This window comes from Mycobacterium sp., from assembly GCF_965229265.1.
Classification (GTDB): domain Bacteria; phylum Actinomycetota; class Actinomycetes; order Mycobacteriales; family Mycobacteriaceae; genus Mycobacterium.
In genome coordinates, this window is the sequence record NZ_CBDDIY010000011.1 from 57672 (window position 1) to 169858 (window position 112187).

Annotated in this window: 106 protein-coding genes and 1 pseudogene (2 of these 107 cut by a window edge); 58 read left to right on the forward strand and 49 right to left on the reverse strand. The window is 68.0% G+C overall.

All coding sequences use genetic code 11. From position 1 onward, the window contains the following. Positions 1–178 carry the final stretch of a Ppx/GppA phosphatase family protein gene (locus tag ADBZ9K_RS12770; RefSeq protein ID WP_526621046.1) on the forward strand. The gene continues 785 nt to the left of window position 1, outside the view, so only the last 178 of its 963 coding nucleotides appear in the window; its start codon lies beyond the left edge, outside the window; it ends in the stop codon at positions 176–178. Between the two features lie 3 nt (positions 179–181). Here the strand turns inward: ADBZ9K_RS12770 and ADBZ9K_RS12775 are convergent, their stop codons facing one another. The 4 genes from ADBZ9K_RS12775 to ADBZ9K_RS12790 form a co-directional block, all read right to left on the reverse strand. Then, on the reverse strand, positions 182–673 hold the full coding sequence (locus tag ADBZ9K_RS12775; protein ID WP_526621048.1) for a DUF4383 domain-containing protein: 492 nt from the start codon (positions 671–673) through the stop codon (positions 182–184). A gap of 269 nt (positions 674–942) precedes the next feature. Further along, positions 943–2049, reverse strand: coding sequence for an NDMA-dependent alcohol dehydrogenase (locus ADBZ9K_RS12780; protein WP_526621050.1), 1107 nt, complete (start codon positions 2047–2049; stop codon positions 943–945). A 25-nt stretch (positions 2050–2074) separates the two neighbouring features. After that, complete coding sequence (locus ADBZ9K_RS12785; protein WP_526621051.1) at positions 2075–3358, reverse strand: cytochrome P450; 1284 nt, start codon at positions 3356–3358, stop codon at positions 2075–2077. Between the two features lie 132 nt (positions 3359–3490). Beyond that, entirely contained in the window at positions 3491–4780 is a 1290-nt protein-coding gene (locus ADBZ9K_RS12790) for a sensor histidine kinase (RefSeq protein WP_526621053.1), read from the reverse strand. A 36-nt stretch (positions 4781–4816) separates the two neighbouring features. Here ADBZ9K_RS12790 and ADBZ9K_RS12795 point away from each other — a divergent pair, with 36 nt between their 5' ends. After that, positions 4817–5503 carry a response regulator transcription factor gene (locus ADBZ9K_RS12795; protein ID WP_526621055.1) on the forward strand — a complete coding sequence of 229 codons (687 nt, stop codon included), beginning with the start codon at positions 4817–4819 and terminating at the stop codon, positions 5501–5503. On the opposite strand, the gene ADBZ9K_RS12800 is transcribed toward ADBZ9K_RS12795, so the two are convergent. The 7 genes from ADBZ9K_RS12800 to ADBZ9K_RS12830 form a co-directional block, all read right to left on the reverse strand. Then, a complete protein-coding gene (locus ADBZ9K_RS12800) occupies positions 5496–5687 on the reverse strand; it encodes a ferredoxin (RefSeq protein WP_526621057.1) in 192 nt (63 codons plus the stop codon). The genes ADBZ9K_RS12795 and ADBZ9K_RS12800 overlap by 8 nt on opposite strands. A 154-nt stretch (positions 5688–5841) precedes the next feature. Beyond that, on the reverse strand, positions 5842–6513 hold the full coding sequence (locus ADBZ9K_RS12805) for a response regulator (protein WP_526622603.1): 672 nt from the start codon (positions 6511–6513) through the stop codon (positions 5842–5844). A gap of 11 nt (positions 6514–6524) precedes the next feature. Then, positions 6525–9020 (reverse strand): DUF4118 domain-containing protein, encoded by a 2496-nt coding sequence (locus ADBZ9K_RS12810; RefSeq protein WP_526622605.1) that lies wholly within the window; start codon positions 9018–9020, stop codon positions 6525–6527. A 147-nt stretch (positions 9021–9167) separates the two neighbouring features. After that, on the reverse strand, positions 9168–10073 hold the full coding sequence (locus ADBZ9K_RS12815; RefSeq protein ID WP_526621058.1) for a potassium-transporting ATPase subunit C: 906 nt from the start codon (positions 10071–10073) through the stop codon (positions 9168–9170). A gap of 1 nt (position 10074) precedes the next feature. After that, complete coding sequence (gene kdpB / locus ADBZ9K_RS12820; protein ID WP_526621060.1) at positions 10075–12213, reverse strand: potassium-transporting ATPase subunit KdpB; 2139 nt, start codon at positions 12211–12213, stop codon at positions 10075–10077. 2 nt (positions 12214–12215) lie between these two features. Then, on the reverse strand, positions 12216–13886 hold the full coding sequence (gene kdpA / locus ADBZ9K_RS12825) for a potassium-transporting ATPase subunit KdpA (RefSeq protein WP_526621062.1): 1671 nt from the start codon (positions 13884–13886) through the stop codon (positions 12216–12218). After that, positions 13886–13975, reverse strand: coding sequence for a potassium-transporting ATPase subunit F (locus ADBZ9K_RS12830; RefSeq protein WP_526621063.1), 90 nt, complete (start codon positions 13973–13975; stop codon positions 13886–13888). The genes kdpA (ADBZ9K_RS12825) and ADBZ9K_RS12830 overlap by 1 nt, the downstream gene beginning before the upstream one ends. A gap of 444 nt (positions 13976–14419) precedes the next feature. Here ADBZ9K_RS12830 and kdpA (ADBZ9K_RS12835) point away from each other — a divergent pair, with 444 nt between their 5' ends. From kdpA (ADBZ9K_RS12835) to ADBZ9K_RS12845, 3 genes are all read left to right on the forward strand, one after another. Then, entirely contained in the window at positions 14420–16111 is a 1692-nt protein-coding gene (kdpA, locus tag ADBZ9K_RS12835; RefSeq protein ID WP_526621065.1) for a potassium-transporting ATPase subunit KdpA, read from the forward strand. Positions 16112–16443: 332 nt separating this feature from the next. Beyond that, positions 16444–17301 (forward strand): type III PLP-dependent enzyme domain-containing protein, encoded by an 858-nt coding sequence (locus ADBZ9K_RS12840; protein WP_526621067.1) that lies wholly within the window; start codon positions 16444–16446, stop codon positions 17299–17301. Further along, the gene (locus ADBZ9K_RS12845; RefSeq protein WP_526621069.1) at positions 17298–18074 is read left to right on the forward strand and encodes a hypothetical protein; all 777 of its coding nucleotides are present in this window, start codon (positions 17298–17300) and stop codon (positions 18072–18074) included. Before ADBZ9K_RS12840 ends, ADBZ9K_RS12845 begins: the two co-directional genes overlap by 4 nt. Here the strand turns inward: ADBZ9K_RS12845 and rfbC are convergent. The 7 genes from rfbC to ADBZ9K_RS12880 are packed head-to-tail and all read right to left on the reverse strand — an operon-like array spanning position 18071 to position 25494. Further along, on the reverse strand, positions 18071–18676 hold the full coding sequence (rfbC, locus tag ADBZ9K_RS12850; RefSeq protein WP_526621071.1) for a dTDP-4-dehydrorhamnose 3,5-epimerase: 606 nt from the start codon (positions 18674–18676) through the stop codon (positions 18071–18073). The two genes, ADBZ9K_RS12845 and rfbC, sit on opposite strands and share 4 nt — an antisense overlap. Before the next feature lies 1 nt (position 18677). Further along, on the reverse strand, positions 18678–19673 hold the full coding sequence (gene rfbB / locus ADBZ9K_RS12855; RefSeq protein ID WP_526621073.1) for a dTDP-glucose 4,6-dehydratase: 996 nt from the start codon (positions 19671–19673) through the stop codon (positions 18678–18680). Between the two features lie 29 nt (positions 19674–19702). Further along, positions 19703–20560: an LLM class F420-dependent oxidoreductase gene (locus tag ADBZ9K_RS12860; RefSeq protein WP_526621075.1), complete on the reverse strand. Its 858-nt coding sequence runs from the start codon at positions 20558–20560 to the stop codon at positions 19703–19705. Continuing rightward, the gene (locus tag ADBZ9K_RS12865; protein WP_526621077.1) at positions 20557–21411 is read right to left on the reverse strand and encodes an LLM class F420-dependent oxidoreductase; all 855 of its coding nucleotides are present in this window, start codon (positions 21409–21411) and stop codon (positions 20557–20559) included. Before ADBZ9K_RS12865 ends, ADBZ9K_RS12860 begins: the two co-directional genes overlap by 4 nt. A 17-nt stretch (positions 21412–21428) precedes the next feature. Then, positions 21429–22262: an LLM class F420-dependent oxidoreductase gene (locus ADBZ9K_RS12870; protein WP_526621079.1), complete on the reverse strand. Its 834-nt coding sequence runs from the start codon at positions 22260–22262 to the stop codon at positions 21429–21431. Between the two features lie 29 nt (positions 22263–22291). Beyond that, positions 22292–23776, reverse strand: coding sequence for an ATP-binding protein (locus ADBZ9K_RS12875; RefSeq protein ID WP_526621081.1), 1485 nt, complete (start codon positions 23774–23776; stop codon positions 22292–22294). Positions 23777–23793: 17 nt separating this feature from the next. Further along, positions 23794–25494, reverse strand: a complete 1701-nt coding sequence (locus ADBZ9K_RS12880) for an NAD(P)/FAD-dependent oxidoreductase (protein WP_526621083.1) — start codon at positions 25492–25494, stop codon at positions 23794–23796. Between the two features lie 336 nt (positions 25495–25830). Between ADBZ9K_RS12880 and infA the strand changes: the two genes are divergently transcribed. The 8 genes from infA to truA all read left to right on the forward strand — a co-directional run bounded on the left by infA (position 25831) and on the right by truA (position 30523). Beyond that, positions 25831–26052, forward strand: a complete 222-nt coding sequence (infA, locus tag ADBZ9K_RS12885) for a translation initiation factor IF-1 (protein ID WP_005140011.1) — start codon at positions 25831–25833, stop codon at positions 26050–26052. A gap of 61 nt (positions 26053–26113) precedes the next feature. Next, positions 26114–26227, forward strand: a complete 114-nt coding sequence (gene rpmJ, locus ADBZ9K_RS12890; RefSeq protein ID WP_003879483.1) for a 50S ribosomal protein L36 — start codon at positions 26114–26116, stop codon at positions 26225–26227. Between the two features lie 169 nt (positions 26228–26396). Next, positions 26397–26771, forward strand: coding sequence for a 30S ribosomal protein S13 (gene rpsM / locus ADBZ9K_RS12895; RefSeq protein WP_174397110.1), 375 nt, complete (start codon positions 26397–26399; stop codon positions 26769–26771). Positions 26772–26777: 6 nt separating this feature from the next. Further along, entirely contained in the window at positions 26778–27194 is a 417-nt protein-coding gene (gene rpsK, locus ADBZ9K_RS12900) for a 30S ribosomal protein S11 (RefSeq protein ID WP_135423767.1), read from the forward strand. A 27-nt stretch (positions 27195–27221) separates the two neighbouring features. Continuing rightward, complete coding sequence (gene rpsD, locus ADBZ9K_RS12905; protein WP_036340802.1) at positions 27222–27827, forward strand: 30S ribosomal protein S4; 606 nt, start codon at positions 27222–27224, stop codon at positions 27825–27827. A gap of 82 nt (positions 27828–27909) precedes the next feature. Beyond that, positions 27910–28962, forward strand: coding sequence for a DNA-directed RNA polymerase subunit alpha (locus tag ADBZ9K_RS12910; protein WP_526621086.1), 1053 nt, complete (start codon positions 27910–27912; stop codon positions 28960–28962). Between the two features lie 57 nt (positions 28963–29019). After that, positions 29020–29607 (forward strand): 50S ribosomal protein L17, encoded by a 588-nt coding sequence (gene rplQ / locus ADBZ9K_RS12915; RefSeq protein WP_526621088.1) that lies wholly within the window; start codon positions 29020–29022, stop codon positions 29605–29607. A 4-nt stretch (positions 29608–29611) separates the two neighbouring features. Continuing rightward, a complete protein-coding gene (gene truA, locus ADBZ9K_RS12920; protein WP_526621089.1) occupies positions 29612–30523 on the forward strand; it encodes a tRNA pseudouridine(38-40) synthase TruA in 912 nt (303 codons plus the stop codon). On the opposite strand, the gene ADBZ9K_RS12925 is transcribed toward truA, so the two are convergent. The 5 genes from ADBZ9K_RS12925 to ADBZ9K_RS12945 form a co-directional block, all read right to left on the reverse strand. Beyond that, on the reverse strand, positions 30520–31146 hold the full coding sequence (locus ADBZ9K_RS12925; RefSeq protein ID WP_526622607.1) for a cutinase family protein: 627 nt from the start codon (positions 31144–31146) through the stop codon (positions 30520–30522). The genes truA and ADBZ9K_RS12925 overlap by 4 nt on opposite strands. Before the next feature lie 50 nt (positions 31147–31196). Further along, the gene (locus ADBZ9K_RS12930) at positions 31197–31859 is read right to left on the reverse strand and encodes a cutinase family protein (RefSeq protein WP_526621091.1); all 663 of its coding nucleotides are present in this window, start codon (positions 31857–31859) and stop codon (positions 31197–31199) included. Between the two features lie 47 nt (positions 31860–31906). Beyond that, positions 31907–32575: a cutinase family protein gene (locus tag ADBZ9K_RS12935; RefSeq protein ID WP_526621093.1), complete on the reverse strand. Its 669-nt coding sequence runs from the start codon at positions 32573–32575 to the stop codon at positions 31907–31909. 96 nt (positions 32576–32671) lie between these two features. Further along, on the reverse strand, positions 32672–33331 hold the full coding sequence (locus ADBZ9K_RS12940) for a cutinase family protein (protein ID WP_526621095.1): 660 nt from the start codon (positions 33329–33331) through the stop codon (positions 32672–32674). A 71-nt stretch (positions 33332–33402) separates the two neighbouring features. Then, positions 33403–34422 carry an EamA family transporter gene (locus tag ADBZ9K_RS12945; RefSeq protein ID WP_526621097.1) on the reverse strand — a complete coding sequence of 340 codons (1020 nt, stop codon included), beginning with the start codon at positions 34420–34422 and terminating at the stop codon, positions 33403–33405. 74 nt (positions 34423–34496) lie between these two features. On the opposite strand from ADBZ9K_RS12945, the gene ADBZ9K_RS12950 reads away from it, so the two are divergent. Together ADBZ9K_RS12950 and ADBZ9K_RS12955 are read left to right on the forward strand one after the other, a co-directional pair. Continuing rightward, a complete protein-coding gene (locus ADBZ9K_RS12950) occupies positions 34497–35051 on the forward strand; it encodes a CGNR zinc finger domain-containing protein (protein WP_526622609.1) in 555 nt (184 codons plus the stop codon). An 11-nt stretch (positions 35052–35062) separates the two neighbouring features. Next, positions 35063–36307, forward strand: a complete 1245-nt coding sequence (locus tag ADBZ9K_RS12955) for a saccharopine dehydrogenase family protein (RefSeq protein ID WP_526621099.1) — start codon at positions 35063–35065, stop codon at positions 36305–36307. Positions 36308–36311: 4 nt separating this feature from the next. Here the strand turns inward: ADBZ9K_RS12955 and ADBZ9K_RS12960 are convergent, their stop codons facing one another. The 4 genes from ADBZ9K_RS12960 to ADBZ9K_RS12975 are packed head-to-tail and all read right to left on the reverse strand — an operon-like array spanning position 36312 to position 43466. Then, positions 36312–38330 (reverse strand): FAD-dependent oxidoreductase, encoded by a 2019-nt coding sequence (locus tag ADBZ9K_RS12960; protein WP_526621101.1) that lies wholly within the window; start codon positions 38328–38330, stop codon positions 36312–36314. A gap of 38 nt (positions 38331–38368) precedes the next feature. Further along, positions 38369–41551, reverse strand: coding sequence for an ATP-binding protein (locus ADBZ9K_RS12965; RefSeq protein ID WP_526621103.1), 3183 nt, complete (start codon positions 41549–41551; stop codon positions 38369–38371). A gap of 5 nt (positions 41552–41556) precedes the next feature. After that, on the reverse strand, positions 41557–42072 hold the full coding sequence (locus ADBZ9K_RS12970; RefSeq protein ID WP_526621105.1) for a hypothetical protein: 516 nt from the start codon (positions 42070–42072) through the stop codon (positions 41557–41559). Further along, positions 42069–43466: a hypothetical protein gene (locus tag ADBZ9K_RS12975; protein ID WP_526621107.1), complete on the reverse strand. Its 1398-nt coding sequence runs from the start codon at positions 43464–43466 to the stop codon at positions 42069–42071. Before ADBZ9K_RS12975 ends, ADBZ9K_RS12970 begins: the two co-directional genes overlap by 4 nt. Positions 43467–43550: 84 nt before the next feature. Here ADBZ9K_RS12975 and ADBZ9K_RS12980 point away from each other — a divergent pair, with 84 nt between their 5' ends. The 3 genes from ADBZ9K_RS12980 to eccB all read left to right on the forward strand — a co-directional run bounded on the left by ADBZ9K_RS12980 (position 43551) and on the right by eccB (position 46725). After that, positions 43551–44237: a hypothetical protein gene (locus tag ADBZ9K_RS12980; protein ID WP_526621108.1), complete on the forward strand. Its 687-nt coding sequence runs from the start codon at positions 43551–43553 to the stop codon at positions 44235–44237. After that, on the forward strand, positions 44234–45286 hold the full coding sequence (locus ADBZ9K_RS12985; protein WP_526621110.1) for a polyprenyl synthetase family protein: 1053 nt from the start codon (positions 44234–44236) through the stop codon (positions 45284–45286). The genes ADBZ9K_RS12980 and ADBZ9K_RS12985 overlap by 4 nt, the downstream gene beginning before the upstream one ends. A 74-nt stretch (positions 45287–45360) precedes the next feature. Further along, complete coding sequence (gene eccB, locus ADBZ9K_RS12990; RefSeq protein WP_526621112.1) at positions 45361–46725, forward strand: type VII secretion protein EccB; 1365 nt, start codon at positions 45361–45363, stop codon at positions 46723–46725. On the opposite strand, the gene mycP is transcribed toward eccB, so the two are convergent. Together mycP and eccD are read right to left on the reverse strand one after the other, a co-directional pair. Continuing rightward, a complete protein-coding gene (mycP, locus tag ADBZ9K_RS12995; protein ID WP_526621114.1) occupies positions 46693–48006 on the reverse strand; it encodes a type VII secretion-associated serine protease mycosin in 1314 nt (437 codons plus the stop codon). The genes eccB and mycP overlap by 33 nt on opposite strands. Next, the gene (gene eccD / locus ADBZ9K_RS13000; protein ID WP_526621115.1) at positions 48003–49313 is read right to left on the reverse strand and encodes a type VII secretion integral membrane protein EccD; all 1311 of its coding nucleotides are present in this window, start codon (positions 49311–49313) and stop codon (positions 48003–48005) included. The genes mycP and eccD overlap by 4 nt, the downstream gene beginning before the upstream one ends. 75 nt (positions 49314–49388) lie before the next feature. On the opposite strand from eccD, the gene eccCa reads away from it, so the two are divergent. Genes eccCa through ADBZ9K_RS13020 form a run of 4 tightly spaced genes read left to right on the forward strand, consistent with a single transcriptional unit; the run spans position 49389 to position 54855 of the window. Further along, positions 49389–52991, forward strand: coding sequence for a type VII secretion protein EccCa (eccCa, locus tag ADBZ9K_RS13005; RefSeq protein ID WP_526621117.1), 3603 nt, complete (start codon positions 49389–49391; stop codon positions 52989–52991). Continuing rightward, positions 52979–54187 carry a type VII secretion-associated protein gene (locus tag ADBZ9K_RS13010; protein ID WP_526621119.1) on the forward strand — a complete coding sequence of 403 codons (1209 nt, stop codon included), beginning with the start codon at positions 52979–52981 and terminating at the stop codon, positions 54185–54187. The genes eccCa and ADBZ9K_RS13010 overlap by 13 nt, the downstream gene beginning before the upstream one ends. Before the next feature lie 49 nt (positions 54188–54236). Then, complete coding sequence (locus ADBZ9K_RS13015; protein ID WP_526621121.1) at positions 54237–54545, forward strand: WXG100 family type VII secretion target; 309 nt, start codon at positions 54237–54239, stop codon at positions 54543–54545. A 16-nt stretch (positions 54546–54561) separates the two neighbouring features. Continuing rightward, entirely contained in the window at positions 54562–54855 is a 294-nt protein-coding gene (locus ADBZ9K_RS13020; protein WP_526621122.1) for a WXG100 family type VII secretion target, read from the forward strand. 73 nt (positions 54856–54928) lie between these two features. Here ADBZ9K_RS13020 and ADBZ9K_RS13025 read toward each other — a convergent pair whose 3' ends face one another. Continuing rightward, complete coding sequence (locus tag ADBZ9K_RS13025; RefSeq protein WP_526621123.1) at positions 54929–55273, reverse strand: nuclear transport factor 2 family protein; 345 nt, start codon at positions 55271–55273, stop codon at positions 54929–54931. A 271-nt stretch (positions 55274–55544) separates the two neighbouring features. Here ADBZ9K_RS13025 and ADBZ9K_RS13030 point away from each other — a divergent pair, with 271 nt between their 5' ends. Beyond that, complete coding sequence (locus tag ADBZ9K_RS13030; RefSeq protein WP_526621125.1) at positions 55545–56216, forward strand: NADPH-dependent F420 reductase; 672 nt, start codon at positions 55545–55547, stop codon at positions 56214–56216. Between the two features lie 24 nt (positions 56217–56240). Here the strand turns inward: ADBZ9K_RS13030 and ADBZ9K_RS13035 are convergent, their stop codons facing one another. Then, complete coding sequence (locus tag ADBZ9K_RS13035) at positions 56241–56813, reverse strand: TetR/AcrR family transcriptional regulator (RefSeq protein WP_526621127.1); 573 nt, start codon at positions 56811–56813, stop codon at positions 56241–56243. Between the two features lie 128 nt (positions 56814–56941). On the opposite strand from ADBZ9K_RS13035, the gene ADBZ9K_RS13040 reads away from it, so the two are divergent. The 3 genes from ADBZ9K_RS13040 (at position 56942) to adhP (ending at position 61039) form a co-directional block, all read left to right on the forward strand. Further along, on the forward strand, positions 56942–58246 hold the full coding sequence (locus ADBZ9K_RS13040) for a helix-turn-helix domain-containing protein (RefSeq protein ID WP_526621129.1): 1305 nt from the start codon (positions 56942–56944) through the stop codon (positions 58244–58246). Between the two features lie 96 nt (positions 58247–58342). After that, positions 58343–59866, forward strand: coding sequence for an aldehyde dehydrogenase (gene adh, locus ADBZ9K_RS13045; RefSeq protein WP_526621131.1), 1524 nt, complete (start codon positions 58343–58345; stop codon positions 59864–59866). Between the two features lie 111 nt (positions 59867–59977). Further along, on the forward strand, positions 59978–61039 hold the full coding sequence (adhP, locus tag ADBZ9K_RS13050; protein ID WP_526621133.1) for an alcohol dehydrogenase AdhP: 1062 nt from the start codon (positions 59978–59980) through the stop codon (positions 61037–61039). Here the strand turns inward: adhP and ADBZ9K_RS13055 are convergent. After that, positions 61030–61677, reverse strand: coding sequence for a GNAT family N-acetyltransferase (locus ADBZ9K_RS13055; protein ID WP_526621135.1), 648 nt, complete (start codon positions 61675–61677; stop codon positions 61030–61032). The genes adhP and ADBZ9K_RS13055 overlap by 10 nt on opposite strands. A gap of 42 nt (positions 61678–61719) precedes the next feature. Continuing rightward, positions 61720–63462 carry a glycoside hydrolase family 3 protein gene (locus tag ADBZ9K_RS13060; protein WP_526621136.1) on the reverse strand — a complete coding sequence of 581 codons (1743 nt, stop codon included), beginning with the start codon at positions 63460–63462 and terminating at the stop codon, positions 61720–61722. 37 nt (positions 63463–63499) lie between these two features. On the opposite strand from ADBZ9K_RS13060, the gene ADBZ9K_RS13065 reads away from it, so the two are divergent. The 7 genes from ADBZ9K_RS13065 (at position 63500) to ADBZ9K_RS13095 (ending at position 69411) form a co-directional block, all read left to right on the forward strand. Then, positions 63500–64411 (forward strand): PaaI family thioesterase, encoded by a 912-nt coding sequence (locus ADBZ9K_RS13065; protein WP_526621137.1) that lies wholly within the window; start codon positions 63500–63502, stop codon positions 64409–64411. A 179-nt stretch (positions 64412–64590) separates the two neighbouring features. Beyond that, positions 64591–65034 carry a 50S ribosomal protein L13 gene (gene rplM, locus ADBZ9K_RS13070; RefSeq protein ID WP_526621139.1) on the forward strand — a complete coding sequence of 148 codons (444 nt, stop codon included), beginning with the start codon at positions 64591–64593 and terminating at the stop codon, positions 65032–65034. 95 nt (positions 65035–65129) lie between these two features. After that, a complete protein-coding gene (gene rpsI, locus ADBZ9K_RS13075) occupies positions 65130–65525 on the forward strand; it encodes a 30S ribosomal protein S9 (RefSeq protein ID WP_526622611.1) in 396 nt (131 codons plus the stop codon). 301 nt (positions 65526–65826) lie between these two features. Then, complete coding sequence (locus ADBZ9K_RS13080; protein WP_526621141.1) at positions 65827–66267, forward strand: hypothetical protein; 441 nt, start codon at positions 65827–65829, stop codon at positions 66265–66267. A gap of 156 nt (positions 66268–66423) precedes the next feature. Then, complete coding sequence (gene glmM, locus ADBZ9K_RS13085) at positions 66424–67761, forward strand: phosphoglucosamine mutase (protein ID WP_526621143.1); 1338 nt, start codon at positions 66424–66426, stop codon at positions 67759–67761. Positions 67762–67810: 49 nt separating this feature from the next. After that, complete coding sequence (locus ADBZ9K_RS13090) at positions 67811–68101, forward strand: DUF7162 family protein (protein ID WP_526621144.1); 291 nt, start codon at positions 67811–67813, stop codon at positions 68099–68101. Continuing rightward, complete coding sequence (locus ADBZ9K_RS13095; protein ID WP_526621145.1) at positions 68098–69411, forward strand: hypothetical protein; 1314 nt, start codon at positions 68098–68100, stop codon at positions 69409–69411. Before ADBZ9K_RS13090 ends, ADBZ9K_RS13095 begins: the two co-directional genes overlap by 4 nt. Positions 69412–69501: 90 nt before the next feature. Here ADBZ9K_RS13095 and ADBZ9K_RS13100 read toward each other — a convergent pair whose 3' ends face one another. Further along, complete coding sequence (locus ADBZ9K_RS13100; protein WP_526621146.1) at positions 69502–70542, reverse strand: LLM class F420-dependent oxidoreductase; 1041 nt, start codon at positions 70540–70542, stop codon at positions 69502–69504. Between the two features lie 120 nt (positions 70543–70662). Next, positions 70663–71514 (reverse strand): dienelactone hydrolase family protein, encoded by an 852-nt coding sequence (locus tag ADBZ9K_RS13105; protein ID WP_526621147.1) that lies wholly within the window; start codon positions 71512–71514, stop codon positions 70663–70665. A 54-nt stretch (positions 71515–71568) separates the two neighbouring features. Between ADBZ9K_RS13105 and glmS the strand changes: the two genes are divergently transcribed. Next, on the forward strand, positions 71569–73437 hold the full coding sequence (gene glmS, locus ADBZ9K_RS13110) for a glutamine--fructose-6-phosphate transaminase (isomerizing) (RefSeq protein ID WP_526621148.1): 1869 nt from the start codon (positions 71569–71571) through the stop codon (positions 73435–73437). On the opposite strand, the gene ADBZ9K_RS13115 is transcribed toward glmS, so the two are convergent. Together ADBZ9K_RS13115 and ADBZ9K_RS13120 are read right to left on the reverse strand one after the other, a co-directional pair. Continuing rightward, positions 73424–74260 carry a class II fructose-bisphosphate aldolase gene (locus ADBZ9K_RS13115; RefSeq protein ID WP_526621150.1) on the reverse strand — a complete coding sequence of 279 codons (837 nt, stop codon included), beginning with the start codon at positions 74258–74260 and terminating at the stop codon, positions 73424–73426. The genes glmS and ADBZ9K_RS13115 overlap by 14 nt on opposite strands. Then, positions 74251–75570 carry a D-tagatose-bisphosphate aldolase, class II, non-catalytic subunit gene (locus ADBZ9K_RS13120; protein ID WP_526621151.1) on the reverse strand — a complete coding sequence of 440 codons (1320 nt, stop codon included), beginning with the start codon at positions 75568–75570 and terminating at the stop codon, positions 74251–74253. The genes ADBZ9K_RS13115 and ADBZ9K_RS13120 overlap by 10 nt, the downstream gene beginning before the upstream one ends. Positions 75571–75641: 71 nt before the next feature. Here ADBZ9K_RS13120 and ADBZ9K_RS13125 point away from each other — a divergent pair, with 71 nt between their 5' ends. Further along, positions 75642–76406, forward strand: coding sequence for a DeoR/GlpR family DNA-binding transcription regulator (locus ADBZ9K_RS13125; protein WP_526621153.1), 765 nt, complete (start codon positions 75642–75644; stop codon positions 76404–76406). A 14-nt stretch (positions 76407–76420) separates the two neighbouring features. Here ADBZ9K_RS13125 and ADBZ9K_RS13130 read toward each other — a convergent pair whose 3' ends face one another. The 6 genes from ADBZ9K_RS13130 to ADBZ9K_RS13155 form a co-directional block, all read right to left on the reverse strand. Continuing rightward, positions 76421–77515 (reverse strand): ABC transporter ATP-binding protein, encoded by a 1095-nt coding sequence (locus ADBZ9K_RS13130; RefSeq protein WP_526621154.1) that lies wholly within the window; start codon positions 77513–77515, stop codon positions 76421–76423. A gap of 1 nt (position 77516) precedes the next feature. Continuing rightward, complete coding sequence (locus ADBZ9K_RS13135) at positions 77517–78422, reverse strand: carbohydrate ABC transporter permease (protein WP_526621156.1); 906 nt, start codon at positions 78420–78422, stop codon at positions 77517–77519. Then, positions 78419–79339, reverse strand: coding sequence for a carbohydrate ABC transporter permease (locus ADBZ9K_RS13140; protein ID WP_526621158.1), 921 nt, complete (start codon positions 79337–79339; stop codon positions 78419–78421). The genes ADBZ9K_RS13135 and ADBZ9K_RS13140 overlap by 4 nt, the downstream gene beginning before the upstream one ends. 8 nt (positions 79340–79347) lie before the next feature. Then, positions 79348–80631 carry an ABC transporter substrate-binding protein gene (locus tag ADBZ9K_RS13145; RefSeq protein ID WP_526621160.1) on the reverse strand — a complete coding sequence of 428 codons (1284 nt, stop codon included), beginning with the start codon at positions 80629–80631 and terminating at the stop codon, positions 79348–79350. A 62-nt stretch (positions 80632–80693) separates the two neighbouring features. After that, positions 80694–81563, reverse strand: coding sequence for an SIS domain-containing protein (locus ADBZ9K_RS13150; RefSeq protein WP_526621162.1), 870 nt, complete (start codon positions 81561–81563; stop codon positions 80694–80696). 71 nt (positions 81564–81634) lie between these two features. Beyond that, entirely contained in the window at positions 81635–82945 is a 1311-nt protein-coding gene (locus ADBZ9K_RS13155) for an alpha-glucosidase/alpha-galactosidase (protein ID WP_526621164.1), read from the reverse strand. A 94-nt stretch (positions 82946–83039) separates the two neighbouring features. Here ADBZ9K_RS13155 and ADBZ9K_RS13160 point away from each other — a divergent pair, with 94 nt between their 5' ends. The 3 genes from ADBZ9K_RS13160 (at position 83040) to gad (ending at position 87040) form a co-directional block, all read left to right on the forward strand. Beyond that, positions 83040–83954, forward strand: a complete 915-nt coding sequence (locus ADBZ9K_RS13160) for a carbohydrate kinase family protein (RefSeq protein ID WP_526621166.1) — start codon at positions 83040–83042, stop codon at positions 83952–83954. A gap of 201 nt (positions 83955–84155) precedes the next feature. After that, positions 84156–85634, forward strand: coding sequence for an NAD(P)H-hydrate dehydratase (locus tag ADBZ9K_RS13165; protein ID WP_526621168.1), 1479 nt, complete (start codon positions 84156–84158; stop codon positions 85632–85634). A gap of 14 nt (positions 85635–85648) precedes the next feature. After that, the gene (gene gad, locus ADBZ9K_RS13170; RefSeq protein ID WP_526621170.1) at positions 85649–87040 is read left to right on the forward strand and encodes a glutamate decarboxylase; all 1392 of its coding nucleotides are present in this window, start codon (positions 85649–85651) and stop codon (positions 87038–87040) included. Between the two features lies 1 nt (position 87041). Here the strand turns inward: gad and ADBZ9K_RS13175 are convergent, their stop codons facing one another. Both ADBZ9K_RS13175 and ADBZ9K_RS13180 read right to left on the reverse strand, forming a co-directional pair. Further along, entirely contained in the window at positions 87042–89498 is a 2457-nt protein-coding gene (locus ADBZ9K_RS13175; protein ID WP_526621172.1) for an FAD-dependent oxidoreductase, read from the reverse strand. Positions 89499–89510: 12 nt separating this feature from the next. Then, entirely contained in the window at positions 89511–90428 is a 918-nt protein-coding gene (locus ADBZ9K_RS13180; RefSeq protein ID WP_526621174.1) for a phosphotransferase, read from the reverse strand. Between the two features lie 38 nt (positions 90429–90466). On the opposite strand from ADBZ9K_RS13180, the gene ADBZ9K_RS13185 reads away from it, so the two are divergent. Beyond that, the gene (locus ADBZ9K_RS13185; RefSeq protein WP_526621176.1) at positions 90467–91204 is read left to right on the forward strand and encodes an HAD family hydrolase; all 738 of its coding nucleotides are present in this window, start codon (positions 90467–90469) and stop codon (positions 91202–91204) included. Here the strand turns inward: ADBZ9K_RS13185 and ADBZ9K_RS13190 are convergent. Beyond that, entirely contained in the window at positions 91201–92016 is an 816-nt protein-coding gene (locus tag ADBZ9K_RS13190) for a GntR family transcriptional regulator (RefSeq protein ID WP_526621178.1), read from the reverse strand. The genes ADBZ9K_RS13185 and ADBZ9K_RS13190 overlap by 4 nt on opposite strands. A gap of 102 nt (positions 92017–92118) precedes the next feature. On the opposite strand from ADBZ9K_RS13190, the gene alr reads away from it, so the two are divergent. The 10 genes and pseudogenes from alr to ADBZ9K_RS13240 form a co-directional block, all read left to right on the forward strand. Further along, positions 92119–93297: an alanine racemase gene (gene alr, locus ADBZ9K_RS13195; RefSeq protein WP_526622613.1), complete on the forward strand. Its 1179-nt coding sequence runs from the start codon at positions 92119–92121 to the stop codon at positions 93295–93297. A gap of 145 nt (positions 93298–93442) precedes the next feature. Continuing rightward, positions 93443–94495 (forward strand): alpha/beta fold hydrolase, encoded by a 1053-nt coding sequence (locus tag ADBZ9K_RS13200; protein WP_526622615.1) that lies wholly within the window; start codon positions 93443–93445, stop codon positions 94493–94495. Further along, positions 94410–94961 carry a tRNA (adenosine(37)-N6)-threonylcarbamoyltransferase complex ATPase subunit type 1 TsaE gene (gene tsaE, locus ADBZ9K_RS13205; RefSeq protein WP_526621179.1) on the forward strand — a complete coding sequence of 184 codons (552 nt, stop codon included), beginning with the start codon at positions 94410–94412 and terminating at the stop codon, positions 94959–94961. The genes ADBZ9K_RS13200 and tsaE overlap by 86 nt, the downstream gene beginning before the upstream one ends. Further along, a complete protein-coding gene (gene tsaB / locus ADBZ9K_RS13210) occupies positions 94958–95611 on the forward strand; it encodes a tRNA (adenosine(37)-N6)-threonylcarbamoyltransferase complex dimerization subunit type 1 TsaB (RefSeq protein ID WP_526621181.1) in 654 nt (217 codons plus the stop codon). Before tsaE ends, tsaB begins: the two co-directional genes overlap by 4 nt. Next, complete coding sequence (gene rimI / locus ADBZ9K_RS13215; RefSeq protein ID WP_526621183.1) at positions 95608–96069, forward strand: ribosomal protein S18-alanine N-acetyltransferase; 462 nt, start codon at positions 95608–95610, stop codon at positions 96067–96069. The genes tsaB and rimI overlap by 4 nt, the downstream gene beginning before the upstream one ends. Further along, positions 96062–97123 carry a tRNA (adenosine(37)-N6)-threonylcarbamoyltransferase complex transferase subunit TsaD gene (tsaD, locus tag ADBZ9K_RS13220; protein WP_526621185.1) on the forward strand — a complete coding sequence of 354 codons (1062 nt, stop codon included), beginning with the start codon at positions 96062–96064 and terminating at the stop codon, positions 97121–97123. Before rimI ends, tsaD begins: the two co-directional genes overlap by 8 nt. Before the next feature lie 17 nt (positions 97124–97140). Continuing rightward, positions 97141–98178 carry an alpha/beta fold hydrolase gene (locus ADBZ9K_RS13225; protein ID WP_526621187.1) on the forward strand — a complete coding sequence of 346 codons (1038 nt, stop codon included), beginning with the start codon at positions 97141–97143 and terminating at the stop codon, positions 98176–98178. Positions 98179–98341: 163 nt separating this feature from the next. Continuing rightward, positions 98342–98644, forward strand: a complete 303-nt coding sequence (gene groES / locus ADBZ9K_RS13230; RefSeq protein ID WP_036346100.1) for a co-chaperone GroES — start codon at positions 98342–98344, stop codon at positions 98642–98644. A gap of 85 nt (positions 98645–98729) precedes the next feature. After that, positions 98730–100343, forward strand: a complete 1614-nt coding sequence (gene groL, locus ADBZ9K_RS13235; RefSeq protein ID WP_526621189.1) for a chaperonin GroEL — start codon at positions 98730–98732, stop codon at positions 100341–100343. Between the two features lie 160 nt (positions 100344–100503). After that, positions 100504–100902, forward strand: a pseudogene (locus tag ADBZ9K_RS13240) (DUF222 domain-containing protein); the annotation flags it as partial. A gap of 15 nt (positions 100903–100917) precedes the next feature. Here ADBZ9K_RS13240 and ADBZ9K_RS13245 read toward each other — a convergent pair. Beyond that, positions 100918–102111, reverse strand: coding sequence for an IS256 family transposase (locus ADBZ9K_RS13245; RefSeq protein WP_526622617.1), 1194 nt, complete (start codon positions 102109–102111; stop codon positions 100918–100920). Here ADBZ9K_RS13245 and ADBZ9K_RS13250 point away from each other — a divergent pair. From ADBZ9K_RS13250 to ADBZ9K_RS13265, 4 genes are all read left to right on the forward strand, one after another. Continuing rightward, entirely contained in the window at positions 102008–103150 is a 1143-nt protein-coding gene (locus ADBZ9K_RS13250) for an HNH endonuclease signature motif containing protein (protein ID WP_526622619.1), read from the forward strand. The two genes, ADBZ9K_RS13245 and ADBZ9K_RS13250, sit on opposite strands and share 104 nt — an antisense overlap. A 138-nt stretch (positions 103151–103288) precedes the next feature. Next, on the forward strand, positions 103289–104215 hold the full coding sequence (locus tag ADBZ9K_RS13255; RefSeq protein ID WP_526621191.1) for an LLM class F420-dependent oxidoreductase: 927 nt from the start codon (positions 103289–103291) through the stop codon (positions 104213–104215). 66 nt (positions 104216–104281) lie between these two features. Then, complete coding sequence (locus ADBZ9K_RS13260) at positions 104282–104935, forward strand: VldE C-terminal domain-containing protein (protein ID WP_526621193.1); 654 nt, start codon at positions 104282–104284, stop codon at positions 104933–104935. After that, positions 104932–105732 carry an enoyl-CoA hydratase gene (locus ADBZ9K_RS13265; protein WP_526621195.1) on the forward strand — a complete coding sequence of 267 codons (801 nt, stop codon included), beginning with the start codon at positions 104932–104934 and terminating at the stop codon, positions 105730–105732. Before ADBZ9K_RS13260 ends, ADBZ9K_RS13265 begins: the two co-directional genes overlap by 4 nt. 92 nt (positions 105733–105824) lie before the next feature. Here the strand turns inward: ADBZ9K_RS13265 and ADBZ9K_RS13270 are convergent, their stop codons facing one another. After that, positions 105825–106115 (reverse strand): WhiB family transcriptional regulator, encoded by a 291-nt coding sequence (locus ADBZ9K_RS13270; RefSeq protein ID WP_135425257.1) that lies wholly within the window; start codon positions 106113–106115, stop codon positions 105825–105827. A gap of 379 nt (positions 106116–106494) precedes the next feature. Here ADBZ9K_RS13270 and ADBZ9K_RS13275 point away from each other — a divergent pair, with 379 nt between their 5' ends. The 3 genes from ADBZ9K_RS13275 (at position 106495) to ADBZ9K_RS13285 (ending at position 109306) form a co-directional block, all read left to right on the forward strand. Then, positions 106495–107310: a hypothetical protein gene (locus tag ADBZ9K_RS13275; RefSeq protein WP_526621197.1), complete on the forward strand. Its 816-nt coding sequence runs from the start codon at positions 106495–106497 to the stop codon at positions 107308–107310. Between the two features lie 87 nt (positions 107311–107397). After that, positions 107398–107976 carry an RNA polymerase sigma factor gene (locus tag ADBZ9K_RS13280; RefSeq protein WP_526621199.1) on the forward strand — a complete coding sequence of 193 codons (579 nt, stop codon included), beginning with the start codon at positions 107398–107400 and terminating at the stop codon, positions 107974–107976. Next, positions 107969–109306, forward strand: a complete 1338-nt coding sequence (locus ADBZ9K_RS13285; protein WP_526621201.1) for an anti-sigma-D factor RsdA — start codon at positions 107969–107971, stop codon at positions 109304–109306. Before ADBZ9K_RS13280 ends, ADBZ9K_RS13285 begins: the two co-directional genes overlap by 8 nt. A gap of 49 nt (positions 109307–109355) precedes the next feature. Here ADBZ9K_RS13285 and ADBZ9K_RS13290 read toward each other — a convergent pair whose 3' ends face one another. Beyond that, entirely contained in the window at positions 109356–109760 is a 405-nt protein-coding gene (locus tag ADBZ9K_RS13290) for a DUF5319 family protein (RefSeq protein WP_526621203.1), read from the reverse strand. 100 nt (positions 109761–109860) lie between these two features. Here ADBZ9K_RS13290 and guaB point away from each other — a divergent pair, with 100 nt between their 5' ends. Next, positions 109861–111438 (forward strand): IMP dehydrogenase, encoded by a 1578-nt coding sequence (gene guaB / locus ADBZ9K_RS13295; RefSeq protein WP_526621205.1) that lies wholly within the window; start codon positions 109861–109863, stop codon positions 111436–111438. 19 nt (positions 111439–111457) lie between these two features. Beyond that, positions 111458–112187, forward strand: partial view of a GuaB3 family IMP dehydrogenase-related protein gene (locus ADBZ9K_RS13300; RefSeq protein WP_526622621.1) — the 5' portion only. 398 nt of this gene lie beyond the right edge of the window; 730 of the gene's 1128 nt are visible here — the first part of the coding sequence; it begins with the start codon at positions 111458–111460; the stop codon falls past the right edge of the window.

A 112187-nucleotide genomic window follows, 5' to 3' on the forward strand; every position in this document is an offset into this window, starting at 1 on the left:
GACCCGCAAACAGCGCGCCGCGCTCGGCCCGATGCATGAGGGCCGGGTCGACGTCATCGGCGGTGGCTCGATCGTCGTCGAGGAGCTGGCCGAGGCGTTGCGGCAACGGGCCGGGATCGACGAGCTGATCGTCAGCGAGCACGACATCCTCGACGGAATCGCGCTCTCGATCGCCTGAGCGTTATTCCGGCGGGATCAGTGGTTCGCCACCGGCGCCGGTGGGGACCCGGCTGCCGGCCAGGGTCAGACCCAGCAGCACCATCACTGCGCCGATCGACAGGTTCAGCCAATTATCGGCATCGTTGAGCGGCAACATGTTTCGTGGACCAGCCAGATCGGTCAGCAGACCGTGGACCCACAGCGCGAGGTAGACCAGACCCCCGCCGATCAGGTAAGCACGGGCGCGGGCGTACGTCCCGGCCAGCAGTAGGCCCGCAATCCCGAAGAGCAGGTGCAGCAGATTGTGCACCACCGAGACCGCGAAGACGCCGAACAGCTGCGCCTGCGACTGGTGCCCATACCAATGCAGGTCGTCCAGGCGGGTGGTCAGGCCAGGGATGAACCCGGCGATCGCCAACATCAGGAACGCGGCGGCAACCAGCACCGCGGCGCCCTGGACCGCCAGCAGCCCGACCCGTGGTCGTTGCAGTCTGCGGGACGGGGCTGTCGACATGCTGTTCTGCATACCCACGACGGCATGCGGTCAACCTGGTCGGCGCAGACGAACGACGCCGCCACCCTGGTGGGGTGGCGGCGTCGTTCGGCTAGGGCTTGACCCGGCAGCCGCTGCCGATGTTGTGGCAGTGATGGCCGCCGTCACAGGCGTTACAGCGGCACGTACAGCCGCCGGTGTGCTTGGTCTCATGCATGTCAGATCATCTCCTTCGCCGCCCCGCAGGACGATTTCACGATAGATCGCGATTGATGCATATGTGCGGGGTTTCAGAACCGGATCAGGCCACGGATGTTCACCCCGGCATGCATGTCGGCATAGCCCTGATTGACCTCATCGAGGGTGTACTCGCGGGTCACCAACTCGTCGAGTTTCAACTGGCCGGCACGGTGCAGGTCGAGTAGCCGCGGGATGTCGCGGCGCGGGTTGGAGGATCCGAACAGTGACCCGCGAACCTGCTTCTCGTACAACGTGAGATCGAACAGCGACAGATCGACGGTGGTGTCGGTCGGATGCGGGATCGCGGTCATCACCACCCGGCCCCGCTTGCCGACGAGGCTCAGGCCCTGGGCCACGTAGGCGCCCTCGGCGGAGTCGGTGGTCACCACGCACACATCGGCCATCGCGCCGCGGGTCAGGTCGGTGACCAGTGCCTGCGCCTCCTGCAGGGTGGCGGCGGTGTGGGTCGCGCCGAACTCCAGTGACCGGTTGCGTTTGTACTCGACCGGGTCGAGGGCGACGATCACCCGGGCCCCGGCGATCCGCGCACCCTGGATGGCGTTCATGCCGATGCCGCCCACGCCCATGACCACGACGGTGTCGCCGTCGCGGGCCTCGCCGGTATGCACGACGCTGCCGTAGCCGGTGGTGACGCCGCAGCCGACCAGTGCGGCGGTGTCCAGCGCGATGCTCGGGTCCACCTTCACCACCGAGGCCACCGGGACCACGGTGTACTCCGAAAACGTTCCCAGCACGCACATCTGGCCCAGCCCCTGGCCCTTGGCGTGAAATCGGAAGGTGCCGTCGAGCTGGGGGCCGGCAATGATGGCCGCGCCCAGCACGCACAGGTTGCTCATTCCCCGGGCACAGGGTTCACAGCGGCCACAGGCCGGGATGAAGCTGAGCACCACCGGGTCGCCTTCGGCCACATCGGTGACCCCGGGGCCCACCTCGACGACCACCCCGGCGCCTTCGTGGCCGCCGACGACCGGCAGCTGCATCGGCATGTCGCCGGTGATCAGGTGGTCATCGGAGTGGCACAGGCCGCTGGCGGTCAGTTTGACCATCACCTCGTTGTGCCTGGGTCCGTCGAGCTCGACCTCTTCGACCTCCCACTTCTGGTGTAGTCCCCACAGGATGGCGGCCTTTGTCTTCATTGATCGACTCCTCGGTCGGGGATGGTCAGAGCTGTTCGGGTGTCCAGGTGGCGGGCAGGCTGTTGATGCCGTTGATGAAGTTGGCGATCTGGAAGTCGGGTTCGGGTGCCGAGATGTCCGGGATGCGGGTGTAGACCTCGGTCAGCAGGGTGCGCAGCATGGTGCGGGCCAAGGCCGCGCCCAGGCAGAAGTGTGGCCCGCCGCCGCCGAAGGCGATGTGCGGGTTCGGGTTTCGCATGATGTCGAAGGTGTGCGGGTTGGCGAACACATCCTCGTCGCGGTTGCCCGAGTAGTACCACAGCACCACTTTGTCGCCGGCCTTGATCTCCGCGTCGCGCACGGTGACGTCCTGGGTAGCGGTGCGGCGCATGTGCAGCAGCGGGGACGCCCAGCGCAGCACCTCTTCGACGGCGGTGTCGATGCGGCCCGGAATGTCCTCGATCAGCTTGGCCTTCTGGTCGGGGAACTTGGAGAACGCATGGATGGCCTGTGCCGAGGCGTGCCGGGTGGTGTCGTTGGAGGCCACCGCCAACAGCACGAAGAACGCCTTGAGTTCGTCGTCGGTCATCTTCTTGCCGTCGAACTCGGCCTGCACCATCCAGGTCAGCAGATCCTCACCGGGTTCGGCGCGGCGCAGCGGGATGAGTTCGGCGGCCACCGCGTGCAGGTCCATGACCGAGCCCATGAACACTTCCAGTTCGCTCTGATCCCCGCGGATGTTCGGGTCGGTCCAGCCGAGCAGTCGCTGGGCGGCGTTGACGGCCTTGTCCCGGATCTCGCCCTCGGGCAGTCCGAAGAAGCTGCCGAAGATGCGGCCCGGGAGTTTCACCGACACCAGATCGACGAAGTCGCCCTCGCCCAGCTGGGACATCTCGCCGACGAGGTCGCTGGCGTGGCCGCGGATCCAGCCTTCGAGCCGGCGCATGTTCTTCGGCTTGAACGCCTCCATCGTGATGCCGCGAAGCTGGTTGTGCCGCGGCGCGTCCATCGCGATGAACGACTGCGCGACCTCGACCGCCTCGGGGGCGAAGTCCTCCATGGTGATGCCCTGGGCCGAGGAGAAGATCTCGGGGTGGCGGCTGGCCATCCGGATGTCCTCGTGCTTGGTCAGCGACCAATAGCCGAGCGGGTTGAGCTCGGGGGGCAGCAGGTCGGACTCGGCGGGCCCGCTCCACGGCACCGGGGTTTCCCGACGCAGTATTGCGAAGGCGTCGTCCTTCTCCTCCGGCGACTTGGCCCAGAAGCTGCGGGCGCCTAGATCGATATCGGTACGGGTGGGTGGACGGATTGGTGTGGTAGGCGCGGTCATCGGTGTCCTCTCGTCACCGCCGCGGGCGCGCGCTTGTGGTGCGCGTCACGTCGGCGTCGCACCCATGGTCGGCATCTGCGGCGATGTGGGGGACTGTCGTGCGTGCCAATCCCTGGCCTGCGCGGGCCAGCGTCAGGATTCGACGGGCCCCCGGAAGGTCGCGGCCAGCCCGCCGCCCTCGCGGGCGGCGAAGTCGACTCGCCCGCCCATGGCCTCGACGATCTGCTGGACGATCCACAGCCCGAGGCCGGCGGTGCCGCGCTGCCCGCCGGCGCTGACGTACTTGGCGGTGAGCTCACCGAGGCTTTCGGCGGGGATCCCCGGGCCGCGGTCGAGGACGGCGATCACGAGTTCCCCATCGCTGCGGGCGCAGGTCACGTCGACGGGGGCGTCCCGGCCGTGCCGGGCCGCGTTCTCCAGCAGGTTGGTGAGTACTCGGCGCAGTCCCTGAGCGTTGATCGCGACTGCGCCTACGTCGCCGGTTACCGTGAGCCTCAGCCGCGGCGCGGTCAGGCCGACGGCGTCGGCCGCCTCGGTGACCAGGTCGGCGACGTTGACGCGGCGGACCCGTCCGGCCGAGAAGGTGGGGCGCCGGCTCAGGGCGACGTCAGACAGCGCGGCGATCATGTCCGCGAGGTGACCGACGTGCCGGGTGGCCAGGTGCAGGCCGGTCTCGCGGTCCGCGTCGGACATCGGCGTGCCGGACGCGAGCGCATCCATCAGCGCCTGCAGTGATGCGATTGGCGTGCGGAACTCATGTACCAGCACCTGCAGGCCGTCCTGCTGTGACTGGTAGGACCGCAGGAGCCGGGCCCGCAGGTCGCGTTCCTCCTCGGCGGCGGCGTGCTCGGCCTCGGCTTCCACCAGCGCGCGGATTCGGGACCTGTGCTCGCGTTCGGCCAGCGCCGAGAGCCCTGCGGTCAGGATCGCGATGAACACCAGGTACAGCGCCGACCAACCGGCTTGCAGCGCCGGCACCGCAGCGCCCGGTGACGGTGCGGGTGAGGTCAGCGCAAGCGTGCTGTAGGTGCCGCCCAAAAGCACTGCCAGCAACAATGTTTCGATGAACGAGAGGCGGGCGGCCGAGGCGATGACCGCCAGTGGCAACACCGACACGACGGGGCTGTACAAGCCGCCGGTGAGGGCGATCAGCGCCAGCGTGAACGCGCTGTCCGCCCCACTGACCAGCCAGGCATACCGGGTGCGCCGCACCTCGAGCTGCGGGTTGGCCAGCAGCAGCACCGAATAGGCGATGGCCGCGACCAGAACCGCGGCGCTGAGCGCGACATGCTGGCGGACCCAGGGCGGTCCGATGAGCAGCAGCAGGCCGATCGAGGCCACGACCGCGGTACGCACGGCGACCACGATGCGGGCCATCCCCAGGTCGTCGCCGCCGATGACGACGGGATCGAGCGGTCTCACCCGGCTGACCATAGAGTTGGGGCTAGCATCGCGGCAATGAACGGCAGGTTCGGGGGCAAGAAGATCGTGGTGGTGATCATCGATGACCACGAACTCTTCGCCCAGGGCCTGGCCCTGCTGCTCACCCGGGAGTGGGGCGAGTTGTTCACCGTCGGCGGGCAGACCACGTACGTCGAGGAAGCGGCCGATCTGGTCGCCAGCTGTGACGCCGATGTCGCGATCGTCGACCTGACCATGCCCCCGCTGGGCGGGGTGGCCGCGATCCGCCACGTCAAGGCCCGCCATCCGCAGACCCGGATCCTGGCGTTGTCGGGCACCGACGACTTGGGCCTGGCCGAGGAGGCCCTACGTGCCGGCGCCGACGGATTCCTGCCGAAGACCGCACGCCCGGAGGCGCTGGCCGGCCCGCTGTGGACGATCGCCGAAGGCCTGTGTGTGGTGGACGGCGCGCTTCTCGCGGCGCTGTTGAGCAGCACCCGCAGGCCGCCCGCGGCGCTGCTGGACAGCCTGTCCGACCAGGAAATACGGCTGTGGACGTTGCTGGCCACCGGCATGGAGACCGCTGACATCGCGGGACGGATGCTGGTCTCGGAGCGCACCGCGAAACGGATGGTGGCCGCCCTGCTGCAGAAGCTGGGCGTGACGAACCGGATCGCCGCGGCGGCCATGGCCGGTCGCTTCCGCCTGCTCGACGATCTCGCCGAGGCCGAGCGGCTCAGCTGACCGTGATCGCCAGCGCCGGGCACATCGCGGCCGCCCGGACGGCACGGTCGCGCTCGGATTCCGGGGGATCGGGGTCGAGCAGCACGGCCTGGTCGGCGCCGTCGGGCAGGTCGAACAGCTCGGGTGCCGCCATCAGGCACTGGCCGTGGCCCTCACACAGGTTGTAGTCAACGGTGATGTGCATGGCGCCAGTATCGGCGGCGCGGCGGTTGCGCCGGCGGGCCGCTCGCGCCAAAGCTGGCCCGTCCAGGCCACATTCGCGCCGGTATCCGCGACAGTAACCCCACGGCGGCCGGGAGACCGAATTTCCGCAATGGCGTTACTGTCGGCGGCCGCGCTCACGCCTGGAAGCGGTAGCCCATCCCGGCCTCGGTCAGCAGGTGACGCGGGTGCGACGGGTCGTCCTCGAGCTTGCGGCGCAGCTGGGCCAGGTACACCCGCAGGTAGTGGGTCTCCTTGGCGTAGGCCGGGCCCCACACCTCCTTGAGCAGTTCCTCGCGGCCCACCAGCTTGCCGCGGTTGCGCACCAACATCTCGAGCATGCCCCACTCGGTGGGGGTCAGGTGCACCTCGGTGCCGTTCTTGACGACCTTCTTGGCGGCCAGATCGACGGTGAAGGAGTCGGTTTCGACCACCGGTTCGTCGGTCTCCGACGCCGCCGCACCCCGGCGCACGGCCGCCCGCAGCCGCGCCAGGAATTCGTCCATGCCGAAGGGCTTGGTCACGTAGTCGTCGGCGCCGGCGTCAAGCGCTTCGACCTTCTCGGCGGAATCGGTACGGGCCGACAGCACGATGACCGGGGCGTTGAGCCAGCCGCGCAGGCCGCCGAGTACCTCGATACCGTCCATGTCGGGCAGTCCCAGGTCGAGTACCACGACGTCGGGGCGCTGCTCGGCGGCGGCTTTGAGCGCCGCCGCGCCGGTGGCCGCGGTGATCACCTCGTAGCCGCGCACGCTGAGGTTGATCCGCAACGCCCGCAGGATCTGCGGCTCGTCGTCGATCACCAGCACCTTGACCTTGTTCACAACCGGCCTCCCGGCGGCGCGGCCAGGTCGACGATCACGGTCAGGCCGCCGCCGGGTGTGTCGGTGGCCGAAATGGTTCCGCCCATCGCCTCGACGAACCCTTTGGCAACTGAAAGGCCAAGTCCCACGCCGTATTTGTTGTTCCGGTCACCCAGGCGCTGGAACGGCTCGAACAGCTGTTCCTCGGTCCCGCGGGGAACACCGGGCCCCTCGTCGATGATGTTAATCAGCATCCGGTCACCCACCCTGCCGGCGTTGACGCGCACGATGCTGTCCGGTGCGTAGCGCAGCGCGTTGTCGACGAGATTGGCCAGAACTCTTTCCAACAGGCCGGGATCGGCCAGCGCCACGGCGTCACCGACGTCGACCTTTACCCGGCCCAGCCCCGTGGCGCCGAACCCGGTCGATCCGCGGCCAATGCTGAGCAGGCCCCGCTGGACCACCTCTTCGAGGTAGACCCGCTTGAGTTCGGGATGCACCACTCCGGCCGCCAGCCGCGAGGAGTCCAGCAGATTGTCCACCAGGGCGGTCAACTGGTCGACCGACTCCTCCACGGTCGCCAGCAGTTCGGCGGTGTCCTCTGCGGAGAAGTCGATATCGTCGGAACGCAGGCTCGACACTGCCGCCTTGGCCGCTGCCAACGGCGTACGGAGATCATGGCTGACCGCGGAGAGCAGGGAGCGGCGCAGTTCGTCGGCCTTCTCGATGGCCTCAGCCTTGCTGGCTTCCTCGGCCAGCTCTCGCTGGCGGACCAGCCCGGCGGCCTGCTTGGCGACGGAGGTGAGGACCCGCCGGTCGCGGGCCGGCAGGCTGTGCCCCGACATCAGCATCCAGAACTCGTCGTCGCCCACCTCGATGGCGGTATCGGCCGAATCGACTGTCACACAGGGATCTTTGCCTACGCACGCGACAGTCTGCTCCTCTTCCCCGCGGATGCGCAGCACGCTGACAGCACGCTGCGAGTAGGTTTCGCGCACCCGTTCCAGCAACGTCTCCAGGTCGGCGCCGCGCAACACCGATCCCGAGAACAGAGTCAGCAGCTCGGCCTCCTGGGAGGCGTGCCTGGCCTCGCGTTGCCGGTTGGCGGCGCGGTCGACCAGCACGGCGACCGCGACGGCCATGACCAGGAGCACCGTCTCGGTGATCGCGGCGTCCGGCTCACCGATGGTGAAGGTGTAGCGGGGATCGGTCAGGAAGTAGTTCAGCAGCAGCCCGGACAGCACAGCGGAAACCACGGCCGGGACGACGCCGCCCAGCAGCGCCACGACGAGCACGCCGACGAAGAACAGGGCGGTCTCGCCGGGGATCTTCAGGTACTTGTCCAGGAGGAGGGCGGTGATCGCACAGATGACCCACGGGACTATGACGGCGGCCAGCCAGGAGATCACTCGGCGCTCCCGCGGGGACGCCGAGCGCACCCGGGCACTGCGCTTGGACTCCTCGTGGGTGACCATGTGCACGTCGATCTTGCCGGAATCCTGAACGATGGCCGCGCCGATACCCTCATCGAAGATGCGGGCCCACCGGGAGCGTCGCGACGTTCCGATCACCAGCTGGGTGGCATTCATCTCGCGGGCGAAGTCCAGCAGCGACTTCCCTACGTCGTCGCCGACGACGGTGTGCACCGTCGCGCCCAGGCTGGCGGCAAGTTCACGGACCTTGCCCATCTGCGGTGCAGATACTCCCGACAGTCCGTCACCGCGTACCACGTGCACGATCATCAGTTCCGCGCTGGACTTCGATGCGATGCGGGATGCCCTGCGCACCAACGTTTCCGACTCCGGTCCGCCGGTGACGGCGACGACGACGCGTTCGCGCGCCTCCCACGTTGCAGTGATCTTGTTGTCGGCGCGATATTTGGCCAGTGCGGCGTCGACCTGGTCGGCCAGCCACAGCAGGGCCAGCTCGCGCAGCGCGGTCAGGTTGCCGCGCCGGAAGTAATTCGACAGCGCCGCATTGACCTTCTCGGGCGCGTAGACATTGCCGTGGGAAAGCCTGCGCCGCAACGCTTCCGGGGTGATATCCACCAGCTCGATCTGGGATGCGCTGCGCACGATCTCGTCGGGCACCGTCTCCTGCTGCTCGATCCCGGTGATCTGCGCGACGACGTCGTTGAGGCTTTCCAGGTGCTGGACGTTGACGGTCGAGAGCACCGTGATGCCGGCGTCGAGCAACTCTTCGACGTCCATCCACCGCTTTGGGTTCTTGCTGCCGGGGGTGTTGGTGTGGGCGAGTTCGTCGACGAGCACGACCTGGGGATGGCGGGCCAGCACGGCCGGCACGTCGAGCTCGGGGAAGCGGCTGCCGCGGTAGTCGATGTAGCGCGGCGGGATGACCTCGATCCCGCTGAGCAGCTCCGCGGTCTTCTTGCGGCCGTGTGTCTCCACCACTGCCGCTATCAGGTCGGTGCCGCGTTCGATCCGCCGGTGCGCCTCGCCCAGCATCGCGAAGGTCTTGCCCACCCCGGGTGCGGCGCCCAGGTAGATGCGCAGCTCGCCTCGTTTCGGCCGTGGGCCGGTCGGGGCGGGATGCGCATCATCCTCGGATGAGACGTCCGGCGGCGGATCGCCGCCGGACGTCACGCGCGGCGGTTGAACGGTGTCCACACCCCTATCATTCCCCGATCGATCCACGCGGCGTCAGCTCTTGCCGGGGTACTTCTCGTCCAACGCGACATTGAGCTCGAGCACGTTGACCCGCGGCTCGCCGAGGAAGCCCAGCGTGCGGCCGTTGGTGTTCTCGGCGACCAACTGCCGGACATCGTCGGCGCTGACCCCGCGCGCCTTGGCAACCCGAGCGATCTGCAGGTCGGCGTAGGCGGGAGAGATGTCCGGGTCCAGTCCGCTGCCGCTGGCGGTCACGGCGTCGGCGGGTACCACCGAACCGGACACCGCACCCTTGATCGGCACGATCTGACCGATGGTGTAGTCCTCGCCGAACTTGGCACACGTCACCCGGACACCGAGGTAGGTGTCCAGGAAGGGGCGCGCGGTGGTTGCGCACGGTTCATTGACGCTGACCACCGTGGTCGGATGTGCGACATTGCCGCTCGCGTCGCGGGGCCCGATGACCGACAGCACCGCTCCCACGCCCTCGCCGGTGCAGAACGGACGCTTGCCGTCCACGCCCTCGAGATCGCCAACGGCCTTGCTGCGCGAGCACACCAGGGTCAGCAGGCTGGCCTTGTACCCGTTGGAGTCCTTGGGCGCCGACGGGTCGCCGGGGGTGTCGACGATGCTCTCCGGACCGAGGTTTGATGCGCTGGTGGATAGCGGGTCATACCCCGCCCCGGCCGCCGACGGCCGACTCTGGAAGTACTGCGGCAGCGGATTGCCGTTCGAGTCGGTGAACAACTGCCCGATCAGGCTGGAACCGACCGGCTTTCCGTTCACCTCGACAATCGAGCCGTCGGCCTTGGTGTTGAGGCCGGGGATCTGGGCGACCAGCCAGATGAACAGCGGGTAGCCGATACCGACGATGACGGTGAGCACCAGCAGCGCGCGCAGCGCTGCCCAGTGTTGACGAACGAGACTGGAGAAGTTCATGTCACATCCCTGGCAGGAATTGGATGACGAGATCGATGATCTTGATCCCGACGAATGGTGCGATGATCCCGCCGAGCCCATAGACGTACAGGTTTCGGCTCAGCAGCTTCGATGCGCTGCTCGGCGTGTAGCGAACGCCGCGCAGGGACAAGGGGATCAGCGCGATGATGATGATCGCGTTGAAGATGACCGCCGACAAGATCGCCGACTGCGGGCTGTGCAGCCGCATGATGTTCAGCAGATCCAGCCCGGGGAACAGTGCCACGAACATCGCCGGGATGATCGCGAAGTACTTGGCGATGTCGTTGGCGATGGAGAACGTGGTCAGCGCACCGCGGGTGATCAGCAACTGCTTGCCGATCTCGACGATCTCGATGAGCTTGGTCGGGTCGGAGTCCAGATCGACCATGTTGCCGGCCTCTTTGGCCGCCGAGGTGCCGGTGTTCATCGCCACCCCGACGTCGGCTTGCGCCAGCGCCGGTGCGTCGTTGGTGCCGTCGCCGGTCATCGCGACCAGCTTGCCGCCCTCCTGTTCACGCTTGATCAGCGCGAGCTTGTCTTCGGGGGTGGCCTCGGCAAGGAAGTCGTCCACGCCCGCCTCGTCGGCAATTGCCTTGGCGGTCAACGGGTTGTCGCCGGTTATCATCACCGTGCGGATGCCCATCTTGCGCATCTCGTCGAAGCGTTCGCGCATGCCCTGCTTGACGACGTCCTTGAGGTGGATGACGCCCAGCACCTCTGCTCTTCCGTCGACCACCTGGCCGACGACCAGCGGGGTGCCGCCGGCGGCGGAGATCCCGTCAACGATGTCGCCGAGCTGCGTGGGCACCGTACCGCCTTGGGCGCGAACCCATTCCGCGACCGTGCTGGCCGCACCCTTGCGCAGCAGGTGGCCGTTCTCCAGGTTGACCCCGGACATCCGGGTCGCTGCGGAGAACTCCACCCACTCGGCGTTGACGAGCTCACCGGGGGTGCGGGCCCGCAGACCGAAGTTGGACTTGGCGAACACCACGATCGAGCGTCCCTCGGGGGTTTCGTCGGCCAGGCTGGACAGCTGTGCCGCATCGGCCAATTGCTCGGGGGTGACCCCGCTCAGCGGTACGAAGTCCGAGGCCTGCCGGTTGCCCAGCGTGATGGTGCCGGTCTTGTCCAGCAGCAGCGTGTTGACATCACCGGCGGCCTCGACGGCGCGGCCGGACATGGCCAGCACATTGCGCTGCACCAACCGGTCCATGCCGGCGATGCCAATGGCCGACAGCAGCGCGCCGATGGTCGTCGGGATCAGGCATACCAGCAGCGAGACCATGACGATCCCGGATACGCCGTCGGCGGTGAGCGCCAGCGAGTCGGGAACTCCCGGATTGTTGGCCTTGGAGAAGATCGCCAGCGGCTGCAGGGTGGCGACGGCGAAGATGAAGATCATCGTCAACGCCGCGAGCAGAATGTTCAGCGCGATCTCGTTGGGTGTCTTCTGCCGGTTGGCACCCTCAACGAGGGCGATCATCCGGTCGATGAAGCTCTCACCGGGCTTCTGGGTGATTTTGACGACGATGCGGTCAGACAGCACGGTGGTGCCGCCGGTCACCGCCGAGCGGTCACCGCCGGACTCCCGGATCACCGGTGCGGATTCGCCGGTGATCGCCGATTCATCAACCGAGGCAATGCCTTCCACGACGTCACCGTCGCCGGGGATGACCTGGCCGGCTTCGACCACGACGATGTCACCCTGGCTCAGCAGCGGCGCGGCCACTTCCTCTTCATGCCCCGGTGTGCCGGGTTGCCATCCGACCAGCCGGCGGGCCATGGTGTCGGCCTTGGTCTTGCGCAACGACTCGGCCTGCGCCTTGCCGCGGCCTTCGGCCACCGCTTCGGCGAGGTTGGCGAAGACCACGGTCAGCCAGAGCCAGAACACGATCAACCAGCCGAACCAGCTGGGGTTCGCCGATGCCAGGATGGTGCTCCAGACGGCGCCGATCTCCACGATGAACATGACCGGGTTGCGCCACAGCGTGCGCGGGTCGAGCTTGCGCAGCGCGTCGGGCAGCGAGGTGACGAGCATCTTGGGGTCGAGCAGACCGCCCTGTACCTGTTTCTTCTTGGCGCCGGCGGCGTGCACGGCGTCGGCCTCAATTACAGCCATGGTCAGTGGATTCCTTCAGCGAGGGGCCCGAGCGCAAGCACGGGCAGGAAGGTCAGCGCCACCAGGATGAGTGTCACCCCGGCAACCATTCCGACGAACTGGGGACGATGGGTGGGCAGCGTGCCGATCGATTCGGGGGTGTGGCCCTGCTTGGCCAGTGCACCCGCGAGCGCGAGGACCAGGACGATCGGCAGGAACCTGCCGAACACCATCGCCAAGCCCAAAGCGGTGTTGTACCACTCGGTGTTGACGGTGATACCCGCGAACGCCGAGCCGTTGTTGTTGGCCGCCGAGGTGAACCCGTAGAGCACCTCCGAGAGCCCATGCGGCCCGGAGTTGAGCATCCCGGCCCGCTGGCCCGGCATGGCCATCGCAATCGCCGTCCCGGTCAGTACGATTAGCGGCGTCACCAGGAAATAGCTTGCCGCCAGCTTGATCTCGCGGGGGGTGATCTTCTTGCCCAGGTATTCCGGGGTCCGCCCCACCATCAATCCGGCGACGAACACCGTGATGACCGCCAGGATCAGCATGCCGTACAGGCCCGATCCGGTGCCACCGGGCGCGACCTCGCCGAGCTGCATGTTGAACAGCGTCATCATGCCGCCGAGGCTGGTGTAGGAATCGTGGAAGGAGTCCACCGCACCCGTGGAGGTCAGGGTGGTGGCGTCGGCGAAGACCGCCGAATCTGCCACGCCGAAGCGTTGTTCCACGCCCTCCATGGCCGAACCGATGGCGGTGGGCACCGTGCCGTGCGCCTGCAGCTGGAACTGCAGCATCAGGGTGACGCTGATCAGTGCCAGCACGCCCATCACCGCGGCGATCGCGTAACCCTGCTTCTTGCTGTCGACCATGCGCCCGAAGGTGCGCGGCAGCGAGAAGCTGATCACCAGCAGCAGGAAGATCTCGACCCAGTTGGTCCACGTGGTCGGGTTCTCGAACGGGTGCGAGGAGTTGGCGTTGTAGAAGCCGCCGCCGTTGGTGCCCAGTTCCTTGATGGCCTCCTGGCTGGCCACCGGGCCGCCGGGGATGGTCTGTTGCGCGCCGGCCAGGGTGTTGACCACCTGGTCGTGCAGGTGGAAGTTCTGGATTGCGCCGCCGGCGATCAGCGCGATCGCGGCCAGCACGGAGATCGGCAGCAGGATGCGCAGGGTCCCGCGCACCAGGTCGACCCAGAAGTTGCCGAGCTCGCCTGCGTTGCGGCGGGCGAACCCGCGCACCAGCGCGACGGCGACGGCCATGCCGACGGCCGCGGAGGCGAAGTTCTGCACCGCCAGGCCGGCCATCTGCACCAGGTGGCCCTGGGTGGATTCACCGGAGTAGGCCTGCCAGTTCGTGTTCGTCACGAAACTGACCGCGGTGTTCCAGGCCAGCGCCGGGGTCATCGGGGTGGCCGGGTCGCCCAGGTGCAGCGGCAGCTTGCCCTGCACCAGCTGGAAGAAGAACAGGAACAGGATGCTGATCGCCGAGAAGGCCAGCACGCTGCGGGCGTAGGCGCCCCAGGTCTGCTCTGATTTCGGGTCGGCGCCGATCAGCCGGTAGACGCCACGCTCGACCGCAGAGTCCTTGTCGGAGGTGTAGACGCGGTACATGTAGTCGCCCAGCGGCACGTGCACGGCCGCCAGCGCAGCGATCAGCAGGACGAGGAAGACAATCCCCGCCGAAGTGGTGGTCACTAGAACCTCTCCGGGAACAACAGTGCCGCCGCGATGAACAGGGCCAGCAACACGGACAAGATCAAGCCGACGATGTTCTCGTAGCTCACAGCCGCTCGACCAACTTCTGGACAAGGCCGAGCAGGGCGAAGATCGCCACTGTCAGCACGGTGTACAGGACGACACCCACGTGTTTCTCCGTTCCGACAATTCGATGAGGTCCTTGCCGCTATGGCCCGGGCAGGACTGCCGCGCGCTCGGCATCGAGGACCATGACGAAAGCTAGATCGCACTTTCGATCGTCCAGCGCCTGTTGACGGTTTCTTTACGCCCAACCATCGCGCCTTAACGAAGATCCTGCGCCTCCCCTCTGCGCTGCCGGTCGATCGAGGCGATGGAGCAGATTGTCGTTGCGCTCGTGCGAGCACGTCAATGGTCCAAAGTCACCTGTCAAGCTCGCGTCAAGACCTGGTGGCGGCATGTATGGATTGCGTAACCGTCACCACAATCGGGCCGATCGCTTCCCTAACTTGAGCCCCAACGAGCGGACATCGATGAAGGAGGTTGCCGTTATCGGCGGTCTATCCCACTGGGGAACACCAGCGTTGCTACAGGTCATTGTCGTGGTGGTGCTCGTTGTCGCATTGCATGGCCCGCTCGGCGACTACATGGCCCGGGTCTATTCGGACACCGCGCACTGGCGGGTCGAGCGGGTGATCTATCGACTCATCGGCGCCCAACCCGACGACCAACAACGCTGGGCCAGGTACAGCTATTCGGTGCTGGCCTTCTCCGCGGTGAGCGTGTTGTGCCTCTACGGGCTGTTGTTGGCGCAAACGCAACTTCCAGAACCGTGGGGTCACAAGGGTATGACGCCGGCGTTGGCGTTCAACACCGCAATCTCGTTTGTTACCAACACCAGTTGGCAGAGCTATGCCGGCGAAGCCACGCTGGGCCACGTAGGGCTGGCCACCGGCCTCGCAGTGCAGGCGTTCACCAGCTGTGCGGTCGGCATGTGTGTTGCCGTCGCCTTGATCCGAGGTCTTGCGCAGTACCAGAACGAGCAGCTCGGCAACTTCTGGACCGATCTGGTGCGCTCTGTTGTCCGCATCCTGCTACCGCTGTCCAGCGTCGTCACACTGGTGCTCCTGGCACTCGGAGTGGCCGATAATTTTCATGGTGCGCAGGAGCTTTCGACCCTGGCCGGCAGCAACCAGACGATACTCGGCGGCCCGGTGGCTACCTGGGAGTCGATCAAGCTCTTGTCCGGCGACGGCGGTGGCGCCTTCAACGTCAACAGCGCGCACCCGTTCGAGAACCCGACGCCATTGACGAACGCGGTGGAGATCGTGGCGATGCTGCTGATCCCGGTGGCGTTCCTGCGCACGTTCGGCGTGATGATCGGCGACCGCAAGCAGGGTTGGGCGCTGTTCACTTCTGTCGCAGTGCTTTTCGCGGTCGGGACTGTGGCGATGATCGCGGCGACGGCGGCGACGCGCGGTACCGTCGTCCACGCGGTCGGAGGCCCGATCGAAGGCACCGAAGGTCGGTTCGGCGTAGCGGGGAGCGCGTTTTTCGGGCAAGTCGCGACTGCCAGTGCAGACGGCGCGGCCAACTCCTCCTATGACAGCTTCGTCAGTCTCGGTGGTGCGGTGCTGATGCTGAACATGATGCTCGGTGAGGTGGCTCCCGGTGGCGCGGGCAGCGGCCTCTACGGCTTGGCGATGATGGTGCTGCTCGCCGTCTTCATCGGCGGCCTGATGGTCGGCCGGACGCCGGAATACCTCAAGCAGCCGCTTCGGGCCCGGCACATGAAGCTCGTCAGCCTCTACATTCTGGCCCTGCCTGTGGCAGTCCTTGTCGGGACCGCGGTGGCGATGGCTCTGCCCGGCGAACGGGCGTCGATGCTCAATGCCGGCTCGCATGGCCTGTCAGAAGTGCTGTACGCATTCACTAGCTCGGCCGCCAACAACGGCAGCGCGTTCGCCGGAATCAGCGCCAACACGACCTGGTTCAACACCGCGCTTGCGCTCGCAATGGTGGTCGGCAGGTTCCTTCCGATCATCGCCGTCCTGGCAATTGCGGGCACTTTTGCGACTCAGCGGCCCGGTGTCGTCACGGCAGGCACGCTGCGGACCCACTCACCGGCATTCATCGTGCTAATCGTTGGCGCCACGCTGCTCGTCGTCGGGTTGGAGTATCTGCCAGCACTGGCACTCGGTCCGATGGCTGACGGACTACGCTGAGGTAATCGCGCAGGTCTTCCCGTGTGGCGAAGCGGCCAATCATATTGGGCGCACACCGTCGCTGCACAAGGGGCGCCGCGTGTCGGGTGATCGATGGTCTTGCTGGTGACTCATCGAGGGTCGGCCGCGCAGAATCAATTGGTGGACAAGGCGTTTCGCATAGGCAACGCGGTGATAACCGTGCCGGCGTATGCCGGCGGCCATCTCCGGCGCTCCTCGCGGTTGTACCGCGCGCATCGTGACGCACACCGCGGCACTGGTCAACAGATCGTCAAGGTTCGGCTGGGAACCGTCAAGAGATCGCAAGGATTGCTGAGGTTTGCCCGGCGTCGATGGAGTGTGGAGTTGGTCGCCCGTGGCAGGAGGCCAGGGCGTTGGTGAAGAAGGTTCCGGTGACACTGTCGACCACCTTTCGGTCATTGGTTCGGGGACGTCAACTTCCGCAGCCCGATCACCCGGAGATTCGCCGGTTGATCGGCTATCGGGACTCGTGCGCGCCTGCCGAGGTGTCATTTCCTGCCGAACTCCTGCATGACGTCACTGTCGCGCGTTGGCTGCGTGATCACCGAGTGGCCGTCGACGTACGCACCCTGCCGCAGCTGCATTCGGCGATCGCGGTCGGGATCCATCCGCAACTGATGACCGTTCATGTCGATCAGCTCGACTCCGGCGACCTTCGCCGGGTAGGCGCATTGGGTGTGGGTCGGTTCGTACTGAGCTGCGCTGAGCACATCACTGGGCTTGGTGGCGATGTCGCCGGGCGCCCGCAGAATGTGCTCTTGCACATGACCGATGCCATCACGCCGGAAGCCGGTCAACGGCATTTCATCTTCGACTCGACCGACACAGATATCGCGGTGGACGCCGTGCTGGGTCACCGGTCGCTCGCTCTGATCGGCCTCCAGTGCGAGGTCGGCACGGCGGCGCACGATTTCGTCAGCTATCCCGCCGCCGTCGGCACCATGATCGCGCAGATGGACGACATCCGGCGTCGCCACGGCGTCGTACTGACCCGGCTTGTCCTCGGCGTCGGCGGTGCGTTGTCGAACGCCAATAGCTTTGTTGCTCAACGCGACATGGCTGAAGAAATCGACGAATCGGTCGACGATGCCTGTGCCACGGTGCGTTTCCCGCGGCCGGCGGTGGTGTTGGCTGCGGGCTCTACGATCATCGGGCAGCGTGCGGCGTGACCGCCTCCGTTCCGCGCGGTGTGTGGTCGTGGTCCGGTACCGCGTCGCGGCTGGCCGTGAGCCGGCACCGGGCGCCGGCCGGCAGCGACGAACGGGTGAACGAGACGGTCACTCTGCGCCGCTGTGCCCAGTACCGGAAGGCGTTTCGCTGCGCCGCCGTCAGTTACCCCGCGGAGGTGCTGGGTCTGGACGCCGCGGCCGATTGGATCAGACGCCACGGCGTCGCTGTCGATGTCGTGGATGCCGGCGGGCTAGCCGCGACACGCTCGGCGGGCATTCTGATGCAACGGGTCGTCATGCACACCCGCGCGATCCCGAGGCCGGCGACGGCCGGCGCCGGTCGCTTCGTGGTGGACTCTGCCCACCAGGTGGTCGAACTCACCGGTGGCGCGCCGCAGCAGCAACGCCGCCGCGTACTGATCGACCTGACGACCAGAGCCGACACCGACGACCTTGTCGCGGCGGTGATCTCAGGAATCGGGCTGGACTTGATCGGAGTGCACCGGCGGCTCCGCCGCGGCGAAGAGGGCCGAGTCGTGGTGGGAGCCATGATCGCGGCCATGCGTGAGATCGCCCGGCGCCATGCCGTCATCCCGGTCCGGTTGAGCCTTGGTGACATTGATGCCGCTGACTGGGGTTGTGCGCCCGACGATCTCGCCGCGATCGCCGCGGCGGTCGACGACGCGGTCGAGGACGGATGCATCGCCAGCCGCTTCCCCAGCCCGGCGGTCGCCGTCGCGCCGTCGCGGGCCGCGATGATGCCGTGGGGTTAGCGGGCCCGCAGGTCTGCTGCGAAGGCTTGGCAGTCCGCCCAGGTCGGCAGCAGCCCGGCCGTCCGGGCCTGCTCCAGGGACGGTGCGGAGGCATCGCGGTCGGAAAGTCTGAGGCGCTCGGTCGGTGTCGGCCACGCGATGCCGATGTCCGGGTCGGTCGGGTCGATGGCGTGCTCGCGCTGCGGCGCATAGGCCTCCGAGCACAGATACATGACCGTCGAATCATCCTCGAGCGCAACGAAACCATGTGCCAGGCCCGCCGACAGGTAGACCGACTTGCGACCGGAGTCGTTGAGTAGCACCGAGTCCCAGCAGCCATAACTGGGGGAGCCGACCCGTATGTCGACGACGACGTCGAACACCGAGCCTGTCACACACGTAACGTACTTGGCCTGGCCGGGCGGAAGCTGGGCGAAATGCAGGCCCCGCAGCACGCCCGCCGCCGAGACCGAGCAGTTTGCCTGGCACGGGCCGTAGCGGTGACCGGTCATCGCGGAGAACCCACCCTCGGTGAACCATTCGAAGAAGATCCCGCGCTCGTCACCGCGCACGGTAGGGGTGATCTCCCAGGCCCCAGGGATCCTCAGCTCACGAAAAGCCATGTCACTGACCGCGTTCGGCGTAGCACGCCTCGACTCGTTCTTTCAGTGGGCACCACCACCATTCGTTGGTCCGATACCAGTCGATGGTCGATGCCAGACCCTCGGCAAGGTCGGTATGCGCGGGCCGCCAGCCGAGTTTACTGCGCAGCGGGCCGGCATCGATCGCGTAGCGCAGGTCGTGACCGGCCCGGTCGGGGACGCGGTCGAAGTCGTCGGGATCACGGTCCATCAGCTGCAGAATCAGCCGCAGCACCGAGAGGTTGTCGCGTTCGCCGTCGGCGCCGATGAGGTAGGTGGCTCCGGCCTCGGCGCGCTCCAGAATCCGCCACACCGCGCTGTTGTGGTCGTCGACGTGGATCCAGTCCCGCACGTTGGCACCGGCGCCGTAGAGCTTGGGCCGACGGCCGGTCAGGATGTTGGTGATCTGGCGCGGGATGAACTTCTCGATGTGCTGATAGGGCCCATAGTTGTTGGAGCAGTTCGAGATCGTCGCACGCACGCCGTAGGAGCGCACCCACGCCCGCACCAGCAGATCGGCGGCCGCCTTGGTCGCCGAGTAGGGGCTGGACGGGTTGTACGGGGTTGCCGCGGTGAACCGGACGTCCCCGTGCAGGGGCAGATCGCCGTACACCTCGTCGGTGGAGACGTGGTGCAGCCGCACCCCGTGCCTGCGGACGGCCTCCAGGACCGAGAAGGTGCCGACGACGTTGCTGCGCACGAACGGCGCGGGGTCGGCCAGCGCGTTGTCCACGTGGGTCTCGGCCGCGAAGTGCACCACCGCGTCGGATTCGGCGACCAACCGGTCCACCAGCGGCTCGTCGGTCAGGTCTGCCTCGACAAGCCGGATCGCGTCCTGGACCGGGGTCAGCGACTCACGGCTACCCGCGTAGGTGAGCGCGTCCAGCACGGTGACCGCCACGTCGGGGCGATTACGGACGGTGCTGTGCACGAAATTCGCACCGATGAACCCGGCACCTCCCGTGACCAACAGTCGCATGGTGCCACCCTAACGGGCAGCCCAGACGGTCAGCCGGCTGTCGACAACCCCAGTGGCCCGGCTAATTCCCGCAGGGTCGGCAGGAGCGCGTCGGGGCCTTCCCGCACCTGGATGGCCACATGGTCGGCGCCGGCCTCGAGGTGTTCGGCCAGCCGGGCTGCTATCGCCTCGGGGGTGCCGTATGCGATGACCGCGTCGATCAGCTTGTCACTGCCGGGCTCGGCGACGTCGGCGTCGGCGAACCCAATCCGCTTCCAGTTGTTGACGTAGTTGCTCAACCCCAGATAGAAGCCGATGCTGTCGCGGCCGAGCTTCCTGGCCGCGTCGGCGTCGGTGGTGAGCACGACCTTGTGTTCGGGCGCCAGGAACACCGAGGCCCCCAGCAGGTCGCGGGCCTGTCCGGTGTGCTCCGGGGTGGTCAGGTACGGATGCGCACCGGCGCTGCGCTGGGCGGCCAGGTGCAACACCTTGGGCCCGAGCGCCGCGATGACCCGGCGGCTGGTCGGCACGTTGCGGTCGTCGAGCTCGTCGAGATAGCTGACCAGCGCCTCGTAGGGCTTGCGGTATTCCTGGGTGTGCTCGGGGTGGCCCACCCCGATGCCGAGCAGAAACCGCCCCGGATAAGCCTTTTCGATGCGGTGAAAGGACTCCGCGACCTCTGCGGCCGGTGCGCTCCAAATATTGACGATGCCGGTGGCCACCGTCAGCGTCTCGGTGCGTTCGAGGATCGGCTCGACGAAGGACAGGTCGGCGGCGGGCGACGCGCCGACCCACAGCGCGCCGTAGCCGAGCGCCTCGATCTCGGCGGCGTGGTCCGGTGACACCGGCCCGGCGGTCCACACCCCGTAGCGGCCGAGGTCGGGCTTGAGCAGCGATGGATTGGTCATGAGTTCCCCTCAGCCTGATGAAGCCCCAGTGGGCCGGCGAGTGCGGCCAGCGCTCCCACCAGCTTGTCAGAAGACGTGAGTACCTGGACGGGCACGTGATCGGCGCCGGCATCCAGGTGTGCGGTCAACCGGGCGGCGATGGCCTCCGGGGTGCCGTAGGCGACGACGGCATCGACCAGCCGGTCGCTGCCGGGCCTGGCCACATCCTCATCGGTGAAACCCAGCCGTTTCCAGCTGTTCAGGTAGTTCTGCAGGTTGAGGTAGATGTCGAGGGCCTTCCGGCCGACCGCGCGTGCCTTCTCGGGATCGGTGGTCAGCACGGCTTTGTGCTCGGGCGCCAGGAACGCCTCGGAGCCGATCAGCTGGCGCGCCTGTCCGGTGTGCTCGGGGGTGGTCAGGTAGGGATGGGCGCCGGCGCTGCGGTCGGCGGACAGTTTGAGCACCTGCGGCCCGAGTGCGGCGACCACCCGGCGGTTCTTGGGGACGCCGTACTCGTCGAGCTTGTCGAGGTAGGTGCGCAGGGCGTCGATCGGCTTCTGGTACTCCTGGTGCGCCTCGGGATGTCCCACGCCGATGCCGAGCAGGAACCGCCCGGGGTAGGCCGCCTCGATGCGATGGAACGACTCGGCCACCGGGCCCGCCGCGGCGGTCCAGATGTTGACAATGCCGGTGGCCACCTTCAGCGTCGTGGTGTTCGCGAGAATCGGCTCCACCCAATCCAATTCGGCAGGTGGTGAGCCGCCTACCCATACCGCGCCGTAGCCCAGGGCCTCGATCTCCTTGGCCTGCTGGGGGGTAACCCCGCGTCCGAACGAGCCGAAGCGGCCCAGGTCTGGTTTGGCGTCCGTCATCGATATTCCTTTTCGGATCAACCCAGCCCGAGTGGGCCGGCGAGTTCAGTCAGAGTTCCAAGGACCTTGGCCGGTGCGGTCAACAGCTGGATCGGTACGTGGTCGGCGCCTGCCTCGAGGTGATCGTTGAGCCGAGACGCGATGTTCTCGGGCGTGCCGTACACGATCAACGAATCCACGAGCCGGTCGCTGCCAGGGCGGATGATGTCGGAATCAGTGAAGCCCAGTCGCTTCCAATTGTTGAGATAATTACGCAGCCCGAGGTAAAGCTCGAGAGTCTTGCGGCCGACGGCCCTGGCCTGTTCGACGTCGGTGGTCGGCACGACGGGAACGGCCGGCGCGAGGAAGGCGTCCGGGCCGATGATCCGTCTCGCTTCGGCAGTGTGCTCGGGGGTGACCAGCACCGGGTGCGCGCCGGCACTGCGGTGCGCCGACAGTCGCAGGACCTGCGGGCCCAGTGCGGCCAGCACCCGCCTTTCCCGCGGGACGTTGTGCTCATCCAGGACGTCCAGGTAGGTGTTGAGCGCGGCCAACGGCTTGGCGAACTGCGCATCAGCCTCAGGGTGGCCGACGCCCAGGCCTAGCAGAAACCGCCCGGGATAGGCACTTTCGATCCGATGGAACGAGTCGGCGACGGCCTCGGGCCGGGCAGTCCAGATGTTGACGATGCCGGTGGCGAGTTTCACCGTGCTGGTCTGGGCCAGGGCCGGGTCGACCCAGTCCAGCTCCGCGGGTGGCGAGCCGGCGACCCAGACGGCGCCGTAACCGAGCGCTTCGATCGCGGCGGCGTCCTCAGGGGTGACCCCCATGCCGAACGAGGCGAGCCTGCCGAGATCGGGCTTGGCGCTCATGGCCGCTACAACCCGGCGCCGGCGGTCAGCTATTCCGCGACCGCCGAAAGTTCACCCGGCGATGGCGCAACGGGTCCCGGCGCCGTCAGCGGCAACAGGATGGTGAAACGGGTATTGCCGGGTTCGGATTCGACCCGGATGTCGCCCTGGTGTTTTTCGACGATGATGCGGCGCGCGAGATCCAGGCCGAGGCCGTCGCCCTCACCGAACGGCTTCGTGGTGAAGAACGCGGTGAAGATGCGGTCGATGATCTCGTCGGGGATGCCGGGGCCGTCGTCGCCGATCTCGACCCGGATCATGTCCTCACCCTGGCGTGCGGTCCGGATCGACAGGGTGCCGCGGCCCTTCATCGCCTGGATGGCGTTGTTGATGATCACGTCCCAGACCTCGTTCAAACCGCCTGGATAGCAGCCGATCTCGGGCAGCGACTTATCCCAGTCCTTGACCAGTTTGATGGGTTTGTCCGGGCCGACCTTGTCGCCGAAGAGCGTCTTGAGCGTGCTGTGCAGCAGCTCGTGGACATTGGCGACCTGGTACTCGGCGCGGTCCATCTGGGAGTACTTCTTGGCCCCCGCGAGCAGACCGGATATGCGCTCGCTGGCGTCGGCGATCTCGTTCATCCGCAGCTCGGTGTCGATGGTGTACTTCAGCCAGCCGATGGCGCTCTGCAATGTCGCCGAGCAGTCGACCGAGTCGATCGAGGCCTCGACGCGTTCCAGCCAATCGACATCCAGACCGGCCTCCACGAACGTCGGTGCGTAGTCCCACGCCCCGGCGATCCCGTGGTCTTGCAGCCAATCGCCGACCTGGTCCTCGCGATCGGAGGTCTCCAGGGCAGTCAATTCCTGGGCCTTGGACTTGGCGACCATCTCGGCAACTTCGTCCTGAATGCGCACCAGCATCCGCAGCGCCTCGGGGGTGAACTTGCCATCAGCGAGCATCGAGAGCTTGTAGCGCATCTTGCCGACGCCCTCGCGCAGATCGGACACCGCTCGGGCGGTGGCGGCGGCGGGATTGTTGAGTTGGTGGGTCAGCCCCGCGGTGATCGTGCCCAGCGCCAGCAGCTTCTGGCGCTGTCCGATGATCTGGCTCTGCCGGCGTCCGCCGACCATGTGACCCTCGAGCAGGTGTACGGCCATCGGGAACTCGGTTTGCATGAACGTGGCGAACGCGCTGGCGTCGAGCACGAAGAACCGCGACGGCCTCGTGACCCGAACCGACGCTTGATAGAGCTGTTCCTCGTCAGGGATGTAGGCCGACCACGCGCCGCAATACACGCCGCGCTGCGAGGTGCGATTGGTCTCGACGTCGACTCCGCCGGAGCGTTTGGACATCACCAATTCGCCATCGAGTAGAACGTAGAAGCAGGTGGCCGGCTCGCCCTCGACCACGACGGGGCCGGTCTCGAAGACGCGGATATGCCCGTTCTCGCACAGCGTCCGCAACTGTTCGTCCGACAGCTTCTCGAACAGAAACAGGGTCCGCAGTTCGTCGGGGAGGCACTTCTCGCCCATCGTCTTCTCCTTGCTGGTCACGCCTCGGCCAGGTAGCGGTGCACCAACATGACCGCCATCGACCCTTCGCCGACAGCGGCGGCCACCCGTTTGGCGGACTCGGCGCGCACGTCTCCTGCAACAAACACGCCGGGCACACTTGTTTCCAAGTGGTGCGGCGGCCGGTCCAGACTCCACCCGGCCACGTTGGCCAGGTCGGGTCCGGCAAGGACAAAACCGTGGTCGTCGACGGCGACGACCTCTTTGAGCCAATTGGTGCGGGGCTCGGCGCCGATGAAGCAGCACATCCGGGTGGACTCGACGGTTTCTCGCTGCCCGCTCTGCCGGTTCTCCAAGATCAGGCCGGTCAGGTGGTCGTCCTCGCCGATGGTGCCCACCACCTCGGTGCAGGTCCGCACGGTGATGGTGGGGTTCTTCTCGATCTGCTGGATCAGGTAGTGCGACATCGACGCTTCCAGCGAAGGGCCGCGCACCAGCATGGTCACCGAGTTCGCCTCGCGGGACATGAACATCGCCGCCTGGCCGGCAGAGTTGGCTCCGCCGACGATGTAGACGTCCTCGCCCTTGCATTCCGAGGCATCCGACACCGAGGCGCCGTAGTACACGCCGCGACCCACGTAGTTGCAGGCCGGATCGTCGGGGTTGTCCCAGCAGCCGGTGACCTGCAGCTGGCGGTAGCTCACACCGGTGGCCAGGATGACAGCCCGCGCGGCGATGCTGCCGCCGTCTTCGAACGTGATGGTCCGGGCGGTGCCCGCCTCGCCGGCCTCCAGCCGGACCGCCTTGCGGGTGGTGATGACCTCGGCGCCGAACCGCTCGGCCTGCCTGCGTGCCGATGTGGTCAGCTCGGCACCGGAGATGCCGGTCGGGAAGCCGAGGTAGTTCTCGATGCGCGAACTGCGACCGGCCTGGCCGCCGGTCGTCGTCTCTTCGATCAGGACGGTCTTGAGCCCTTCGGAGGCGCCGTACACCGCGGCGGCCAGGCCGGCCGGGCCACCGCCGATGACGGCGAGGTCATACATCTCCAGCGACGGGTTGGTCGACAGCCCGAGCATCTCGGCGAGCGCGGCGTTGGTCGGGTCGACCAGGATTTCGCCTTTCTCGCTGATGACGACCGGCAGCTCCAGCCCGTCCAGGCTGGCGGCGTCGAGTAGCTGCCTGCCCTTGGGTTCGTCGGCGTTGAACGCGCGGAACGTGTGCTGGTTGCGGGCCAGGAACTGGCGAACCTCCCAGGACCGTTCGCTCCACCGGTGCCCGATCACCTTGGTGTGGGGGATGGCCCGGTCGCCGGTCGCGTGCCAGGCCTCCAGCAGGGCATCGATGACCGGGTAGAGCTTCTCCTCCGGCGGATCCCATGGCTTGAGCAGATAGTGATCGAGGTCGACGACGTTGATGGCGTCGATTGCGGCGTGGGTATCGGCATAGGCGGTCAGCAGCACCCGGCGGGCCATCGGGTAGACGTCCATCGCTTCTTCGAGGAACTGGATGCCGCTCATCTGTGGCATCCGGTAGTCGGCGACGAACACCGCGACGGTCTCGCCGCGCAGCTTGAGCTCGTTGATGGTCTCCAGCGCATCGGGCCCGGATTCGGCGCGGACGATCCGGTATCGCTCGCCGTAGTGGCGGCGAAGGTCGCGGGCGACCGCGCGCGATACGGCCGGGTCGTCGTCAACGGTGAGAATGACGGGCTTGCGGGGCTGGGGGGCGGTTCCGGTCATCACTGTCCAGTATGCGCCGTGCGTCCAGTTTTTTATTAGGCTGGGCTTGCCTCGATTGCCCGTGCGCCCGGCCCCGATTCGCCTGGACTTGAAGCTGGTGTCAGCAGCTCGCGTGCAGGGCCGCGACGCGTTTTGGAGTAGCGCCCGCAAGCAGGTATCGTAGACCAACGGTGCGGCAACCGCGCCGACTCTCTGCGTGCCTAGTCCTGGAACTTCTGGAATTTCCTGATCCTGGCTCACGTTTTTCAGTCGGGGTGTAAGCCTGCCCCGACTGTGAGTATGTGTCGCCGCAAGCGATGGGTACGAGCAGTACCAACAAAGCAGGATCCGGAGGATATGGCCAAGAAAGACGGTGCCATCGAGGTCGAGGGCCGCGTGGTCGAGCCCCTGCCCAATGCGATGTTTCGTATTGAGCTGGAGAACGGTCACAAGGTGCTCGCTCACATCAGCGGCAAGATGCGGCAGCACTACATCCGCATCCTTCCCGAGGACCGGGTGGTAGTGGAGTTGTCTCCCTACGACCTGACCCGGGGTCGCATTGTGTACCGGTACAAGTAGCCCGAGACCGCGAGCCGGCAAGAAACAAGACAACGACGAGAACTAGAAGGATCAACGAGCCGTGAAGGTGAACCCGAGCGTCAAGCCGATCTGCGACAAGTGCAGGGTGATCCGCCGGCATGGGCGGGTCATGGTGATCTGCTCCGATCCGCGCCACAAGCAGCGGCAGGGCTGAGTCCCTCACCGCCGCGCAGCGGCGAGCAGTACCAACACAACTGAATGCAGACCTCCCAGTACCACCAAACGGATTGGCCGTTTGACTACGCCCGGCACGGAGGCCGGGCCCCGACACGGTCGGGGCGGACTGGGAACAGACCTCCGCATAGAAGAAGGAACACAGCCCTGTGGCACGTCTAGTGGGCGTTGATCTTCCGCGCGATAAGCGCATGGAGATCGCGCTGACCTACATCTACGGCATTGGCCGTACCCGCTCTCAGGAGATCCTCGCTGCGACCGGCATCGACCGGGATCTGCGCAGCAAGGACCTGACCGACGATCAGCTCACGCAACTGCGTGACTACATCGAAGCCACTCTCAAGGTGGAGGGTGACCTGCGCCGCGAGGTCCAGGCCGACATCCGCCGCAAGATCGAGATCGGCTGCTACCAGGGCCTGCGGCACCGTCGTGGCCTGCCGGTGCGTGGCCAGCGGACCAAGACCAATGCGCGTACCCGTAAGGGCCCCAAGCGCACCATCGCCGGCAAGAAGAAGGCCAGGTAACCCCGGATGGCACAAGCAAAGAAGGGTGGCGCTGCTCCCAAGAAGGGGCAGAAGACCCGTCGCAGGGAAAAGAAGAACATCCCGCACGGCGCCGCACACATCAAGAGCACGTTCAACAACACGATCGTCTCCATCACCGACCCGCAGGGCAACGTCATCGCCTGGGCGTCCTCGGGCCATGTCGGCTTCAAGGGTTCGCGCAAGTCGACCCCGTTCGCCGCACAGCTGGCCGCTGAGAATGCCGCCCGCAAGGCGCAGGAACACGGCGTCAAGAAGGTCGACGTGTTCGTGAAGGGTCCGGGTTCGGGCCGCGAGACCGCCATCCGCTCGCTGCAGGCCGCTGGCCTCGAGGTGGGCGCGATTTCCGATGTCACCCCGCAGCCGCACAACGGTTGCCGTCCGCCCAAGCGTCGTCGGGTCTAGTCGGCCAGGGAAAGGAAGAAGACTTCAATGGCTCGTTACACCGGACCCGCCACCCGCAAGTCGCGCCGCCTGGGCGTCGACCTCGTCGGTGGAGATCAGTCGTTCGAGAAGCGCCCCTACCCGCCCGGCCAGCACGGTCGCGCGCGGATCAAGGAGAGCGAATACCGTCAGCAGCTGCAGGAGAAGCAGAAGGCTCGCTTCACCTACGGCGTGATGGAAAAGCAGTTCCGCAAGTACTACGAAGAGGCCAACCGGTCCACCGGCAAGACCGGTGAGAACCTGCTGCAGATCCTCGAGACCCGGCTGGACAACGTCGTGTACCGCGCCGGACTGGCCCGTACCCGCCGGATGGCTCGCCAGCTGGTCAGCCATGGCCACTTCACCGTCAACGGTGTCAAGGTGAACATCCCGAGCTACCGGGTGTCGCAGTACGACATCATCGACATCAAGGACAAGTCGCTCAACACCTTCCCGTTCGAGCTGTCTCGGCAGACCGCGGGTGAGCGCCCGATCCCGTCCTGGTTGCAGGTCGTCGGGGAGCGTCAGCGAATCCTGGTGCACCAGCTGCCGACTCGCGAGCAGATCCAGGTTCCGCTCGCCGAGCAGCTGATCGTCGAGTTCTACTCGAAGTAATGAAGACGTCCGCGGGGCGCCCGTCCCGCGGATCACCTAACGGCATCAAATAGCGGGTGCCGAGAAGGAGATACGAAACACCATGCTGATCTCTCAGCGACCCACACTGGGTGAAGAGGTCCTCGCCGAGAACCGCTCTCAGTTCGTCATCGAACCGCTGGAGCCCGGATTCGGCTACACCCTTGGCAATTCGCTGCGGCGTACGCTGCTGTCGTCGATCCCCGGCGCGGCCGTGACGAGCATCCGCATCGACGGTGTGCTGCACGAGTTCACCACCGTGCCCGGCGTCAAGGAAGATGTCACCGACATCATCCTCAACCTCAAGGGCCTGGTCGTCTCGTCCGAGGAGGACGAGCCGGTCACCATGTACCTGCGCAAGCAGGGCCCCGGTGAGGTGACCGCCGGTGACATCGTCCCGCCTGCCGGCGTGACCGTGCACAACCCGGACATGCACATCGCGACGCTGAACGACAAGGGCAAGCTCGAGGTCGAGCTGGTCGTCGAGCGGGGCCGCGGTTACGTGCCGGCCGTACAGAACAAGGCTTCCGGCGCCGAAATCGGCCGTATCCCGGTCGATTCGATCTACTCGCCGGTGCTGAAGGTCACCTACAAGGTCGAGGCGACTCGTGTCGAGCAGCGCACCGACTTCGACAAGCTGATCCTGGACGTCGAGACCAAGAACTCGATCAGCCCGCGTGACGCGCTGGCGTCGGCCGGCAAGACCCTGGTCGAATTGTTCGGTCTGGCACGGGAACTCAACGTCGAGGCCGAAGGCATCGAGATCGGCCCGTCGCCGGCCGAGGCCGATCACATCGCAGCGTTCGCGCTGCCGATCGACGACCTGGATCTGACGGTCCGGTCCTACAACTGCCTCAAGCGCGAGGGTGTGCACACCGTCGGCGAGCTGGTCGCCCGCACGGAGTCCGATCTGCTGGACATCCGCAACTTCGGCCAGAAGTCGATCGACGAGGTGAAGATCAAGCTGCACCAGCTGGGTCTCTCGCTCAAGGACAGCCCGGCCACGTTCGATCCGTCCGAGGTCGCCGGCTACGACGTCGCCACCGGCACCTGGAACAGTGACGCAGGCTATGACCTGGACGCCGACCAGGATTACGCCGAAACCGAACAGCTCTAGAACATCCGTCCCGGTCCTACCTGATACGGGGGCCGGCCCCATTTAGGAGAAGTCGCAATGCCTAAGCCCACCAAGGGTCCCCGCCTCGGCGGGTCGTCCTCACACCAGAAGGCGCTTCTGGCCAATCTGGCTACCTCGCTCTTCGAGCACGGCCGGATCAAGACGACCGAGCCCAAGGCCCGGGCGCTGCGGCCCTACGCGGAGAAGCTCATCACTCACGCCAAGAAGGGCACGCTGCACAACCGGCGCGAGGTGATGAAGAAGATCCGCGACAAGGACGTCGTGCACGCCCTGTTCGCCGAGATCGCGCCGTTCTTCGCCGACCGCAACGGCGGCTACACCCGCATCATCAAGGTCGAGGCGCGCAAGGGCGACAACGCCCCGATGGCGGTCATCGAGCTGGTGCGGGAGAAGACGGTTACCTCGGAGGCCACTCGCGCCGCTAAGGCCGCCGCCAAGAAGGCCGCTCCGGCTGCTGCCGCCGTCGAGGCTCCGGTGCAGGAGGCTCCCGCGGAGGAGAGCGTCGAGGAGATCAAGGCTGAGGACGCCGGTATCGCCGACGCTCAGACCGCCGAGGCCGAGGTCGAGGTCGCCGAAGAGCAGGCCGAGGAATCCGCCGAGGATTCGGACGCTGACAAGTCCTGACGTCATGAATATCGAGCGAGAAGCCGATGGCGGATCGCGCATCGATCAAGCCCTGCCCGCCACCGATTCCGGTGGCGGGCAGGTTCGTCTTCGGCTCGACATCGCCTATGACGGCACGGAGTTCACCGGCTGGGCGGTGCAGGACGGACACCGAACCGTCGCCGGAGTTCTCGATGATGCCTTCTCCACGGTGTTCCGCACGCCGGTAAGGATTTTCGGAGCCGGACGCACTGACAGCGGAGTGCACGCCACCGGTCAGGCCGCTCACCTCGACGTTCCGGCGGAGGCGCTGGCGCACGCCTATCCGCGGCGCCCCCGGCCCGACCAACCCGAGTTCCTGCCCTTGGTTCGCCGGTTGGCCCGGTTTCTTCCCGAGGATGTGCGGGTGCGTGCGATCAGCCGGGCCACAGCCGGATTCGATGCCCGTTTCTCGGCGCTACGCCGGCATTACACCTACCGGTTGTCGCTGGCGCCATACGGCGTGGAGCCACAGTTGGCCCGCTACGTGACCGCCTGGCAGAAGCCCCTCGACATCGAGGCAATCGTAATCGCCTCGCGAGAGCTGTTGGGGCTGCACAACTTCGCGGCGTTCTGCCGACACCGGCCGGGGGCCACCACGATCCGGGATCTGCAGCGGCTGGACTGGCTGCGCGACGGTGATCTGGTGACCGCGCACGTCAGTGCCGACGCGTTCTGCTGGTCCATGGTGCGTTCATTGGTCGGCGCACTGTTGGCCGTCGGGGAGGGCCGTCGCGAACCATCCTGGTGCGCTTCACTGTTGAGCGCGGAGTCGCGCTCCAGTGATTTCGCGGCGGCGCCGGCTCGCGGGTTGACCTTGACCGGAGTCGACTATCCACCCGATGACGAGATGGCCGCGCGTAGCACGGTCACCCGCGACCTGCGAACGCTCCCCTAAAGCTTGCCCGCCACGAAATCGGCGGCCTCATTGATCATCCCGGCCTTCTGGTAGGCGGCGGCGAGATGATCGGGCCAGTTTGCCTCCCAGGTGTCCGGGTCGGCCGGGTTGCAGATCGGATCGGCGCCGTGGCATAGCTCGATGGTCCGGTCGGCGAACGCGGGGTTGAAATTGGTGATCGGACCGAGCCACTGGGTCCCGTTGCCGAACAGGGCAACAGCCGCGATATGGCTGCCGGCGTCGGAGGGAAGGGGATTCTTGAAGCCCATGATGGGAATGGGAACAGCCAGGACCATATCGGTGGCGGCCGCGCCCAACGAATAGCCGCCGAGGACCAGGCGGGTATTCGGGCAGTTGTTCATGTTGTAGGCGATGCGGTTGCTGATGTCGTTGGCGCCGATGTCGACCTGGTTGTCGGCGGGATAGTTCACCGCATAGACGCCGATGTTCTTGTGCACCCGCGATCGCAGCGCACTGACGAACGCTTGACCGATCACCCCGGTGCCGGGGGACTCGAGGCGGCCCCGCGCGAAGATGACCTCGATTTCGGGGCACGATGCGGCGGTGGCTGCCGGCGCGGCGCCCGGCGCGTCAGCGGGGATCGCCACTGGACCGAGCAACATCGCCGTAGCAACACCCAATACCGCCACCAGACCGCTCAGCACCCGCGTGGTCACAGTCGCCCCGCGACGAAGTCGGCGGCCTGGCTGACCAAGCCGGAATCGATGTAGGCGTCCTGCAGATGCTGCGACCAGTTGCCGATCAGGGTGTTGGGATCGATGCCGTTGCAGATCGGATCGTCGGCGTTGCACTGGTCGATGGTCTTGGGGCCGTAGACCGGGCTGTTCGTCGCCGACACCGGCCCGAAGATGCTGCGGGTGCCGTTGCCGAACAGCGCGACGGCCGCGATATGGCTGTCCATCCCCGGGGGCAGCGGGCTGGTGAAGCCGAATTGGGACTGGGTCGCGCCCAAGACCACATCAACCACCGCGGCGCCCAGCGAGTAGCCACCCGGCACCAGGCGGGTGTTGGGGCAGTTGGCCGCCATGTACTGGATGTGTCGGCTCATGTCGTTGGCGCCCGGCGCTACGTCCCAGTCGGCGATGTAGTTCACCGCGTACACGCCGACGCTCTTGGGGGTGTCGGAGCGCAGCGCGCCGACGAATGCGTCGCCGATGCGGCCGATACCGGGCGGCTCCTCACGACCGCGGGCGAAGACGACCTCGACATCGGGGCAGGACGCGGCCGTGGCCACAGCGGTCGGCAACAGCGAAGCGGCGACGGACATTGCCGCCACCGCGCCGCTCAGCACTGCATGGACACGCATGTCAGTCATCGTAGACGAGGATCGAACAATGGCTGCCAGCAAATAAGATAGGCAGGCTATAGGAGCCCGGCGATGAAGCCGGCCGCCTGCGCGGGCATATCGGTGGTCTCGTAATCGGTATGGGCGAACGGATTGCGGCCCCGGGAGCAGATGGGATCGCCGTCGTTACACAGGTCGATGCCCTTGCCTGCGTAGGGGGCACCGGCAGCCGAGACCGGGATGCCGAACTTTGCGGACGGGTTGCCGAAGGCCGCGATTCCGGCGATCTTGTTGGCCACGCTCGACGGCAGCGGGGGCGCCGAACCGATCTCGCCCACCTTGTTGCCCAGTGGGGGTATTCCCACCAGCATGTCGACCACCGCGGCGCCCTGTGAGTAGCCGCCGAGCACGAAGCGGGTCGCCGGGCATGCCGCCGCCGTGGCCAGGATGTGGTTGGTGGCATCGGTCGCGCCGTCGGCGGCAGTCAGGAAGTCGTAGGTCGCCGGGTAATTGACCCCGTAGGCGCTCACGGTGCGCCCGCCGAGCTGGGACTGCAGGGTGTCGGTGAGGGCCTGGCCCACCCGGCCGATGCCCGGCGGTTCGCTCGTGCCGCGGGCGAAGACGACGTCGACATCCGGGCAGGGGTCGGCCGAAGCGGATCCGGTCGGACCGGCCGGTGTCAGCAGTGGGACCGCCACGGCAACGACAGCCGCGGAAACAGCGCCGAAGCGGCGGGCTGGTGTCATCGACGGCCTGGCCATGCTGGAGGAACCCCCTCGATTGTGAACGCTCGGCTAATAGTCACATACCGGCGCGGGGTGCCCAAAACCGAAAGCACGGTTCTAGAGCAGCCCTGCAACGAATGCAGCAGCCTGGCTGGCCGTGCCGTCCGGGCCGTAGCTGCGGTGCGCCGGCACGTCGTCTCCGCCCGAGCACACCGGGTCGCCGAAGTTGCACAGGTCGATGGCCTTGCCGCCGTAGATCGGGCTCGAGGTCAGCGGCAGGCCAACCTTGGTGGTCGGGTTGCCGAAGACGGCCAGCGCCGCGACGTGATCGGGCACGTTGGGCGGCAGCGGGTTGTTGAAGCCGACCGCCGGGAACGGCACCGAGGTGATGATGTCGATGATGGCCGCGCCCTGCGAGTAGCCGCCGAGTACCAGGCGGGTGTCCGGGCAGGTGTTGACCACGTCCTGGATGAACGCGCTGGCGTCGTTGGCGCCGTCGGCGGCGGCCAGGAAGTCATAGCTGGCCGGGTAGTTGACCGCGTAGACGCCCATCGATCGGTTGCCGATCCTGCCGCGTAAGGAATCGACGAACGCCTGCCCCACTCGTCCGATCCCCGGCGCCTCGTCGGTGCCCCGGGCGAACACCACCTGCACGTCGTTGCAGGCGGCGGCGTTGGCAGTCGGAAGCGCGGGCGGGCTGACCAGCGCGGCCGCTGCGACCAGAAAGGTGGCCGAAGCGGCCCGAAGGAAACCCCGTGGCACGGCGGTAGACGTCACATCTGGATGCTACAGACGCCGACGCGATTTCATTCCCGGCGTTTGCTCGGCGAGCCGTTCGGCCGGAGCCGTCAGACCGGGGTGCGAGCCGTGTGTGCCACGGGCGCGGCATCCTCGATCGGGCCGGCGTCGGGCCAGGTCGCGGCGGTGACCTCGGCGCTGCGGTCGCCCTGGCGGGCCAGGGCCAAGCCGAGCAGCACCACCACGCCGCCGACCGCCTGGGTGATCGTGACGGCCTCGCCGAGGAGCACCCACGCTGCCAGCACGGCGAACAGCACCTCGCCCAACCCGACCAGGGAGGCGAAGCTCGGCCGCAAACGGGCCACACCGCTGATTCCCAGGGTGTAGGCGATCGCGGTGGCGACCACGGCCAGCATGGTGACCGGTATCCACCACGGCACGGTCAATCCGGCGACTTCGGCGTTATTGGCGGTGAACGTCAGGGGCATCAGCGGGGTCAGGCCCAGCAGGCCCACGGCGATAGCGCCGACGATCAGACCCCCGGCCGCCAGGGTGATCGAGTTCAGGCCGCTGCCGTCGGCGGTCACCTCGTCGGACATCATGAAGTAGCAGGCCGCGCAGATCGCCGCGGCCAGACCCCAGGCGACGCCGGCGGCGTTGATGTGTGCGGCCCCGGAGAAGACGTTCAGCACGAGCATGATCCCTGCTACCGCCAGCGCCACCCCGGCCAGCGTCATGGTGCGCGGTCGCGTGCGGGTAGTCGCCCAGATCCAGCCCACGACGAGGATGGGTGCGGTGTACTCGAGCAGCAGCGCCACCCCGACCGACAGGTGCGAGACGGCGTTGTAGTAGCACAGCTGGGCGCCGGCAATGGGGATGAGGCCGTAGGCCACGACGGTGCGAGCGTGCGTTCGGGCTTCGTGGAGCCAGTCCGGCTTGACGATGGTGGCGAAGATCGCCATGACCAGCGCGCCGCCCGCCAGCCGGGCGGTGACCGCGGCGGTGGGGGACCAGCCGGCCCCCATCAGTGCCTTGGCGAAGGGGCCGGACATGCCGAACGTGAAAGCCGACCCGATCGCAAACAGCAAACCGAGCCGGAAGTGGTCCTGGCCACGCACCATTATCGACATGAGGCACCCCCTCGATGTAATGAGTAAAATGTCTGTTGGTCATGACACTACGTCCGGAGGAAGTCATGAGTCAATTGCTTTTTAGTCATGACACAGAACTCACGTTGCGCGCGGCCTGTGCGCTGGTTAACAGCAACCGCGCCGACGGCGAGCAGCTAGGCGACCAGGCCGCGCTGGACGTCTACCTGAACAGCAACGGCTGGACCGGCCGGCGTGACCACGACGCCGCCGAGTTGGCAGCGGTGCACGCGCTGCGGGAGCGGCTGGGTCGGATCTGGGCGACCGCCGACGATGAGGCGCGTACGGTCGGCCAGATCAACGCGCTGCTGGCCGACACCCGCGCGGCGCCGTGGCTGACCCGCCACCCCGAGATGCCGCAGTGGCATCTACACCTGGCGTCGATCCACGATCCGCTGGCTCAGCGGATGGGCGCCGAGATGGCGATGTCGCTGGCGGACTTGGTGCGCTCCGGCGAATTGCGCCGGCTCAAGATCTGCGCGGCTCCGGACTGTGATGCGGTCCTGATCGATCTGTCGCGCAACCGATCGCGGATGTTCTGTGACACCGGAAACTGCGGCAACCGCCAGCATGTCGCGGCTTACCGGGAGCGACGGTCGAAAGAAGCGTAGCGTCAGCAGCCATGCGCGCACGGGGGCGTGACATGGACATCACGATCTTCGGGGCCACCGGCTTCGTCGGGACACTCATCGCGGGTTACCTCGTCGGCACCGGTGTGCGAATTGCACTGGCCGGACGCTCGCCGAGCCGCCTCGAAGCGGTGCGGGCCGGTCTCGGTGGCAAGGCGAAGAACTGGCCACTGATTCTGGCCGACCTCACCGATCCCGACTCGCTGCGGGCGATGGCAGCGCGCAGCCGGTTGGTGCTCAATGCGGTTGGGCCCTACAGCTCCTACGGTCTGCCGGTCGTTTCGGCGTGCGCGAGGGCTGGAACGGACTACGTCGACCTGACCGGCGAGGTGCCGTTCGTCCGTCGCAGCATCGACACCTGCCACCAGTGGGCCCAGGACAGCGGTGCCCGGATCGTTCACTCGTGTGGATTCGATTCCATCCCTTCGGATCTGACCGTCTACGCGCTGAGCCGCCGGGCCGCCGTTGACGGCGCCGGTGAGCTCGCCGACACGACCCTGGTTCTGCGTGACTATTCCGGGGGATACGCCGGTGGCTCGGTGGCGACAATGGTCGAGCTGATGCGCCTGGCGTCTTCGGACCCCCAGGTGCGGCGGATGCTCGACGATCCCTACAGCCTGAGCCCGGACCGGCCCGCCGAACCGGACCTGGGCTGGCAGCCGGATCTTCCGCTGCTGCCGGGTGGGGACATCGCGCCTGAGCTTGCCGGATTGTGGACCGGCGGATACGTGATGGCGCTATACAACACTCGCTGTGTGCGCCGCTCCAACGCGCTGATGGGGTGGGCCTACGGCCGCCGATTCCGCTACACCGAAACGCTGACCATGGGTTCGTTCCCGGGTGCCCCGCTGATCGCGGCGATGTTCAACACCGGCATTGCAGCGGCCTCCCGGTTCGGTGGGCATTACTTGCGGCTGCTCCCAACGGGTTTGGTGGACCGGATGACGCCTGCACCCGGGACGGGCACCGACATGGGATCGCGCGGACACTACCGGGTCGAGACCTATGCGACCACGGCATCGGGCCGGCGATATCGGGCCACCATCGCCCAACCCGCCGACCCGGGTTACTCGGCCACCGCGGTGCTCGCCGGTGAGAGCGCCATGGGCCTCCTGCTGGACCGCGACCGGCTGCCGGAGCGGCATGGCGTTCTGACGCCGGCGACGGCCATCGGCGATGTCCTGCTCGACCGGTTGCCGACGGCCGGTGTGACCCTGGAGACGGTCGAGCTGTCATGAGCGTTCACGGCAGGTAGAACCCGCGGATCCGGTGGTGGCGACCGCGGCCGAGCAACGCGTTGGCGGCCTGTAGCCCGGAGACCGTGGCGGCCTCGATGCAGCCGGCGTTGATCCCCGAGTCTGTCCAGTCGCCGGCCAGAACGAGGTTGTCGTAACCACTTTCGTCGGGACGCAGTCGATACTTGTCCGATCCCGGAACGGACAGCACATAGCGGTCAGAGGGGTCGATGTTGACGCTGACGTGCTGGGTCTGCAGGGCTGCGACTGCCCGGCGCTCTCCGGCCCCGGCAAGCAGACGCCAGCGGAACCCGCCTTCGGTCACGGCGCCGGGTAGGTACAGACCGACATGATGATCGAGATATTCCACCGCGTAGGCCAGCACCCGGTCCCGGCAGCGGGCGACGTAGGTGGCCGGCTCGTCGGTGGGCGGCCACTCGGCATCCAGGGCGCCGCAGAAATAGGCCACCGTCTGGGGTTGTTCGGATTCCGGCCAGTTTTCGGTCCACAACGTCTGCGGCATGGAGGCCCAGGTGTCGAACGGTGAAACGTAACCGCTGGTCGTCACACCGGGTCGGTGCCATCCCAGCTCGGCCTCCGTCGGATTCAGCCACAGCTGAAACGACTGGGTGGCAACGGTGCGCACGTGCGTTGTCATCTCGTTCCACTCCGGCCGGTCGGCGATCAGCTCGGCGCTGACCAACTCGACCATCGCCAGCGATGCGGCCAGCACGATGTGGTCGAAATCCACGCCGCGCCGCAGCGTCCGGGTCTCGACGTCCCGGCGCGCAGCGAAGTGCGATTCCAGTTCCTCGAGGCCGGATACGGCCTGAAGTTGTTCGTAACAGGGCGACTTGGGGAAGACGGGCAGCCCGCCGACCCGTACCAGCGGCTGGTACTGATCGACCCCGTCGGCCAGCCACGCCTGCCGCCCGACGGTGACCGCGTCGATGGCATGGTGCTGCCCGTCGAGGTGCAGCGCGTCCACCCGGTGGAAGAACTCGAACCGAACGCCCCGCCGGCGCAGCACCTGGTAGATCGGCGCGATGATGACATCTCCCATGCCGGCGGTCATCTTCCAGAAGAACGCGCCCTTGTATTGGAAGAGCGCGATGCCGGTGAGGAGGACGGCCACCCCGGCCGCAAAGCAAGGGCGACCGAAGTCGCCGTCCGGGTAGCCGAACACCATGTCGTACATCCCACGGATCAAGGGGAATTCGAGCACGTCGGGGTGGGCGCCGTGGCGGCGGATCCAATCCCCGTACTCCTCGTCGTTGATGGCGCGGAAGCCGGCGGGATCGGTGAGCAGGTTGTCCGCGATCAAGCCGCGAGCGGTGGCCACCAGCAGTGACATCAGCAGCCACATCCGCCGGTGATGCGGAGAGCGCTCGTAATCGAGTGCACCTCGCACGGCATCGAGGGCCTCGGTGAGGAAGCCCGCTGCGGCCGCGTCGGGCCCGCGCGGCTGGATCAGGGTGCCCAGAGTGGCCAGCACCGCCCGCCGTACCGCGGCGATCCAGTCGGCCGACTCCGGCTCGCGGCTGGTGGACAAGCTCAGATCGTTACCCGTTGCCGCGGTGAATGATTCGGTGAAGTCCAGGAGAAGCTGCAGGGCCCGGGCCAGGAAGCCGACGACGGTCAGCTCGCGTCCTGTGGCGTCCGGTTCGCCGGGTAATTCCCCGGTGCGACTGAACGTGCCCGGCCAGATCAGCCAGTCGTCACCGAAGCGATCGGCCATCCCGAGTTCCTGGGCGGGAATCAGCGCCTGGTCCCAGGTCCTTACGGGTGCGCCGGGATCGGTGCTCTGCCGGTCGAGTTCGGCGTAGCACTCGCGCAGCAGCGCGAACGCGTTCTCATAGGAGCCCAACCAGATGTGCAGGCCGTGCTCCTCGATCCGGTCGTGCTCGCCGCGGCTGGAGGCGCCCTTCCCGCCCAGCCGCCACCCGCGTTGGTAGACGGTGATGGAGTCGAAACGGTCCTGCCAGCCGGGCTCGCTGAGCCGCCAGGCCGCGCTGAGCCCGGCCATGCCGCCACCGAGAATAGCTATCCGCCCACCTGGCCGTCTCACCCCAGCAACGCCCGCGCGCGCTCGAGTTCGGGCCAGCTCTGGTCGGCGGGAATACGGCTCAGGGTATCCTCGAGTGCCGGCCGGGACGGGGCGCCCGATAACTCGAACAGATCTGCTGTGCAATGCATTTCGAAGATCAGGCTACCTTGGTTGCGGGCCACTTCAATGGCGCGTTGCAGCCCGGCGCACTGGGCATCGGGATCGTCGAAGGTGTGCGCAAGGGCGCGAAGCAGCTCGGCCTTGTGGGTGACAATGCCGGTTTCTCCGGCCATCGCCAACGCACGAGCCGCACAATCACGTGCAGCTCGACGATCACCTGCCGCCGCATGGAGCCGCACCAGGATGCACTCGAATGCCGACAGATACGCCTTCAATTCCGCTGCCCGCCAACTGTGCACCACCGCGGTCATGTTCTGGACATGAGGTTGCAGGGCGGCGGGATCGCCACTGGCGTCGATCAGTGCCCGGCGGGCGGCCAGCGCTATCCGATTGGTCGCCGCGACCATCGCCCACTCGGCCAGGCCGTGCTGTTCAGCACGCGCCGCCACATCGGCGATCAGTTCGGCGGCGCGGTCGAACTGACCGGCGTCCACGCGCACCGTCACCTCCCGCATCTGGCCGTAGCAGAGGCTGACAGCATTTGCCGGGAACGGCAGTGCTTCGCATCGGCCGCTGATCCGGGCGAATGCCGTCTCGGCGCCGGTCAGATCCCCGTGGACGAATCGGACGAAACCGAGTTCGGCATACAGCCCGGATATCCGATCGCTGGGGGTGTACCAGAGCTGCTCGATGCGCGGTATACCGGTCTGGTCGATCCCCGCTACGGCTTCTTCCAGAGCTACGCGCGCCGCGCCGAACTGGCCGCGAAACATGGCCGAGAAGCCCGCATGGGCCTTATAGGACACCGTGGTCCAGTCGGATACACCCTCGAGCTGGCGGAGGGCTTCGATCACCCGCTCGACTCGACCGAGTTGGCCCCGCGCCGTGTAGTAGCCCCACAGTGCACCAAACGTTGCGTGCATCTCCGGACTTGGCTCGTCACTGACCAGCTGGAGGCAGCGCTCGAACTCCGCGGCGGCTTCGGCGCTGGTGTAGCCGGTGGTGGCCGTCGCCAGAAATCCCCGTTCCAGCCGAATCGCGACCTCGCGTTGATTGCGGGCCCGGCCCGGGGACATCAGCTCCACGATGTCCAGGGCCTTGCTCAGATGGTTACGGGCCTCGTTGAGTGCACCTCGCCCCCGGGCGTCCGATGACGCGCGCTGATAGGCCGTGGCCGCCTCATCGAACCGCTCGGACTTCTCGAAATGGTGTGCTACCAAAGGCCATTCCGGTGTCCCGGCGACCGCACCCTCGGCCAGCGCATCGGCGATGCGGCCGTGGAGTCGCCGACGGAGGCTCGGGGGTGACAGTTCGGCGGCGACCTCGCGGAGCAGTTCGTGGTGAAAGCTCCAGCTGTGTTTACCCGCCGGCCGAAGCACCCGTGCCCTGGCCAGCTCGTCGAGCAAGGCATCGATCCGACGCCAGCCGACCCCGGTAACCGAGGACAGCAGGTCGCGGTCGAAGCGGCTGCCGATGAGGGCAGCGGTCTCAACGATCTGCAACGACTCGGTACTCGACCTCAACCGGGCGACCAGCGCCTCGTACAGCGTGTCCGGGACCTGCGCCCGGTCACCGAAATCGTCGGGGCGGCGCCGGAGTTTGGCCACCACCTCCTCGATGAACAGCGGAACGCCGTCGCACCGTTCCCGCACCACCGTCCTGGCTTCCGGTTTCAGCCGTGGATGCAAGGAGCGGATGAGGATGTCGGAGTCCGCGGCCGCGAGGGGTTTCAGGTCCAGCTCTTCGGTGATGCCGCGCAAGGGTGGAACGCTGCGCCCGGTGACGACCACCATCAACCGGTTGTTACCGACGCGCAGGAGGGCATTGACGATGCCGATGGTGTCCTCGTCATACCAGTGGATGTCCTCGGCGAGGATCAGGGCGGGGCCCGAACCGACACAGGCCAGCAGGTAGTCCGTGACGGCAGCGGTGATCTGGTCGAACCGCGCACCGGCGTTGACCGTGGCCGGTTGATACCGGTCGTCGGGCGTGATGCCGAGTACGGGCGCCAGCAGGGGCACGACGGTCGCCGTGTCCAAGGCGCGGCGGTGTACCTCAGCCGCGAGCCTGCGCAGGCTTTCGGCCGCGCCGCAGCTGCGCTGGATCCGGCACTGGCGCTCGATCAACCGCCGCACCGGGCGCAACCCGACATCGCTGTGGAAGGGGGAACCGAACAGCCCGAGCACCACGGCGCCGGACTCGCGTGCCATGTCGACCACGGCGTTGGCCAGCCTGCTCTTGCCGATGCCGCCCTCGCCGCGAAGGACGACGCCGCGCGTGGTCAACGTGTTGCTACTGGCCTGGGACCACATCTCGTGAAGAGCGGCGATCTCCCGGTCCCGACCGACGAGCGGCCCGTAGCTCTTGCCGTCGGTGTCCCGCTCGGCGAGCACCCCGTAGTGCACAAGCGGTGTCCGCACGCCCTTGACCCGTTGTGGCCGGCGTTCGGCCATCTCGAAGCTGTCGCGCACCAGTCGCTCGACGGCGGCCGACACCGAGACCGTCCCGGGCGGGGCGAGACTGCAGATTCGCGCGGCGAGGTTGGCGCCAAGACCGTAGACATCGTCTTGGTCGATGTCGAGGAATACCACACCGCGGTGGACGCCGACGCGGACGTCGAGGGTGAAACCGAAGCGCCGCTGGGCGCGGGCACTGAGATCGGCGACCGCGCGGGTGATGTCGAGTCCGGCCAGTACCGACCGGTAGGTGTCGTCCTCGTGGGCCTTCGGATGTCCGAACACCGCGAGCACCCCGTCGCCCTTGATCGAGCCGATGTGTCCCTCGTAACGGCCGACGATGGCGCGGACCTGGTCCCGGTAGCCGCCGACGACGGTGCGGTAGACCTCGGGTTCGACCCGCATGGACAGCGCGGTGGAGTCGACCAGATCGGCGAAGAGCACGGTGAGGCGCCGTATCTCACCGCTGCCCACGGGTGTGGCGAGCAGTTCCTCGGCCTCCGGGTTCGCCCGATCGACGGCGAGCACCTGGCCGGCAAGGGCGTCGGCAGTGGCGCGGTCGCCCTGGTTGATCGCCCGGACTGCGCGTTCGAGTAGGTCGTCGATCTTCGCCCGGCCGGTCACGGTAACTACAGTCCGACGGTGACCGTCATCGTCTCCGACTCCCGGCCGGCTCCGTCGGCCCGGCGAAGACGAATCGTGCCGGTGTAGTTGGCTCCAACGAAGCGGTCGTCGGTCAAGACGATGCGCATCGATGTGTCGCCGGCCGCGAGCACCGGCGGTTCGAAGAGGAGTGCTCCCGGCGGAACCCGGATGTCACTGCGGCCAATCCGCTCGAAAGGTGCCACGATCGACACCGAACGCGGGTAGTCCCGCTGCGGCACATCCACCGGGTCGGCGGGCGCCGGACGGGTCGAGGTCGGGCGCAGCCACCAGGACGGTCCGGCCAGCGCGGCCTGTACGGCGGCGGCATACGTGCGCACCTGCAGGTCGAGGAGATTGTGGATCAGGCGGATCCAGCCGTCGATTCCCCACCGGCCTGCGTCATCCTGGCGGGCCGCGTCCTGGGCGATCGCATTGATCTGGTCGAAGTACCCCCGCGTGAAGCCGGCCTGCCGCTGCAACTGTGCTCTCGGTGCACTCATCTGCTGCCCCTCGTGCCGCCCGGGGGCCGCGGAGTTGTCATCGCGCGCAGGTAATTCCACGGTGCGCTGGCGATGCTCCCGCCGACGCGGGTGCTGTAGTCCGCAATGTCGGTCAAGGTCAATCCGCCGGAGAGCCATTTCTCGGCGACCTCGAAGTAGCCGTTGGTGAGGTCTTGGACGGACTCGGTCCATGCTTCGACCGCTGCCGGGGCGAAGTGGATCACCGGCCGCGGCGCGTTCCGATCGTGATCGGCGTCGGCCTGGTTCTCGTTCTGCGGGAAATCGAACGGCCAGGGGTCGGGGGGCGGGTCGGCCGCCGAGCGCAGCAGGAAGTCCGCCGACGCGGTGCCGTACCCGCCGATGCAGACCAGCCTGGCCTGTGCGAACGGGGAGATGCCCTGGATATGTACGACTTTCCGGGTCGCCACCCGGACCCCGGGCTGGGTGGGGTCGTTGGTGGGGTTGCGCGCCGCCATATTGATGAAGCCGCGATCCACCAGCACCTGCTTGTCCCCGGTGTCGAATCCCGACTCGTCGAGGTCGTAGTCCAGCCGGGCTTCCTGTGGGCGTGCCGGATCTTGGTGGGGGTAGAACTTCAGCGGCGTGGTCAGCTCCATGGACTCGATCAGCCGGACCGTCTCAAGGACCCGACGCCAGCCGTCGGGCAAGATGTCGGGCTCCTGGCTCTGCATCCGGACGAAGAGTTCGGGGTAATCGTCGGCCCAGTTGAACGGGTTGACAATCGTTTTCAGCTGTTCCAGGGATACGTCCTCGGAGCTGAACTTGGTATCGATAACCACCGACGCGCGGCCGTCCACCGTGACGACCGCGGTCTGGCACAGCGGTGCGGTTAGCCTCGTTCCGAACCGGATGGAGTCGGTGACCCGGGACCGGACGGCGTCGAACTCGTCGGCGCGGGTGAAGGAATGCGAGACATCATGCAGCAGAGGAATTCTCGCCTCGGATGCCCTAGCCCGGCGATCATCCAGCGATGTTCCGGCCGGCGCGATGGCCGCCAGCGATCCGATGAGTGCCGCACCGAATTCGCTGTCGTCGGGTTCGTCGAATGCCGGCAGCGAACACTGCGGTGCCACCCGCTTGAGGCGGGCCAACGCCGAGATACCGTAGAGCAGCCGGGTCTTTTGCGCCTGGGTGAGCCGGTCGTCGCGTTCATCTGCGCCGGCGATCCGGCTGAGTGCCGCGACCAGGTCGGGCGTGGTTCTGGCCTGACCGCCAAAGAGCCGGCTCTCGAGTTCGCCGTACCAGCCGGCGTTGGCGGCCGATCCGGGAAGCACCGTCTCGGCGGCGGCCGAGATCTCGGGATCGCCGTCGGCGTCGACGATTGCCCGATCGAGTGCACCGAAGACTTCGAGTACGTCGCGAACCGCTGCCATTAGCCGCCCCCAACCACGTTTGCGCAGCTAGCATAACCTGACGGGAAGTGACTGCGCGAGAAGTTTCTGACGGGGGGCCCTCCGGTGGATGGCGGAAACAACGGCGACACCCACGACGTGCCCTGGGCATCAGTCTTCGATCCCGCTGCGAACATGCGGGCGTTGACCGCCGTGCAGGCCGAAGGGTTTCGCGCGGCCAGCGAACTTGTCGACCGCTTCGTCCGGATGGTGGCGACCCGGCCCGACGGCACCGATCGCACGTCCCAGCGGGCCTCACCATTGAGTGCCGAGCAACGCGCAGACCTGTTGGGCGCCACCGATGTCGAACCGCTGATCAGATCGTGGTGGGCGATGGCCGGTCAGTTCCTGATGGGTGGTGTACCGCAAACTCCCGTCGCGTCCACGACGGTCTCGCCGTCACTTGATGTCGCTGATTCCGCGGCCACCGGGCGGCTGGAACTCACCGCCGCGGCGGGCGATACAGCAACGGCAGAAGTGTGGTTGCACAACGCCGCCGACCGTGACCTGGGCCGGATTCGCCTGCGGTGCAGTGCGTTGATGGCCGACGACGGATCGGTGATCGAGGCGGCAGCGATCCGGTTGCATCCGAAAGCAATTCCGGTGCCAGGTCGGTCGAGTCGCGGCGTCGCTATCTCTGTCAAGGTCCCCAAGAAGCATCGGGTGGGGCTCTACCGCGGCACGATTCTGGTGGAGGGCCGTCCGGCGCTGTGGCTGCCGGTGGCGTTGACGGTGCGCCCGGCGGACGTATGACGAGCCTGGACCATGATTCGGATCTGTTGACGGCAGTCGAATCCAGGCTGCGCGAGGTCGGCAAGGTGGTGCGGCGCGCGATGCTCGACGCGATGCCCGACGGCGAGCCGGTGCAGTGGCTCTATGCTCCGATGCGCGAATACCCGGGCCGGCCGGGCAAGGCGTTGCGGCCAGCGCTGTGCCTGTCCGCCGGACGTGCCTTCGGGGGTTCCCACCAGGACCTGATCGGGATAGCCGTCGCAATCGAGCTGCTGCACAACGCTTTTCTCGTCCACGATGACATCGCCGACGGAAGTGAGATGCGGCGCGGCAGGCCGACGCTGGCGGCCCGGCACGGTGTGGCCGCGGCCCTGAACGCCGGCGACGGTCTGGCCATCGTCGCCAGCCAGGTCCTGCGGCGCGCGACCCGCCGGTTCGATCGTGACATCGCCGATCAGGTGATGGAGGAATTCGACATCATGGCGATGCGCACCCTGGAAGGGCAGGCCACCGAGATCGGCTGGCAACTCGATTGCGTCGAGGATCTGCAGCCCGCCGACTACCTCGAGCTCATCATGCACAAGACCTGTTGGTACACGACGGTGTACCCGCTGCGGGTGGGTGCCATTGTGGGTTCGGGAGGCACCGCCGACCTGGCATCGATGGTCAGGTTCGGCTTCCACTTCGGCGCCGCGTTCCAGATCCGAGACGATCTGCTGAATCTGCTGGGCGACGAACACACCTACGGCAAGGAAATCCTGGGCGACCTCTACGAGGGCAAGCGCACCCTGACCCTGGTGCATCTGATGGCCATGGCCCAAGGCGCCGATCGCGACCTGGTCGGAGACTACCTGCGCCGCAACCGGGCTGAGCGAAGCGAGGACCTGGTCCGCCGCATCCGGTCATTGATGGACGATTACGGGAGCATCCAGTTCACCAGCGAATACGCCGAAGGCATCCTGCTGGTTGCCGAGGAGTACTTCGAGCAGGCCTTCTGCGATGCCACACCGGGTCCGGACTTGGACTTCCTGCGGTCCCTGGTGCCCTACGTGTGGGCCCGCTGGCGGTAAGCCGCTCGGTCTTCGGAGCCACCGGCTGTTGATGGACGGAAACGCCGTCGCGGCAACTGTTCTAGCGTCCTCTGATGGCCGGCCGCCCATCGCTTCGCCTGCAGTCGAGTGCGCAGCGCTTCCGGCTGCGCCGGATGGACTACGCCGTCCTGGGCCGGCGCCCGCCGCTGGAACGCGACCCGCTTGGCGTGCAACGGCTCGCGATGCTGACCGGCGCCGCAGTGACGGCCGGGGCGCTGGTGCTGACCGCGGTCGTGGCAGCGGGGCGAGTGGACTCCGGCCCGGGGGACGCCCCGCTGGTGATGTCGCGACAGTCCGGCGCGCTGTTCGTTCGAGTCGACGGGCAGCTACGTCCGGTGGCGAACGTGGCCTCGGCCCGGTTGATCCTGGGGTCTGCGGAGGTGCCCCGACTAGTCGATGAGTCCTTCCTCGGCGATGTCACCAGCGGGCCGGTCCTGGGTATCCCCGCGGCGCCGCGGTCGCTGGGCCGGCCGATCGCGTCCGCCACCATCCAGTGGGCGGTGTGCGACGACGCCGACGCAGCGACCACTATCGCCGTTTCCGAGGACCCGCCGCCAAGACCGCTTGAGCCGAATGAGGGCGTTGTCGTCTCCGCCACGCCGGGGGACGGCTCGGTGTACCTGCTCTATGACGGCAAGCGCGCGATCATCGACCCCGGTGATCCGGCGACGGCGCGAGCGCTGCACCTCGACGGCGTATCGGCGCGGAAGGTGTCGGCGGCGGTGCTCAACGCGATCCCCGAGGTCCCCGGAATCGCCCCGCCCCGGATCACCGGAATGGGGCAACCATCGGGGGCCGCGGGTCATCCCGTCGGCACCGTCCTGCGGGTCGCCCGCGCCGATTCACCCGAGTACTACCTTGTCCTGGCCGCCGGACTCCAGCGCGTCGGACGGTTGGCCGCCGACCTCGTTCGGTTCTCGGATCCGGCGGCCGGGGCCCAAATCCTCACCGTGGCACCAGGGCTGATCGCCGGCAGCCCCCTTCTCGACGCCCTGCCGGTGGGCGCCTATCCCGAAGATCCGCCCGCGCTTCGCACCGTTGGCGACGGCCTGTGCGCGACGTGGGCCGCCGGCCGCAGCGGTATCGCGCTGGACCTGCCGAGCGGCGACCGGCCCGCCGTCGCGTTGGCCGGATCCGACGGTGCCGGCCCCGGGATCGATTTCGTCCGGGTACCGCCCGGACGAACCGTTGATATCACCGCCACGATGTTGACCACCGATCGCGGGGCGGTAGGTCGCTACCTGGTCACCGATGCGGGAGTTCGCTTCCCCATTCATGATTCGGCGGCGGCCACCGCGTTGGGCCTCGGCCCTGCCGGATCGCCGGCGCCCTGGACGATGATCGGGGCGTTGCCCGCCGGACCCGAGCTCAGCCGCGAGAGCGCCCTAGTCGCCCGCGACATCGGCGCGGCGCCGTAGCCGCGCGGACCCGGCGGCGGCCAGACCGGCCAGGCATAGTCCCGCCGCAATCGCCGCGACCGGCAACCGGTGCTGCGGGTCGGGACGTTCCGGCACCGGCGCATCGATCCGGCGCGCCGGCGGGGCGGGCGGCTGCGCGGTGTGATCGCTGAGCGCGCCGAGCGGATCGACGACACCATTGCCGACGACGGGATCCCATCCGGCGGGGGGATGGTGCGCGGTGTTCTCGATGCGGCCCATCACCTGTCGCGCCGAGAGCCGGGGGAAGCGTGACCGCACCAGCGCCACCAGGCCGCTGACCAGTGGAGCGGCATAACTGGTTCCTGAGATCGGCGACGGGCCCGCCGGCGCCGGCATCGAGTCGACCAGCCCCTCGCCGTCAACATCAAGGGAGACAACGTCTTCCCCCGGCGCCGCGACGTCGACCCAGGGGCCGTTGAGACTGAACGGGGATGGTCGACCGCCGGGCCCCACCGAGGCGACGGCCAGCACGTAGTCGTCGTACCACGCCGGACTGGCGATCACGGTGGGGTAGGCCGAGGCGTTCTGCGCCGGGCATTGGCCGGGCCCGCCGACATTGCCCGCGGCGGTCACCACCACCGCGTCCTTGACGTCGACGGCATAGAACAGCGCGGCCCCCAGCGCCCGGTCATCCAGCGTCGTTTCGGCGCAGGCAACCGAGGAGATATTGATCACCGAGGCACCCATGTCGGCCGCGGTGCGCACCGCCATCGCCAGTGTGGAGACGTCGCCGAATCCACGACTCGATGGATCCGCGACCGGACCGAACTTATTGCTCGACTGCCGGATCGCGATGAGCGTGGCCTCTGGGGCGATCCCGGTGAACCCGCCACCGCCCGGGTCGGGGGTGGCCGCGATGATGCCGGCCACGACGGTGCCGTGTCCGTCGCAGTCCTGTCGTCCGTCACCGCCGGACACGTAGTCACCCCCGGCCACGACGCCAGACAGCCGACGGTGCGGAGCGATCCCGGTGTCGATCACCGCGACCCGCTGGCCGGCTCCGCGGGTCAGCCGCCAGATCGCCGGCAGGTCGAAGGCGTCGGCCTGGGGTGCCGTCGTGTCCGTATTCTGGGCGGCCATGGGTACCGTGCAACTCTCCTGCTGCTCGGTCGGCTGCGGCGGCGCCGGTGGCGCCGGCGGCGGCAGCAGCGAGTTGTCGACCGCCGGCGGTCCGACCGCGAACGCCGGGGGCGCGCAATGGGAAGCGCACAGCAGTACCGCCACCGTCACCGCGAGCACTCGTGCGGCTGGATCTCTCACGGCAGCAGGGTCTCTCGCAGCGTCGCGAAAGCCCCCGCCGTCGCGGCGGCAAGGGGTACCACGGCCGTGGTGACCGCCAGATCGAGCACCGCGACCGCGCGACGGGCCGCCGGCGAGCGCAGCCAGGGGCCTCGCCCACCGAGGCAGACGGCCGTCGCCGCGGCCGACACCAGGACACCGCACAGCCACGGGGTGCTGCTCGGTTCCGCGGCGGCCGCGAGGCAGATCAGCGATGTCGCCGCCGCGGCAGACGAAAGAGCAATTGCTGCAACGCTATACGGTTCGCGATGGCGGCGCAGCCGCAACAGCAACGCCACCGCGGCCGTCGAGATGAAGGCGGCCGCGGTGGCCGGTCGGGGCGTGGTCACCGCAGTGATCGCGGCTCCGGCAGCGGTGGCCGCGGCCGCCGTCACCACCACCAGGCTCAGTCGCTGGTGCGCGGTGACCGCCCGGGAACGAAGCCCGGCATCGAGGTCCTCGATCGATCCCAGCCCACAGCTGCGTACCGCCAGCCGCGGGGACCAGCCGAGGATGATCAGCGCGCCGGTCGCCAGCGCCGGGCCGGCTGCGGGCAGGGGCCACCAGCCGGTGAGCGCTGCCGTCGTGGCCGCCGAAGTGGCCATCGCCGCCCCCGACAATGGCAGGAAGACCACCGGAGCACAGTCCAACAGCCGCCACGCCACCAGCGACATCGACGCGACCGCCGACATCGCGAGCACGAAGCCGGCCAGGCCCGAACCGGTCAGCAGCCCACTCAGAGCAGCCAGAGCCGCCGCCAGCACACCGAGCGCGGTCGGCCCCGGGACACGGTGGTCACGCCGGCGTAGCGTCACCGCCCCGGCCAGCGCCGCCGCTGCCGCCGCGCCGGCCACGCCGGGGTACCGGGGCGCCTGCAGATCGAACAATGGTTGTCCGAGCAGCACCGCCAGCACCGCCGCCATCCACCCCGCGGCCCACCGCAGCACCCTGCGACGGGTCGTGGGCCCGTATGGGCGGGTCGCCGCCTCGACGGCCTCGGCGACCGTGGCGCACGCATCGAGCGGCGGGCGCGGGGCTGGTGGCGGGACCGGCGCCAGGATCAGCAGGTCACCGTCGCCGACGTCGTTGTGGGCCAGCGTCGTTCCCGGATCGATCGGATCTCCGCCGACCCGGACCAGACGCAGATCGCGTCCGCAGAGATCTTCGCCGGTGGCCTCGACGATTGCGGGCAGCAGTTCCCGGACCGGGACGTGCGCCGGCACCGTGAGGTCGGCCTCGTGGTCGCCGACGCGGATCGACACCCGGCACGACTGCTCGGTGGCATTCATGCCAGCGGACGTTAGCCAGCTGGCGGTGTCGCCGAACTCCGCTGTCCACAGGTGAATTGCCGGCGCAGGCCGCCGATGTCTACCGTCCCGCTCATGGATCGGCCCGCCAGGCTGGCACCGCCCGAGTTCCCGACCGACGACGTGGTTATCCCACCGCCGCCGCGGGTCCAGGCGCGCGCCGGGATGGCGCGGCTGCTGCCGGTGATTGCGCTGGGCTCGATGGCCGGGATCGCCGCCCTGGTGTGGGCCTCGGGCATGGCCGCCCGGGGCCCCGGCGCGGTCCTCGCTCCGGTCATGATGCTCGTGTCAGCGGCGGGCATGGCCGCACAGTTCGGGGTGCGAGGCGGCACCGGTCGCCTCGACGACCAGCGCAGGCGATACCTGGCCGAGTTGGAACGACTCGGTGAACTGCTCGGCACGGCGACGCGCCAGCAGCGGGAGGCGCTGACCTGGACCCATCCTGCGCCAGCTGCACTGTGGACGCTGGTCGGTGGGCGGCGGATGTGGGAGCGCGGCGTCCACGACTCGGACTTCGGCCATGTCCGAGTCGGGGTGGGCCCGCAGCGGCTGGCACGCCGGATGGTGCTGCCGCCGACCGGTCCGCCCGACGACACCGACCCGGTGACCGCGGATGCGCTGCGCCACCTCGTGCGCAGCTATGCCAGCGCCGACGAGATGCCGGTGGCGATCGCGCTGCGCGGGATACGTCTGCTCGCCGTGGAGGGAGAGCCTATGCAGGCGCGCGCCCTGGTGCGGGCGATGCTCTGCCAGCTGGCGGTGCTGCACGGTCCGGACGTCGTCGCGATCGCGGCGGTTGCCGGCCGACGCGACCACTGGGACTGGCTGAAATGGCTGCCGCACAACGCCGATCCCGTCGTGGGCGGGCCGATGGTCTACGCCACCCCGGCCGAGGCCGGCCCGGCCACCGCCGAGTCGACAGCGCACCGCCACGTCGTAGTGGTCGTCGACGGTGCCGACCATCGCAGTCTCGTCGGTCCCGAGGTTTGCGCCATCGTCGTCGGGAATGCCCCTGGTGACGCACTGCGGTTACACGTCGACGGTGACCGGCTCGCCGTACAAACCGGCGATCGGATCGAACCGTTCGCGCACACCGACGGCATGGACGTGGCCGCCGCGCGATTCTGCGCACGCCGCCTCGCCCGCCATCGGGAGACCGAATCCGCCCCCGGTGATCTGGCTCGCTGGTGTGCGGCCATAGGCATCGGCGAGGCGAATGCTACAGAGCCGGAACGCATCTGGGTGAGGACGACACCGAGCGAGCGGCTGCGGGTCGCCATCGGTACCACCCCGGACGGCGCCCCCGTCGACCTCGACATCAAGGAACCCGCCGAGTGCGGCCACGGCCCGCATGGCTTGTGCGTTGGTGCGACGGGGTCGGGAAAATCGGAACTGCTGCGGACCATCGTGCTCGGGATGATTGCCCGCCATGGTCCCGACGACCTCAACCTCGTGCTGATCGACTTCAAGGGCGGGGCGACCTTTCTCGGGATGGAAGGGCTGCACCACGTCGCCGCCGTCATCACCAACCTCAGCGATGCGGCCCATCTTGTCGCCCGCGCGATCGATGCCCTCAGCGGCGAAATCCAGCGCCGCCAGCAGTTGTTGCGCCGCGCCGGCAACGCCGTCAACCTGGGTGCTTATCGCCGGCAGTGCGCGAGCGACGCGGCGCTGCCGGTGCTGCCGTCGTTGTTCGTCGTCGTCGACGAATTCGCCGAACTGCTGCACCATCATCCGGAATTCGCCGAGCTGTTCACCATGATCGGACGGGTGGGGCGATCGCTGGGAGTGCATCTGCTGCTGGCCAGCCAGCGCCTGGACGAAGGGCGCCTGCGCGGACTGGAATCCCATCTGTCCTATCGGATCTGTCTCAAGACCTCGACCGCTGTTGAATCGCGCGCCGTCCTCGGCGTGGCCGACGCCGCGGACCTTCCCGCCCGCCCCGGGGCCGCTCTGCTGCGCACCGGCGACGGGCAGCTGATCCGGTTCCAAGCCACCTACCTCGGGACCACCCTGCCCCGGACCCCGCCCACCCAGCTGCCGGCCGTGCGGCGGTTCACCTCGTCTCCCGTGCCGGCGCCCCCGGCCGGCACCGGCGCGTCCACCATGACCGACATCGTCGTCGACCGGTTCCGGGGCCGTGGCCCGCGCGCACATCAGGTCTGGTTACCGCCCCTGACGACATCGCCGCAACTTTCGGAATTGGTGACGGTTTCGACCCGAGAGATGAGCGTGGCCATCGGCGTCGTTGATCTCCCATTCGAGCAGCGACGATCAGCTCTGGAGGTCGACCTCGCCGGTGCCGGCGGGAACGCGGCCGTGGTCGGCGCGCCCCAGAGCGGCAAGTCGACCACGGTGCGCACGCTGGTGACCGCGCTGGCCGCCCGGCACCCGCCGCGGCGGGTTGCGTTCTACTGCCTGGATTTCGGCGGGGGCATCCTTGCCGAGGTGGGTGTCTACCCGCACGTCGGAACGGTGGCAGGCCGTCACGAGCCGGAGTTGGTCCGCCGGGCCGTCCACCACATCGGCGCGATCCTGTCCGCGCGCGAATCGGGAAGCGACACAGACCCCTACGGTGACATCGTCCTTGTCATCGACGGCTGGGCCACGATACGCGATGAGTTTCCCGACCTGGAGCCGACGATCACCGGGTACGCGGCCAGGGGTCTGTCATTCGGTGTTCACCTGGTTCTCACCGCGGGCCGGTGGGCTGAGATCCGTCCTGGATTGAAGGACCAGATCGGCACCAGAATCGAACTCCGCCTGGGTGATCCGCTGGACTCCGACATCGACCGCAAACGGGCGGCGCAGGTCCCGATCGGGGCGCCCGGCCGGGGCATCACCGCCGCGGGCGACCACCTCCTGATCGCCCGGCCGGACGGCACCGCCGTCGCGGACGACAGATCCTGGCAGGCGCCACCGGTGCGACTGCTCCCACCCGTCGTCGACCACCAAACGGTGGTGGATCAGGCGCAGAGCCCGAGCCGGGTCCTGCTCGGCCTCTGCGAGGTCGAGCTAACTGCCGTCGCAGTGGATTTCGACCGGCATCCGCACCTGCTGATCGTCGGTGACCGGGAGTGTGGGAAGACCGCCGCGCTGCGCACCCTGTGTCACGAGCTGATACGCGGCCCCGCCGCCCAGCTGTTCATCGTCGACTACCGACGCGGCCTGCTAGGTGTCGCAGCGGATTCGCCGCTGCGCGGATACGCCTTTTCCGAGCGCGGGCTGGTGGATCAACTACCCGCGCTGATCAGCCTGCTGCAGAGCCGGATGCCGGCCGCGGACACACCGATCGAGCAACTGCGGACCAGATCCTGGTGGACGGGACCCGACGTTTTCGTCGTCGTCGACGACTATGACCTCGTCTCCACCACGTCGGCAGATGCGCTCACCCCGTTGCTCACCCTGCTGCCGCACGCCACGGACATCGGCCTGCACCTGATCGTGGCGCGCCGCTGTGCGGGCACCGCCCGCGCGATGTACGAGCCGTTCTTGGCGCAACTTCGGGACGGCGGCTGCCTGGGCCTGTTGATGAGCGGAAGCCCCGAGGAGGGGCCGCTGATCGGCCCGCACCGCGCGGCGGCGCAGCCGCCCGGGCGGGGACTGTTCGTGACTCACGCGGGCGCACAACGCGTTCAGGTCGGCTGGTGCCCACCGTGACCGGCACCATCCTCGAGGTCGGCCCAACCTGGGTGCGGACCCTACCAACGCTTCGCCCAGACCGACGCTCCGGTACGGCGGTGCGAGCAGACGCGTCCATAACGCCGACGTCGGTGCGTCCCGCGCTGATGACGACCGCGCTCGACGGCATCGATGACACCACGGTGCTGCTCGACGAACGTCCGGTGGCGGTGGCCGCGCTGTGGCAGACGATCATCGCGGCACTGGTCCCGCCGCGGCAGTCACTGACCGTCGTGCACCCGTCCTGGTGGTCGCAGCGGCGGGTGAGACGGATCATCGAGGCGGCGGCGCCGATCGCCGCCGAGGTTGTCGCGGTGCCCAGGGCGAGGCTGTTCACTGCCGGGCAGGCCACCGCGGTCATCGAGATCACCGCCGAGGTGGTGGCCATCGCCGGGCGAGAGCAGCCGCCGACAGTGCTGCGCCGCCCCGTCGACCCGGCTGAGATTGCCCGCCGAGTGGACACCCACGGCACGCGGACTCTGATCGATGCGACCCCGGATGCCGGTGACTTCGCCCGTGCCGTCCGCGGCGCGATGCATCGGCAGGGTGCGTGGGTGGAGCTTGCCCAGATCGACGACGTGGCGGGGCCGGCTCCGGACGCCGAACGGGCGGTGGAACCGCGGCGCTCGTGGGCGGCTACCGCTGCGGCCGTCTCGGTGGCCGCTGCGGTGTGCGGGCTGGGTATTGCCGCCGCGCCGGCCGACTCCCGCGCCGGCGCCCCGGTCGCCGAGACCGTCGATCTGGTCGAGGGGCGTGTCACGGCGCGAATCCCGCGTAGCTGGGCGGTCACCCGGATCACCGCGGGCCCGGGTTCGCGCCGGGTCCAGGTCAGCTCGCCGGTAGATCGCGCCGCGGCCCTGCACCTGACCCAGTCCTACGCGCCGGGTGAAACCTTGGACACGACGGCCGCGACGCTGCGGCAGGCCGTCGGCGAGCAACCCGAAGGGGTATTCGTCGACTTCAATGCGACCGACCGCCGCGGTGAGCGCCCGGCGGTCACCTATCGCGAGATCCGGGCCGGGCGAGAGATCCGGTGGTCGGTGGTGCTGGACGGTTCGACGCGGATCAGCATCGGGTGCCAGAGCGCCGCGGGCCGAGAGGATTCCGTCGCACAGCCCTGTGCGGAGGCGATTCGATCGGCCAGGGAACTGATGGGAACCGGGCCCGCACGGTGAACGTCGAATCCATTGTGAGCGTGAGTAACTCAACTGAAATGATGGTCCAATGACGACTTTGAGTACCGACTTTGATCTCATGCGCTCGGTCGCGTCAACCGCCGACGCGCGAAACGACGAGATCCGGGTTTTGTTGCAGGGCTTCATCACCCGCATGGAGGCGGTGCCGCCAACGGTATGGGGAGGACTTGCGGCGGCACGGTTCAAAACCGTTGTCGCCCACTGGAACGACGAGTCGACCCGGCTGTCGCACGCGCTGGCCGGCATCGCCGATACGATCCGCAACAACGAGCATCAGCTGCGTGAGGCCGCGGACTTGCACGCTCGGCGCATCGCCGATCTGACCGCCCACCTCTAGCCAGGGATCGACGGCAGTGGACCCCATCCTTTCCTACGACTTCGCCGAGATCGAGGCCGGCGTGCTCGGCGACATCCAGAGCACCTCGGTCCGGCTGCGTGCGGCGCTGGACGATCTCAGTCGCCAGATCGCCCCGCTGCAGCAGGTCTGGACGCGTGATGCCGCGACCGCCTATCAATCCGAGCAGGCGCGGTGGCACCAGGCCGCATCGGCTCTGCACGACATCCTCGTTCGCCTGGGCGCTGCGGTACGCGATGGAGCCGCCGATGTCGCCGACGCCGATCGGCGCGCCGCCGGAATGTGGGGGTGAGGCTCGGGCCCGTGAACTCTGTGTGGCCCCGCCGGGGGAGAGCCGGTGGGGCCACACAGTCACCGAGGGTCCCTTATTGCTGCGGCGGGGTGAGGACAGTCCACAGATGGGTGATCAGGCCGTCGGCGATCAGCGCGGTGTCGAACCCACTCATCTGCGTGCCACCACTTGCGGGGTCGACCAATTCCCAGGCCAGGTAACCGAAGCCGGGCAATTCATGGACCGGCCCGGCGGCCTGAAACTGCAGATTGCCCAGACCGCTCTGCAGCCCAACGCACTTGGCTTCCAGCGCGGCATGGCCGGTTGTGGTGCCCTCGGCATCCGTCCATCGCACGTCGGGGGCGTAGCTGCGCTCTGTTGCCGCCTGTCGCTTGGCGTCGTCGCGCTCGTTGAACACCGCGAGCAAGTTGTCGTGCATCAGTTGTTCCACTGGGCTGGGCACTGCTGGTTCCCCTTCGCTACGGTATTGGCCTTCTAAAGCTGTCATCAGCGGACGGTCCACGCGATGGTGAATGCCGTTGTGGCACTGAGCAACAAGCTGGCGACGGACTTGACCCCGCGCTGGCGGCCGCCACCCGAAGCATTGTTTTGTATCATGTTAGATAAAACGGGTCGGCTACGACGATAACAGGTGGCGGCCGAGTCCGGAATGCGCAGTGGGCGCATCGGAGACCGCACATCCATGGGGCATGGGTTCACTCGACGAGAGGCATCAGGTGACGTACTCGATCATTGGTACCGGCAACATTGGTACCGCGTTGGCCCGGCAATTCCAACGACGGGAACTCGACGTCAGCATGGCGACCGCAAAGGGGGTCTCGGCCGTGACGCCGCTGGTGGAGCGGATCGGGCCCGTGATCAAACCGGTCGATGTCGACGAAGCCCTGCACGCTGCGATTGTCGTGTTGGCCGTTCCTTTCGATGCAGTGCGCGGCCTGGTCGAGCGGGTGCCCGATTGGGAGGGGCGCATCATCGTCGATGCGACCAATGCGATCGACTACAGCACGTTCGGCCCGGCGGACCTGGGCGGGCGAGCGTCGTCGGATCTGGCCGAGGACTGGGCAACCAACGCCCGCGTCGTCAAGGCCTTCGGCAGCACGTGGGCCAAGGTGCTCGCCCGTGACCCCAACGACGGGCACGGCGGGCGTCGGGTGGTGTTCCTGTCCGGCAATCATCGCGACGCCCGCGACCAGATCTCGGCATTGATCGAGCGACTGGGCTTCGCTCCCATCGACCTCGGACGCAACGACCGGGGCGGCCTGCTGCAGCAGTTCGGCGGACCACTGACGACGCACAGTTTCATCTCGCAGCCGATCGCCGGCGACAGCCCGGCCGAGATGGATCTTGCTATCGGCAGCTGAATGCGGGCATGGGCCGCCATGACCTCACCGGTCGCGTCCCGGTGGCCGCCGGGACCGCGGCCACGCGCGCAGCGCGACGTCGGCTGCCGCCCGAAGCGCTTTGCCATCGGCGCCGTCGCGCGCGAGTGACGACATCCCCCGCAAGACGATGTCGATGAAGTCGGTGAGCGCATCGATATCGGCGTCGGCGGGGAGGTCTCCGTCGGCCGACGCCTGACGAAGACGGTCACGAATAGCTTCCCGGCCGGATTGGCGTTCGTCTCGCAGGACGGGATCGGAGATGACGAAACACCCAGGCGGATGCTCAACACTGCCGTATTCACGGACGGCGATGTCGAGGATCCTGGCGAAGACGTCGCGAGCGCTGGACTCGGCAAGCGCCGGTGGAATGACCCGGGCCGGGCCGCTGGTGTACTCGGCGACGGCTTCGTCGAACAGTCTCTTCTTGTCGCCGAAGGAGTTGTACAGGCTGGGCGCCGAGATGCCCATCGCCTCGGTCAGGTCACGCACCGTCGTGCGTTCGTAACCCTTCTCCCAAAACAGATGCAGGGCGGCGACCAACGCGTGAGAACGATCGAACTCCGGTGGCCGTGCCATCGAGTCAGTTTATGGCGCGGACGCGCCTGGCCGGCCGGTGCGACTGCACTTCGGATCCTCGGCACAAGCCGCCATGGGGTAGCTGATGTGGCGTATCGTGGCCGCACGCGCGAGGAGTGTGATCGCCGATGAGGAGTGCGAAGACAAGCAGAACATCTGTGACGGGCGCGGGCAGCCTGCGTCCGTCGGCGATGCTGCGCGCCGTGCACGAGCTGTTCGTGGCCGGCGAGGTCGACGCCTCCTACCTGGCATCCAGCCCGCTTCGGCCCCTCGTGGCCAAGAGCTGGCAGCGCAGCCTGGCCAAGGGGGTCGATCCCGATGGGGCGGCCCAACCCTCGCCGGTGGGCGAGGAGCTGGCCCGGCTGCGCGACACCCATCCACTGGCACTTGCGCTCCCGGTGATCCGGCGGCTGCTGGTGCAGGATGCCGACGGATCCGGCGTGGTCGTCGCGGTGACCGCCGCCGACGGAACGCTGCTCTGGGTGGAGGGCGACCGCAGCGCCTGCCGACGAGCCGAGGCGATGAACTTCGTGCCCGGCGCGGACTGGAGCGAACGCGGGGCGGGCACCAACGCGCCGGGCACCGCGCTGGCGCTGGATGTCGAGCTGCAGATCCGCGGCTCGGAGCACTTTTCCCGTGTGGTTCAACCGTGGAGTTGTACCGCGGTACCGGTCCATGACCCGAGCACCGGCACCCTGATCGGGGCGCTCGACCTGACCGGCGGGGCCGCGGTGGCGACCCCTCAAACCCTGGCCCTGGTGCGCGCGACCGTCCTGGCCGTCGAGAACCACTTGGCGCTGTTGCGGTTGACCGGGTCGAGTGCCGAAGCCGCCCCGACCCGCCCGCGGTTGGCGGTGCTGGGGTCAGAGCGGCCGCGCTGGCTGGTCACCGACGAGTTCGGGCATCTTCGCGCCACCCCGCTCACCGGCCGCCACGCCGACATCCTGGTTCTGCTCAGCCGCCACCCGGAGGGGCTGAGCGCCGATCACCTTGCGATGCTGCTCGATGACAAGGACCTCGACGTTGTGACGGTGCGCGCCGAGATGTCGCGACTGCGCAAGGTCGTCGGCGCGGACGTCATCGGGTCGCGGCCCTACCGGCTGTTGGTGCCGATCACCACCGATATCGCCGAGGTGTACCAGGCGCTGGATGCCGGTGATGTGGCCGGCGCGCTCGACCATTACTTGGGACCGCTTCTGCCGCAGTCGATGTCGCCCGCCATCGGGCGGATACGCACCGAGATGGCGATGACGGTGCGCAGCGCGGTGCTGGCCACCGGCGACCCGGTGGTGTTACGCCGCTGGCTGGACAGCCCCGACGGGCGTGATGACCGCGACGGCTGGCGCGCCCTGCATGACGGCACGCTGCCCGGCTCGGTACAGCAGGCGCAGGCCCGGGGCAGGCTTGCCGGTCTGGATTTCGACCTGAGCTGACGCCGCGGCGCGCGTGCAACCGTGCTGCAACCCTGCACTGCCTACCTTCAGTGACGACCGACACATTTCGTCGTCTTGAGCAGGCAGGAGAGCGGCATGACCGTTTACGCGAGACCCGGTACCGAAGGATCCGTCATGTCCTTCCAGACCCGTTATGACAATTTCATTGGTGGTCAGTGGGTGGCGCCGGTGGGGGGTGGGTATTTCGAGAACCGCACGCCGGTGACGGGTGAGGTGTTTTGTGAGGTGGCTCGGTCGTCCGCGGCTGATGTTGAGTTGGCGTTGGATGCGGCGCACGCCGCGGCCCCGGCCTGGGGCAAGACCTCACCCGCCGAGCGGGCGTTGGTGTTGAACAAGATTGCGGATCGTATTGAGGCGAATCTGGAGTCGATTGCGCTGGCCGAGTCCTGGGACAACGGTAAGCCGATCCGCGAGACCCTCAACGCCGACATTCCCCTGGCCGTCGACCACTTCCGTTACTACGCCGGTGCCATCCGCGCGCAGGAAGGCTCGCTGTCCCAGATCGACGAGGACACCGTGGCGTATCACTTCCACGAGCCCCTCGGTGTGGTCGGCCAGATCATTCCGTGGAACTTCCCGATCCTGATGGCGGTATGGAAGCTGGCGCCGGCGTTGGCTGCCGGTAATGCGGTGGTGCTCAAGCCGGCTGAGCAGACTCCGGCGTCGGTGTTGTATTTGATGTCGGTGATCGGGGATTTGTTGCCCGCGGGTGTGATCAACGTGGTCAACGGATTTGGGGTCGAGGCCGGCAAGCCGCTGGCCTCGAGCAACCGGATCGCCAAGATCGCGTTCACCGGAGAGACCACCACGGGCCGGCTGATCATGCAGTACGCCTCGCAGAACCTCATCCCCGTCACCCTGGAACTCGGTGGTAAGAGCCCCAATATCTTCTTCTCCGACGTCCTCGCCGCCAACGACGAGTACCAGGACAAGGCGCTGGAGGGCTTCACCATGTTCGCCCTCAACCAGGGCGAAGTCTGCACCTGCCCGTCACGGTCGCTGATTCAGGCCGACATCTACGACGAGTTCCTCGCGATGGCGGCCATCCGCACCAAGGCAGTACGCCAGGGCGACCCGCTCGACACCGAGACGATGATCGGCGCGCAGGCCTCCAATGATCAGTTGGAGAAGATTCTGTCTTATATCGAGATCGGTAAGAGTGAAGGTGCCCAGGTGCTTACCGGTGGGGAGCGGGCCGAGCTCGGCGGCGACCTCAACGGCGGCTATTACGTGCAGCCGACGATTTTCACCGGCCACAACGCCATGCGGATCTTCCAAGAGGAAATCTTCGGACCCGTCGTGGCTGTCACGTCGTTTACTGATTACGACGACGCCATCCGCATCGCTAATGACACGTTGTATGGGTTGGGGGCGGGGGTGTGGAGTCGTGATGGCAACACCGCGTATCGGGCTGGGCGCGATATCAAGGCCGGTCGGGTGTGGACCAATTGCTATCACCAGTACCCGGCGCATGCCGCCTTCGGTGGCTACAAGCAGTCCGGTATCGGCCGGGAGAACCACCTGATGATGCTGGATCACTACCAGCAGACCAAGAACCTGCTGGTCTCCTACAGCAACAAAGCCCAAGGATTCTTCTGACCACTTTCGGCGCGCATTCCGCCGCCCAGCGAACGGAAACGCGCCGAAATCGCTTAGAACCGGGGTCAAAAGACCCTTCACCCCAAACACTTTCAGGAATGGAATGAGACAATGACCCAGACACTCGGCGCTCCCGCCGCATCCGCGACCACCGACACCATGCGCGCCGCCATCGTCACCGAGTTCGGGGCGCCCCTTCGGATCGCCGACCTCGACGTGCCCGCCCCCGGCCCGGGGGAGGTGCTGGTCAAACTGGAAACCTCCGGTGTCTGCCACACCGATCTGCATGCCGCCCATGGTGATTGGCCGGTCAAGCCGTCACCGCCGTTCATCCCCGGCCATGAGGGCTACGGCACCGTGGTCGCCGTCGGCGACGGCGTCACCGACCTGAAGCTCGGCGACAAGGTGGGCAACGCCTGGCTGTGGTCAGCGTGTGGCACCTGCGAGTACTGCCGTACCGGCTGGGAGACGCTGTGCGAGAGCCAGCGCAACGGTGGCTACAGCGTCAATGGCAGCTTCGGCACCTACATGCTCGTCAATGCCGCCTACGCGGCTCGGATCCCCGACGGGGTGGACCCGCTCGAGGTGGCACCGATCCTGTGCGCCGGCGTCACGGTCTACAAGGGTCTGAAGGTCACCGATACCCGGCCGGGCCAATGGGTGGCGATCTCCGGCATCGGCGGCCTGGGCCACATCGCGGTTCAGTACGCCCGTGCGATGGGTCTGCGGGTAGTCGCCGTCGACATCGACGACGCCAAACTCGCGCTGGCCGCCCGGCTGGGCGCCGAGGTGACCGTCAATGCCCGGACCTCCGATGTCGTCGAGGAGGTGCAGAAAGCCACCGGCGGTGTGCACGGCGTGCTCGTCACCGCGGTGCATCCGCAGGCCTTCGGTCAGGCGATCGGCCTGACCCGCCGCGGCGGCACCATTGTGTTCAACGGCCTGCCGCCCGGAGATTTCCCGGCGCCTATCTTCGATATCGTGTTGAAGGGCTTGACGATTCGTGGCTCCATCGTCGGCACCCGCCAGGACATGGCCGAGGCACTGGATTTCTACGCCCGCGGACTGATCCACCCGACTGTGGAAGCGGCCAAGCTCGACGACATCAACGAGGTGTTCGGGCGGATGGAACGCGGACAGATCGACGGGCGCGTGGTCATCGATTATCGCTGAGTCCCCAGCATCTCGCGAACGGGCCCGATCCCGACGAGACGGATGTCGTCGCGTCGGATCGTGGCCCACTGCCCCGACGTCATGGTGAATTCGACCATGGTGTCGGGGCTTTCGCGCCGGCTCTCCCGGGTGGTGGCAGTCTCGGTGTAGGGCAGTGATCGGGTCACCCCCAGCGAGGCCGCGTTGTCGTGCCAGACCCGGGTGCGCGCGGCGTCCGCATCGAATCCCGCGAAGATCAGATGCAGTGCCGCCTGGCGCATGTCCTTGCCGATGCCCTGACCCTGATGGGCACGTCCCAACCAGGACCCGGTGAGTAGCGTCCGCCGTTGCGGGAAGTCTTCGGCATGCACCGAGCACATCCCCACTACCGACGCACCCACCATTACCGCCAGATCGAGGTTCCACCGCTGCACCGTCGTCTCGGCGCGGTTGCGCCAGTAGTGCCGCAGACAATTGCGCTCGAGCTCCGGCGACGGCACGTCGGTCCAGGGCTCGCCGAACGGCATGGTCGCCGGATCGTGAATTCCCTTGGCGGCCAGCGTAGCCAGCTCGAGTCCCAACTCGTCACTGATATAGCGCAGCGTCAGTCTCGGGGTCACCACCTCGAGATCGGCCAGCGGCCAGACAACGTGCGCCATGGCATCCATCGGACCACACGTGGCGCCGGTTCCGAAACCGAATTACCGTGGGTAGCGCAGCCCGTGCCCGAACCGGAACAGCGGGTCGACGGTGTCGAAGGCCACGTCGGTGCGGCTGGCTTCCACCGCCGAATCCGAGCGGGGCAGGTCGAACGGCAGCGAGCCCGCCGGCCCCGACTCGCCGAACACCACGTCGAGCAGTGCCTGTTCACTCACCCCGAAGTTCGCCATGACCGCTCCCGCGGCATCGACGAACGGAGTCAGCACCGCCGGCCGGTCCAGGTAGACGTCGACCACGGTGGGCAGCTGGTCGCAGACATCCAGGATCCCGCGCAGCTCGTCGGCGCCGAATTCCAGTGAGCCGTGATGGAACAGCGCGGCAAAGCCATCCGCCCCGGGGTCGAAGGGGGCTTTGACGCGTAGCAGGGCGACGTCGGCCTGCGCCGGGTCGTCGACCTTCTCGGCGTACCCCATGAGCGTGGCGATCTGCGGGGCGAACACGGTGACCCCGCGGGGCAGTGGCAGCAATCCCTCGGTGTTGGTCAGCAGAGTCAGCGAGTCGCGCTGGGCCCGGGTCCCCGCGTCGCGAAAGTCGCTACGGCCCAGGGTCATCGCCGCTTGGTCCTGGTCGACGAAGGGGTGATCGAACAGACCGAGCTCGAATTTCATCCGCAGCAGCCGCCGCGCCGACTCGTCGATCCGGGAATCGCTGACCCGCCCGTCGCGGACCAGATCCAGTAGCACGTCGGTGCAGTCTTCCCCGCCGAACTGGTCGACCCCGGCGTCGATGACCCGCAACATCCGCTCCTGGCGGCTCAGGTGCTCCACACCCCAGGCGCGGGCCACCCCGAGCTCGCCGATGCCGGGATGGTCGCTGATCAAACCCCAGTCGGTGCAGACAATGCCGTCGAAGCCCAGCTCGCCGCGCAACAAACCGGTGATCACCGCCCTGTTGAACCCGAAACCCACCTCCTCCCACTCGGTGCCGACCGGCATGCCGTAGTACGGCATCACCTCGGCCGCGCCGGCCCGCAGCGCCGCGCGGAAGGGCTGCAGGTGGTAATCGGCGTTGCCGCCCGGGTAAACCTGCTCGCGCCCCCAGGCGAAGTGCGAATCGTTGCCGTCCTTCTGCGGGCCGCCGCCGGGAAAGTGTTTGATCATCGCGGCGACGGATCCGGGGCCGAGGCGATCGCCCTGCAGCCCGCGGACGTAGCCCACACCGAGCCGGGAAACCAGTTCGGCATCCTCGCCGAAGGTGGTGTTGATCCGCGACCACCGCGGCTCGGTGGCCAGGTCGAGCTGCGGGTGCAGTGCCACGCGAATGCCCACGGCCAGGTACTCCTGACGGACGATATCGGCGAACTCGCGCACCCGCTCGGGCGAACCGATCGCGGCCAGTCCCAGCGGTTCGGGCCACAGCGAGAACGGCCCCGCCATCATCTGCGTCAGCGGATTGTCGCCGAAATGGTGCCGCGGATCGGTGGAGAACGTGACCGGCACACCGAGCGGACGCTGCACCGCGAGCTCCTGAATGCTGTTGTGCCACTGGGCAAAAGATCGGCCGTCGGGCAGCGAACCCAGGATGTTGAAGTGGCGCAGGCCGCGCTCGAGCAACGATCGCAACGAGTGCTCGCCGAGCAGGGTGACCACCTCGTCGACACCAGCGGGCACCGCCATCGTGTGGAACATCAACCCGACCTTGTCGGCCAACGGCAGACGCGACAGCAGATCATCGGTCCGCCGGTCCACCGACAGCCCGGGGTCCCGGTAGGGCAAGTCGGACATCGGCGTTCCTTTCCGTCATCTGCGAGGATGCCAGGTGATGAGCACACCCAACGCGCCGCAGGCGGCCTTCTGCGTCGGCTCCGCCCAGGTCAGCGAGGCCGGGATCGCGCTCGACCAGCACGTGACCGCCGTCCTGGCCGACCACCGCGGCGTGGTGGAGATGCCGGCCTACGCGGTGATGGCCGAATCGGTCACCAGCGGGGCCTACTGGTATTCGTTTTCCGAGCCGGTCGCCACGGTGCAGTCCTGGCTCGCGCTCACCGCGGGAGCGCCGGCCCGGGTCGGCGACCTGCTGCATGGGGTGTCGGTGCTGTCCCACCACGACGACCGGTACGGGACGGCCGCCGTCACCGTGACGAACGGGTCGCACCAGGTCGTCTGCTCGGGGGTGGCCAGGGCCGTCCGAGTGGGGCGCACCACTGCTGCGCTGCGGGCCCTGGACAAGGATGCGATCGACGCCGCGGCCGACACGTTGCCGGCGCCGCCCGATCTGGACACGACCGTGTCGGCCATCGATCCGGACTGGGACGGCCGCCGGATCCTGACCGCAATCAGCCGGGGTGACATCGCTCGCGGACCGCTGTGCGAACTGCTGGCCATGACGGTGGCCGTGGGGGAGGAGCCGGTCCTGACCGTCGCACCCCAACCGTGGATGGCCAACCCGCTCGGCGCGATCCAGGGCGGGGTGATCGCGTCGATCGTCGGCCAGGCCTGCTCGCTGGCCGGTCAGGCCCACACCGGCCCGGGCGACCACTACACCCTGGCCGACCTCAGCGTTCACTACTTCCGCTCACCCCCGGTCGACGGGCGTTCCCTGACATTGGCCACCGCCACCGAACGCGTCGGCCGGCGGATGGCGACGGTGTCGGTCACCATGGCCGACGCCGGCGGGACGGGTTACGTCCGGGCCGTCGCCAATGTCATCTACGACCGAGCAAGCGCGTTTTGACCTGCGCGGATCACCGCAGGTAAGCTGCCACGTTGGCGTGCGGTACGCCGCGGTTGTCCGCGGGGTAAGCCGGGTTCTCGGGTCAGTGTTGGTCGCCGAGGAGCAACCCCCACCGTCGCGCTTCGACCGGCACCCGGGTCGCACCGGGACCTAACCCGAGAAGAAAAGAAGGTAGTGCTGTGCCTACGTACACGCCGAAGGCGGGTGACACCACGCGGTCGTGGTACGTCATCGACGCCACCGACGTGGTGCTCGGCCGGCTCGCCGTAGCGGCAGCTAATCTGCTGCGCGGCAAGCACAAGCCGACATTCACGCCGAATGTCGACGGTGGCGACTTCGTCATCGTTATCAACGCCGACAAGATCGCCGTCAGCGGCGACAAGCTCCAGAGCAAGATGGCCTACCGCCACTCGGGTTACCCGGGTGGTCTGCGGTCCCGCACGCTGGGCGAAGAGATGGAAAAGCACGCCGATCGGGTGGTCGAGAAGGCCATCGTCGGCATGCTGCCGCATAACAAGCTGAGCCGGCAGATCCAGAAGAAGCTCAAGGTGTACGCGGGTCCCAACCATCCGCATACCGCGCAGCAGCCGGTTCCGTACGAGATCAAGCAGGTGGACCAGTGAGCGAGACGACAGACGAGACGACCGAGGTGACGACTGAGCTGACCGAGGTCGTCGAGGTCCCCGAGGTCACCGAAGAGGCCGCTCCGCGCGAGCCGATCATCATCGACCGCCCGATCCAGACCGTCGGCCGCCGCAAGGAGGCCGTGGTGCGGGTTCGCCTGGTGCCCGGCACCGGCCAGTTCCACCTCGACGGGCGCACCCTGGAGGCCTACTTCCCGAACAAGGTGCACCAGCAGCTGATCAAGGCTCCGCTGGTGACCGTCGACCGGGTGGACAGCTTCGATATCTACGCCCACCTCGACGGCGGCGGCCCGTCCGGTCAGGCGGGAGCGCTTCGCCTGGCGATCGCTCGCGCGCTGATCCTGGTGCAGCCCGAGGACCGGCCGGCGCTGAAGAAGGCCGGCTTCCTCACGCGTGACCCGCGTGCCATCGAGCGCAAGAAGTACGGCCTCAAGAAGGCCCGCAAGGCGCCGCAGTACAGCAAGCGCTGATCTGCCGCGTTTCGCAAACGCACCGGCTCGCCGGGCGTCCTCGGAGTCATCCGGAGGCGCCCGGCGAGTTGTTTGTGGGCTTCCTCACTTTGTGTATCGCCTGTTGAGGGGCTGACCGCGGCCAATCGAGTTTCGGTTTGAGTCCGCGGGGATGCGGCAACGCCACTACGAGCCGGCGGAGACGTCGGCTTCCCAAGGTAGGAGGCGGGACCCTTCCGGGGGTGGGTCCTCCTTTCTGGGGCTGTGTGTGGTGATAGCTCGCGCAGCTCTGACTCCCTGCCAACAACAGAGTGGAGCAAATATGAACACGATGACGAAGATGGCCGCAGGTGCCGTTCTCGGTGGATCGCTGCTCGTCGCGGGTGGTTTAGGTCTTGCGAACGCGGCTCCGTCGGCGCCGCAGTCCGTGGTGGGCGACAGCAAGATCGACGTCGCACTCACCGTCGACGGCCAGCAGATCGGCGTCATCCAGGATGTGTCGCTGGCTGGCGCGCAGACGCTGGCCACCTCGGTGTGCCCGGGTGATGACCTGTCGGCCCGCCTCGCGGAGCTGGACACCAGCCAGGTCCAGACCCTGCCGGCGTGCACCAGCACCACCGGCACGCTGAGCTACACGTTCAGCCAGAACGGCCCGGGCAACTCCGAGGTCGCGCCGGCCGAGAGCCACAGCACACCGGGGATGGCGCCCGCCGCCACCACCAGTGCGACTCCGGCCCCGCCGGCGGCCGCCGAGAGCCGCTAACCGGCAACTCGCAGGATCACCGCACTGCCCGTACCCACCCAGGGTGCGGGCAGTGTTGGTTGCGCCGGGTCTCGGTGAAATGTCGGTTCTGCGCCGACACGGCCGATAACCTCGTGGGTTGTGTCGTGAGCCGCGAGTTGTGAGAGGTTTGTCCGCATGGGACGACTGTTCGGGACCGATGGGGTCCGCGGCGTCGCCAACCGGGAGCTGACCGCCGAGCTGGCGCTGGCCCTCGGGGCCGCGGCGGCACGCCGGCTGGCCGGCACGGGTGGCTCAGGCCGCCGCGTCGCCGTCATCGGCCGCGACCCGCGGGCCAGCGGCGAGATGCTGGAGGCGGCGGTGATCGCCGGAGTGACCAGCGAGGGGGTCGATGCGTTGCGGGTCGGGGTGCAGCCGACCCCGGCTGTGGCCCACCTGACCGGCGCCTATGGCGCCGACTTCGGCGTGATGATCTCCGCATCGCACAACCCGATGCCCGACAACGGCATCAAGATCTTCGGTCCCGGCGGCCACAAGCTCGACGACGACGCGGAGGACCGCATCGAGGAACTGGTCGCCCAGGGCCCCGGCCTGCGTCCCGTCGGTGCCGGAATCGGCCGTGTCGTCGATGCGCCCGACGCTCTGGAGCGGTACCTGCACCACCTGCGCGCGGCGTCGCCGCAGCGGCTCGAGGGGCTGCGCGTCGTCGTGGACTGCGCCAACGGTGCCGCCTCACTGGCCGCGCCGCGCGCCTATCAGGCCGCCGGCGCACGGGTGATCGCGATCAACGCCGAACCTGACGGCCTGAACATCAACGAGGGCTGCGGCTCGACGCATCTGGAGCAACTACAGGCCGCGGTGCGGGCCCACAAGGCCGACCTGGGACTCGCTCATGACGGCGACGCCGACCGCTGCCTGGCGGTGGATGCCTCCGGAGCGGTGATCGACGGCGACGCCATCATGGTGGTGCTGGCGCTGGCCATGCGGGAGGCCGGTGAGCTCGCCTCCAACACCCTGGTGGCCACGGTGATGAGCAACCTCGGCCTGCATCTGGCCATGCGCGAGGCCGGCATCGCGGTGCGCACCACCGGCGTCGGCGACCGCTACGTTCTGGAGGAACTGCGGGCCGGGGAGTTCACCCTCGGCGGTGAGCAGTCCGGTCACATCGTGCTGCCGGCACTCGCCACGACCGGCGACGGGATCATCACCGGGCTGCGACTGATGTCGCGGATGGTGCAAACCCGCTCGACGTTGGCGGCCCTGGCCGCGCCGATGCAGACGCTCCCGCAGGTCCTGATCAACGTCCAGGTTGTCGACAAGGCGACCGTCGCCGAGGCGCCCGGGGTGCAGAGCGCGGTGCGTGAAGCCGAGGCCGAGCTGGGCGACACCGGGCGAATTCTGTTGCGCCCGTCCGGAACCGAGCAACTGGTACGCGTCATGGTGGAGGCCGCCGACGAGGACACCGCGCGCCAGCTGGCACTGCGCATCGCCGAATCGGTCTCCGCGGAAAGCTGATCCGCCGACCGCCGGAACCGGCGGAGGCGCTTGTGCGTCATACCCAGGCATGGGGACCACACGCGTGGACACCGCGGCGCTGCGCGCCGCGGCGCAGCGCTTCGACACCGCTGCTGACCTTCTCGACGACGCGCGCCGGGCGCAGCTGAGCCGGTTTCGTTTCGACGGGGCGTTGGCGGGGCGGGCGCACGTCGCCGGCGGAGATGCGGTGCGCGCCGAGCTGGACCGGCTCGCCGCCGAGCTGGAGCGCTGGTCACGGGCCGCCGCGGAGGTGGCCGCGGCGCTACGGGTGGCCGCAGACCGGTATGTCGACGCCGACCTCAACGCGGTGCCGCAATGACCGCGGACGCCGCCGGGCGGCTGGCTCAGGGCAGACCCTCGGTGGCCAATACCCAGAGTTATGTGGCGGCCTGCCATGCCGTCGGCTATCAGCACCCGGACCTGACCGCACACGGCGCGCAGATCCTCGACTGGTATGGCGGTCAGGACGGTCTGGATCTGCCGGCGCTGGACGGTGACTGCGCTGTGTTGCGGGCCGCTGCCGGCGCCGCCGAGGAGGCGCTGCGGATCGAGCGGGATGGCTGCGTTCTGCTCGCAGCGGCGTGGCAGGGCGGATCCGGTTCTCGGGCAGAAGAATTCACCGACCGGCATTGCGCGGCCGGGGAAGCGGTGGCGGGCGCATTGCGGGCCGCAGCCGAGGCCTGCGAGGCGCTGCGGGACCGCCTGTGGCAGCTGGTCGACGGGAAGGTCGATGCGGCGGTGTCGATCGACGACCGTCGCGCCGGCGAGCGGCCGGCGTGGTTGACCGCGGCCGGCATCGTGACCGGCGGGGGAGCCGAACGCGGCGAAGCCGTCGAGGTCGTGACCGGACAGATCACGCCCTATGTCGATACCGACATCCGCACCGAGTGGGTCGATGCGATGCGGTCGGCGACGGCCTCGGCGGCGGCTGCCTTCGACGACACGGTACGACGTCTAAGCGGCGCTCCCGCAGCAGTTTTCGAGGTGCCCGGACCCCTGGCCCCGGGGCCGTCCCCGTCGGTGGCCCGGATCGGCGTTGCACCCGCGGCGATGACGGTGCCGTCGGCCGCTCCCGCCTTTGCTCCGGCGGCACCGCCCCCGGTTGCTGAGCCCGAGCCCGCCTTCACGCCGGCGGCGCCCCCGCCGGAGCCCAGTGTCCCGCAACCACCACCGCCGGCCGTGCCTCCCACGCCGCCCGCGCTTGGGGGCGTCCCCTCCGCGGGCGTGCCGGCCATGCCGGACGTCGCCGGCGGCCTGTCCGGTCTGGCCGGTCAGATCGCCGACGCGCTGGGCGGCCTGGCTGGCACGACGCCCGACGCGCCGGTCGACGACCCGGTGCCGGACCGCGTCGACGACGATGTGCCTACGGCCGACGATCCAGCCGAGGCCGATGATCCCGAACCGGTCGTCGATGAGCCGGATGACGCTGGGCCCGAGGCTGTTCCGATCGCCGAGCCGGCGCAGGGGGACGCGCCTGCCGGCGAGGGCGGGCAGCCCGTCGCCGAGCCCGCGGTCAGCGACGTCGAACCGGTCGAACTCCCGCCGCCAGCCCCGCCGGAACCGGAGACAGCGGGTAGCCAGACGCCCTGTGAGATCGCCGCCGACGAGCTACCCCAGGTCGGCCAGTGAGCACCGACCCCGGCCGACCGGCGGTGCCACCGTCGTACCGTCGTCTGCTCCGGCCCGCCGACGAGCAGCGGGCCGCGCGCCCACCGGTGCTCAGGGCAGCAGTCGCTGAAGTTCCTCGACGTAGCTGACATATTCGGCGCCGTCGGCGGTGACCGGGGTGGCCAGCAGCGTGGTGACGCCGGCCTCGGCGAAGGCGGCGATGCGCTCCTTGACGAACCCGCGCGGCCCGATCAGCGAGACGTTGCGGACCAACTCGTCAGGCACCGCGGCAATCGCCTCGGCCTTGCGGCCGGACAGGTAGAGCTCCTGAATGTGATCGGCCAACTCGCCGTACCCGTAGCGGGTGGCCAGCTTGTGGTAGAAGTTCTGGCCCTTGGCGCCCATGCCGCCGATGTAGAGCGCCAGATGCGGCTTGGCCCAATTCAGCCGTTCCTCGACGTCGTCGCCGATGGCCAGCGACACCCCGACCATCACGTCGAGCTCGCCGAGTTGTGCGTCGCGCTTGGCTTTCCCGGCGCGCAGCGCCTCGCCCCAGACATCGTCGGCCTTCTCGGGGTAGAAGAACACCGGCTGCCAGCCCTCGGCGATCTCGGCGGTCAGCTCGACGTTCTTGGGGCCCAGTGCGGCGATGGTGATTGGAATGCGTTCGCGCACAGGATGATTGATGAGGTGCAGTGGTTTGCCCAGGCCGGTGCCCTGACCGGGTGGCAGCGGGATCTGGTAGTTGCGGCCCTGGTGCTGGACGCGGTCGCGCCGCCACACCTGACGGCAGATGTCGACGACCTCGCGGGTGCGTCCCAGCGGGGCGTCGAACGGCAGCCCGTGGAAGCCCTCTATCACCTGCGGTCCCGACGTCCCGATGCCAAGCCGGAAGCGGCCGTCGGAGACGAAGTCCAGGCCGGCGGCGGTCATCGCCAGCAGGCTGGGGGTGCGGGTGTAGATAGGGAAGACGCCGGATCCGAGCTCGATGGTCGAGGTCTTGGCCGCCAGATAGCCGAGCTGGCTGACGGCGTCGTAGGAATACGCCTCGGCGACCAGGGCGATGTCCACCCCCGCCTGCTCCAACACCACGATGTGCTCGACGGCCTCGCGGAAACCACCCGAGTAATCCAGAAATATTCCGGTGCGCATCAGCACGTTATATCACCAACCAGTTGGTCGGGTTTCGTCGCGTTTCGTCCAGTGGCCACTTACGTCACGAAACTGCGCCGAATGCGTGCCGTAACTGGCCACTCGTGGCTCCGAACCGGGCTACTTCAACAGCGCGACGATCCTGTCCTCGGGCGTCAGCGGCGGCGCCTCGGGGTCGAGCTGCTCGGTCTTGGGCAGCACGGCCTCGGGGTCGGCGAATTCCCGGTAGGTCTTGTCGCCGGTCAGCTGGAACAGCAGGTAGCCGGTCAGCAGCGCCCGCACGGTCTTCTGGGTCCCGCGGTCGGAGCCCGGCATGCCCAGCACCCGGGCGAAGCGCCGCTTCTCGGCCAGGCCGGCGGAGGTCGCCTTGCTGACGACATGCAGCACGGAACCGGGCCAAGCCAGGGCCAAGTCCTGGGCGTCGGTGCGTAGCGACTGCGGATCGTCGGGCGCACTGAGCACCAGCCCCGGCACCTTCAGCGTCGTGGCCGGTTGCTGAGCGGGCGGTTTGGTGACCGACGGGAACAGGGCGGCGACGGCCTTCGGCGCGTTCTTGCCCGCCCCGGCCAGGCCCGCCGCGGCGAACACCGCCGCCGAGCCGCCGAATCCATGCCCGGCCAGGCCGAGCTTGGTGGGGTGCACGCTGATGGAGCCCGGACCCAGCCGGACCCCGGTAATGATGTCCAGGGTGGTGCCGAGGTCGAATGCCAGATTCAGCACCGACGGGGCCAGGCCACGCTCGGTGTTCGGGGCGGCCGCCACGATTCCCCACGACGCCAGGTGCTCCAGCGTCTTCACGTAGTGATCGGCATCTGTGAGCCAGTCGTGACCGAAGGCCACGCCGGGCAGGTTGAACCCCGAAGCCGGGGTGTAAACGATGCCGGGAAGCCCGGCGAAGGCCAGGTCACCGCGTAGAACCTGATGCGGACCGCGGCGGGTCAGCGCCGCGAATAGCTTACGAGTCCTGGCCACCCCAAGAACCTAACCCACCGGCCCTGACCCGGAGCTGCACTACCCTTGATACCCATGTGCGGAATCGTGGCCTATGTCGGGCATCGTCCTGCCCGGGATGTCGTGGTGGACGCACTGCGGCGGATGGAATATCGCGGCTACGACTCGTCGGGGGTGGCGCTGCTCGACGGCCACGGCGGGCTGACCGTCCGCCGCCGCGCCGGCCGACTGGCCAACCTCGAAGAGGCACTGGCCGAGACCGAACCGGCCGCCCTGGCCGGAACCGCGGGCATGGGCCACACCCGGTGGGCCACCCACGGCCGGCCCACCGACCGCAATGCGCACCCGCACCGGGATGCGGCAGGCACGTTCGCCGTCGTGCACAACGGCATCATCGAGAACTTCGCCACGCTGCGCCAGGAACTGGAAGCCGAGGGCATCGAGTTCGCCAGCGACACCGACACCGAGGTGGCCGTGCATATGGTCGCCCACGCCTATCGGCAGGGCCCCACCGCCGGTGACTTCGAGGCGTCGGTGCTGGCCGTGCTGCGGCGGCTGGAGGGGCACTTCACGCTGGTGTTCGCCCACGCCGACGATCCGGGCACGATCATCGCCGCGCGGCGCTCGACCCCGCTGGTCGTCGGTGTCGGCGACGGCGAGATGTTCCTCGGCTCGGATGTCGCAGCCTTCATCGAATTCACCAGGGACGCCGTCGAACTGGGCCAGGACCAGGCGGTGGTCATCACCGCCGACGGCTACCGGATCACCGACTTCGCCGGCCGGGACGACGCCGCGAACGCCCGCGAATTTCATATCGACTGGGATCTGTCGGCCGCCGAGAAGGGCGGCTACGACTACTTCATGCTCAAGGAGATCGCCGAGCAGCCGACGGCGGTCGCCGACACCCTGCTGGGCCACTTCGTCGACGGCCGGATCGTGCTCGACGAGCAGCGGCTGAGCGATCAGGAGCTGCGTGAGGTCGACAAGGTCTTCATCGTGGCCTGCGGCACCGCGTTCCACTCGGGTCTGCTGGCCAAGTACGCGATCGAGCACTGGACCCGGCTGCCCGTGGAGGTCGAGCTGGCCAGCGAGTTCCGCTACCGGGACCCGGTGCTGGACCGCGGCACCCTGGTGATCGCGATCTCGCAGTCCGGCGAGACCGCCGACACCCTGGAGGCCGTCCGGCACGCCAAGACCCAGAAGGCCAAGGTGCTGGCCATCTGCAACACCAACGGCAGCCAGATCCCGCGCGAGGCCGACGCGGTGCTCTACACCCGCGCCGGACCCGAGATCGGGGTGGCGGCCACCAAGACGTTCCTGGCCCAGATCGCCGCCAACTACCTGGTGGGCCTGGCCCTGGCGCAGGCCCGCGGCACCAAGTACCCCGACGAGGTGGAACGCGAATACCGCGAGCTGGAGGCCATGCCCGAGCTGGTGGGCCGGGTGCTCGAGCACGTCGGGCCGGTCACCGAACTCGGACAGCGGTTCGCCGCGTCGCCCACCGTGTTGTTCCTGGGGCGGCATGTGGGCTACCCGGTGGCGCTCGAGGGCGCGCTGAAGCTCAAGGAACTTGCCTACATGCACGCCGAGGGGTTCGCCGCCGGTGAGCTCAAGCACGGTCCGATCGCGCTGATCGACGAAGGTCTGCCGGTCATCGTGGTGATGCCCTCGCCGAAGAATGCGGCCACCCTGCACGCCAAGTTGCTCAGCAACATCCGCGAGGTGCAGGCCCGCGGCGCGGTCACCATCGTCATCGCCGAGGAAGGCGACGACACGGTGCGGCCCTACGCCGACCACCTCTTCGAATTACCGGCGGTGTCAACGCTTTTCCAGCCGCTGCTGTCGACGGTGCCGTTGCAGGTGTTCGCCGCCGCAGTGGCGCGGGCACGCGGCTACGACGTCGACAAGCCGCGCAACCTCGCCAAGTCCGTCACCGTCGAATAGCGGCCAGCGCGCCGGCGACGGTCTCGGCGGTCGCCGCCCGCGCCGCCGCGAGGTAGGGCCGCGGGTCGACCGATGCCGGGTTGGCGCTCAGGTGGGCCCACACCGACCCGGTGAACGCGACGTTGAGCAGGGTGCCGATGTTGATCTTGGTGATGCCGGACGCGACCGCGGTGCGCAGATCGGATTCGGCCACACCGGAGGACCCGTGCAGGACCAGGGGCACCGTGACCGCCGAGCGCAGCCGGGCGATCAGGTCGAAGTCCAGCGAGGCGGTGCGGGTCGCCATCGCGTGGCTGCTGCCGACGGCCACCGCCAGTGCATCCACCCCGGTCGCGGCCACGAACGCCGCCGCCTCGTCGGGATCGGTGCGCACCCCCGGGGCGTGCGGGCCGTCTTTGCCGCCCACTTCGCCGAGTTCGGCTTCCACGAAGAGCCCTCGGGTGCGGGCCCAGTCGACGACCGCACGGGTGGCGGCGACGTTCTCGGAGTACTCGAGTCTGGCGGCGTCGAACATCACCGAGCTGACACCGGCGTCGGCTCCTGCCCGCACCAGGTCGGGGTCCTCGATGTGGTCGAGGTGAACCGACACCGGTACCGCCGCCTCGGCGGCGACCGCGCACACCGCGGCGGTGATCGGTCGCAGCCGGCCGCCGTGGAACTTCACCGCGTTCTCGCTGATCTGCATGATGATCGGGCTGCCCGCCGCCTCCGCGCCGGCGGCGATGGCCTCGGCGTGCTCGAGGGTGATCACATTGAAGGCCAGTACCGCGGTGCAGGCGTGCTGGGCGGCGGTAATCAACTCCGCGGTGCGGGTCAGCGGCATGGGGCCAGCCTGGACGGGACGTCGCTGGTTTCCTGTGCGCAGGCTTGCCAGTAGCTGCGCAACACGCCCTGAATATGGTCGAGGACAACGTCTTTCGGAGTCGCCGTGATCAATCCTGCGCGTACTCGGGCATACTGCTCGGGCAGGTAGGCGCTCAGCATGGGTTCGGGGATGCCGGTGGCGTCGAGGTTGGCGAACAGCGTGTGCACCGCCGTGTCGATCTCGGCGTCGGTCCAGTAGTACCGCACCCGGTCGCTGTAGCTGAACATCCGCGCGATCCGCTGCTGGACGGGTGTCCCCGCGCCGTAGCGCTCCCAGTATTCGGGGGCTGCCAGCATGCGCCATTCGACGACCTGACGAAGTTCGGAGCGCGCCCCGGGGGCGACGAGGTCGTCCTCGATCGCCGCCAGAGCGAACAACGACTCGCGCATGGCGAAGGTCAGTGCCGGTCCGACCTTGAGCACCCGCCAGCCGTCGGCGACGAGCCGCCACAACGCTTCTGGCCGTTGATAGTCGGTCGAATGGGCCTCGAACGTCATCGTCGGCTCGCCGTCGATCACCGTGCGCAACTGCTCGGTGGCCACCGGGTCGTAGTCGACGACGTGGAGGTTGTCGAACTCGACACCGGGCTGGACCACCAGCGCCATCACCTGGGGCCAGACGTGGCCCAGGCCCGCCGCGGCGAAGGCCTGCCGGTGCTGGCGCAGGGTGGCTCGGGCCGCGTCGGCGTCGGTGGGCCGCAGCGTGTCGATCTGGTGGTCCGCGCCGCCGGGCGTGGGCACCTCGGTGCCGATCACATAGCGCAGCAGGCCGGTGGCGCCGACCCGGGCGGCCTCGGATTCGGCTGCTTCGAGCAGTCGGGTGGTGCGTTCGGCGACCACCTCGTCGGTCAGCGGGGCGTCGTCGTCGGCGCAGCGGTAGCTGCAGTCCAGATGCAACTTGGCATAGCCCGCCGCGACGTAGCTGCGGATCAGGTCCTCGGCATGGGCCATCGCCGCGGACGCGGTCTGGTCTCGCCACCGGTTCGGGCCGAGGTGGTCACCGCCGAGCACCACCCGGTCGAGCGGCAAACCCACACGGCCGGCGACATTCTCGACGATGACCCGGAAGTCGGCTGGTCGCAGCCCGGTGTAACCGCCGAACTGGTCCACCTGATTCGAGGTGGCCTCGATCAGCACCGCGGACCCGTCGGTCAGGGCCTGGCGCATGGTTGCCTCGATGACCAGGGGGTGCGCCGAGCACACCGAGGTGATGCCACGTGGTCGCTGCCCCGGGGAAGGACTGGCGACCGCGTCGAGGACGGGATTCACGGCGAAACCTTTCGCTAGCGTACTGCGCATAGTTGTTCGTTTTGATCGGTGTGGACACGTAGACTGCGTGCGTGAAAGCGGAGCGGCTTGGCGAGATTCTGGACCGACTGGGCGACGGCGGGAGTGTGGACGTCGTCCGCCTGGCCGAGGAGTTCCAGGTGTCGCCCGCGACCATCCGGCGAGATCTGCAGTCCCTGCACGAGCAGGGCCTGGTGCGCCGGACGCACGGCGGCGCGCTGCCCAACCCGGCGGGGCTGGAAATGCCCATCCGGTACAAGGCATCTCGGCAGCTCAAGCAGAAGCGGGCGATCGGGCTCGCGGCCGCCACGCTGGTGCACGACGGCGACGTCGTCGGGATCACCGGCGGCACGACGGCCACCGAGGTGGCCCGTGCGCTGGCCGAGCGGCGCAATCTGACCGTGGTGACCAACGCGCTGAACATCGCCGCCGAGCTGATCTCGCGGCCCAACATTCGACTGGTCGTGGTGGGCGGCAAGGCCAGGCACGCGTCCTACGAACTGGTCGGGCCCGCCGCCGAGGCGATGATCGCCCAGTACCACTTCGACATCGCCTTCGTCGGTGCCGACGGGTTCACCGTGGCCGGCGGCTGCACCACCCACGACGAGATGGAGGCCCACACCGACCTGGCGTTCATCCAGCAGGCCGCGCGCACCGTGCTGGTGGCCGACAGTTCCAAGATCGGCAAGGTGACCTTCGCGCGCATCTGCGGACCGGAGATGATCAACACGTTGGTCACCGACTCCGGCATCGCCGAGGCCGACCGTAGTGCCGCGGAGGCCCGCAACCTCGAGGTGATCGCCGCGGGCGCGAAATAGGCTTTGCGGCAAGTTCATCCGAGGGTGATCCGTTCGCGCGACCGGGACGCCGAGCCGGTCGCGGCGTCGAACAGATACGTCGTCTCCGGCGACAGCCCCAGTCTTACGGCTGTTCCCGGGTCGAACACCGTGCCGGGAGCGGCGTGGACGACGACCCGGTCCGGGCCGCCGTCGGTGTGGACCAGGGTGTGTACCAAGACGTGACTGCCGAGCGGTTCGCAGAAGTCGACGACCGCGGCGACGGCCGCGCCCGGTACCGACCCGGGTTGTACCGTCACGTGTTCGGGGCGCACGCCGGCGGTGGCCGGTCCGTCCGGCGCGGCGACCGGGTGCACCGCAGCGCCGGCGATGTGCAGGACGCCGCCCTGGATGGATGCCGTGATCAGGCTCATCGGCGGGTTGCCCATGAAGGTCGCGACGAAGGTGTTGGCCGGCCGGTTGTAGATGTCGTCGGGGGTGCCGATCTGCTGGACCTCGCCCTTGGACATCACGCACAACCGGTCCCCGAGCGTCATCGCCTCGGTCTGGTCGTGGGTGACGTAGAGCGAGGTCACCGGATATTCGCGGTGCAACCGCTTGAGCTCACCGCGCACCTGGGTGCGCAGTTTGGCGTCGAGGTTCGACAGCGGCTCGTCGAGCAGGAATGCCCGCGGCTTGCGCACCAGCGCCCGGCCCATCGCCACGCGCTGGCGCTGGCCCCCGGAGAGCTGCCCGGGTTTGCGGTCCAGCAGCTCGGCGATCTCCAGCATGGCCGCGATCTCGCGCACCCGCTGGTCGATCTCGCGCCGGGGCGTTTTACGTTGCCGCAGACCGTAAGCCAGGTTGCCGTACACGGTCATGTGCGGGTAGAGCGCGTAGTTCTGGAACACCATCGCGATGTCCCGCTCGCCGGGCCCCAGGTCGTTGACCGTGACCCCGCCGATCTTGATCTCGCCGGTGGTGGGCTTGTCGAGACCGGCCAGCAGCCGCAGCGCGGTGCTCTTTCCGCATCCCGACGGTCCGACCAGGATCAGGTACTCCCCGTCGTGCACGGTCAGGTCGAGGTTCTTCAGGGCCTCGAGGCCGCCGGCGTAGCGGCGTGAGACGCCGCAGAACTGCACTTCTGCCATATCAGCCCTTCAGTCCGGCGCTGGCCACCGATTGGACGAAATACTTCTGCGCGACCATGAAGACGACCAGCATCGGCAGCACGCTCATGACGTTGGCCGCCATCAGCAGTGGCCACTGGGTGTTGTGTGCGCCCTGGAAATAGCTCAGCCCCAACGGAACCGTCATCTGATCGGTGTTGGTGATCGCGACCAACGGCCACAGGAAGTCGTTCCACGAGGTCAGCACGGTCAGCGCGGCCAGCGTCGACAACGCCGGCAACGACAGCGGCAGCACGATCTTGAGCAACACGCCGAGCCGCGACGTGCCGTCGACGCGTGCGGCGTCCTCGAGCTCGACGGGAATGGTGAGAAAGAACTGTCGCAGGAAGAAGATTCCGAACGCGCTGGCCAGGTTGGGCAGCATCAGCGCGCCGATGTGGTCGATACCGACCGGCGCCCAGACGTTGTCGCCGAACCACTTCACGATCAGGAAGACCGGAATCATCGTCACCTGGAACGGGACCATCAGGGTGGCCATCAGGACGACGAAAAGGGCTCCGCGACCGAGGAATCGGATCCTGGCGAAGGCATACCCGGCCAGGCCGCACAGCACCAGATTGCTGATGAGGACGACCAGCGTCACCAGTGCGCTGTTGAGGAAGAACTGCCCGAACGGGGCGGTGTCCCACGCCTGGGGATAGTTCTCGAAGTGCGGGTGTTGCGGAAGGAGCACGGGCGGAAACCGGTTGGCCTCGTTCTGGGTCTGCAGCGAGGTGATGAACATCCACAGCAGCGGCACCGTCAGCAGGAATGCCAGCGGGATCAACACCAGATGCCAGGGGCTGAACGGCAGTCTCCGCCGTGGTGTGTCGTCGGCCGGGGCCTGCACCGGCGCGGTGAGGTCGGTGGGTGGCGCGGTGCGGGTCATGAGTAGTGCACATATCGACGGGCGATGCGGAACTGCACCGCGGTGATGACGACGATGACGAAGAACAGGGCGTAGGCCATCGCGGCGGCGTAGCCCGCGTCGAACTGGACGAAGGCGCGATCCCAGAGGTAGTACACCACCACGGTGGTGGCGCGCAGCGGCCCGCCGCGGGTGGTCTGGTACACCTCACCGAAGAGCTGCAGCGCATTGATGGTCAGCCACACCAGCAGGAACAGGTTGGCCGGGCCGAGCAGCGGCACCGTGATGGTGCGGAACCGGGTGAACGGGCTGGCGCCGTCGATGGCGGCCGCCTCGTGCAGCTCGGGTGGAACACCTTGCAGCGCAGCCAGATAGATGACAACTGCGAAGCCCGTCCAGCCCCAGATCGTCATCACGACGATGACGTAAAGCGCCTGCGATGGCGAGGACAGGAACGGCTGGGAGGCAATACCGACCGCGTTGAGCCCCGCGTTGACCAGGCCGAAGTCACGGTCGGTCAGCCACATGAAGATGATGCCCTGCGAGATGGTGGACACCGTCATCGTGACGTAGGCGGCGCTGCGGTACAGCGACATGAACCGCAGTGACCGGTTCATCGCCGCCGCCACCAACAGTCCCACCAGCATGGTGCCCGGCACGAAAAGTGCGGTGTAGACCAGGGTGTGGCGCACCGATTCGACGAACAGCGGGTCGCTGGCCAGCGTTCGGTAATTGTCCAGGCCGACCCACGGCGTCTCGGGGCTGAGCAGGTCGGACTTCTGGAACGACAGCTTCAGTGACATCAGCACGGGGAGCAGCCCGAAGATGGCGATCAGCAGCACGCCGGGGCTGACCAGCGCCCACCCGGAAGCGTTCTCCGACCGGGCCAGTCGCGCCAGCAGCGACGGTCGGCGGGGCGGGGACGCCTGCTCGAGCATCGCGTCGGCTACTTACCGGCCAGCGCTTTGTCGGCTGCCTGCGCGGCGGTGTCGAGGGCCTCGGCGGGCTGCGCGCTGCCCAGCAGCACCGAGACGATCGCCTGGCCCAACGCCTCGGAGATGGCCGGGTATTGCTCGACGGTGGGCCGGATCTTGCGCACGTTGTCCATATTGGCAACGAAGGTCGCCGAGCCGGGCAGCTTCTGGTCGAGCTGGTCGACGAGGGCGCGGTCCTGGCCGACCGAGGCCCGGGTGGGCAGGTCGCCGGTGGCCAGTGAGGTGGTCTTGACCTGCTCGGGGGCGGTCACCCACTTGACGAAGTCGACGGCGGCCTTCTTGCGTGCGGCGCCGTTGTCGAACACCACCCAGTTGTCCGGCCCGGAGATGGTCTGGTGTCCGCCGGACGAGCCGGCGAAGGTCGGCAACACCTGCACGCCGTACTGAATGTCGGACAGCGAACTCAGGTCCCACGGACCGGTGACCAGCATCCCGATCTTGCCGCTGTTCATCAGCTTGGTGCCGTTGCTGTTGGTGGTGTCGAGGTTGATCGACTTGTCGGTGACGGCCATCTGCTGCAGCACGGTTAGCGCCTTGACGCCGGCCTCGGAGTTGAACACGGCGTGCGAATTGTCCGGGGACAGCAGGTCGCCGCCGGCTTCCCAGAGCATGGGCAGCCAGTGCCACACGGTGTCTTCGGTGCCGTCGGCGGGCAGCAGCCAGCCGTATTGGCCCTTGGCCGGGTCGGTCAGCTTGGCCGCAGCGGCGCGGAAGTCATCCCAGGTCCACTGGTCGGTGGGGGGTGCCACGCCGGCCTGCTCGAACAGGGTCTTGTTGTAGACGATGGCGAGGTTGTCCACCAGGGCGGGTACGCCGACGACCTTGTCGCCCACGGTGGCTGCCGCGCGCTCGGACGGGTAGAAGTCATCCCACTTCCAGTCTGGTTGGGAGACTTCCGATTTCATGTCGACAACCTGGGGGATCTTGGCAATGTTGGGTGACCACGAGCCGAACATGTAGGCGATGTCGGGCGCGCTGCCGCCGCGCACCGCGGTCAGGACCTTCTGCAGTACCTGGTCGCTGCTGGATATCAGCTGGGTGACCTCGACGTCGGGGTGGGCCTTGTTGTACTGGTCGATCAGCGCGGTGAAGTTCTTACCCTGCTCGTCGACGTAGCCGTTCCACACCACGATCTTGGTCTTGCCGCCGGCCTGGTTGTCGCCTCCACCCCCGCATGCGCTCAGCACCAGGGCGAGCGCCGCCAGCAGGGCGACGATGACGCGCGATCGGTTCATCTCGGTACTCCTTCGGGGAGAGGGGGCAGGAGCCGGAAATCTGAGGTTCGACCGCGCGGGTGTCATGCCAACACCACCGACCGGGTCAGTCCGCGGGGCTGGTCGGGGTTGAGCCCCTTGGCAGTGGCCGCGGCGACCGCGCAACGCTGCGCCTGGACCAGTTGGGCCAGCGGGTCGAGGTCTCCGGTTACCACGGTGGCCCCGGTCTGAGCGATCTGGTCGACCAGGCCGTCGGGTGGGGTGCCGAGCAGCCAGACCAGGCTGTCCGGTCCGGCCACGGCGATCGGGCCGTGCCGGTAGTCCATGGCCGGGTAGGACTCGCTCCAGGCCTGGGCGGCCTCGCGCATCTTCAGCGCCGCCTCGTACGCCAGCCCGACCGTCCAGCCCGAGCCCAGGTAGACGTAGTGCCGATAGGAGGCCGCGTCGGCGGGCAGCGGCTCTGCGGTCGCGCGATCACCGTCGGCGAGCACCGGTGCCAGGTCGTGGCCCAGCGCCTTGCGCAGCATCACCAGGACAGTGGTGGGAAACCGGGTCTGCACCACGCTTGACTCGTCGGCGTACTCCAGCACCAGTTCGTGGTCCACCAACGGGGCGAGCGGTCCGTTCGGGACGGCGGTGATGACCACCTTGGTCCCGGCGTCGAGCTCGTCGAGCGCGGTGATGACCTCGGTGGTGGTGCCCGAGCGGGTGATCGCCAGCACGATGTCGTAGCGACGCCGGGTGGGGACCTCGGAGGCGTAGGCCCAGTCCGTTTCCCCGTACCCGGCCGCCTCGCGCAGCTGTGCGTACGCCATCGCCACGAAAGCCGATGTTCCGCAACCGATTACCAGCATGCGCTGGCCCGGCGCGGTGACGAACTCCGGGACGTCGGCCGCGGCGGTCCTACGCCAGAGTTCCGGCTGGGAGGCAATCTCGATGTCGGTCACCGTCACGCTCACAGTATGTGCACAGCGCGTCAATACGCGCAACTACACGCAAAAAATAAACAAAAATGATCATCGTGCTAAGGCCGCACCGCTGTCCGCAGGGCACGCGGCAACAGTGACCCGTGTGCCTCGGTCAGTTCGTCGCACAGCTGCCAGATCTGATCCACGGTCAGCGATGCGGCGGTATTGGGGTCCACCATGGCCGCCACCCGCACCAGTCGCGGGTCCTCGTCGACGGCGGCACGAACGGTGAGCTCACCCGGACCGATATGAGTGCGGTTGAGGGCGGCGCATTGCGGCGGCAGGTCGCCGACCCTGACCGGATGGGCGCCCAGTTTGTCGATCACCGTGGGAACCTCGACGGCGACCCCGTCCGGCAGGTTGGTGATCAGGCCGTCGTTGACGACGTTGGCCGAAATGATGCGTGTCGCACCGGTTTCCATCGAGTGAATGACCTGCGGGGCGTACTCGGTGGAACTGGAGTCGATGGGCAGCGAGTCGGCGCTGGCCAACTCGGCGCGCACGCTGGCGTACTCGGCCAGGTTCGCCGCGCTGATGTCGATGTATTCGCCGATGTGCAGGCGCAGCCGGTCCACCTCGGTGGGGTGCCGCAGGTACCACGGCAGGTACTCGCTGGAGTGCTCGCTGGTCTCGGTGGGGTAGTAGCCCAGCCGCCGGTACATGTCGATGCGGACGCGCCTGCGAAGTTCGGGGTCGGCCTCGATGCGTTCGTCCAGCCGCGGATACAGGTCCACGCCGTCGCGTTCCCAGCGCAGCACCCACGCCTGATGGTTGACCCCCGCCGACCAGTAGGAGCATTCGTCGAACGGCACGTCGATGAGCTCGCAGAGCCCGACCATCGTCCAGTACACCGAATGGCACAGGCCCAGCACCTTCAACTGGGGCGCGACGTGATGCAGGTAGGTGACGTTCATGGCCATCGGGTTGGTGTAGTTCAGCAGCCAGGCCTCGGGACATACCTCGGCCATGTCGGCGGCGATGCCCGCCAGCACGGGGAAGGTTCGCAGCCCGCGGAAAATACCGCCGATACCGATCGTGTCCGCGATGGTCTGGTTGAGGCCGTAGCGGGCCGGGATCTCGAAGTCACGCACGGTCGCTTCGTGCATGCCGACCTGGATGACATTGATGACGTAGTCGGCACCCTCGAGGGCTCGGCGCCGGTCGGTGGTGGAAAGGACCTCCGGGTGGGCGTTCGCGGCACGCGCGGTGGCGTGCGCGATCGCCTCCGCCGTCGCCAGCCGTTCGGCGTCGATGTCATGCAGCACGACCCGGACTTCGGTCAGCTCGGGAAAGGACAGGATGTCCCCGAGCAGCTCCCGGGTGAACACGACGCTGCCGGCTCCGATGATCACGATCGTGGGTTTCATCCCAGCAGTATTGCTCATTTCGCGCAGATCACTCAATATTGAGCGTGCAGTTGTGCGCATTCGTGCGCGATTACCGGCTGACGGAAGATGGGGCATGCGCACACCTGAGGTGTTGGTGATCGGTGACGCCAATCCGGACCTGGTCCTTACCGGCGACGTGGTGCCCCGATTCGGACAGGCGGAGAAGCTCGTCGACTCGGCCGACCTGGTGTTGGGCAGCTCGGCGGGGATTGTGGCGTGCGGACTGGCCCGGCTGGGGGTCCCCACCGCGCTGGCCGCGGTCGTCGGCGACGACGTGTTCGGCGCCTTCGTCATCGAACAACTCGCCGGGGCCGGCGTCGACACCCGGTGGATCCGCACCGATCCCCACACGGCCACCGCGGTCACCGTGGTGCTCTCTGCGGGCGATCGCGCGATCCTGACCTACCCGGGGACGCTGGCGAGCACCGGACCCGAGATCGTCGACGCCGATCTGGTCTCCCGGGTGCGCCACGTGCACAGCGCCTCGCTGTTCCTGCTGCCGCGGCTGGCGCCGCACCTGCCCGCGGTATTCGCCGCCGCACGCTCGGCCGGGGCCGGTACCTCGGTCGACACCAACTGGGACCCGGCCGGCCAGTGGTCCGGTGTCACGGCGCTGCTCGCCCAGTCCGACGTCGTATTGCCCAATGCCGCCGAGTTGCTGGCGCTGACCGGCCGCGCTGACCTCGACGAGGCGGCCCGGCAGATCACCGGGACCGGATGTCGGGTCGCGCTGAAGAACGGCGCCGCGGGCGGAACGTTGTGGGAGCCCTCCGCCGACCCGGTCACCGTGGCAGCCCCGCCCATCGCCCCGGTCGACACCACCGGAGCGGGTGACTCGTTCGACGCCGGATTCATCAGTGGGATGCTCGACGGGCTCTCCGGTGCGCAGTGTCTGGCCAGAGCCGTGCTGTGCGGGAGCCTGTCCACCCGTGGGGTGGGCGGCACGGCAGCCCAGCCCACCCGGGCCGAACTGATGGCGGCGCGGTGAGCTGCTGAGCGCCAGGTCATCGACTGTGCGCTGACGCATTCGGCGGTGCACCGGCGGCGGGGTTGAGGCGAGATTCTCGCCCTGAGCGCACACTCGACGCCCTGAGCGCACATCCGGCCATTCGTCGAACAGTGTGGATCCGGGTGAACACTGTGTCGGAGTTCGCTGCCACCGCCCGTCCACCACGTAACCTTGGTGCCGATGCGGCACTACTACACCGCCGACGCGATCCGCGCCGCCGAGGCGCCCCTGCTGGCCAGCCTGCCCGACGGTGTGCTGATGCGCCGCGCCGCCTACGGTCTGGCCACCGCGATCGCCGCGGAGTTGCGACACCGAACCGGCGCGGTGGCCGGCCGGCATGTCTGCGCCGTGGTCGGCTCCGGCGACAACGGCGGTGACGCGCTGTGGTCGGCGACCTTCCTGCGCCGTCGCGGCGCGGCGGCCAGTGCGGTACTGCTGAGTCCGGACCACACCCATCCCGCCGCCTTGGCGGCGTTCCGCGCGGCCGGCGGCCGAGTGGTGCCCGCCGTCGCACCCTCGACCGATCTGGTGATCGACGGCGTGGTGGGGATCTCCGGCACGGGTCCGCTGCGTCCGGCCGCCGCCGCGGTGTTCGCCGCGGTCGATGCGGCCGGAATCCCGGTGGTCGCCGTCGACATCCCCAGCGGTATCGACGTGCACACCGGTGCGATCACCGGCCCGGCCGTGCGCGCCGCACTCACGGTGACGTTCGGCGGCCTCAAGCCAGTGCACGCCCTGGCCGATTGCGGCCGGGTCGAACTCGTCGACATCGGGCTGGACCTGCCGAGCACCGACCTGCTCGGGTTCGAGGCGGACGACGTCAAGGCCCGCTGGCCCAAGCCTGGTGCCCGCGACGACAAGTACTCCCAGGGGGTCACCGGAATCCTGGCCGGCTCGTCCACCTACCCCGGTGCGGCGATCCTGTGCACCGGGGCCGCGGTGGCCACCACCTCGGGCATGAAGCGCTACGCCGGGTCCGCGGCGGCCGAGGTGGTGTCGCACTGGCCCGAGGTGGTGGCCGCGCCGAGCCCGCAGGCCGCCGGCCGCGTTCAGGCGTGGGTTGTCGGACCCGGCTTGGGTACCGATGAAAATGGTCTCGCAGCATTGACTTTCGCGCTCAGCACCGACCTGCCGGTGATCGTCGACGCCGACGCGCTCACCATTCTGTCTGCGCATCCGCATCTGGTGACCGACCGCCAGGCGCCCACGGTGCTCACCCCGCACGCCGGTGAGTTCGCCAGGCTAGCCGGAGCCGCCCTGCCGGCGACATTGAGCAGCGGAGCCGCCCCGGGGGAGGACCGGGTGGCGGCAACCCGCCGGCTCGCCGACGCCCTGGGCGCCACAGTGCTATTGAAGGGCAACGTCACGGTCATCGCCGATCCGACGGGCAGGAGCCGGGGATCAGCGGCGTCCGGGCCGGTGTATCTCAACCCGGCCGGTGGGGCGTGGGCAGCGACCGCGGGATCCGGTGACGTGCTCTCCGGCATGATCGGCGCGCTGCTGGCCTCGGGCCTGCCACCGATCGAGGCGGCTGCAGCGGCGGCATTCGTGCACGCCCGCGCCGCCAACGCCTCGGCCGCCGACCCCGGCCCGGCACCGGTGCCCACATCGGCCTCCCGCATCCTGGCCCACATCCGTCAAGCCGTCGCAACGCTCTAGAGAGAAGGATCCGCATGCCGCACGTCAAGTACCGTTCCCCCTCGATCGCACCCGCCTACACGGGACGGCTGTCCACCGATCCGGTGCCGTCGCTGCGGTTGCCCGTCGAGTCGATGGAACCGGCTGCGGCGTATCGGTTCATCCACGACGAGTTGATGCTCGACGGCAGCTCCCGGCTCAACCTCGCCACGTTCGTCACCACCTGGATGGACCCCGAGGCCGAGAAGCTGATGGCCGAGACGTTCGACAAGAACATGATCGACAAAGATGAGTATCCGGCCACCGCCGCCATCGAAACCCGTTGTGTCTCCATGGTCGCCGATCTATTCCATGCCGAGAACCTGCGCGACGACGACGCCGCCAGTGCCGTCGGCGTGTCCACGATCGGGTCATCGGAGGCCGTGATGCTCGGCGGGCTGGCACTGAAGTGGCGGTGGAAGGAACGGGTGTCGGCCACCGACGCCGACGCGTGGAAGTCTCGGACCCCCAACCTGGTGATGGGCTCCAATGTCCAGGTGGTGTGGGAGAAGTTCTGCCGCTACTTCGAAGTCGAGCCGCGCTACCTGCCGATGGCGCAGGACCGCTACGTGATCACCCCCGAGCAGGTTCTCGAACACGTCGACGAGGACACCATCGGGGTGGTGGGCATCCTGGGCACCACCTACACCGGTGAGCTGGAACCGATCGCCGACATTTGCGCCGCCCTGGACCAGCTGCAGCAGGACAAGGGGCTCGACATCCCGGTGCACGTCGACGCGGCCAGCGGCGGATTCGTGGTGCCCTTCCTGCACCCCGACCTGAAGTGGGATTTCCGGCTGCCGCGGGTGGCGTCGATCAACGTCAGCGGCCACAAGTACGGCCTGACCTATCCGGGCCTCGGATTCGTGGTGTGGCGCAACGCCGATCAGCTGCCCGAGGATCTGGTGTTCAGGGTCAACTACCTCGGCGGTGACATGCCGACGTTCACACTGAACTTCTCCCGGCCCGGCAATCAGGTGGTCGGCCAGTACTACAACTTCCTGCGGCTGGGCCGGGCCGGCTACACCCATGTGATGCAGTGTCTGTCGGCGACCGCACGGTGGCTGTCCGATCGGCTCGAGGACTGCCAGCACTTCGAGGTGATCTCCGACGGCTCGGCGATCCCGGTGGTGGCGTTCCGGTTGAAGGGCGATTTCGGCTACACCGAGTTCGACGTCTCGGCGGGGCTGCGTTCCTACGGCTGGCAGGTGCCGGCCTACACCATGCCCGATGGTGCCGAGGACATTTCGGTGCTACGGGTCGTCGTGCGCGAGGGTTTCTCCGCCGACCTCGCCCGGTCGCTGTGGGAGGACCTCAACGCGGTGCTCAAGAACCTCGACGCGATCAAGCCCGGTGGGCACTTCACCCAGGAGCACTTCGCGCACTGAGTCAGCGCACCCGCTCGTTGGCCGGATCGTAGATCGCCTTGAGTGACACGGTGATCGGGTAGATCTGGCCGCCGACGTTGACGGAGTAGGACCCCGCGCGCAGCCAGTCCAGGGTGATCACCGCGTCGTCGGGGGAGCGGACATAGCCGAGTCCGACGCAGGCGCCGGTGGTCTCGCCCCAGGCCGCCGAACTGACCTGACCGGCAACCGCGCCGTCGCGCAGGATGAGCTCGCCACCCCAGAGCATCGGCTCGCTGGAATCGACGGCGAAGCTCACCAGCCGGCGGCGCGGTCCCTGCGCCTTGGCCTTCTCCACCGCGGAGCGGCCGAGGAAATCGATATCGGTCTTGAGCTTGCAGGCGAACAGCAGGCCCGCCTCGACCGGGTTGTCGCCGGGGGTCAGCTCGCGCCCGAACGCCCGGTAACCCTTCTCCAGCCGCAGAGAATCGATGGCGTAGTACCCGCCGCGGCCGATGCCGAACTTCGCGCCCGCCACCATCAGGTCCTCGTAGACACCCACCGCGAACTCGGTGGGAACGTAGAGCTCCCAACCCAATTCGCCGACATAGGTAATGCGGGTCGCCCGCACCGTCGCATAACCCAGGGAGATCACCTGACTGGTGGCGAACGGGAACGCCGAGTCGGACAGGTCGGCGTCGGTGAGGCCTTCCAGCAGTTCCCGCGACTTGGGCCCCATCACGCCGAACACCGCCATTGACGACGTGACGTCGACCAGCTCGGCCTGCGCGCCAGCCGGCAGGTTCTTGCGGATGTGGTCCTTGTCCCGCTCGGTGGTGGCCGCGCTGCTGACGATCAGGTACTCCTGCACGCCGGTGCGGGTGACGGTGACATCGGATTCGTAGGTGCCGCGCTCGTTGAGCATGCCGGTGTACACCGACTTGCCCACCGGCACAGCCACATCGGCGGTGCACAACCATTGCAGCGCTTGTTCGGCACCGGGACCGGCCAGCACGTACTTGGAGAACGAGGTCTGGTCGAACACCGTCACCGCCGTGCGCGTGGTGACCTGCTCGGCCGCCGACCAGGGCAGCCAGTTCTGCTTGCCCCAGGAGTATTCGATGACCGGCTCATTGCCGGGCGGGGCGAAGAAGTTCGCGCGCTCCCAGCCCATCCGGCTGCCGAAGTTGGCGCCCGCGGCGGCCAGGAGGTGGTGCACCGGCGAGCGGCGGAACGGCCGGGCGGTCGCCAGCTCCCGGTTGGGCCAGGGGATCTCGTAGTGCACGCCGAGGATCTCGGCGACCCGGTCGTGCAACCAGGCGACGTTGCCGTTGAACGGGGCGAAGCGACGGATGTCCACCCCGGTCAGGTCAGTGGTGGGCGAGCCGGCGACGATCCACTCCGCCAGGGCGCGCCCGGCGCCACCGGCCGAGGCGATGCCCACCGAGTTGAAGCCGGCGCCGACGAAGAAGTTGGCGCAGTTGGGTGCCTCGCCCAGGATGAACTGGTTGTCGGGGGTGAAGCTCTCCGGGCCGTTGTAGAGCTTCTTCAGCCCGGTGTGCTCCAGGGCGGGGATCCGCAGCAGAGCGTTCTCCATCAGGATCTCGAAGTGCTCCCAATCCTCCTCGAGGAGCTGGAATTCGAAGGGGTAGGGGATCGCATCCGGTGCCACCCAGGGTTTGGCCTCCGGCTCGAAGCCGCCGATAACCAGCCCGCCAACCTCCTCCTTGAAGTAGGTGTAGCCGTCGGGATCGCGCAGGATCGGCAGGTCGGGGTGCACGCCGGCGATCGTCTCGGTGACGACGTAGAAGTGCTCGGCGGAATACAGCGGCACGTTCACCCCGGCCAGCGCGCCGATCGCCTTGGCCCACTGCCCGGCACAATTGACCACGATCTCGGCCTCGATCTCACCGGCGTCGGTGCGCACCCCGGTCACCCGACCGCCGGCGGTGAGCACGTCGAGCACCCGAACGTGTTCGAACACCTTGGCGCCGCGCTGCCGGGCACCCTTGGCCAGCGCCATCGTCAGATCCGTCGGGTTGGCCTTGCCGTCGGCGGGCAGCCAGATCGCCCCGACCAGGTCCTCGACCCGCATCACCGGGTAGCGCTCGAAAGCCTCGTCGGGACTGAGCAGTTCGCACTCGAGGTTGTAGGCGGCCGCATTGGCGGCGGTGCGCCGCAGCTGGGTCATCCGGTCCTCGGTGCGGGCCACCGTCACGCCGCCGCACTGCTTGTAGCCGGCGCTCAGCCCGGTCTCGGCCTCCAGCTCGGCGTAGAGCTGGGTGGAGTACTGCACCAGGCGGGTGCCGCTTTCGGACGCCCGCAGCTGGCCGACCAGACCCGCGGCGTGCCATGTCGTCCCGCACGACAGCTGGCCCTGCTCCAGCAGAACCACATCGGTGCGGCCGAGCTTGGTCAGGTGGTAGGCAACGCTGGTCCCGATGACGCCGCCGCCGATGATGACGATCTGGGCGCGGCCGGGCAGCTCTTGGGTGGACATGTGTTCCTATCCTCAGTCGGATGCCTGCGCGTCGTCGAGCAGGCGGGTGAAGTCGGGTCCGCGGAACTCGGCGACTGCCGACTCGTAGCGTTCCATCGCCCATTCCCAGAAGTCGAATTCCAAAGCGCTGGAGCCATTCTGGATGCATCCCCACAGCGTCCAGCCGTATTTGCCGACGATGCCCTGCAGCCGGGCCCTCGCGGTCTTGTGCCGCAGCCGACGGCCGTAGTACTGCGTGACGAGATCCTCGAGCTGGTCGGTCGACAACCCGCACTCGGCGGCGAGGTTGCCCAGTTCGAAGCAGGGATCGTTGTTGCCCGAGTATTCGTAGTCGATCAGCCACACCTTCTTGCCGGTGTCGACGAAGTTCCCGGCCAGCAGGTCGTTGTTGCATGGCACGGTGGTCTGGTCGGTGGAGTCCAGGATCCGTTGGATCGAGGCGAATTCCGGGGTGAAGTCCAGGTAGTCGGCCGGGATCCGGAACCCGTTCTCCTGTACCACCTTCAGGTAGTGCGGCTGGCGTTCGAACATGTTGAACCGGTCGCGGAAGCGCGGCCCGGCGTGCAGTGCCCGGCATCCGGCCGCCACCCGGGCCAGGACGTCGGGGCGCTGCAGGTCGGCGTTGGTCAGGGTGGTGCCCTCGAGGAAGCCGACCAACAGGATGCCCAGATCGGGCCGATAGTCGATCACCGGGGCGCCGACGCCGGCTTCTTCGGCGGCCTTGCTATTGAAGTACTCGTTGTCACGGTCGATGCCGAGCAGGTTGACGGTGACGCTGCAGCGGGCGACGTAGGTGCCGCTCGGGGTGGTGATCTTGATGTTGCGGTTGGTCAGACCCCCCGACAGCTCGTCGAGTCGGCGGGGTTGGCCGGCCAGCGCGGGCAGCTGTTCCAACAGCGCATCCAGTTCCGAGTCGGACAGGAACGCCATGCTGTAAAAGACTAGACTATTGACTCACGGCGGTGTCAATGTTTGACTCGGCCGTGCCGTCGAATCCGGATCCCCAGCTGGCTCATCGGTTGATCGCGGACTGGGCTGCGGCCCGCAATCCCGCGGTGATCTTCGATTTCAACGGGACGCTCTCCGACGACGAGCCGATCCTGTTCCGCATCTTCAGTGAGCTGTTCGACGAGCACCTCGACTGGGCTATGACCCAGGACGACTACAACCGCCACCTACTCGGCCACAGTGACCGCGAGATCGTCGAGAAGGCGCTGGAGATCACCGGGACCGGCGGTCGCGATGTCGAGGACCTGCTGGAGCTGCGCAAGCGGCGCTATCGGGAACTGGTCGCCGACGACAATCCGATCCAGCCCGACACGGTGCACCTGGTGCGGCTGCTCGCCGAACATCAGGTGCCGCTGGCCATCGTCACCGGCGCTCAGCGCGAGGACGTGCAGGCCGTCCTGACGAACAGCCCGGTGGGTGAGTTCATCACCGTCGTCGTCGCCGAGGAGGACGTCGCCCGCGGTAAGCCCGATCCCGAGGGGTTTCTGGCCGGGGCAGCCCAGCTGGGTTGTCACCCCAGCGATGTCGTGGTCTTCGAAGACTCGGTGCCCGGGGTTCGAGGCGCGCTGGCCGCCGGTATGCGCTGCATCGCGGTCGGCGTCGAACCCAGCGAGGCCTTGATCGCGGTCGCCCCTGCCATCGTGCCGCGCCTATCGGCCCACATCGTCAGCCCCGTGCTCCCGAGACTGCCGGGCTAGGACGCGGGCGAGGTCTCCACTCGGGCCTGCGGGCCGCCGTCGACGCCGGACTTCACCCGGATGCGGGTGCGGTCGGAGCGGAAGTAGTCATGGGAGAACTCCACCGGCACACCGCTGCGGTCGTAGGCGGTGCGGGTCACCAGCAGCAGCGCGTCGCCGGTGGCGACCTGCAGCAACCCGGCCGCCGCCTCGGTGGCCGGGGTGGCCTCGATGTGCTCGTCGGCCGAGGACAGCGGGGTGTCGAACTCGTCGCTCATCAGCGCGTACACCGAACCGGTGAGGTCGGCCGACAACAGGCCCGGGAACCGTGCCGCCGGCACGTAGGTCTCCTCCAGCAGGACCGGGGTGCCGTTCGCCGACCGGAGGCGGACGATCTCGTGGACCTGTGCGCCGCGTTTGAGGCCCAACGCCTGACGAACCTCGGGGGTCGGTGGGCGGGTCATCGCGCGGACCACCCGCGCGCCGGCCGACATGTCCAGCCGGCGCAGCTGCTCGGTGAACCCGGGCAGCCCGGTGTGGTCGAACTCCAGGCGCGGCGTCTCGACGAAATTGCCCCCGAACCGGCCCCGGCTGCGCCGGATCAGGCCTTTGGCCTCGATGGCGGCCAGCGCCTGGCGCAGCGTCATTCGGCTCACTCCCAGCGCGCCGGCGATCTCGACCTCGGCGGGCAGCTTGTCGCCGGGTGCCAACCGCCCGGACATGATGAGCTTCTCCAGCCAGGCGGCGATCCGGGAATGGGCCGGCTGCTCGGACGGGCCGTCGAGGCCGGGCCGCGTGGCCAGCACGGCGTCGTCCATCGACAGCACACGCACGTTCACGACTGTACCGCCAGCCGGCGGCCCGAAACGACAGGTCAGCGCCCTGTGCAGGCGTTCGCGCCGGGTTCTGGGACAATCGGTGGCGGTGACATGAATATGCACACGACATCGTTGACCCCGTCGACGCAATCCCACGGGCGCCCCGGCGCCGAAGCGCTCGTCGATCTTGGGGCGATCGCCGACAATGTGCGCGTTTTGCGCGAGCACGCGGGCCCCGCTCAGGTGATGGCCGTGGTCAAGGCCGACGCATACGGGCACGGAGCGGTCGAGGCCGGCCGGGCCGCGGTGGCCGCCGGCGCGGCCGAGCTCGGCGTTGCGACCATCGACGAAGCGTTGGCGCTGCGCCGCGCCGGTATCACCGCGCCGGTGCTGGCCTGGCTGCATCCGCCCGGCACCGATTTCGCCCCGGCGTTGGCGGCCGATGTGCAGATCGCGGTGTCCTCGGTGCGTCAGGTCGGTGAGCTGCTCGACGCGGTCGAACGCACCGGACGCACCGCCGAGGTCACCGTCAAGGTCGACACCGGATTGAGCCGCAACGGTGTCAGCGCCGCCGACTATCCGGCGGTGTTGACCGAACTGCAGCGCGCCGCGGCCGCGGATGCGGTGCGGCTGCGCGGCATCATGTCGCATCTTGCCAGTGGTGATGTTCCCGACGATCCGCTCAATGACCTTCAGGCCCAGCGCTTTACCGAGATGATGGCTGAAGCGCGCAGGCGTGGAATCGAATTCGAGGTGGCCCACCTGTCGAACTCGCCGTCGGCGATGACGCGGCCCGATCTGGCTTTCGACATGGTCCGTCCCGGTATCGCGGTCTACGGGCTCAGCCCCATCCCCGAGCTCGGCGATATGGGCCTGCGCCCGGCGATGACGCTGAAATGCGCAGTGGCGATGGTCAAGCCGATCAAGGCCGGTGACGGAGTGTCCTACGGGCACACCTGGATCGCCAGGCAGGACACCAACCTGGCGTTGCTGCCGATCGGGTATGCCGACGGGCTCTATCGCACGCTCGGCGGCCGCATCGACGTGCTCATCAACGGGCGCCTGCGCCGCAGCGTCGGCCGCGTCTGCATGGACCAGTTCGTCGTCGACCTGGGACCCGGGCAGCCCGACGTCACCGAAGGTGACGAAGCGATTCTGTTCGGCCCGGGCACATCCGGTGAGCCGACCGTCCAGGACTGGGCGGACCTGTTGGGCACCATTCACTACGAGGTCGTCACCAGCCCACGCGGCCGGGTCGTGCGCACCTATCGGGAGGTTCAGACAGGTGGCCACTGACCCCACAGCGACGCCGAATCCCCAGCGCGGCCGCGGAATCGACGAGCGGCTGGCGCGCCGCGCCGAGAAGACCGCCGAGCGGCTGGCCCGCAAGGCCGACAATCCCGGCCTCGGCGTGGGCAGAAAGGCCGGGCTGCTGGCCGGGATGGCCGGACTCAGTGCGGTCGGAACCGTCGCCGGCCTGTCGGCCGCACGGGCGTTCGGGCACCGCTCCTACATCGAAGATGCCTACCGCGGTGAAGATTTCGCCCTGCTGGACGCCGACCGCGGCTGCGTGGTGACCACACCGGACGGCATCCCGCTAGTGGTGCGCGAGGTCGGTCCGATCACCGCGCCGCTGACCGTGGTGTTCGCTCACGGTTTCTGTCTGCGGATGGGTTCGTTTCACTTTCAGCGGGCGGCGCTGGCCGACCGGTGGGGCGATCAGGTCCGGATGGTGTTCTACGACCAGCGCGGCCACGGCCAGTCTGGTGCCGGGCCGGTCGACACCTACACGGTTCCCCAGCTTGGCCAGGATCTGGAAACGATTCTGCAAGTGATGGTTCCGCGTGGGCCGGTGGTGCTCGTCGGGCATTCGATGGGTGGCATGACGGTGCTCTCGCACGCCCGCCAGTATCCGAAGCAATACGGCACCCGCATCGTCGGGGCGGCGCTGATCTCGTCGGCCGCCGAAGGTCTGCCCCGTTCCCCGCTGGGCGAGATCCTGCAGAACCCGGCGCTGGAGGCGGTGCGCTTCGCCGCCCGCTATGCACCCAAGATGATCCACCGCACCCGCGGTGCCGCCCGCTCGGTGCTGCGACCGATTCTGCGGACCGCTTCCTACGGCAGCGATCAGATGAGCCCCAGCGTTGTCGCGTTCTCCGAGGACATGATTCATGACACGCCCATCGCCACCCTGGTGGAATTCCTGCACGCCCTGGAAGTCCACGACGAAAGCGCGGCACTGCCGGTGCTGGCCCGGATTCCGACGATGATCGCCTGCGGCGACCACGACGTGCTGACTCCCGTCGTGCACTCCGAGGAGATGGCCGCGGTGTTGCCCGAATCCGAACTTGTCGTCGTCGCCGGCGCCGGTCACCTCGTGCAGCTCGAGCAGCCCGAGGTGATCAACGATGCGCTGGTGCGCCTCGTCGAACGGGCGACACCGTCCAAGCTCGTGGCCTTCGCCCGGCGGCTCAAGGACCGGGCCCGTGGATAGGACGGCGCTGGGTAGCGGAACCCGCGAGCTGCGCACCCTCGAAGACACCATCGCCTGGGGCGCGCAGCTCGGTGAGCAGTTGCGGGCCGGCGACGTCGTCGTGCTGTCCGGACCGCTGGGGGCCGGAAAGACCGCGCTCACCAAGGGAATCGCGCTCGGCATGGACGTCGAAGGCCCGGTGACCTCGCCGACGTTCGTGCTGGCCCGCGTCCACCGGGCCCGCCGTCCCGAGCACCCCGCGCTGGTGCACGTCGACGTCTACCGGCTGCTCGAACACACCGGTTCCGACCTGCTGGCCGAGCTGGATTCACTGGATCTCGACACCGATCTCGACAGCGCTGTCGTGGTGGTCGAATGGGGCGAGGGGCTGGCCGAGCGGCTTTCCGAGAACCACCTCGACATCACCCTGACGCGCTGCGCCGACAGCGAGATCCGCACCGCGACATGGCAGTGGAGCCGCGGATGATCCGCACCGTCCTGGTCCTCGACACCGCCACCCCGGCCGTGACCGCCGCGGTGGTGATCCGCGACGGCGGCGCGGGCCTCGAGCTGGCCGGTGAGCGCATCACCCTCGACGCCCGCGCGCACGCCGAGATGCTGACCCCCAACGTCGTGACCGCGGTGGAGTCGGCCGGGCTGACCATGACCGAGCTGGATGCCGTCGTCGTGGGGTGCGGACCGGGACCGTTCACCGGACTGCGGGTCGGGATGGCCACCGCCGCCGCCTACGGGCATGCGCTGGGCCGGCCGGTCCACGGGGTGTGCAGCCTCGACGGCATCGGGGTGCTGACCACCGGCGAGGTGCTGGTGGTCACCGATGCCCGCCGCCGCGAGGTGTACTGGGCGCGGTACCGCGACGGGGTGCGCGTCGAAGGCCCGGACGTGGCCGCTCCCGCCGCTGTCCCGGTCGGGACGGCCGATGCGGTGGCCGGATCACCCGAGCACGCCGCCCTGTTCGACCTGCCGGCGATCGAGCCCGCCTATCCGACGGCCCTGGGCCTGGTCAGCGCGGTTTCGGACTGGGTCGCCGAACCCGCCGCGCTGGTGCCGTTGTACCTGCGCCGCCCTGATGCCAAGACGCTTGCCGAGCGCGGACTCGAAGGGGTGGGTCCGTGAACGTCGAATACGGCCCGCTGCACAAGACCGACGCCGCCCGCTGCGCTGAGCTGGAGAACCTGCTGTTCGAGGGCGACGACCCGTGGCCGGACTTCGCCTTCATTCGTGAACTGGCCGCGCCGCACAACCGGTATGTCGCCGCGCGGGTGGACGACAAGCTGGTCGGCTACGCCGGCATCTCCCGGCTGGGCCGTACGCCACCGTTCGAGTACGAGATCCACACCGTCGGGGTGGACCCGGCCTGTCAGGGACAGGGGATCGGGCGGCGGATGATGACCGAACTGCTGGCGTCGGTCGGCCCGGATTCGGTGGTGTTCCTGGAGGTCCGCACCGACAACGAGCCGGCGATCGCGCTCTACGAAAGCCTCGGCTTCGAGAAGATGGGCGTGCGCAAGCGTTACTACCGGGTCAGCGGCGCCGACGCTTACACCATGCGGCGGGGGGCAGCTCATGACTAACCTCGAGCCGCTGCGCTCCCGCCCGCCGGAAACAATCATCTTGGCGATCGAAAGCTCTTGTGACGAAACTGGAGTCGGCATCGCCCGGCTCGACGCCGACGGAACGGTGACGCTGCTCGCCGACGAGGTGGCCTCCAGCGTCGACGAGCACGCCCGGTTCGGCGGAGTGGTGCCCGAGATCGCCTCGCGTGCCCACCTCGAAGCGCTCGGGCCCACCATGCGCCGCGCACTGCGGGCTGCCGAGGTCGACAAACCCGACGTTGTCGCCGCCACCATCGGTCCCGGTCTGGCCGGCGCCCTGCTGGTCGGGGTGGCCGCCGCCAAGGCCTACGCCGCGGCGTGGGGCGTGCCGTTCTACGCCGTCAACCACCTCGGCGGGCATCTGGCCGCCGACGTCTACGACCATGGCCCGCTGCCCGAATGCGTCGGCCTGCTGGTGTCCGGCGGCCACACCCATCTGCTGCATGTGCGCTCGCTCGGGGAGCCGATCGTCGAACTCGGCAGCACCGTCGACGACGCGGCGGGGGAGGCCTACGACAAGGTGGCCCGGCTGCTGGGCCTGGGCTATCCGGGCGGCCGCGCCCTCGACGAGCTGGCCCGCACCGGCGACCGGGACGCGATCCACTTCCCACGCGGTATGACCGGCCCCCGCGACGAACGGTTCGCGTTCTCCTTCTCCGGGCTCAAGACCGCCGTCGCCCGCTACGTCGAAAGCCACCCAGGCGCCCCGGCGGCCGACATCGCCGCCGGGTTCCAGGAAGCCGTCGCCGATGTGCTCACCGCCAAGGCCGTGCGGGCCGCCACCGAACTCGGGGCGTCCACGCTGCTGATCGCCGGCGGGGTGGCAGCCAACTCGCGGCTGCGTGAGCTCGCCGAAGAGCGTTGTGCTGCAGCGGGTTTGACGCTAAGAATCCCGAGGCCGCGGCTGTGCACCGACAATGGGGCGATGATCGCCTCGTTCGCCGCGCACCTGATCGCCGCCGGTGCCGCGCCCTCGCCGTTGGATGTGAAGAGCGACCCCGGCCTTCCGGTCATCGCCGGCCAGGTCGCATGAGCCGGCCCGGCCGCTGAATGCACTATGACCTGACGCTGCGTCCGGCCCAGCCGGCCACCCCGGCACCCGACGCGTTCACGATTCACCGCCGCACGGTGCCGGCCAGCCCGGGCCGCGACGGGCTGGAGCTGGCGTTCGTCCACGAAGGAAGCGGGGGCTACCCGCTGCTCCTGCTGCACGGTTATCCCGAGACCAAGCGCATCTGGTGGCGCAACATCGCCGCGCTGGCCGAGGCGGGCTACGAGGTGATCGCCCCGGACCTGCGCGGGCACGGTGACTCCGCGCTGTCGCAGGCCGATGTCTACGACATCGCCGCCTACAGCCGCGACGTCTACCTGCTGGTCCACGACGTCCTGGGTCATCAGCGGTGCGGGGTGCTCGGCGGTGACGTCGGCGGCGTGGTCGCGGTGGACCTACTGCACCGCTATCCCGGGTTCGTTGACAAGCTGGTCTTCTTCGACACCGTGCCGCCGCTGGTCTTCGACGATTTCATCGCCGCCGGCATCGATCCGGCCGCGGTCCTGAGCGACGGGCCGACCGGCGACTACCGGCACCGCCAGGGCGCCACCCCCGACGAACTCGCCGCCGAACTGGACACCGCCGACAAGCGCCGACGCTACGTCGGCGAGATGTACGGACACCGGCTGTGGGCCTCGCCGGGCACCTTCAGCCCGGCCGACGTCGAGTTCATGACCGAACCGTTCGACACCGAGGAGCGGCTGCGCGCGGGCTGGGCCGTCTACCAGTTGGCCTACGGCAGGCCGGTCAGTGAGCCGCCGATCATGGACCGCAAGGTCGACGTGCCGACCCTGATCCTCTACGGGATGGACGACCACGTCGTCGGCCCGGAGTTCCTGCACACCTGCGAAGTGGCGTTCACCAACCGGACCGGGCCGGTCGTGTTGCCTGGTGCCGGGCACTTCCTGCAGTGGGAACGGGCCGACCTGTTCAACGCCCTGGTCATCGCCTTCTTCGGGGACCGTCGCGTCGCCCACGAGCAGGCCACCTGCTCGGCGGGGTACGCCGACGGCGAATCCGCAGCGGGCCACCCTTGAGTGCTAGCACTCGCATGTATAGAGTGCTAGGTGGCAGGCGGACAACCCCTGTGCCGGCACCCGCGACGACGGCGCGAGGGTGTGGACGTATGCCGAACACCTGGTAATTCCGACTGGTCCGGGCGCACTAGCCCCGGCCGCAAGTTAACTAACGGAGGACTCCATCGTGGCCGTGAACATCAAGCCACTCGAGGACAAGATCCTCGTTCAGGCCAATGAGGCCGAGACGACCACCGCGTCGGGTCTGGTCATCCCGGACACCGCCAAGGAGAAGCCGCAGGAAGGCACCGTTGTCGCTGTCGGCCCCGGCCGGTGGGACGAGGACGGCGAGAAGCGGATTCCGCTGGACGTCGCCGAGGGCGACACCGTCATCTACAGCAAGTACGGCGGCACCGAGATCAAGTACAACGGCGAGGAGTACCTGATCCTGTCGGCCCGCGACGTGCTGGCGGTCGTCAACAAGTAGCAACCGTGAACCGCCCCGGAAATCCCCGTGCCCGCACGGGTGGTTTCCGGGGCGGAACGCGCTTAAGCGAAATCAGGACTGACATATGAGCAAACTGATCGAATTCAACGAGACCGCACGGCGAGCAATGGAAGCCGGGGTCGACAAACTTGCCGACGCCGTGAAGGTGACGCTGGGCCCGCGTGGACGCCACGTGGTCCTCGCCAAGGCCTTCGGCGGCCCCACGGTCACCAACGACGGCGTGACCATCGCCCGGGAAATCGAGCTGGAAGATCCGTTCGAGAACCTCGGCGCCCAGCTGGTCAAATCGGTGGCCACCAAGACCAACGATGTCGCCGGCGACGGCACCACCACCGCCACCGTGCTCGCCCAGGCCATGATCAAGCACGGCCTGCGCAACGTCGCGGCGGGAGCCAACCCGATCGCACTGGGATTGGGCATCGGCCGCGCCGCCGACGTCGTATCTGAGGCGCTGCTGGCCGCGGCCACCCCGGTGGCCGGCAAGACCGGTATCAGCCAGATCGCGACCGTGTCCTCGCGCGACGAGGAGGTTGGCGAGCTGGTCGGCGAGGCGATGACCAAGGTCGGTGCTGACGGCGTGGTGAGCGTCGAGGAGTCCTCGACCTTGAACACCGAGCTGGAGGTCACCGACGGTGTCGGCTTCGACAAGGGCTTCATCTCGGCCTACTTCGTCACCGACTTCGACTCGCAGGAGGCCGTCCTCGAGGACGCGCTGGTGCTGCTGCATCGCGACAAGGTCAGCTCGCTACCCGATCTGCTGCCGTTGCTGGAGAAGGTCGCCCAGTCCGGCAAGCCGCTGCTGATCGTGGCCGAGGACGTCGAAGGCGAGGCGCTGTCGACGCTGGTGGTCAACGCCATCCGCAAGACACTCAAGGCCGTCGCCGTGAAGGCGCCGTTCTTCGGTGACCGCCGCAAGGCGTTCCTCGACGATCTGGCCGTCGTCACCGGCGGTCAGGTGGTCAACCCCGACGTGGGCCTGCTGCTGCGCGAGGCCGGCCTCGAGGTGCTGGGCTCCGCCCGGCGCGTCGTCGTCACCAAGGACTCCACCGTCCTCGTCGACGGCGGCGGCACCCAGGAGGCGATCGCCAACCGGGTCAAGCAGCTCAAGAGCGAGATCGAGGCTTCCGAGTCCGACTGGGACCGGGAGAAGCTGCAGGAGCGGCTGGCCAAGTTGGCCGGCGGTGTCGCGGTGATCAAGGTCGGCGCGGCCACCGAGACCTCCCTTAAGGAGCGCAAGCACCGGGTGGAGGACGCCGTGTCGGCGGCCAAGGCCGCCGTCGAGGAGGGCATTGTCGCCGGCGGCGGAAGCGCCCTGGTTCAGGCCCGCAAGTCCCTCGATTCGCTGCGCGCGTCGCTGTCGGGTGACGAGGCACTGGGCGTCGAGGTGTTCTCCTCGGCGCTGTCGGCTCCGCTGTTCTGGATCGCCACCAATGCCGGCTACGACGGTGCCGTCGTGGTGAATACGGTGTCGGGCCTGCCCGCCGGGCACGGCTTCAACGCCGCGACGCTCACCTACGGTGACCTGATCGCCGACGGTGTCATCGACCCGGTGAAGGTGACCCGCTCCGCGGTCGTCAACGCCGCATCGGTGGCACGCATGGTGCTCACCACCGAGACCGCGATCGTCGAGAAGCCCGCCGAGTCCGAGGACGACGGCCATCACGGGCACTCGCACTAAATTAGTTCCAACGATTCACCCCCGGTCCTGTTGGGCCGGGGGTGTTTTCGTGTGGTGGCGAGGGCGCCAATCAGGCTGCGCTGCATTGGTAATGCGACCAAGTCACCTACGGATCGGCAGGCGGCCCGTTCTTGTCGGTGCCTGCTGCGATGATGGGGTCGTGTCTTCGGCGGCATCGGTTGCGGTGGTGGGTCCCACGGATCGTCTTGAGGTGTTGTTCGAGGAGTTGGCCGAGTTGGCTGGTCAGCGCAATGCCATTGATGGGCGCATTGTGGAGATCGTCGCCGAGATCGACCGTGATGAACTCTGGGGCGCTACCGGTGCACGTTCGATCCCGGCGTTGGTCGCTTGGAAGCTGGGTGTGTCCTCGGCCAACGCCCACGCGATGGCCACCGTCGCGCACCGGATCGCGGAGTTTCCCCGCTGCGCCGAAGGCTTGCGGGAGGGACGACTGTCGCTGGATCAGGTCGGGGTGATCGCCGGCCGCGCCGCCGAGGGTTCTGATGAGCACTACGCGCGGGCTTGTCAAGATAACTGTGTAAGGAGTGCGGGCCGGTTGGTCATTGGTCGGTTCTCATAGTGGGAGTCGGTCGGGGAATTGGATGGCGAAGTTGTTGAGCGCTTCGGTCCAGCGGTAGGTTCCTTGTCCTTGGTTGTCTCGTTTCTGGTTGATGTTGCGGATGGCCAGATAGAGCAGTTTCATCGCGGCAGCATCGGAGGGAAACGAGCCGCGGGCTTTGGTGACTTTGCGGAGTTGGTAGTTCAGCGACTCGATCGCGTTGGTGGTGTAGATGATCTTGCGGATCTCCACCGGGAACGCCAGAAACGGCGTGAACTCTGTCCACGCCCGGTCCCACACAGCCACGGCTCCAGGGGATTTGGACTTCCATTCGGTCCGGAACTGCTCGAGCGCCAGTGCGGCGGCCTCTTCGGTGGCCGCGGTGTAGATCGGGCGCAGCGCTGTGGCCATGGCCCGGCGGTCGGTGTAGGACGCGTAGCGCATCGAGGCCCGCAGCAGGTGCACCACGCAGGTCTGGATGACGGCCTGGGGCCAGACCGCGGCGATGGACTCAGGCAAGCCCGTCAGTCCGTCGCAGCAGACGAACAACGCATCGCGGCAGCCCCGGTTGCGCAGCTCGGTGAGCACCCCGTGCCAGAACTTGGCGCCTTCGCTCTGCTGGATCCAGATCCCCAGGACCTGCTTGATCCCGTCGATGTCGACCCCGATCACGATGTGGGCGGCCTTGTTGGCCACCACGCCGCCGTCGCGGATCTTGATCCGGATCGCGTCGATGTAGAGGATCGGATAGACCGGATCGACCGGGCGGGACTGCCAGGCCGCGATCTCCTCGACCACGACATCGGTGACCCGCGAAATCGTCGCCGCCGACACGCTGGCCCCGTAGACCTCCTCGAGGTGCTCGGTGATGTCGCGGGTGCTCATCCCGCGGGCGTACAGCGACAAGATCATGTCCTCGACCTGGCCCAGGCGCCGCCTGCGTTTGGGCACGATCGCCGGGGTGAAGCTGCCATTGCGGTCGCGGGGAACCTCCAGCTCGACCGGGCCGGCGGTGGTCAGCACGGTCTTGCGGCCGTGCCCGTTACGGGAATTCCCCGAGCCATTCCCGGCTGGATCGCCATGCTCGTAACCGAGGTGATCGGCGATCTCAACATCCAGAGCCCGTTCCAGCACAGCCTTGGTCATCTGGGCCAACAGCCCCTCGGGACCATCAATCGGGGTGCCCGAGGCCTCGGCATCAGCCAACAAGGCGTCTACCGCTGCTGGCGGCAACACCTGCGACAGCCGCTTAGCGGCCTCGTCACGTGAATCAGATCGGGACAACACTCACTCCTGTCCGGCGGTCAGTATGCCTGACCACCATTCAGGCCCAACCCCTTACACAGTCAATGAGACACGCCCCTACGCGCAGCTGGCTGCGGTCGCCACTGTCAACCAACTGCGCACCGCGATCACCCTCGAACCCCGACCCGAGCCCGAGCCTCGCCCCGAGCCGCAACGCTGCATCACCAAGTCCGGCACCGACACGTCCACCAGGTGGACGATCACCCTGCCTGATGACGAGGCGGCCACCGTCGATGCCGCCGTGCAGTCCCACCTGGATGCCCTGATTGCCGACTGGAAACGCGACCACGGCGACGGTTCCTCGCCGAGCGCGCCGCCGTTGCCGAACACCGTTGATGCGTTTATGAGTCTGGTCGAGGCCGGCTGGGACAGCGAGGTCGCCCGCCGCCCGCACGGGCAACGCACCACCGTCGTCGTGCACCTCGACGTCGCAGACCGCCTCGCCGCCCTGCATTTGGGGCCGCTGCTATCGGATGCCGACCGCCAGTATCTGACCTGTGATGCCACCGGCGAGGTCTGGTTCGAACGCGAGGGCCAACCGATCGACGCCGGACGCACCACCCGCACCATCAACCGCCGGCTACGCCGGGCCCTGGAACACCGCGACCGCAGCTGCGCGGTCCCCGGGTGTGGCGCCACCCGCGGGCTGCACGCCCACCACATCCAGCACTGGGAAGACGGTGGCCCCACCGAACTGCACAACCTGGTGCTGCTGTGCCCCTACCACCACCGCGCCCACCACCGCGGGCTGATCACCATCACCGGACCCGCCCACCACCTCACCGTCACCGACAACAACGGGCATCCACTCACATCAGAACCGCTGGCCCACCCACCCCAACACCGGCCACCAACCGTCCCGCCCTGCCCCGGACCCACCGGCGAACACGCCCAATGGTGGTGGTACCAACCCTTCCAACCCCAACCACCACCCGGCAACTAGCCGACGGAAACCAAACACGCTGGTGTGCAGGCGTATCCATGCACGATGCGTGCTGACACCTCGAGCGGGCCGGGACGTTGGGCGAATTGGTTCGCCGGACCGGAATGCAACCGAGGGCCGACCGCGTTGCACCGAAGCATGACCATTCGTCTCGGACTTCAGATCCCCAACTTCTCCTACGGAACTCCCGTCGCCGAGCTGTTCCCCGCCGTGGTGGCTCAGGCCCGCGAGGCCGAGAGCGCGGGATTCGACACCGTCCTCCTGATGGACCACTTCTACCAATTGCCGGGTCTGGGCGAACCCGACGAACCGATGCTCGAGGCCTACACCGCGCTGGGCGCCCTGGCCAGCGCGGTCGAGCGGGTGCAGTTGTCGACCCTGGTCACGGGCAACACCTATCGCAACCCCACCCTGCTCGCAAAGGTGATCTCGACGCTGGACGTGGTCAGTGGCGGTCGGGCGATCCTCGGCCTCGGAGCGGGGTGGTACGAATTGGAACACCAGCAGCTGGGTTTCGAGTTCGGCACGTTCACCGAACGCTTCGAAAAGCTCGAAGAGGCGCTGCAGATCATCACCGGAATGTTGCACGGCGAACGGCCCACGTTCGATGGCAAGTGGTATCACATCGAGAACGCGATCAACGAACCGCGCTACCGTGACCACATTCCGGTCATGCTCGGCGGCAGCGGTGAGAAGAAGACATTCCGGCTCGCGGCCCGCTACGCCGACCACCTCAACATCATCGCCGACATCGATCAGCTGCCCGCCAAGCTGGATGTGCTGAGCCAGCGCTGTGCCGAGATCGACCGCGACCCGGCCACTTTGGAGACCAGCTCGTTGCTGACGGTGGTGGTCGACGGGTACGGGGCGCACAGCGACATCGGTGAGGCCCGCAGTGGTCGGGCAGTCACCGGCACGCTGGATCAGATCGCCGATGAGATCAAGCGCCGGGTCCTCGACGTCGGCATCGACGGGGTGATCATCAACCTGCCAACACACGGCTACACCCCGGGTGTCGTCACGGCTGTCGGTGAGGCGCTCGCGCCGCTGGTCGACGCGAGCTAGATCGACAGCGCCCCGCCCGGTCAAAGACCGCCACACCCGCCCGGCACCGAAAGTAGAGTGCCGCACATGGCAATGGTGTCAATCGGCGGATGGGGCCGCTGGGTTGCGGCGGCGATGTCGGTAGCCGTCTCCGCGGCCATGTTCTATGCCCAGAGCACCGAGACGCCGAAGGCGCCCGCGGCACGGCAGGCTGCTGTCGCGCCGGGGGCGGCTGCCGCCGCGAACGGTGCCCAGCCCACCGAAGCCGAATTGTTGGCGGCCAGCGCACCTGTCGGGGCCGCGGATTTCCAGCTCGCGTTGCCCCGCGGCCTCGCGCCCGAGCAGGGCCTCCAGGTCCACACCATCTGGGTCGCGCGCGCCATCAGCGTGATGTTCCTGGAGATCAAGACAATCGGCGGGTACCGGCAAGACCCGTTGCCATGGCATCCAAACGGGCTGGCGATCGACGTGATGATCCCGAACTATCACACACCTGAGGGCATCGAACTCGGCAACCAGATCGCGGGGTATGCGCTGGCGAACGCGAAGCGCTGGGGCGTGCTGCATGTGATCTGGCGACAGGGCTTCTACCCGGGGATCGGTGCGCCGAGTTGGACGGCCGACTACGGCAACGAGACCGCCAACCACTACGACCACGTTCATATCGCTACCGACGGCGGTGGTTACCCCACCGGTCGCGAAACCTATTACCTCGAATCCATGCTGTCGGCGCCGGCGTGAGCACGGCGAACGTGACCGACGAACCGTTGCTGCTGCACCACCGCGACCACCGCGGTGTCGTCACGCTCACCCTGAACCGCCCCCGCGCTTTCAATGCACTGTCGGCAGCGATGCTCGCCGCGCTGGGCGAAGCCTTCGACAGCCTCGCCCACCATGACGATGTCCGTGCCGTCGTACTCGGCGCAGCCGGGACGGCATTCTGCGCCGGCCACGATCTCAAAGAGATGCGGGCCCAGACGTCGCTGGAGTATTACCAGCAGCTATTCGCCCAATGCACCGAGGTGATGCTGGCGATCCAGCGCCTCCCGGCTCCCGTCATCGCACGAGTACAGGGCCTGGCGACAGCCGCGGGATGCCAGCTCGTCGCGATGTGCGACCTGGCGGTGGCCAGTCAGGATGCCCGCTTCGCAGTCAGCGGTATCAACGTCGGGCTGTTCTGCTCGACCCCAGGAGTGGCGCTGTCGCGGAATCTGAGCCGAAAGGCCGCCTTCGAGATGTTGGTCACCGGCGATTTCGTCACCGCAGAGCAGGCCCGCGAGTTGGGGCTGATCAACCGGGTGGCCGCCGCCGGGGCGTTGGACGAAGAGGTCGAGGCGCTGGTCTCCCGCATTGTCGCCAAACCGGGGGTCGCCGTCGCGATGGGCAAAGCGCTGTTCTATCGCCAGCTCGAGGTTGGGATCGAGGACGCCTACACCGATGCCGGCGCGACGATGGCTGCCAACATGATGGAGCCGTGCGCGCTCGAAGGTGTGCAGGCGTTCATCGACAAGCGCCCGCCAAGCTGGTCGACGGCTTAGTGCGAGGCGGCTGAGGGGTTGCGCGACATGCGCCTGCGACGCAAAGAGGCCCATCCCGGTTGGGATGGGCCTCTTTTAACGTTTGCTGGAGGTCAGGCGGTGCGACGGATTCCACGCTTGAGCAACAACTCGCGCTCGGCTTCGCTCAGGCCGCCCCAAATGCCGTAGGGCTCACCGACGGCCAGTGCGTGCGAGCGGCACTGGGTGATCACCGGGCAACGCCGGCACATCTCCTTGGCGCGCATCTCGCGCTGCGCACGGGCACGGCCACGCTCACCGTCGGGGTGGAAGAACATCGACGAATCAACGCCTCGGCAAAGGCCTTGCATCTGCCAATCCCAGATGTCGGCGTTGGGACCGGGTAGCTGCTGCGGCTGTGGCATTGGAAAACCCCTCTCTCCGCGCATCTTTCGCACGCGTGAGTTGTGGAACCGATCCGAGCACTGTCGCCGATGACTACTCGTGCCCACAAAATTAGGGGTGCCGTGCAAACCGCGTCAATAGCCATCCCATGTGCGCAATCACATAATGGCAGCTCGAGAATTTACATCACGTTCATCATTGCGACCCACCGTCGCGGGCTGAAGTGCTACCAGGCACGGTCATGAGTCGGCGCCACGGCGATTTGTGCAGTACGGGTCGGGCGTTGTCGGCCTCCGATTTCCTAGCGCTCCATAGGTAGTTGACACGGTCGTAACACAGCGACCACGAACTGTTAACTGACATCGGCGACAACTGCCGCTTGATAGCGTCGCCGGACAGATGAATGCCACCGTGCTGACCGCCGCCGCCTTCGGCGACTCCCCGGGTTGCTGGCCGCTGCCCCCCGCAACCACCGCCGAGCAGTTGTGGCTTCGGGCCGTCGCCGCCGGCGGTCAGGGCCGCTACAGCAGTGCTCGTGCCGACCTCGCCGCGCTGCGCCGGCGCCAACCTGTCGGGGCCCTGGCGGCCCTGTCGCTGAGTACGGAGGCGTCGTTGCTGCGCCAGCTCGGCTGTCACCGTCAAGCCAGCGGGTGGGATGGGCGTGCACTGGCGATGGCGGCCGGCTGCGACCCCGATCCGGTGGCGGTCGAGGCCGGCGTCGACGCCGCCGTCGGGCTGGCGGCCGACGCGCTCGGCGTGGGCCGGCTGTCGGCGTCGGCACGACTGCTCGAGCGGGCCGAGGAGATGATGCGCCGGTCCGTCGCTCCGTCGCCGCGACTGGCCATCCGGCTGATGTGGGTGCGCGCCGAACTGGCGATGGCCGGCGGTCAGGGCGAGGCCGCACTGGCGTATGCGCAGCGCGGCGTCGAACTCGCCGAGCACGCCCTGCCGGCTCTGCGGCGCCACCGGGTCAAAAGCGATGTGGTGCTTGCCGCCGCGTGGTGCTGTGCCGGCGCACCGGACCGCTCGCGGCTTGTCGCCGACGCCGCACTGACCGACACGCACACCTACGGCCTGCTACCGCTGCGCTGGGCGCTGGCATGCCTGCTGGTTGATATCGGAAGTGCAACTCTTACGTCACAGCAAGTCTCGGCGGTCCGGGACGAATCCGCGGCTGTTATCACACGGCGCGGCGGGCGGTGGACTCGCCGCTAACGCCCGATCGGCAGGTTGGGCCGATATTGTCTAGCTGAATGGCTGCCGGGAATCGTCCCGTTCGTAACGTTGGAGATATCGCCGTCGATGACAATTCCAGGAGATCGTCTCGACGCCGCCGTTGCTGAAGCCGTGGCCGGCAGCCGGGATGCGCTCCGGGAAGTTGTGGAGACCATCCGCCCCATCGTGGTCCGTTACATCCGGGCTCGCCTGGGAGCCACGGAGCGGGTTGGCCTCTCTGCCGATGACGTCGCACAGGAGGTTTGCTTGGCCGCCATACAGGCGCTGCCGCGCTACCAGGATCAGGGTCGCCCTTTCCTGGCCTTCGTGTACGGCATCGCTGCTCACAAGGTCGCCGACGCTCACCGCGCCGCGGCCCGTAACCGGTCCGACCCCACTGACGTGGTGCCGGAGCGGTACTCGCTCGAGGCGGGTCCCGAGCAGATGGCGGTCAACTCCGACTCCGCAGCGCGGATGAACCAGCTGCTGCAGGTGCTGCCCGAAAAACAGCGCGAGATCCTGATCCTGCGGATCGTGGTCGGCCTGTCTGCCGAGGAGACCGCCGACGCGGTCGGCAGCACCCCGGGGGCGGTGCGGGTGGCCCAGCACCGGGCCCTGGCAAAGCTCAAGTCCGAGATCACCGCGGCAGGTCACGACTATGCCTGACTTCGGACGCAATTCACGCAGGGAAGACCCGTCGCTGGACGCCGTCATCAACAGCGACCGTTTCATCGACGCGCTGGCCACCGGTCGGCAGGCGGCGCCGCAGGACCAGGCCGACGCCGTGCTGGCCGCCATGCTGGGCGACTGGCGTGACGAGATGCGCTGGCCACCGGCAACGGGCCTGATCACCGAGCGGGATGCGATCGCAGCGCTGCGGAGCGGGCTGGCCGAGAAGCACCGTGGCGGGCGCAGCCGGCGCGGTCTGAGCATCGTCGGTGCGGCCGCCGCCGGTGTGCTGGCCATCGGCGGATTCGGCGCGGTCGTTGCGGGCTCCGGACCCGGCGACGCGCTCTACGGATTGCGGACCATGCTGTTCGGCGCGCCTAAGCAGGTCCGCGATGACCAGGTCACGCTGGCCGCCAAGACCGAGATGGCCCAGGTGCAGCAGCTGATCGCCCAGGGCGACTGGCAGGCGGCCCAGGACAAGCTGGTGGCCGTCAGCACGCAGGTGGCCAGCGTCGGTGACGAGACGCAGAAGCAGCAGCTGCTCGACCAGTGGAACCAGCTGTCGGCCAAGGTGGTGCAGAAGGACCCGGAGGCCACGGTTCCGCCCGGTATCACCTACACGGTGCCGCCGTCGGCCACCGAACTGGTTCCAGCCGTCGTGACCCCGACCGACGGGCCCGAGGTGCCGCCGACGAGCGTTCCGGATCTGCCCTCGATCACACTGTCGACCCTCCCGGCCGAGCCGAGCGGAACCGGCACCTTCGCGCCGACGACGACGGAGAGCCCGACGAGCGAGCCGACCTCGCCGGTGGAGCAGACGCAGTCGCCGACCTCCACCACGGCGTCGACGGCTGTGCCGACCACCACGACGGTGCCGACCACCACGACGGCGCCGGCAACCACGACGGTGCCGACCACCACGGCGGTGCCGACCACCACCTCCGTGGCTCCCGGCACCACGACCACGACCGCGCTTCCGACCACCACGGCGGGCACCACACCGACGAGCACCACGACGGCGGCCCCGACCACCACGAGCACCACCACGACCACGGTGGGGGGCGCGGCGGCTCCGTCGCCGGCGGCGGGGTCCGCCACGACGGGGGTAGTCCAGCAGTCGTCGGCCTCGGCACCGCCGGCCGCGTCGTCAGCCTCGGTTCCCCCCGCTGCGGCCACCCCGAGCACCCAGCCGCAGACCGTGCTGTCGATCCCGTCGACGGTCATCCAGGCGCCGAAGACGCAGCCGCCGATTGTGATCACCACCACGATGGTGATGCCCATGCCATTGCTGCCACAGCTCGGTGGCGGTCACAGCGACGGGAGCTGACCCGGCGCCGGATTACTCGATGTGATCTCGCTGCGCGAAATTCCCGCGCTCAGCGGAACCCGTCGTAGTCCGACGTCGCCTCGTTCAGCGAGGCGTCGGCGTACCCGCGGCAGTAGTCCCACGTGACGTAGGCGTCGGGCTCGGGGTCATAGGCCGGCTCGTGTGGACGGACCGTGCCGTCGACCAAGAGCTGAAGAAGGTTGGCGCGCAACATGTCCCAGTCGTGATAGTGGTCCTGCTGGCAGTCGTCGCAGCACACCACCAGGCCGCGGATGCCCTTGTGGGCCAACAGCGCCTCATAGACGGCCAGATCAGCCAGGTCCGCCTCGACCGCGGCGCGCTCCTGCGGGTCCAACGGCTGGCCCGGCTCCAGTGCATCGAGGGCCGCTGACGGATCGCAGGGGTCGTCGGCGAACGGGTCAGGCGGCAGGCCTGGTGGTAGGTGGTCGCGCACGGCTCCACACTACGCAGCGCTGCGGGTATCGCGCCAGGGAACGTACCGGCGAGCCGATAGGATGGGGTGCACATTCCACCAGCTGATGGGGGCCCCAACGATGACCATTGCCGAAGGCAGCGCAGGCCGCATCGATGGCCTCACCGCGCATCTGAATGGCCTGCTGGGGGATTCGGTCCCCACCGGCGGTGACGACCCCAACAAGATCGCGATGCTCGGCCTGACCTTCGATGACGTCCTGCTGCTTCCGGCTGCCTCCGACGTGGTACCCGCCGGCGCGGACACCTCCAGCCAGCTGACCAAGAAAATCCGGCTCAAGGTGCCGCTGGTCAGCTCGGCGATGGACACGGTGACCGAAGCCCGGATGGCGATCGCGATGGCCCGCCAGGGCGGTATGGGTGTGCTGCACCGCAACCTGTCGATCGCCGAGCAGGCCGGCCAGGTGGAGACCGTCAAGCGGTCCGAGGCCGGCATGGTCACCGACCCGGTGACGTGCTCGCCGGACAACACGCTGGCCGAGGTCGATGCGATGTGCGCCAGGTTCCGCATCTCGGGTCTGCCCGTCGTCGACCGGAGCGGCTCGCTCGTTGGCATCATCACCAACCGCGACATGCGCTTCGAGGTCGACATGAGCAAGCCGGTCTCGGAGGTGATGACCAAGGCGCCGCTGATCACGGCCCAGGAGGGGGTCACCGCCGACGCCGCGCTGGGGCTGTTGCGGCGCAACAAGATCGAAAAGCTGCCCATCGTCGACGGACACGGGCGGCTGACCGGGCTGATCACCGTCAAGGACTTCGTCAAGACCGAACAGCACCCGCTGGCCACCAAGGACAGCGACGGCCGGCTGTTGGTCGGTGCGGCCGTCGGCGTCGGCGATGACGCCTGGGACCGCGCGATGGCACTGGTCGACGCCGGCGTGGACGTGCTGGTGGTCGACACCGCCCATGCCCACAACCGGCTGGTGCTGGAGATGGTCGGCAAGGTCAAGGCCGAGGTGGGCCACCGCGTCGAGGTCATCGGCGGCAATGTCGCCACCCGCAGCGCCGCCGCCGCACTGGTCGAGGCCGGCGCCGACGCGGTCAAGGTCGGTGTCGGGCCGGGCTCGATCTGTACCACCCGCGTGGTGGCCGGTGTGGGCGCCCCCCAGATCACCGCGATCCTCGAGGCCACCGCCGTGTGCGCCCCGGCCGGGGTGCCGGTGATCGCCGACGGCGGGCTGCAGTACTCCGGCGACATCGCCAAGGCGCTGGCCGCCGGGGCCTCGACCACGATGCTCGGCTCGCTGCTCGCGGGCACCGCCGAGGCGCCGGGTGACCTGATCTTCGTCAACGGCAAGCAGTTCAAGAGCTACCGCGGCATGGGCTCGCTGGGCGCCATGCAGGGGCGCGGTGCGGCCAAGTCCTACTCCAAAGACCGCTACTTCCAGGACGACGTCCTCTCCGAAGACAAGCTGGTGCCCGAGGGCATCGAGGGGCGCGTGCCGTTCCGCGGCCCGCTGTCGACCGTCATCCACCAACTCACCGGTGGCCTGCGCGCCGCCATGGGCTACACCGGTGCGCACACGATCGAGGCGCTTCAGCACGCCCAGTTCGTGCGGATCACGGCCTCGGGGCTCAAGGAAAGCCATCCGCACGACATCACCATGACTGTCGAAGCACCCAACTACTACGCCCGCTAGGGGTCGATCAGTGCGTGACATGGTTGAAATCGGCATGGGTAGAACCGCCCGCCGCACATACGAACTCGACGACATCAACATCGTGCCGTCCCGGCGCACCCGCTCGTCCCAGGATGTCTCGACCGCGTGGCAGCTGGACGCCTATCGCTTCAATGTCCCGGTGGTCGCCCATCCCACCGACTCCCTGGTATCGCCTGAGTTCGCCATCGAGTTGGGTCGTCTCGGCGGATTGGGCGTGCTCAACGGGGAAGGACTCATCGGCCGGCACGCCGATGTCGAGGCCAAGATCGCCCAGGTGATCGAGGCCGCTGAAAAGGAGCCGGAGCCGTCGGTGGCGATCCAGCTGCTGCAGCAGCTGCACGCCGCCCCGCTCGACCCCGACCTGCTGGGCGCGGCGGTCGCGCGCATCCGTGATGCCGGGGTCACCACCGCGGTGCGGGTCAGCCCGCAGAACGCGCAGGCACTCACTCCGACGCTGGTAGCGGCGGGCATCGACCTGCTGGTCATCCAGGGCACCATCATCTCCGCCGAACGGGTGGCCAGCGACGGTGAGCCGCTGAATCTGAAGACCTTCATCTCCGAACTCGACATCCCGGTGGTGGCCGGCGGCGTGCTGGATCACCGCACCGCGCTGCACCTGATGCGCACCGGCGCGGCCGGTGTAATTGTCGGCTACGGGTCCACCTCCGGGGCGACCACCAGCGACGAGGTACTGGGCATCAGCGTGCCGATGGCCACCGCGATCGCCG

What these genes read in the sequence shown, in the direction of transcription:
- ADBZ9K_RS12775 (WP_526621048.1), bottom strand. Translation starts at nt 673, where the DNA reads ATGTCGACAGCCCCGTCCCGCAGACTGCAACGACCACGGGTCGGGCTG.
- ADBZ9K_RS12780 (WP_526621050.1), bottom strand. Translation starts at nt 2,049, where the DNA reads ATGAAGACAAAGGCCGCCATCCTGTGGGGACTACACCAGAAGTGGGAG.
- ADBZ9K_RS12785 (WP_526621051.1), bottom strand. Translation starts at nt 3,358, where the DNA reads ATGACCGCGCCTACCACACCAATCCGTCCACCCACCCGTACCGATATC.
- ADBZ9K_RS12795 (WP_526621055.1), top strand. Translation starts at nt 4,817, where the DNA reads ATGAACGGCAGGTTCGGGGGCAAGAAGATCGTGGTGGTGATCATCGAT.
- ADBZ9K_RS12800 (WP_526621057.1), bottom strand. Translation starts at nt 5,687, where the DNA reads ATGCACATCACCGTTGACTACAACCTGTGTGAGGGCCACGGCCAGTGC.
- ADBZ9K_RS12815 (WP_526621058.1), bottom strand. Translation starts at nt 10,073, where the DNA reads ATGAACTTCTCCAGTCTCGTTCGTCAACACTGGGCAGCGCTGCGCGCG.
- kdpB (WP_526621060.1), bottom strand. Translation starts at nt 12,213, where the DNA reads ATGGCTGTAATTGAGGCCGACGCCGTGCACGCCGCCGGCGCCAAGAAG.
- kdpA (WP_526621065.1), top strand. Translation starts at nt 14,420, where the DNA reads ATGAAGGAGGTTGCCGTTATCGGCGGTCTATCCCACTGGGGAACACCA.
- ADBZ9K_RS12840 (WP_526621067.1), top strand. Translation starts at nt 16,444, where the DNA reads ATGGAGTGTGGAGTTGGTCGCCCGTGGCAGGAGGCCAGGGCGTTGGTG.
- rfbC (WP_526621071.1), bottom strand. Translation starts at nt 18,676, where the DNA reads ATGGCTTTTCGTGAGCTGAGGATCCCTGGGGCCTGGGAGATCACCCCT.
- rfbB (WP_526621073.1), bottom strand. Translation starts at nt 19,673, where the DNA reads ATGCGACTGTTGGTCACGGGAGGTGCCGGGTTCATCGGTGCGAATTTC.
- ADBZ9K_RS12860 (WP_526621075.1), bottom strand. Translation starts at nt 20,560, where the DNA reads ATGACCAATCCATCGCTGCTCAAGCCCGACCTCGGCCGCTACGGGGTG.
- ADBZ9K_RS12865 (WP_526621077.1), bottom strand. Translation starts at nt 21,411, where the DNA reads ATGACGGACGCCAAACCAGACCTGGGCCGCTTCGGCTCGTTCGGACGC.
- ADBZ9K_RS12870 (WP_526621079.1), bottom strand. Translation starts at nt 22,262, where the DNA reads ATGAGCGCCAAGCCCGATCTCGGCAGGCTCGCCTCGTTCGGCATGGGG.
- ADBZ9K_RS12875 (WP_526621081.1), bottom strand. Translation starts at nt 23,776, where the DNA reads ATGGGCGAGAAGTGCCTCCCCGACGAACTGCGGACCCTGTTTCTGTTC.
- ADBZ9K_RS12880 (WP_526621083.1), bottom strand. Translation starts at nt 25,494, where the DNA reads ATGACCGGAACCGCCCCCCAGCCCCGCAAGCCCGTCATTCTCACCGTT.
- infA (WP_005140011.1), top strand. Translation starts at nt 25,831, where the DNA reads ATGGCCAAGAAAGACGGTGCCATCGAGGTCGAGGGCCGCGTGGTCGAG.
- rpsK (WP_135423767.1), top strand. Translation starts at nt 26,778, where the DNA reads ATGGCACAAGCAAAGAAGGGTGGCGCTGCTCCCAAGAAGGGGCAGAAG.
- rpsD (WP_036340802.1), top strand. Translation starts at nt 27,222, where the DNA reads ATGGCTCGTTACACCGGACCCGCCACCCGCAAGTCGCGCCGCCTGGGC.
- ADBZ9K_RS12910 (WP_526621086.1), top strand. Translation starts at nt 27,910, where the DNA reads ATGCTGATCTCTCAGCGACCCACACTGGGTGAAGAGGTCCTCGCCGAG.
- rplQ (WP_526621088.1), top strand. Translation starts at nt 29,020, where the DNA reads ATGCCTAAGCCCACCAAGGGTCCCCGCCTCGGCGGGTCGTCCTCACAC.
- truA (WP_526621089.1), top strand. Translation starts at nt 29,612, where the DNA reads ATGAATATCGAGCGAGAAGCCGATGGCGGATCGCGCATCGATCAAGCC.
- ADBZ9K_RS12925 (WP_526622607.1), bottom strand. Translation starts at nt 31,146, where the DNA reads ATGTTGCTCGGTCCAGTGGCGATCCCCGCTGACGCGCCGGGCGCCGCG.
- ADBZ9K_RS12930 (WP_526621091.1), bottom strand. Translation starts at nt 31,859, where the DNA reads ATGACTGACATGCGTGTCCATGCAGTGCTGAGCGGCGCGGTGGCGGCA.
- ADBZ9K_RS12935 (WP_526621093.1), bottom strand. Translation starts at nt 32,575, where the DNA reads ATGACACCAGCCCGCCGCTTCGGCGCTGTTTCCGCGGCTGTCGTTGCC.
- ADBZ9K_RS12945 (WP_526621097.1), bottom strand. Translation starts at nt 34,422, where the DNA reads ATGTCGATAATGGTGCGTGGCCAGGACCACTTCCGGCTCGGTTTGCTG.
- ADBZ9K_RS12955 (WP_526621099.1), top strand. Translation starts at nt 35,063, where the DNA reads ATGCGCGCACGGGGGCGTGACATGGACATCACGATCTTCGGGGCCACC.
- ADBZ9K_RS12960 (WP_526621101.1), bottom strand. Translation starts at nt 38,330, where the DNA reads ATGGCCGGGCTCAGCGCGGCCTGGCGGCTCAGCGAGCCCGGCTGGCAG.
- ADBZ9K_RS12970 (WP_526621105.1), bottom strand. Translation starts at nt 42,072, where the DNA reads ATGAGTGCACCGAGAGCACAGTTGCAGCGGCAGGCCGGCTTCACGCGG.
- ADBZ9K_RS12975 (WP_526621107.1), bottom strand. Translation starts at nt 43,466, where the DNA reads ATGGCAGCGGTTCGCGACGTACTCGAAGTCTTCGGTGCACTCGATCGG.
- ADBZ9K_RS12985 (WP_526621110.1), top strand. Translation starts at nt 44,234, where the DNA reads ATGACGAGCCTGGACCATGATTCGGATCTGTTGACGGCAGTCGAATCC.
- eccB (WP_526621112.1), top strand. Translation starts at nt 45,361, where the DNA reads ATGGCCGGCCGCCCATCGCTTCGCCTGCAGTCGAGTGCGCAGCGCTTC.
- eccD (WP_526621115.1), bottom strand. Translation starts at nt 49,313, where the DNA reads ATGAATGCCACCGAGCAGTCGTGCCGGGTGTCGATCCGCGTCGGCGAC.
- eccCa (WP_526621117.1), top strand. Translation starts at nt 49,389, where the DNA reads ATGTCTACCGTCCCGCTCATGGATCGGCCCGCCAGGCTGGCACCGCCC.
- ADBZ9K_RS13015 (WP_526621121.1), top strand. Translation starts at nt 54,237, where the DNA reads ATGACGACTTTGAGTACCGACTTTGATCTCATGCGCTCGGTCGCGTCA.
- ADBZ9K_RS13025 (WP_526621123.1), bottom strand. Translation starts at nt 55,273, where the DNA reads ATGCACGACAACTTGCTCGCGGTGTTCAACGAGCGCGACGACGCCAAG.
- ADBZ9K_RS13030 (WP_526621125.1), top strand. Translation starts at nt 55,545, where the DNA reads ATGGGTTCACTCGACGAGAGGCATCAGGTGACGTACTCGATCATTGGT.
- ADBZ9K_RS13035 (WP_526621127.1), bottom strand. Translation starts at nt 56,813, where the DNA reads ATGGCACGGCCACCGGAGTTCGATCGTTCTCACGCGTTGGTCGCCGCC.
- ADBZ9K_RS13040 (WP_526621129.1), top strand. Translation starts at nt 56,942, where the DNA reads ATGAGGAGTGCGAAGACAAGCAGAACATCTGTGACGGGCGCGGGCAGC.
- adh (WP_526621131.1), top strand. Translation starts at nt 58,343, where the DNA reads ATGACCGTTTACGCGAGACCCGGTACCGAAGGATCCGTCATGTCCTTC.
- adhP (WP_526621133.1), top strand. Translation starts at nt 59,978, where the DNA reads ATGACCCAGACACTCGGCGCTCCCGCCGCATCCGCGACCACCGACACC.
- ADBZ9K_RS13055 (WP_526621135.1), bottom strand. Translation starts at nt 61,677, where the DNA reads ATGGCGCACGTTGTCTGGCCGCTGGCCGATCTCGAGGTGGTGACCCCG.
- ADBZ9K_RS13060 (WP_526621136.1), bottom strand. Translation starts at nt 63,462, where the DNA reads ATGTCCGACTTGCCCTACCGGGACCCCGGGCTGTCGGTGGACCGGCGG.
- ADBZ9K_RS13065 (WP_526621137.1), top strand. Translation starts at nt 63,500, where the DNA reads ATGAGCACACCCAACGCGCCGCAGGCGGCCTTCTGCGTCGGCTCCGCC.
- ADBZ9K_RS13080 (WP_526621141.1), top strand. Translation starts at nt 65,827, where the DNA reads ATGAACACGATGACGAAGATGGCCGCAGGTGCCGTTCTCGGTGGATCG.
- glmM (WP_526621143.1), top strand. Translation starts at nt 66,424, where the DNA reads ATGGGACGACTGTTCGGGACCGATGGGGTCCGCGGCGTCGCCAACCGG.
- ADBZ9K_RS13090 (WP_526621144.1), top strand. Translation starts at nt 67,811, where the DNA reads ATGGGGACCACACGCGTGGACACCGCGGCGCTGCGCGCCGCGGCGCAG.
- ADBZ9K_RS13095 (WP_526621145.1), top strand. Translation starts at nt 68,098, where the DNA reads ATGACCGCGGACGCCGCCGGGCGGCTGGCTCAGGGCAGACCCTCGGTG.
- ADBZ9K_RS13100 (WP_526621146.1), bottom strand. Translation starts at nt 70,542, where the DNA reads ATGCGCACCGGAATATTTCTGGATTACTCGGGTGGTTTCCGCGAGGCC.
- glmS (WP_526621148.1), top strand. Translation starts at nt 71,569, where the DNA reads ATGTGCGGAATCGTGGCCTATGTCGGGCATCGTCCTGCCCGGGATGTC.
- ADBZ9K_RS13115 (WP_526621150.1), bottom strand. Translation starts at nt 74,260, where the DNA reads ATGCCGCTGACCCGCACCGCGGAGTTGATTACCGCCGCCCAGCACGCC.
- ADBZ9K_RS13130 (WP_526621154.1), bottom strand. Translation starts at nt 77,515, where the DNA reads ATGGCAGAAGTGCAGTTCTGCGGCGTCTCACGCCGCTACGCCGGCGGC.
- ADBZ9K_RS13135 (WP_526621156.1), bottom strand. Translation starts at nt 78,422, where the DNA reads ATGACCCGCACCGCGCCACCCACCGACCTCACCGCGCCGGTGCAGGCC.
- ADBZ9K_RS13140 (WP_526621158.1), bottom strand. Translation starts at nt 79,339, where the DNA reads ATGCTCGAGCAGGCGTCCCCGCCCCGCCGACCGTCGCTGCTGGCGCGA.
- ADBZ9K_RS13145 (WP_526621160.1), bottom strand. Translation starts at nt 80,631, where the DNA reads ATGAACCGATCGCGCGTCATCGTCGCCCTGCTGGCGGCGCTCGCCCTG.
- ADBZ9K_RS13155 (WP_526621164.1), bottom strand. Translation starts at nt 82,945, where the DNA reads ATGAAACCCACGATCGTGATCATCGGAGCCGGCAGCGTCGTGTTCACC.
- ADBZ9K_RS13160 (WP_526621166.1), top strand. Translation starts at nt 83,040, where the DNA reads ATGCGCACACCTGAGGTGTTGGTGATCGGTGACGCCAATCCGGACCTG.
- ADBZ9K_RS13165 (WP_526621168.1), top strand. Translation starts at nt 84,156, where the DNA reads ATGCGGCACTACTACACCGCCGACGCGATCCGCGCCGCCGAGGCGCCC.
- gad (WP_526621170.1), top strand. Translation starts at nt 85,649, where the DNA reads ATGCCGCACGTCAAGTACCGTTCCCCCTCGATCGCACCCGCCTACACG.
- ADBZ9K_RS13175 (WP_526621172.1), bottom strand. Translation starts at nt 89,498, where the DNA reads ATGTCCACCCAAGAGCTGCCCGGCCGCGCCCAGATCGTCATCATCGGC.
- ADBZ9K_RS13180 (WP_526621174.1), bottom strand. Translation starts at nt 90,428, where the DNA reads ATGGCGTTCCTGTCCGACTCGGAACTGGATGCGCTGTTGGAACAGCTG.
- ADBZ9K_RS13185 (WP_526621176.1), top strand. Translation starts at nt 90,467, where the DNA reads ATGTTTGACTCGGCCGTGCCGTCGAATCCGGATCCCCAGCTGGCTCAT.
- alr (WP_526622613.1), top strand. Translation starts at nt 92,119, where the DNA reads ATGCACACGACATCGTTGACCCCGTCGACGCAATCCCACGGGCGCCCC.
- ADBZ9K_RS13200 (WP_526622615.1), top strand. Translation starts at nt 93,443, where the DNA reads ATGGCCGGACTCAGTGCGGTCGGAACCGTCGCCGGCCTGTCGGCCGCA.
- tsaE (WP_526621179.1), top strand. Translation starts at nt 94,410, where the DNA reads ATGCGCTGGTGCGCCTCGTCGAACGGGCGACACCGTCCAAGCTCGTGG.
- tsaB (WP_526621181.1), top strand. Translation starts at nt 94,958, where the DNA reads ATGATCCGCACCGTCCTGGTCCTCGACACCGCCACCCCGGCCGTGACC.
- tsaD (WP_526621185.1), top strand. Translation starts at nt 96,062, where the DNA reads ATGACTAACCTCGAGCCGCTGCGCTCCCGCCCGCCGGAAACAATCATC.
- ADBZ9K_RS13225 (WP_526621187.1), top strand. Translation starts at nt 97,141, where the DNA reads ATGCACTATGACCTGACGCTGCGTCCGGCCCAGCCGGCCACCCCGGCA.
- groL (WP_526621189.1), top strand. Translation starts at nt 98,730, where the DNA reads ATGAGCAAACTGATCGAATTCAACGAGACCGCACGGCGAGCAATGGAA.
- ADBZ9K_RS13255 (WP_526621191.1), top strand. Translation starts at nt 103,289, where the DNA reads ATGACCATTCGTCTCGGACTTCAGATCCCCAACTTCTCCTACGGAACT.
- ADBZ9K_RS13260 (WP_526621193.1), top strand. Translation starts at nt 104,282, where the DNA reads ATGGCAATGGTGTCAATCGGCGGATGGGGCCGCTGGGTTGCGGCGGCG.
- ADBZ9K_RS13270 (WP_135425257.1), bottom strand. Translation starts at nt 106,115, where the DNA reads ATGCCACAGCCGCAGCAGCTACCCGGTCCCAACGCCGACATCTGGGAT.
- ADBZ9K_RS13275 (WP_526621197.1), top strand. Translation starts at nt 106,495, where the DNA reads ATGAATGCCACCGTGCTGACCGCCGCCGCCTTCGGCGACTCCCCGGGT.
- ADBZ9K_RS13280 (WP_526621199.1), top strand. Translation starts at nt 107,398, where the DNA reads ATGACAATTCCAGGAGATCGTCTCGACGCCGCCGTTGCTGAAGCCGTG.
- ADBZ9K_RS13285 (WP_526621201.1), top strand. Translation starts at nt 107,969, where the DNA reads ATGCCTGACTTCGGACGCAATTCACGCAGGGAAGACCCGTCGCTGGAC.
- guaB (WP_526621205.1), top strand. Translation starts at nt 109,861, where the DNA reads ATGACCATTGCCGAAGGCAGCGCAGGCCGCATCGATGGCCTCACCGCG.